This window comes from Niabella aurantiaca DSM 17617 (assembly GCF_000374125.1).
Lineage (GTDB): Bacteria > Bacteroidota > Bacteroidia > Chitinophagales > Chitinophagaceae > Niabella > Niabella aurantiaca.
The window spans coordinates 57,672-138,963 of the sequence record NZ_KB893629.1 but is presented as its reverse complement, the minus strand read 5'-3'; the positions used below and the strand labels follow the sequence as shown (position 1 = coordinate 138,963).

Annotated in this window: 63 protein-coding genes and 1 pseudogene (1 of these 64 running past the window's edge); 28 read left to right on the top strand and 36 right to left on the bottom strand. The window is 49.7% G+C overall.

The features are described 5' to 3' along the window. The 10 genes and pseudogenes from B160_RS31350 to B160_RS0110680 all read right to left on the bottom strand — a co-directional run. Positions 1–265, bottom strand: a pseudogene (locus B160_RS31350) (type VI secretion system Vgr family protein); the annotation flags it as partial. Positions 266–1,022: 757 nt separating this feature from the next. Beyond that, complete coding sequence (locus B160_RS0110720) at positions 1,023–1,589, bottom strand: DUF4256 domain-containing protein (protein WP_018627910.1); 567 nt, start codon at positions 1,587–1,589, stop codon at positions 1,023–1,025. 11 nt (positions 1,590–1,600) lie between these two features. After that, on the bottom strand, positions 1,601–1,843 hold the full coding sequence (locus B160_RS0110715; RefSeq protein ID WP_018627909.1) for an SRPBCC family protein: 243 nt from the start codon (positions 1,841–1,843) through the stop codon (positions 1,601–1,603). Between the two features lie 14 nt (positions 1,844–1,857). Next, positions 1,858–2,211 (bottom strand): bleomycin resistance protein, encoded by a 354-nt coding sequence (locus B160_RS0110710; protein ID WP_018627908.1) that lies wholly within the window; start codon positions 2,209–2,211, stop codon positions 1,858–1,860. Between the two features lie 61 nt (positions 2,212–2,272). Beyond that, positions 2,273–2,734, bottom strand: a complete 462-nt coding sequence (locus B160_RS0110705; RefSeq protein ID WP_245562191.1) for a Crp/Fnr family transcriptional regulator — start codon at positions 2,732–2,734, stop codon at positions 2,273–2,275. Positions 2,735–2,876: 142 nt separating this feature from the next. Next, entirely contained in the window at positions 2,877–3,452 is a 576-nt protein-coding gene (locus tag B160_RS0110700; protein WP_018627906.1) for a YdeI/OmpD-associated family protein, read from the bottom strand. Positions 3,453–3,490: 38 nt separating this feature from the next. Continuing rightward, positions 3,491–3,697 carry a hypothetical protein gene (locus B160_RS0110695; RefSeq protein ID WP_018627905.1) on the bottom strand — a complete coding sequence of 69 codons (207 nt, stop codon included), beginning with the start codon at positions 3,695–3,697 and terminating at the stop codon, positions 3,491–3,493. Positions 3,698–3,809: 112 nt separating this feature from the next. Next, entirely contained in the window at positions 3,810–4,187 is a 378-nt protein-coding gene (locus B160_RS0110690; RefSeq protein WP_018627904.1) for a DoxX family protein, read from the bottom strand. 52 nt (positions 4,188–4,239) lie between these two features. After that, positions 4,240–4,707, bottom strand: coding sequence for an SRPBCC family protein (locus B160_RS0110685; RefSeq protein WP_018627903.1), 468 nt, complete (start codon positions 4,705–4,707; stop codon positions 4,240–4,242). 6 nt (positions 4,708–4,713) lie between these two features. Continuing rightward, positions 4,714–5,037 (bottom strand): ArsR/SmtB family transcription factor, encoded by a 324-nt coding sequence (locus B160_RS0110680; RefSeq protein WP_018627902.1) that lies wholly within the window; start codon positions 5,035–5,037, stop codon positions 4,714–4,716. A gap of 59 nt (positions 5,038–5,096) precedes the next feature. On the opposite strand from B160_RS0110680, the gene B160_RS0110675 reads away from it, so the two are divergent. The 4 genes from B160_RS0110675 (at position 5,097) to B160_RS0110655 (ending at position 8,307) form a co-directional block, all read left to right on the top strand. Next, a complete protein-coding gene (locus B160_RS0110675; RefSeq protein WP_018627901.1) occupies positions 5,097–5,792 on the top strand; it encodes a Crp/Fnr family transcriptional regulator in 696 nt (231 codons plus the stop codon). Further along, positions 5,785–6,357 carry a Crp/Fnr family transcriptional regulator gene (locus tag B160_RS0110670; RefSeq protein ID WP_018627900.1) on the top strand — a complete coding sequence of 191 codons (573 nt, stop codon included), beginning with the start codon at positions 5,785–5,787 and terminating at the stop codon, positions 6,355–6,357. Before B160_RS0110675 ends, B160_RS0110670 begins: the two co-directional genes overlap by 8 nt. A gap of 59 nt (positions 6,358–6,416) precedes the next feature. Continuing rightward, positions 6,417–7,172, top strand: a complete 756-nt coding sequence (locus B160_RS0110665) for an SDR family oxidoreductase (RefSeq protein WP_026309688.1) — start codon at positions 6,417–6,419, stop codon at positions 7,170–7,172. A 427-nt stretch (positions 7,173–7,599) separates the two neighbouring features. Further along, complete coding sequence (locus B160_RS0110655; protein ID WP_018627896.1) at positions 7,600–8,307, top strand: hypothetical protein; 708 nt, start codon at positions 7,600–7,602, stop codon at positions 8,305–8,307. Between the two features lie 145 nt (positions 8,308–8,452). On the opposite strand, the gene B160_RS0110650 is transcribed toward B160_RS0110655, so the two are convergent. Then, on the bottom strand, positions 8,453–9,874 hold the full coding sequence (locus B160_RS0110650; RefSeq protein ID WP_018627895.1) for a glycoside hydrolase family 125 protein: 1,422 nt from the start codon (positions 9,872–9,874) through the stop codon (positions 8,453–8,455). Positions 9,875–10,128: 254 nt separating this feature from the next. Between B160_RS0110650 and B160_RS0110640 the strand changes: the two genes are divergently transcribed. Further along, positions 10,129–10,338, top strand: coding sequence for a DUF2007 domain-containing protein (locus tag B160_RS0110640; RefSeq protein WP_018627894.1), 210 nt, complete (start codon positions 10,129–10,131; stop codon positions 10,336–10,338). Positions 10,339–10,417: 79 nt separating this feature from the next. Here B160_RS0110640 and B160_RS0110635 read toward each other — a convergent pair whose 3' ends face one another. The 7 genes from B160_RS0110635 to B160_RS0110605 all read right to left on the bottom strand — a co-directional run bounded on the left by B160_RS0110635 (position 10,418) and on the right by B160_RS0110605 (position 20,754). Continuing rightward, positions 10,418–13,423 (bottom strand): glycosyl hydrolase, encoded by a 3,006-nt coding sequence (locus B160_RS0110635; RefSeq protein WP_018627893.1) that lies wholly within the window; start codon positions 13,421–13,423, stop codon positions 10,418–10,420. Positions 13,424–13,523: 100 nt separating this feature from the next. Further along, a complete protein-coding gene (locus tag B160_RS0110630; RefSeq protein WP_018627892.1) occupies positions 13,524–14,729 on the bottom strand; it encodes a hypothetical protein in 1,206 nt (401 codons plus the stop codon). Between the two features lie 83 nt (positions 14,730–14,812). After that, the gene (locus B160_RS0110625) at positions 14,813–15,415 is read right to left on the bottom strand and encodes a histidine phosphatase family protein (RefSeq protein ID WP_018627891.1); all 603 of its coding nucleotides are present in this window, start codon (positions 15,413–15,415) and stop codon (positions 14,813–14,815) included. A gap of 174 nt (positions 15,416–15,589) precedes the next feature. Further along, entirely contained in the window at positions 15,590–17,029 is a 1,440-nt protein-coding gene (locus B160_RS0110620) for an FGGY-family carbohydrate kinase (RefSeq protein WP_018627890.1), read from the bottom strand. After that, entirely contained in the window at positions 17,030–18,472 is a 1,443-nt protein-coding gene (locus B160_RS0110615; protein WP_018627889.1) for an FGGY-family carbohydrate kinase, read from the bottom strand. 7 nt (positions 18,473–18,479) lie between these two features. Continuing rightward, a complete protein-coding gene (locus B160_RS0110610) occupies positions 18,480–19,460 on the bottom strand; it encodes an NAD(P)-dependent oxidoreductase (RefSeq protein ID WP_018627888.1) in 981 nt (326 codons plus the stop codon). A gap of 16 nt (positions 19,461–19,476) precedes the next feature. Next, on the bottom strand, positions 19,477–20,754 hold the full coding sequence (locus tag B160_RS0110605) for an MFS transporter (RefSeq protein WP_018627887.1): 1,278 nt from the start codon (positions 20,752–20,754) through the stop codon (positions 19,477–19,479). A 136-nt stretch (positions 20,755–20,890) separates the two neighbouring features. Between B160_RS0110605 and B160_RS0110600 the strand changes: the two genes are divergently transcribed. Continuing rightward, positions 20,891–21,655: a DeoR/GlpR family DNA-binding transcription regulator gene (locus B160_RS0110600; RefSeq protein WP_018627886.1), complete on the top strand. Its 765-nt coding sequence runs from the start codon at positions 20,891–20,893 to the stop codon at positions 21,653–21,655. 409 nt (positions 21,656–22,064) lie between these two features. On the opposite strand, the gene acs is transcribed toward B160_RS0110600, so the two are convergent. After that, a complete protein-coding gene (gene acs / locus B160_RS0110595) occupies positions 22,065–24,011 on the bottom strand; it encodes an acetate--CoA ligase (protein ID WP_026309686.1) in 1,947 nt (648 codons plus the stop codon). Positions 24,012–24,163: 152 nt separating this feature from the next. Here acs and B160_RS0110590 point away from each other — a divergent pair, with 152 nt between their 5' ends. From B160_RS0110590 to B160_RS32540, 6 genes are all read left to right on the top strand, one after another. Next, a complete protein-coding gene (locus B160_RS0110590) occupies positions 24,164–25,690 on the top strand; it encodes an MFS transporter (RefSeq protein WP_026309685.1) in 1,527 nt (508 codons plus the stop codon). Between the two features lie 30 nt (positions 25,691–25,720). Next, the gene (locus B160_RS0110585; protein WP_018627883.1) at positions 25,721–25,957 is read left to right on the top strand and encodes a DUF6814 family protein; all 237 of its coding nucleotides are present in this window, start codon (positions 25,721–25,723) and stop codon (positions 25,955–25,957) included. Between the two features lie 153 nt (positions 25,958–26,110). Then, positions 26,111–26,500: a hypothetical protein gene (locus B160_RS0110580; protein ID WP_018627882.1), complete on the top strand. Its 390-nt coding sequence runs from the start codon at positions 26,111–26,113 to the stop codon at positions 26,498–26,500. 141 nt (positions 26,501–26,641) lie between these two features. Then, positions 26,642–28,330, top strand: a complete 1,689-nt coding sequence (locus B160_RS0110575; protein WP_157558003.1) for a SulP family inorganic anion transporter — start codon at positions 26,642–26,644, stop codon at positions 28,328–28,330. A 37-nt stretch (positions 28,331–28,367) separates the two neighbouring features. Continuing rightward, the gene (locus tag B160_RS0110570; protein WP_018627880.1) at positions 28,368–29,009 is read left to right on the top strand and encodes a carbonic anhydrase; all 642 of its coding nucleotides are present in this window, start codon (positions 28,368–28,370) and stop codon (positions 29,007–29,009) included. Positions 29,010–29,236: 227 nt separating this feature from the next. Next, positions 29,237–29,524, top strand: coding sequence for a transposase (locus B160_RS32540; protein ID WP_083927690.1), 288 nt, complete (start codon positions 29,237–29,239; stop codon positions 29,522–29,524). Between the two features lie 196 nt (positions 29,525–29,720). Here B160_RS32540 and B160_RS0110565 read toward each other — a convergent pair whose 3' ends face one another. Together B160_RS0110565 and B160_RS0110555 are read right to left on the bottom strand one after the other, a co-directional pair. Beyond that, complete coding sequence (locus tag B160_RS0110565; protein WP_018627879.1) at positions 29,721–31,994, bottom strand: aconitate hydratase; 2,274 nt, start codon at positions 31,992–31,994, stop codon at positions 29,721–29,723. A gap of 204 nt (positions 31,995–32,198) precedes the next feature. Continuing rightward, complete coding sequence (locus tag B160_RS0110555) at positions 32,199–33,716, bottom strand: TlpA family protein disulfide reductase (protein WP_018627877.1); 1,518 nt, start codon at positions 33,714–33,716, stop codon at positions 32,199–32,201. Positions 33,717–33,847: 131 nt separating this feature from the next. On the opposite strand from B160_RS0110555, the gene B160_RS0110550 reads away from it, so the two are divergent. Then, on the top strand, positions 33,848–34,069 hold the full coding sequence (locus B160_RS0110550; RefSeq protein WP_018627876.1) for a PspC domain-containing protein: 222 nt from the start codon (positions 33,848–33,850) through the stop codon (positions 34,067–34,069). 15 nt (positions 34,070–34,084) lie between these two features. Here the strand turns inward: B160_RS0110550 and B160_RS0110545 are convergent, their stop codons facing one another. Beyond that, entirely contained in the window at positions 34,085–35,401 is a 1,317-nt protein-coding gene (locus B160_RS0110545) for a sensor histidine kinase (RefSeq protein ID WP_157558002.1), read from the bottom strand. Between the two features lie 192 nt (positions 35,402–35,593). Here B160_RS0110545 and B160_RS0110540 point away from each other — a divergent pair, with 192 nt between their 5' ends. The 3 genes from B160_RS0110540 to B160_RS30580 are packed head-to-tail and all read left to right on the top strand — an operon-like array spanning position 35,594 to position 37,740. Continuing rightward, positions 35,594–36,148 (top strand): RNA polymerase sigma factor, encoded by a 555-nt coding sequence (locus tag B160_RS0110540; RefSeq protein ID WP_018627874.1) that lies wholly within the window; start codon positions 35,594–35,596, stop codon positions 36,146–36,148. Next, positions 36,141–36,863, top strand: a complete 723-nt coding sequence (locus B160_RS30585; protein ID WP_018627873.1) for a hypothetical protein — start codon at positions 36,141–36,143, stop codon at positions 36,861–36,863. Before B160_RS0110540 ends, B160_RS30585 begins: the two co-directional genes overlap by 8 nt. Continuing rightward, positions 36,838–37,740, top strand: a complete 903-nt coding sequence (locus B160_RS30580; protein WP_018627872.1) for a DUF4097 family beta strand repeat-containing protein — start codon at positions 36,838–36,840, stop codon at positions 37,738–37,740. The genes B160_RS30585 and B160_RS30580 overlap by 26 nt, the downstream gene beginning before the upstream one ends. Before the next feature lie 364 nt (positions 37,741–38,104). Here B160_RS30580 and B160_RS0110520 read toward each other — a convergent pair whose 3' ends face one another. From B160_RS0110520 to B160_RS0110495, 5 genes are all read right to left on the bottom strand, one after another. After that, positions 38,105–38,725, bottom strand: coding sequence for a response regulator (locus tag B160_RS0110520; protein WP_018627870.1), 621 nt, complete (start codon positions 38,723–38,725; stop codon positions 38,105–38,107). A 22-nt stretch (positions 38,726–38,747) separates the two neighbouring features. Continuing rightward, complete coding sequence (locus tag B160_RS0110515) at positions 38,748–41,693, bottom strand: sensor histidine kinase (RefSeq protein ID WP_018627869.1); 2,946 nt, start codon at positions 41,691–41,693, stop codon at positions 38,748–38,750. A 259-nt stretch (positions 41,694–41,952) separates the two neighbouring features. Further along, positions 41,953–45,303 carry a vitamin B12-dependent ribonucleotide reductase gene (locus B160_RS0110505; RefSeq protein WP_018627867.1) on the bottom strand — a complete coding sequence of 1,117 codons (3,351 nt, stop codon included), beginning with the start codon at positions 45,301–45,303 and terminating at the stop codon, positions 41,953–41,955. A 250-nt stretch (positions 45,304–45,553) separates the two neighbouring features. Continuing rightward, positions 45,554–47,599 (bottom strand): thioredoxin domain-containing protein, encoded by a 2,046-nt coding sequence (locus B160_RS0110500; RefSeq protein ID WP_018627866.1) that lies wholly within the window; start codon positions 47,597–47,599, stop codon positions 45,554–45,556. 180 nt (positions 47,600–47,779) lie between these two features. Then, positions 47,780–48,589, bottom strand: coding sequence for an alpha/beta hydrolase (locus B160_RS0110495; RefSeq protein ID WP_018627865.1), 810 nt, complete (start codon positions 48,587–48,589; stop codon positions 47,780–47,782). A 337-nt stretch (positions 48,590–48,926) separates the two neighbouring features. Between B160_RS0110495 and B160_RS0110485 the strand changes: the two genes are divergently transcribed. Then, positions 48,927–49,874 carry an ATP-grasp domain-containing protein gene (locus B160_RS0110485; protein WP_018627863.1) on the top strand — a complete coding sequence of 316 codons (948 nt, stop codon included), beginning with the start codon at positions 48,927–48,929 and terminating at the stop codon, positions 49,872–49,874. Positions 49,875–49,937: 63 nt separating this feature from the next. Next, positions 49,938–51,047, top strand: a complete 1,110-nt coding sequence (locus B160_RS0110480) for a carboxylate-amine ligase (protein WP_018627862.1) — start codon at positions 49,938–49,940, stop codon at positions 51,045–51,047. A gap of 791 nt (positions 51,048–51,838) precedes the next feature. Here B160_RS0110480 and B160_RS0110470 read toward each other — a convergent pair. The 5 genes from B160_RS0110470 to B160_RS0110450 are packed head-to-tail and all read right to left on the bottom strand — an operon-like array spanning position 51,839 to position 60,723. Further along, positions 51,839–53,254, bottom strand: a complete 1,416-nt coding sequence (locus B160_RS0110470) for a glycoside hydrolase family 10-like protein (protein WP_018627860.1) — start codon at positions 53,252–53,254, stop codon at positions 51,839–51,841. Positions 53,255–53,265: 11 nt separating this feature from the next. Further along, complete coding sequence (locus B160_RS0110465; protein ID WP_169540033.1) at positions 53,266–54,693, bottom strand: DUF4623 domain-containing protein; 1,428 nt, start codon at positions 54,691–54,693, stop codon at positions 53,266–53,268. A 31-nt stretch (positions 54,694–54,724) separates the two neighbouring features. Further along, positions 54,725–56,527 carry a RagB/SusD family nutrient uptake outer membrane protein gene (locus B160_RS0110460; protein WP_018627858.1) on the bottom strand — a complete coding sequence of 601 codons (1,803 nt, stop codon included), beginning with the start codon at positions 56,525–56,527 and terminating at the stop codon, positions 54,725–54,727. Between the two features lie 18 nt (positions 56,528–56,545). Then, positions 56,546–59,953 (bottom strand): SusC/RagA family TonB-linked outer membrane protein, encoded by a 3,408-nt coding sequence (locus B160_RS0110455; RefSeq protein WP_018627857.1) that lies wholly within the window; start codon positions 59,951–59,953, stop codon positions 56,546–56,548. Between the two features lie 20 nt (positions 59,954–59,973). Continuing rightward, a complete protein-coding gene (locus tag B160_RS0110450; protein WP_018627856.1) occupies positions 59,974–60,723 on the bottom strand; it encodes a DeoR/GlpR family DNA-binding transcription regulator in 750 nt (249 codons plus the stop codon). 242 nt (positions 60,724–60,965) lie between these two features. On the opposite strand from B160_RS0110450, the gene B160_RS0110440 reads away from it, so the two are divergent. Further along, on the top strand, positions 60,966–63,809 hold the full coding sequence (locus B160_RS0110440; protein ID WP_245562190.1) for a DEAD/DEAH box helicase: 2,844 nt from the start codon (positions 60,966–60,968) through the stop codon (positions 63,807–63,809). A gap of 755 nt (positions 63,810–64,564) precedes the next feature. Further along, positions 64,565–66,742: a hypothetical protein gene (locus B160_RS0110430; protein WP_157558000.1), complete on the top strand. Its 2,178-nt coding sequence runs from the start codon at positions 64,565–64,567 to the stop codon at positions 66,740–66,742. Between the two features lie 246 nt (positions 66,743–66,988). Here the strand turns inward: B160_RS0110430 and B160_RS0110425 are convergent, their stop codons facing one another. From B160_RS0110425 to B160_RS0110415, 3 genes are read right to left on the bottom strand one after another with little or no spacing between them, the layout of a single operon-like run. Next, positions 66,989–68,977: a SusD/RagB family nutrient-binding outer membrane lipoprotein gene (locus B160_RS0110425; protein ID WP_018627852.1), complete on the bottom strand. Its 1,989-nt coding sequence runs from the start codon at positions 68,975–68,977 to the stop codon at positions 66,989–66,991. 20 nt (positions 68,978–68,997) lie between these two features. After that, a complete protein-coding gene (locus tag B160_RS0110420; RefSeq protein ID WP_018627851.1) occupies positions 68,998–72,162 on the bottom strand; it encodes a SusC/RagA family TonB-linked outer membrane protein in 3,165 nt (1,054 codons plus the stop codon). Between the two features lie 24 nt (positions 72,163–72,186). Continuing rightward, a complete protein-coding gene (locus B160_RS0110415; protein ID WP_026309683.1) occupies positions 72,187–72,936 on the bottom strand; it encodes a DeoR/GlpR family DNA-binding transcription regulator in 750 nt (249 codons plus the stop codon). A 329-nt stretch (positions 72,937–73,265) separates the two neighbouring features. On the opposite strand from B160_RS0110415, the gene B160_RS0110410 reads away from it, so the two are divergent. The 5 genes from B160_RS0110410 (at position 73,266) to B160_RS0110390 (ending at position 77,930) form a co-directional block, all read left to right on the top strand. Continuing rightward, complete coding sequence (locus B160_RS0110410; RefSeq protein WP_018627849.1) at positions 73,266–74,441, top strand: acetyl-CoA C-acyltransferase; 1,176 nt, start codon at positions 73,266–73,268, stop codon at positions 74,439–74,441. A gap of 305 nt (positions 74,442–74,746) precedes the next feature. After that, a complete protein-coding gene (locus B160_RS0110405; protein ID WP_018627848.1) occupies positions 74,747–76,549 on the top strand; it encodes an ABC transporter ATP-binding protein in 1,803 nt (600 codons plus the stop codon). Positions 76,550–76,645: 96 nt separating this feature from the next. Next, complete coding sequence (locus B160_RS0110400) at positions 76,646–76,963, top strand: hypothetical protein (RefSeq protein ID WP_018627847.1); 318 nt, start codon at positions 76,646–76,648, stop codon at positions 76,961–76,963. 108 nt (positions 76,964–77,071) lie between these two features. Continuing rightward, entirely contained in the window at positions 77,072–77,299 is a 228-nt protein-coding gene (locus B160_RS0110395) for a hypothetical protein (RefSeq protein WP_018627846.1), read from the top strand. Between the two features lie 55 nt (positions 77,300–77,354). Then, positions 77,355–77,930: a hypothetical protein gene (locus B160_RS0110390; RefSeq protein ID WP_018627845.1), complete on the top strand. Its 576-nt coding sequence runs from the start codon at positions 77,355–77,357 to the stop codon at positions 77,928–77,930. Positions 77,931–77,964: 34 nt separating this feature from the next. Here B160_RS0110390 and B160_RS0110385 read toward each other — a convergent pair whose 3' ends face one another. Beyond that, positions 77,965–78,483, bottom strand: a complete 519-nt coding sequence (locus tag B160_RS0110385; protein ID WP_018627844.1) for a DUF1801 domain-containing protein — start codon at positions 78,481–78,483, stop codon at positions 77,965–77,967. Positions 78,484–78,558: 75 nt separating this feature from the next. Here B160_RS0110385 and B160_RS30575 point away from each other — a divergent pair, with 75 nt between their 5' ends. From B160_RS30575 to B160_RS0110360, 3 genes are all read left to right on the top strand, one after another. Beyond that, the gene (locus B160_RS30575) at positions 78,559–79,371 is read left to right on the top strand and encodes a DUF6515 family protein (protein WP_051107153.1); all 813 of its coding nucleotides are present in this window, start codon (positions 78,559–78,561) and stop codon (positions 79,369–79,371) included. Between the two features lie 88 nt (positions 79,372–79,459). After that, positions 79,460–80,341, top strand: a complete 882-nt coding sequence (locus B160_RS0110375; RefSeq protein ID WP_157557999.1) for a TraB/GumN family protein — start codon at positions 79,460–79,462, stop codon at positions 80,339–80,341. 510 nt (positions 80,342–80,851) lie between these two features. After that, on the top strand, positions 80,852–81,292 hold the 5' portion of the coding sequence (locus B160_RS0110360) for a DinB family protein (RefSeq protein ID WP_026309679.1). Its footprint extends 39 nt past the window's final position; only the first 441 of its 480 coding nucleotides appear in the window; its start codon is at positions 80,852–80,854; its stop codon lies off the right edge, out of view.

Genomic DNA, 81,292 nt, shown 5'->3' with positions numbered 1-81,292 from the left:
TAAAACGGGCCGTTTCAATACCCGTGATGATCCCGTTGAACAATACCGTGCCCCCAAGGCCCACGCCACTGATCCGCGCCCCAAAGCTGCCCCCGATCATCTCTTTGGAGGCCGTGAACATGCCCGACTTACCGTCAATCGACTGGGCAGGACAAACAAGCGTGAACGCATGATGGGTGAAAATGCTCTGGCTTAGGGAAAAGGAGGTAAACTGCAATAACGGGCTACCGTTAATGCTAAACATAGGTTCGGTTAGTTGCGCCATAATTTGGGTTTTTCTATGATGAAATAAGGTTATGCTTGCGCCCCACTCTGCATCTGCGGCTGCTTAAAGATATAAACAAAAAATAATATAAAAAATTATTTTTATTTATTGAATGGATTCCAATAATGGACCGTATTCATTATATATATATATCAATAAAATGGTTTGCGTCTTCACCATACGCGCCAGGTCAATCTTAAGAATTTGAGGGTCAAAGGCAAAAGCTGCAGCGTTGCTTTTAATAGCAACGAACAAAAGATGAATGGAGGTGCAGCGCATCGATAATGCAATCCCTTCTCCAAAAAGATTCCCGCTGCGCTGCGGCTAAGAGCAGGTTCCCGGAAGTTCCTGTTACAATGATTTGCGGCGCAGCGCCTTGTTCCCTATCAAAGAGATCCGGTCTTTTTAGCCCAAAGGCTTATTCATTCTACATATGGTGATTGTACAATTTTTACCCTGACGGCCATGGTGTCTTCACAAACCATGACCGACGCCGGCCAAAAAGCCGCAAACTAAAGGCTGGCCGGGGGATCCGGAAAGACAGAAGAGCTGAGCTGTCATCTATAAGGCTTACCATCGCACCGCCTTACCGGTTGAAACATACTTTTTAGTCAGCCCGCAATAATCTATAAAGATCATTCTGATACCGGTTCGTTATCACAGCGTCTTTATACAAAATGCAGCTATTCCTGTATGCCGCTGCAACCGACTGTTGCCTGTTTTGGTTTTTTGCGGCACAGCACCATCGGTCTTTTCCTTACACATGGAGTACGCCCCGGAACCCCCGGGCCGCATAATAAGATTCTGCGCCGTTGTGATAGGTGAATACATGATCGTAGCGCCGGTCACAAAAAAGAGCACCGCCCCGTTTTCTTATGGCGGCAGGCGTCTGTACCCAGCTGGATGTTTTCAGATCAAAGGCTCCCAACTCCTGCAGCCTGCGGTATTGCTCTTCGGTAAGCAATTCAATGCCCATCGCCTTTGCCATCTCCGTAGCACTGTCTGCCGGTTTATGTTCTTTTCTGGATGCCAGCGCATCCCCATCAAAACAAAGACTCCTGCGGCCCTTGGGACTTTCGGGGGAGCAGTCGAAGAAAATATATGTGTCTGTTTTTTTATCATACCCTACCACATCCGGTTCTCCGCCGGTGCTTTCCATCTCGTCCAGCGACCACAGTTTTTCCGGCCTGGTCTCCAGCTTTGCGGCCACCCCGGCCCATTGGATCCCTTGATGACGGTCTTTGTTTTTTTCAAACCGTTTTTTCAGCACTTCAAGCAATGTTTCTTTTTGCGAGGCTGGCAATTGTTTTCCGTTTGTTTTCATTTTATTTTCGTTTACGACCGTTGCCGGTTATTATTTTCAGCCAGGTCCTTAACCGCTTTCAGCGCGAACTCCCAGCCGGTGCCGGCATCCTCAAAAGCGGTTTGCTCCATTGGCCGGGTCATGACTTCGATCCCTGTTAATATTGTACCGTCATCCTGCTCCCGGAATTCATACGTGATTACCGATACAACGGTTTCCTTGTCCGGTCCGAGTAAATTGTGGCGGATGCGCCGCAGGGGCCCCAGCTCCAGCAAGGTTCAGCAACCGGTCAGACCTGCTGCCCGAACGTCAGCAGATTGCTGTCGGGATCCAGTAATGCAAACTCTTTTTGTCCCCAGGGTTTTATTTGTAAATGGCCCGCAGGATGGATGCCTACCCCACGATCCACCAGCCACTGATACAGTTGCTCAATGGCATTGGTACGAATATATACCTGTCCGTAATTTTCTTTGGGGTCCAGGTCTTTAAATTCAAAAAAATGGATCTGGATATTGTCCTTCTGAACCATCAGGTACCCTTCAAAGTCGTTCCCAAACTGCTGAAAACCCAGCTGATCTATATAGAACGCTTTGGTAAGCGTTTTATTACGCATGGGCAATTTTGGATGAATGTCTGTAAGCATCTTCTTTTTTTACAAAATTCTGCAATTCCCCGGGAAACGGCCCTGATTGAGATCAGGAAATTCAATACAGCGCCCTTACCCTGCTCAAAGTTTCCGGTGCTATTTTGAGATAGGATGCGATCATTTTAACAGGAAAAACCTGCGCGATCTGCGGCTTCACCTGCTGAATATACCCATATTTCTGAGCCGGGCTCAAAACATGATCAAACAAATAGGTCCGGGGGCCATCCTGGTTAAAAATCCCGGCCATTTGCAAAAAGGCCTTTGAACCTGCAATAAGTCCGTGCAGGTCGCTTAAACTCAGCTCCGCCACTTCCGATTTTACAAAGGCGCTGATCGAAGTTGCCGACCGCGATTGATGCACAAGACTCTCATGGTTAAACATCCACTCTCCTTCCAAATGAAGATCAATGATCTGCTCCTGCATTTCTCCAGCCTGATATTGATAAAAAGCACCTGATAAAATATAAAAAACAGACTGACATACCACGCCCTCTTTTAACAAAATTTCATTCTTTGCCACCGTCCTTTTTGTAACTGTGTTTTCAAAAAGGATCCGATCCTGTTCAGTGAAACATCCGATATCCTGTAAAACATTCCGGATCATTGACTAAATATTCATTTATTAAAAGCGTTCTTGTGCAAGCAAACACTGCTTCAAGGCCCTAATCCTCCAGCCCTTTGCCGTCGAGGATCTTTGGAATATATTTCCCGATCCGTGCTTCCCGGGTCTTTGACTGTTTGGCCTGTGAAAAATAAAACAGGTAGGCTCTTTGCCGCCCCGGTGTCAGTGTTTCAAATGCCTTTTTTAAAGCAGCGCGTTTGTCAAGCTGCTTTTGAAATTCCCCCGGAACCGCGTAATCCTTTGTCTTCTTCAGGGGCACCTTCAGCCCTGCCCGCTCTACTTCAACGGCTTCATAGATATAGGATTTAACTGCCGATTGCCATTTTTTGACCTCCTGTACATTGGTGAAGCGTGCCTGGCGCGCGGACTGTACATTTTCCGTTTGCCGGATCAGTATTCCCTCCGCATCCTGCAACAGGGCTCCTTTGAAAAACAAGAGTGCACAATACTCTTTAAATACATGGATCAACACAATGTTCCGGCCCTCAAATACGTAGCAGGGACAGCCCCATTTTAACTCTTCAGTGAGGCCGCAGCTCAAAACGACCTTTCGTAACAGCTTGGTCTCTTCCTGCCATTTTCCTTTATTAAAATAAAAGTCAACTTTCGGGTTCATGTGTTTTGTTCTTTGATATATTCAGATATTCTGTCATCTTATTTTCTCAATTTGGCTTTTACCGGTTCCTTTGCTTTGTCTAATTCCGCTTTATCCTGCTCTATCAACTGTTTCAATTCTTCTTCCTTAGGCAAATACATCAGATATTCTGAAGCAAACAATTTTTTATTTTCAGCGAGCGCCGAATACTTCACTACCATAGCAGGGTTAAATTCCGTTACACAAAATACACCATTGATGATCACAGATCAAATTTAATCCTTAATACTGATCGGATATCCGTAACAGACCCGTTCTATTGACCTAAACGGCTATCACATCCGCACTATACCGGAAGGTATCGGCCCAAATCATAATTCACTTTTGTATAACTTTCCGGTCTGCCGGGCGGAAATACCAGGAAACCACCGTAAGCACCAGCAACAAAGAGGGGCCAAAAAGTCCGTTGCTGCCGTCTCCACTGACCAGATGGGAAAAGATCGCACCCGTCATGGCAAAGAAAAAGCCGGCATAGGCCCATTCTTTCAGCAGGGGGTAGCGGGGAATGAGCACGGCGATCACCCCCAGGATCTTCCAGCTACCCAATAAGGTAAGCAGGTAGGCGGGATAACCCAGATGGGTCATCATTTCCGTTTCTTCTTTTTGATGGATCAGCTGTACAATACCGGTTGACAACATGCCCAGTGCCAGCCAGGCAGTGGTAATCCAGTAAATGATCTTATTTTTTTTGTTCATAATAGTAGGTTAAAGTGATTGGGATTAAAAAGCAGGTGATCGGCAACCGGTCTTATTTCAATTTGCCTGCCACCTCCTCCAGCCGGTCGTGCGCCATATTGATGCCATAGGAAAAGGGTAGCTTTAATTGTTCTTCCCGGTGCTTTGCCGACCGGTAAACGATCTGCATAATGAGTTTGCTGGTATCTTCCGACAAAGGTTCAAATTCCAGGAATTCCAGCTGGATGCCAAGAGGGGCGTTCTCCATTTCAAACGTGCGGGTGATCTTTTTTTCCGGAACAAATTCATGAATGGCCCCGTTGGCGCGGAATGCCACATTCCCCTTGCCATCGCTGGTTTCAAACTGGTAGCCGCCATGCGGTCTATTTTCCAGCTTCAGTACTTTGGTGCCCATCCACTGTTCTATAATTCCGGGTTCGGTGTACGCCCGGAACAGGAGGTCCAGCGGTAAATCAAACTCCCGGGTAATCACCAGGTCCTGTCTGCCGTCTTCGGCCTGAATCTTTGTTTTGCGTTCCATATTGTATTATTTTTTTGATTTGTATTTTTTCATTACGTCTTCCAGTTTGTTAAACCGGTCATCCCACATTTTGCGGAACGGTTCAATGAAGTCGGCTACTTCTTTCATTTTTTTTGCATTAAAATGGTAATAAATTTCCCGGCCGTTCTGCTCCTGTTGCAGCAGCTCGCATTCCGTAAGGATCTGCAGGTGTTTGGACACCGTTGGCCGGGCTGTGTCAAAATTTGCAGCGATAACGCCCGCTGTCATGGATTGCGTCGCCACCAACAGCAGGATGGCCCGCCTTGTGGGATCTGCTATTGCCTGGAAAACATCACGTCTTAGGTTCATTGTGTAGCTATTTGGCTACAAATATATATGTAGTTATTTAGCTACACAAATTTTTTTTCATGCTTTTCCCGGGGAAGACACAGCAGGCAGGTTTTTTTATGCTGCATCTCACCGGTTCACAACGTCTATTCCTGCCCGTTTTTTTATATCTTGCCCCCTTCAGTACCAACATGCATCCGCTCATACAGCATATTGAAAAGATCACGGACCTCCGGGAGATCGATGCAGCCCGGATCCTGCCGTTTTTTAGTGTCCGCTCGTTCCCCAAAAGGGCGCTTTTGCAGGAAGAAGGGAAGCGCTGTCTTTCCTATTTTTTTGTAACAAAAGGATGCCTCCGTCTTTTTTTTACCGACCAGAACGGGATGGAGCAAACCCTGCAATTCGCCCTGGAGCACTGGTGGATGACGGACCTGGATGCGTTCCGGTCGGGCAGAAATGCTGCTTATGCCATCCAGGCACTGGAAGAAACAGAGGTGCTGTCCATCGATGCAAAAAGCTATGCCCTGCTGCTCGAGGAGCTGCCCCTGATGGAAAAATACTTCCGCCGGATATATGAGCGCGCCTACGCGGCCGCACTGCTGCGGGTACAGATGATCTCGCGGATGCCCAAAAATGAATTTTATGAGCTGTTTGCCTCCAAGTACCCTGATTTTACCCAGCGGATACCCCAGAAAATACTGGCTTCTTTCCTGGGTTTTACACCGGAATACCTGAGTGAGCTGCGCAAAAAGAGAATAAAAAAAAGCAATGACTGAACAGCTGATGGCCCATATCCGGCGGCTGCTCCCGGGTTTTGTGATCCCCCTGGAAGCACTGCGCCCCTGCTTCCGGACCCATTCGGTTAAAAAAGGGGCATTCCTTTTAAAAGAAGCCGAGCCCTGCAACAGCATCCACTTTGTGAACAAGGGATGTCTGTATTTATTCTATGACCGCAACAACCGGGAAGAAGTCATTCATTTTGCCCTGGAAAACTGGTGGCTGACGGATTACAAAACCTTTTGTGACGGCCGGCCGGCTGAATATGCCATTGCCGCGGTGGAGGATTCGGAAATAACCAGCATTACCCGGGAAGATTATGAGCGCCTGCTGCTGCGCTTCCCGATGATGGCCCTTTATTTTAATAAAATTCATGAGCGGGCATACGGGGCCGCACTGTTTAAACAAAAGACCTATGCCACGTTGACCAAAGAAGCATTCTACCGTTATTTCCGCACTACCTACCCGGAAGTAGTACAACGCATACCGGATGCTATTTTTGCATCTTATATGGGCGTTTCCACAGAAGAACTGTGTCTCCTCCGTGAGGCCTTCATTTCTTAAACCAGCTTAAGTTTTCCGGCCGGAACCTGTTTCATCTTTGTGGTATAAAAAATCACAAGATGAAAATAATTGTTATCGGCGGTACCGGCCTTATTGGTAGCCAGGTAGTTCATCAATTGCAGCAAGCGGGGCACGAGGCCATTGCAGCTTCGCCCAATACCGGTGTGAACACGCTTACCGGTGAAGGATTGAGCGAAGTGCTGCAGGGTGCTCAGATAGTGGTAGACGTTTCCAACTCGCCCTCCTTTGCAGATGAGCCCGTGATGCATTTTTTCAAAACCTCTAATGAAAACCTGCTGCCGACAGAGAAGACAGCGGGCGTACAACACCACATCGCGTTATCCGTGGTGGGCACGCAGAAACTGCAGGCCAGCGGTTATTTCCGCGCTAAACAGGTGCAGGAAGACCTGATCCGGGCCTCGGGCGTGCCCTATACCATTGTGCATGCCACACAGTTCTTTGAATTTGCCGGTGGCATTGTACAAATGAGCCTCAGCGGGAATCAGGTGGTATTGCCCGATGCCAATATCCAACCCATTGCCAGTAAGGATGTGGCGGCGTTCATGGCAACAACAGCACTGGCCGCACCTGCCGGTAAGATCCTGGAAATAGGCGGACCTGAAAAATTCAGAATGACTGCATGGATCCGGCAATACGTGCAGGCAACGCACAAAAACGTTGAAGTAGTCGCCGATGCTGCGGCGTTATATTCGGGAGCGCCGCTGGATGCCGATACCCTGACACCCGAAGCCGCGGTGCACCTGGGCCCCACAAAATATGCCGACTGGATCGCCCAGCCCGAAAATCAGCGATAGTGCTTTTTTAGCGATAAAGGATCCTGCGCCTGACAAAACTCGCACCTTGCTGTACCTGTGCCTGTCTGCGGAAACCGTGTGTATTGATCCCTCGGATTTCCCGGACAGGCACAAATAGTCAGGGCCATTGTGCATACCAACCCTATTCCCGTTCTCAATAAGGGTGCTATACAAACGGCCGGGGAGGGTTATGTACCGGACCTTACCGTCCTGCCAGCCTCAAAAAATACTTTTGAAACACGCTCTTTTTACGATAGAACCGGGCTGATTGCGCTTTGTATCTATTTTAATGCGTTTGCCCTGCCGGGCATCCCAAAACAACGGTGATCCCGGTTATTTTTCTTACTTTAGGAGCGATGCAGCCTGGTCGTCTGCGCTGCGGCGGGCGGCCTCCGTCTTCTGAACGCTTCTTAAAAAACAACCTACTATGACAAACCGTAAACTGGAAAAAAGATTGCGCTTTTTAACCATCTATGTGATCGTGATCACCGCCGTATGTGGATTCCTGGTGGTAACCTCCTTTCGCCAGACAACCAAAAACCAGCGCATGGATGAGCTTACTGTAAAACGCATAAACCTGACCGATGAGAACGGAAAGCTACAGATGGTGATCAGCAACGCGCACCGCCAACACCCGGGCAGGATGAACGGGCAGCAGCTCCCGGCCCGCGAACGGCCTGCAGGAATGATCTTTTTTAATGAGGCCGGTGATGAATGTGGCGGATTGATATATAATGGCAATGATAAGGATGCCGGTCTTTACCTATCGGTAGACAAATTCCGGGATGACCAGGTCATGCAGCTTCAATATTCGGAAAACCCGCAGAAGCAGCGCCGGAAATATGGATTGCAACTCTGGGATTATCCCAGAGAAAATACTTTTGATGAGCGCATGCGGCGCTTCAGGGCCCTGAAGCAGCTTCCCACCAGAAAAGAACAGGACAATGCCTATGAACAAATGCTGAAGGACAGCCTGCTGATGCGGGACCGGCTGTTCATTGGCAAAACTTATGATAAGGAAGTGGGACTGTTTATCAAGGACCGCGACGGGCGGCCACGCATCAAGATCTATGTAGACGCGGACAACCAGCCGCAAATGCAGCTCCTTGACCCCGATGGCAAAGTAATGCATTAAAACAGGCAAACCCGGCGCCTTGTAGTACCCGGTCTTTCCCGCTCCTCAGGCAGGGCGCGGCGCTGCCGGGAAAACCGCGGTCAGCGCCCGGTCGTTCCGGCGACCACCTGCTGCTTCAACCGCAGCGCTGCCGGCTAAAGATCCCTTAGCTGAGCAATGCCGGGCGTTCCTTAAAGGTTTTCCAGAGCAGCTCGCCAAACAGCGTGTTGGACCAGGCGAACCATTTGCGGGTGAACTTTTCCGGGTTGTCTTTATGAAACGATTCATGCATAAAGCCCGTACCCCCGTGCGTTTTTTGTAATGTATGGATACACCACCGGATCTCCTCCGGGTTGCCGGAAGTAAGCGCCCGCATGGTAATGCTCATCGGCCAGATCATGTCTTTGCCGACATGCGGTCCCCCGATGCCCTCCGCCGCCGTTCCTTTGAAGAAGAACGGATTTTCCGCTGACCATACATACCTGCGCGTGGCCTGGTAAAGCGGGTCTGCGCCGCTTATCGCACCCAGGTAAGGCAGTCCCAGCAGGCTGGGCACATTGGCATCATCCATCAGAACATGACTGCCATATCCGTTTATTTCATAGGCGTACATTTTCCCGTACTCCGGGTGTGTGATCTGCGCATATTTTTTTACGGCGGCCGCCACTTCAGCAGCCAGCTGCTCCAGTTCATGCGCCAGTGCCGCATCCTTTGCAATTGCCGCGATCATTTCCGCGGCCTGCTTCAGGCTGACCACGGCAAACAGGTTGGAGGGCACCAGGTAAGCAAAAATGGTAGCGTCGTCGCTCGGCCGGAACATAGAACAGATAAGACCTACGGGCTTTACCGGATAGCCATAGCCACCCATCGGGACGCCGTCCGTAGCCCAGGAGGTCTTCCGCTCAAATTTGTAAGGCCCCGGCCCGTCTTTGCGCTGTTGTTGTTTAAAGGTTTTCAAGGTAAGCGCTATTCCTTCTTTCCAGGTGGCATCAAAGGGTGACAGGTCGCCGGTCTCCTTCCAGAAACGGTATGCCAGCCGTATGGGATAGCAGAGCGAATCGATCTCCCATTTGCGCTCATGAATGCCGGGCTTCATATCCGTAATATCCGTTTCCTTCCATTCGCTCACTTTAAGGTCATCATTATAAAACGCATTGGCATACGGGTCCTTCAGAATAAAATGGGTCTGCTTACGGATCACGCCTGCGATCAGCCGGTGCAATGCCGGATCCTGTTTGGTGAATTGCAGGTAGGGATAGACCTGTGCCGAACTATCGCGCAGCCACATGGCATCAATATCGCCGGTTATTACGTAAGTATCCGGCTTGCCGTCCTTTTCAGTATAGTAAACCGTTGTGTCCAGTGTATTGGGAAAACAGTTATGGAACAGCCAGCCCAGCTCTTTATTTTTCACATTGGATTGAAATGTTTTTATCGCATTTTCGATCGCCGTGCTTTTAAAATGACGCTGGTTTTCCGCAACGCGGACCACAGGAAAATCGTTTTTGCTCTGTGCAAAAGAAAGAGGATGCATGGCCAGTCCGGTACCCAGTGCGCCGGTATGCTGCAGGAATGTTTTACGGTTCATAATTTATATACGCTTAATGATCTGTTACCTTGTAAAACTAACTTATTTTCAGCGAACGCTGTTATCGGACGGCAAGGCGGTAAGGCGACAAGGCTTGAACGAATGTTGAGCGATTCCTTCCTCTCTTTCCGGATCCGCGGCGGAGCCGGGTATTTTGCAGTGCTATGGCCGTATTGCTCAACGAGCTTCTTTCTCAACACAGCCGGTATACGGATGTCAGCGATTTGTCGTATTTTTAGAGTAAATTCATTCTTATGGCTGATCATAACAAAGATGCAATTGTTGTTGTAAGAACCTATAGTGATATTGCGGCAGCCGTTTCTGCAAAAGAAAAGCTGGAAGAAGCAGGCATCACCGCTACGATCGACGATATGGATGTGGCGGGTATGACCCCTTTGGCAGGCATTGAACTCAAGATCTTCTCCGGAGACCTGGATCAAGCAAAGCAGGTTTTGGAAAGCTAAGCTATCGTAAACGACCGCCCTTATTAAGGTACGGGCCTGATACGATGGCTCGCCGGCCAGAAATCAAACAGACCGGATCTCAGCCAAACGTGATCAGTGTTACCGGCCCCAGTAATCCCGAAGACAATAGCGGATCGTCCTTTTTAAAAACGATATTGGTGTTCGTCTTTCTTTTTTCAGGAGGCAGCGCGGCATCACCGATCAGCCGGTTGGGCCAGAGATTGATCACTTCGATCCTCAATTCATTTTTTCCCCGTTTTATTTTACCGGTCACTTCCACCCGCCAGGGCGCGGTCCATACGATCCCGAGGTCCGCGCCATTCAGCCATACCCTGCAAATATTCTTTACGGTCCCCAGGTCCATGAACAGGGATCTGAAGGCGGGGGATGCCCCGGTAAAAGTGAATTGCTTGTGATAAACCACCTTGCCGGAATAATACCGGATGCCGGGGTCCGGGTGCCGGCTCCAATCCTGCAGCGCTTCAAAACGGGTGCTTGTAGGCCCACCCCATTGGGGGTCGAACCGGAGCTCCCAGGAACCGGTGAGCTCCTGCAGTTTGCGAAACCCATTGACTTGCTGCCAGACATTGGGTAATGCCTCCGGGAGGTCTTTTGTCTGTACTTTGGGAAACACAGCGAACACAGATTGAAATACATCCAGGTCCAGCGTCAGCCGGATGCGGTCCTTTGCCTGTTCAGATGCAGGGATCCACCGTCTTCCCGAAACAGGATCCCAGATCTCCGGCCGGCGGCCGGTTACGCGGAACAAACAGTCTGTACGGACGGCCTCTTTTTTCCGGTTGGTGATGAAATAGATCTCCGCCGCTGCCGTGGTACGGTGTATAAAATCGATCCACGCATTTTTTCCGGTGGTTTCGAAATCGGGTACACAACCGGTGCCTTCCAACACCGCACGTACCGATCCCGGGTAGAACAGGCGCCCCTTCCCCACTGCCATTCCCCGGTCTGTAGCAGGGGCCTTCCACAATGTTTTTGCCAGCTGCTGCACCTCTGCATCGCATTGCGGATAATTGGTCAGGCCGGAATCGGTTTGCGGCGGTGTGCCCATTACCACGGCACCTGCTTCGAGGAGCGCTTTTATTTTTTCCAATACGGCCACCGGCATGCGATCGGTTTCCGGCAATACCAGCATCCGGTACTGCATACCATCCGGCAGCAGCAGTTTTCCATTGCGCACGCTTACCCGCTCCAAAAGCACTTCCGCGTTGCACACATCATAATCATACCCTTTACCCAATGCATCCGGTACGTGCTTTTGCGCCACCAGATTGGGCGCAACGTCACCGTTGTAAAACAATACATCCGCTACAAAATGCCCGGCCCGCAGCAAATGCTGGCTGCGGGCGATATAAGAAAAGAAGGGTGCCGAAAACTCCCACCAGGTCACATTGGGATTAAAGTGGGTGCCCGCGCCATACTCATAACCCGGCAGGCCGTCTCCTGGTCTTGTTGCAGTAGAGGTATGGATCACAATGCGGTTGATCCCTTCGCAGAAAGCACGGTCCAGCGCCTGTTTCAGAGACCCGGGGTAATCCGTCCAGTGCCGGAAGCTGGTGAATGCTTCTGCAGACGCCAGCTTGCGACCGTAGGTATGCGCGGCGGATGCGGTCATCTTCGTAACCTTGTTCTGTCCGAAGTCCAGCCGGGACACTCCATAGGATTTATCATCCATTAAATTTTCCTGATCTTCATGCTTCGGTGCCAGCCAGAATTCGCCCATGGGCAGGTCACTGCGGCCCAGGTTCTTTAACCCGTCGATACAAATGGTTCCGGAGCGGCTGGGCCCTGCGGCCTCATTCTGCACCAGCAGTCCGTGTTGATGGCAAAGTGCTGCAAAATGCCCGTAATGTTCATCGGCCATGCAGTCTGCCACGGTTCTGCGGTAGTCATTCAAAAAACGGTCGGATATGGCGGCGCTGCCGATCAGATAACCCGATAACACCGGAAGATACGGCGTGGCATCATAGCCCCGGTAATGCCGGAACTTTTCAAGAAGCTGCCCCGTCCAGTTCGGAAAACCATCTTCAAAACTATCGTCGCAAAAATAAGCGGGCTTTGCACCCACTTTCGCCGCTTCTTCAATGAATACTTTTCCCAGGTGCTCAAACTGGAGATCAACGCCTTTTTTATCAAACCAGTCGATGGACAGCCCGTCTGCTTCCGGTTGGGCGATCATCAGCTTTGATCCCGTCATGCGGTGCCCGGTCCGTACGACCGTCCAGGTACCGGGCGGCACCTCCCAGCGCAGCCGTCCGTTTGCATCCATCTTATCGGTAAGATCGATGACATCCGTCAAGGCAATGGCCCGGTCGCCGGTCTCGTTCCTCCAGGGTGCCTGTACCGGCTCCGTGATCTCATACGATTTTGCAAAATTGCTGGCATCTTTGCGGTTGCTTTTTGCTTCCAGTAATGCAGCACGGCTGCCGGTTATCTTATGCTCGTTTCCGGACGTGCGGATCGCCACTACCGATGTATCCCGGTAATCGAGCTGCGCCAAAGGAAGATCGATGTACGCTTTATAGCCCGGGGGATTGAATACCTTGTCATACCCCGCACGGTTGCCTGGCAATGGCAGCACGCCGTCGAACAATTGCGGACCTTTTAGCCCGAGGGTGGATTGCAGGTACCATCTGCCCGCGTTCTCCGGCCGGATCCAGGGGCCGCCCATACACCATCCGGAACTGAGATTGATACCAACCTCGATGCCCAGGCGCTTAGCCTCTTTCATGGCAAAGCGATAGAGCGCCTTCCATTCCCCCGAAAGGAATTTTACGCCCTGCGGTATGCGGGCGCCGCCGAGCCCGTCTGCCGAATTGACCATCAGCACACCGCCCATTCCCTTTGCTTTAAAGGCTTCAAGATCCCGCCGGATGCCTTCCTTATCCACCAGCCCGTTAAACCACCACCAATAGCAGGAAGAGCGGGAACTTTCGGGAGGAGCAGTGAAGCTTTTGAACAAGGGGTCGGCCGTCGTCACAGCAGGCAGTGGCAGTTTCCGTACAAACACTGCGTGAAAGCCTGCCAGCCCGCTGATCTTTATGAAGCTTCTTCTTTTTAAAGGCATTTTTTTTTCGATTGAAGTGCATGAATGGATGCCGGGGACCGGTTATGCGACACCGGATATACGATGCAGACTGATCCGCTATAATTGCATAAAACAACCATCATTTTACCTCTTCAAACGGAGCAGTATCCTGCCCTGTCCAGCGATACAACCGGAGGTCGCAATACTGTTTTTTATTTTTGGTTACCCCGTTCTGAGAAATGTAGAAGTATCCATTCCCCAACGCATGGATACCGGTAGCACCCCATTCATAATTCCACCCGTGTACCCCTGTGTTTTGATCGTATTTGCCGGCTGTGGCCAGCTGCAGCACGCTTCCCCTTTCTCCATTGTCAAATCCTTTTAGCGCCTGCACAACCGGGGGTTTTGAGCCGTCTATTGCAAACAGGCTATAATTGGGGAACTGTGTTTTTTTCCCGGTATAAACAGCAGCAAACCAATACCCGGTATTGGCATCGTATTCAAGATTTTGAATTCCGTAGGTGGTGTTCCCCGTGTAAAGAAAATATTTGTTCAGGGGTTTGACCGGCCCTGTTATATTGAACCGGCTTTGCGATAAAGGGCGTTCGTACTTCCGGAGATCGCTGGCGTCGTATTGCAGGATCACCTGGTAATCATTGTCTGTACGGGAAGTATCCCCATATACGCCGTAAGCCACGTTTAAAAAATTTCCACCCCGTCTTTGTTCAAACCGGGGACCAAAAGCAATCCCGTCGATACCGCTGCAGCCATACCGGTGTTCCACCCGTTTGCCCCTGTTCATAACTGCCGCATTATAATCGTCGGCCACTTCTTTCAGATAAACCGTATTGATGATGTCGTTTTTTTCCGCGTTCATTCCCGGCCGGGTTATTTTTTCCCCATCAAAAATGGCTACGTAGAAGGAGCTCTCTTCGCTTGCCTTTGCATCCGGTCCATTTCCCAGCCCCTTTAAGATCCCCTTGCCGATCTTATCATTTTTATACTCAAGGGAGGCATAGATGCGCCCGTCTTCCGGATTTATATCCAGACATCCCAGGTGCCCGATGAATCCCTCCACGCTCCCGATGATTTCTCCTTTCAGGTTGGTCTTTACCAGGCTTGTTGTGAATGAAAAGTAGGCATAACCGTGTTGGGTGTCCACCGCAACGCCCTGTACATGAAAATTGCCTTCCTGCCGGTAAATATTACGGGGAAGATCATTGAGCGAAAGTTGTTCTTTTCCATTATGGGGACCCTGGCTCTGCCGGGCCGTCTTACAACCCCATAAAGCAAACAGGATCACGAATACGGCCCAATGATTGCGGATACTTCTTTTAGAAAGCATTTCTATTGTTTTAAGTAAATCCTGATGTTTTATGTACACCGGTGAGAACACGCCGGGGCCTTTGTAAATCCGACGGCCCCGCGTTATATTGCGTTTGCATTCAGTTTTTTGAGCGTCAGCACATTTTCATCATCCAGCTCAAAATAGGACAGGGCAGAATTTTCCATATCGAAGCGCCGGTAATTGGACAGCGGCATTCCCAGTTTTGCGGCCAGGTACAGCCGGTTGATGCCATTGTGCGCTACCACCATTACCAGCTGCCCGTTATGCCGGCGATGCAGCTCCTCAAAAAAACCGTTCACCCGCTTTACGATCTCCCCGCCGGTTTCGCCCGTACCGCCGGCCCTTGCAACTTCGGGATCTTTCATCCATTGCGTCCAAAGCTCAGGATTTTCTGCATTGAACTCGGCCTTTGTTTTTCCTTCCCACAAACCAAAATCCGCTTCAATCAGACGTTCATCTGTTATTACAGCCTGATTGCCGGAAGCGATTGCTGCCGTTTCACGGGCACGTTGCAGGGGCGATGCATAGACCGCGTTCACAGCTACTTCTTTCAATGCTTCAAATACTTTCCCAGCCTGCGCTATTCCTTTTTCGGTAAGCCCGATATCCGTTCTGCCGCAATACCGGTTACCGTCGGCATTGTATGCCGTTTCGCCATGCCGCAATAAGATTACTTTTAACATCGTTTTTATTATTGAATTCGTTTTAATCTTCTAAAATAAACCACAGAGATACCTATTTTTTCACGAACGGAAAGGAGCCATTTGCATGATGGTTTTCAACATGAAGCTGAAGACGGCATCCTGTTGCAATATCTATAAACGCAGGTGGCCAAATACAAATTCAAACCGGTTCATTTATTCTATAAATTTCCGCTCCTTCATTTCTTCTAAAAACCGGCCATACTGATCATCATACTGTCGTTTCAACGCGGCCCGCGGCTGTACCTGTTTTTCTGCCTGCGTCAGCGCAGCGGTGGCTTCGGTAATGTCCCGGAAACAGGTATTGGATGCTGCAACAATCGCAGCGCCTACGGCCCCGGACACCTGCTTCATTTTATAGATCGGCTTTTGAAGCACATCGCTGCGGATCTGCAGCCAGCTGTTGCTGTTGCTGCCCCCCCCCGCGGTATAGATGGCTTCCACCTGCTCTCCCGAAAGGGATTCGATCAGTTCATACGCATAGCGCTCTGCAAAAGCCACACCTTCCATGTTGGCGGTATAGAGCACTTCTTTTGATACGCCTGCAGGCGCAAAGCCTTCCGCCCCGGGTGCCACAAACGGGAACCGCTCCCCTTTCTGGATCAGGGGATAGGCGATCCTGCCCGTGGGTGTTAACGCCGCTGCCGCCGCGTTAAAATGCGCCAACCCTTCTTTGAAGCCGGCCGAAACCCAGTCTGCGCCTATATTTCCGGCCCCTCCCGGCATCCAGTAACCGGAAGGATGCCGGTGGTTGTACAAACGCTCCGCCGGATCAGCGATCTCCTTTACAGCTACACCTTTAATGACCAGGGTAGTGCCAATGGTCGTATTCCACTGACCCGGTTTCATGCCTCCCGATGCTACCTGTGAAGCACAACCGTCCGTAATGCCGGTAGTAACGGCTACATCCGCAGGCAGTCCCAGTCCACGCGCCAGCTCCGGCTTCAGTTTTCCGATAATGGTTCCGGAGGGCTGCACTTCCTGCAGCCACTCTTTTTTTATACCCAACGCCTCACTGATATAATCCGGCCAGTTCAGCAAAGACAGGTCGTATCCGGACTTCAGTACGTTGGTATAGTCTGTAATTTGCCATACCCCGCATAACATACCGGTAATAAGATCTGCCGCATGGACCCATTGAAAGATCTGCGCGGCCTTTTCCGGGAAGGTTTCGGCAAACCATACCATTTTGGCCAGCCCGGTTGACGTACCAAAGCCGGTAAACCCGTGTGCCTGGTTTTGCCGTGCTAACGCAGTACACTTTTTTGCCTGAGCACCGGAACGCTGATCGCTGTACATAATGGCCGGATGCAGCGGGCGGTATGCCTTATCGAGCGGGATCACTGTACCCGAGGTGGAATCGACCGCCATGGCACGCACGCGGGACCGTTGCTCCTGCGATAGCTGGCCTGCGGCCTTATCCAGACAGTACCGGCAGATCGTCCACCAGGTCTCAGGGTCCTGTTCCATGCGCATTGCCGGCGTCAACAAAAAGTCCTGTTCCGCATGGGCAACAACTGCCCCCTTGATATCCAGTATCACCACACGCAACCCCTGCGTTCCCAGATCGATCCCTATAAAATATGCCTCACTCATTTAAAAAATCTTCTTTAATAATGCGCGGTGCTCTTTCCAGCGGTCATAAAAATGATCCCGCTGCTGCGCTGATGCTGCCGGCCGTACCTGCTCATACAGATCCGTTTGCGCCTCCTCCACACCGAGGGATCCATTACAGATCATCATACCACCTACTACGGAAGCATGACGATAGTTATCCCGGATCCGGATCTCCTTTCCCGTAAGATCGGCAATGAACTGCCGGAGCACCTTGCTTTCCATGCCGCCGCCGCAGGTCCAGATATATGGCCGCTCATTGGGGGTAACGGAAACAAGGGTCTTGTAGTTCTCAAAAATGCTGCAGGCAATGTCCCAGAGCGTTGCCCACACCATGCCGGCCCTCGTCAGCTCCTGGTTGACCGGTGTATTAAAAATAAAGCCTCCTTTGATCAGCGGCTCTTTTTCATCCGCCACAAGCGAGCCCAGGGAAGCGATGCATTGAAAATCTGTAACCGACCGGAGCTCCGCTTCAATGACCTCATAGCCTTCGTTGGGATAGAATATCTTTTTCAACCGTTGATAGTTCAGGCCGGTCACGCCCGCGTTGGCCTCCACCATATAGCTGTCTTTATCAATATGCCGTCCCGTCCAGGTGCGCTGCTGCGCATCGAGGTCGTAGGAGGCCGACAGCTTTATAATAGGAGTTGTGGTACCGGAAACAATCACCACATCCCCCGCATTGGCGCGGGTGCTGAGCGCTGCCAGCTGCGTATCGGCGCCACCCACGATCAGGCTTGCTCCCCGGTTTACCGATAGGGCTTCGGCAATTGATGGTTTTATCGTTTCCAGCACGGTACCGGAAGACGTCAGCGGCGGCAATAAAGAAAAGGGCAATGAAAAAAGGTCGCACAATGCTTCCGACCAGTTCTTCCGTTCCACATCGTACAACAGCGTTTCGGATGCCTGCGAATGCTCATAGTGAACCACTCCGCAGAACATATATTCTATCCAGTCGCTGATGCTCAGAAAGGTCCCTTCCGGTTGCCACCATTCTTCTCGCACCGCTCTCAATCCAACCAGTTTCAATGCCGAAAACAGGGAAGTCGGATAGCGGCCCGTTAAGCGGTACACCAGCGATTTATCGGCAATGCGGTCCTCCCATTGCCTGCCACGATGATCAATATTGGGCATCCCCACAACCGGCGCGCCCGCAGCATCCAGTACGACGATCCCCTCCCGCTGGCTGGTGGCGGTAATAGCCTGTATATGAACCGGGCCGGCCTGCGCCAATGCCTCGCGGGTCCGGTCAAGGATCCTGCTCCACAATGCCTGCGGATCAAAATAAATCGCGTCCGGATATTGATCATCGCGTATATAGGGAATGTCTTCGCGGGCCGCTCCCAGAACGGTACCGGCGGTGGAAACAACGGCCGCACGCAGGTTCCCGGTTCCGAAGTCGATGATGATGTATGCGTTTGTCATAGCCCGATTACTGATTGGATAAATGTAATGAATTGGCGGGCTGCTTCTTTGCCCAGTCCAATAATTTTTCATTAAGAATGGCCACATGATGATCTTCCACTTCATCCGTAGCCCCCGCCGTATGCGGGGTGGCCAGTACGTGCGGATGATCGATCAGCCGGTAGTCAATGGCATCCGGCGGCTCCTGGTCAAACACGTCGAGGATGGCGCCGCGGATCCGGTTTCCTTCAATGGCTTCCAGCAGATCATTGCGGTTGACCACGCTGGCTCTTGCTGTGTTCACAAAGACGGCATCCGGCTTCATTTTGTCAATGAGCTTTTTATCGATCATGCCAATGGTGGAAGGGTTTACCGGCAAATGGACCGAAACGATGTCGCTGGTCTCAAAAACGGTTTCCAGGTCCGTTTTTTCACAGGAAGGATCCGGGGCTTCCTGGTAAGGGTCATAAAATTTTACGGAACAGGGAAAAGCCCGTACCAATGCCGCGATCCGCTGCCCTACAGCACCAAATCCTACCATACCGATGGTCTTACCCGCCAGCTCATTCCCTTTAAACTGCAAATAAGAGGCATGCGCGTCCTTTTGCCAGTTCCGTTGTTTCAGCCATTCAATTGCAGGAAGCGTCTTCCTAAAAAACGTAATGATGTTGGCAATGAACAGCTCTGCCACCGCCTGTGCATTTCTTGCAGGCGTATGCAGCACTTCAATACCCAGTTCCTTTGCAACCGCTACCGCCACGTTTGACGGGGTACCCCGGCACACGCCGATAAACTGAAGCGAGGGATGCTTCCGGATCACCTCTTCGGAAACGGCATCATGTTCTGTGATCAATGCGTCTGCTTTCGTTTCATCCAGCAGCCGGTCCAATTCTGCAGCATTATAAGCGCGCCCGTTCTCTTTCCATACTTTGTAAATAACGTTTCCAAAGCAGGACTCCAGCTGCTGCCGGCCGGCTTCATTGTAAGGCGCTGTAATTAAAATATTCATATAAAATAGATACACTTTAAATCACCGAGGTTTCCAATGCTCCATTGGTATCCTGCGGGTTGCCCCCGGTTTTGGGCAATGTAATAAAACGGGTGAGCAATGCACTGATAAAATACAGGACCGCCAGGATCCAGATCACGCCTGCATCCCCGGCCGGACCAATAAACAACCGGACGATCAGTGGTCCTGCAAAAACAGAAAGGCCGGCACCCAGATTTAAAAATGCCATTGCGGCGCCCTTGCCTTTTGACACCAGGGACGGCACCAATGCAGACAGCGGTACATAACCGGCCAGGAGCGCGCCCCACAGCACACCGCTCAGCAACACCATTGAAAAACTACCATCAAAAAGCTGCGGGGAATAATAGAACAATAAGGTGGTCAAACCACAGCCTACCCCGCCGAAGAGGGAGATGGTCCTGCGCCATCCGAGCCGGTCGCCCACAAAACCGAAGATCAGGTTAAAGATAATATTGGCCGTAAAAATGGTACCCCATATCTTCAGCCAGTCGGCCGTGGAAAAACCATACTTCTCAAAATAAAGCGGCATGAACACCGGAAACGCAAACTGGGCCGTGGTATTGATGGTACGCACAATGCCTCCTAAAAAAACCCTGGGCTCATTGACGGCTATTTTAATACTTTCTGCCAGTTCCCGGAGCTTATCCTGTCTTCCTGTTTTTGCGATCCGGTCCTTATTGATCAGCAAGGCGCATACTGCACCCAGCGCCACCCAGAAAACGGATGTCCACAACGTATGGATATGCCCCAGCCGTTCAATAGCCCAGCTGGAATAATAGGCTCCAAATACATTCAATCCCCCCGTAAATACAAACCAGAACCACCCCACTGCCGTGCCCAACCTGTTTTGCGGTGTGCGGTACGTAATCCATACCAGGAAGGTATAAGCAAACAACGGATAGCCGAATCCCCGAAGGGCATACGTCAGGAGCATGGTACCGAAATCCAGCTGCTGCAGCCCCAGCCCTACAAAGCCAAAGGTGCCCGCCACAAAAAGTAAAAACCCGGCCCACATTGCTTTTCGGACCCCCATTGCCTCGGCAAGGATGCCGGAAAGAAAAGAAGAGATGGCCACTGTAAGCCCATACACGCTAAAAAGCGTTGCGGACTGTTCGATGGTCAGTCCCCGGTCGTTGATCAGATAGGGGCTCAGCCAGCCCTGTTCCACCCCGTCTCCCATCATAAAAATCAGGACCCCCAGGTAGCCCCATTCAAGCCCCTTCGGAATACCCAATTTGTCTGTGAACGTTTTTTTTTCGTAAATCTGGTTCATATGACAATTGTTTTAAACAAAAATAAATACAATCAAACTAAATTAAATAAAATTAAACTAATAATTAAATAAATATGAACGAAAACATTTTACATACATTTCTTTTTCATTTCTTTGCATTACTGAATATTTGGGTATGAAGAATATTACGGAAAGGCATGAATTTATACTGAACAAGCTGAAAAAAGAGGGAAAAGTGGCGATCCTGGACCTCGCGGAAGAGATCAACATCTCCAGCGTAACCATCCGCAAGGACCTGAAAATGCTGGAGGAGAAAAACCTCTTGTTCCGCACAAAAGGAGGCGGGTCCCTGACCAATCCCTATGCGATCGATAAGCCGGTGAACGAAAAGGAGCTGATCAATTCTGATGAAAAACGGAAAATTGCAAGAGCTGCTATCTCGCTGATCGGTCAAACGGATTCGATCATGATCGGCTCGGGGAGTACTGTTTTTGAACTGGCCCGTATGCTTTACCCGGACCATAAAATGACTGCGATTACACCGGCACTCAAAGTGGGACTGGAACTGAATAACCGGCCGAATATCGAGGTATTGCAGCTGGGCGGGCTGATCCGCCCCAACTCTTCCTCCGTAGCCGGTACCCAGGCCCTGCAGGTGCTGGATGAGATCTCCTGCGACCTGCTGTTCTTAGGTGTGGACGGTATCGACCTGGAGCATGGCGTATCCATCTCCAATATTGCTGAAGCATCGCTGAACCGGAAAATGATCGAAGTATCGCAAAAGCTGATCCTGCTTGCCGACAGTTCCAAATTTAATAAACGCGGACTGGGCAAGATCTGTAACCTGGACCAGGTGGAGTATATTGTCACCGACCGGAAGATCTCGGAGAAGATCGTATTTGCCCTTCAGGAAAAGGGCATAAAGGTGGTACTGGCCTGAGCCTTTATCCGGACCATCATTGCCTTATCCCGTTTTTACAACGAGGATTCCCTGCTAAATATTTTGATTCTTTTAGCCCCCGAACAGGTCATGACGGGGAGCGAGCGCACCGGCATCGTGCACGATTTATAAGGCTGATGTACGATATGACCGCTGCGGCTGGGATGTCCGTGCGTTACTCCGGGTCACCGAGATTACCGGCGCGCTGCCTGTCCGAACGGGTCATCCGAAGGCAGGCGGAGACGAGCGCTGACAGGATCGCAGATAAACGCGAATGGCTCTGCGTTACATCTTACTTTGTGCAGATGCGGGAGAAATGAAGCCGTTCCTGAACAAATAAATACAGGAATAAACGACAATTGAAAGGCTTTTGGCACAGCCTCGTAAAAAAAACCAATCAGATCTTATACTAAAGTCTTCCGTCCCGGATCTCATCCACAATTGCCGGATCCAGCAATGTACTGGTATCTCCCAGGTTCGCCAGCTCTCCCTCCGCTACTTTGCGCAGAATGCGCCGCATGATCTTTCCGCTTCTGGTTTTCGGAAGGCCGCTTACAAACTGGATCTTATCAGGTTTTGCGATCGGTCCGATGATGCGGCTTACGGTAGCAAGAATGTCCTTTCTTGTAAGATCATCTTCGTCCTTATGTCGTTTTTCATCAAGCACCACGTAGGCATAAACGCCCTGCCCTTTTACTTCATGCGGATAGCCGACCACTGCGCTTTCAATGACGCTGGCATGCATATTGATCGCGTTCTCAACCTCCGCGGTTCCCAGGCGGTGACCGCTTACATTCAGCACATCATCTACCCGCCCGGTGATCTTGTAATTGCCCTGCTCATCCTTCCAGGCACCATCACCGGTAAAATAGAGCTCTTTATATGCGCTGAAATAGGTCTGGCGGCAGCGTTCATGATCACCATAAGTTGTTCTCAGAATGCCCGGCCAGGGGGCCCGCATACAAAGGTTACCGCTCATGACATCGTCCGTAAATTCGACGATCTCCCCGCCCTTTTCGTCTACCAGCAACGGCTGTACCCCCGGAAGCGGGAGCGTGGCCCAGCTCGGGCGCGAAGGGGTGATCCCAGCCAGGTTCGAGATCAGAATTCCTGCGGTTTCCGTCTGCCACCAGGTATCTACGATGGGACATTTCTTTTTACCGATATGCTCATCGTACCAATGCCAGGCTTCCTCATTGATGGGCTCACCAACCGTACCCAATACTTTCAGGGAGGACAGGTCTTTGTCCTTCAGCGGATCCAGTCCATAGCTCATCAGGGAACGGATGGCCGTAGGTGCAGTGTATAAGATATTTACTTTGTGCTTATCTACAATATTCCAAAATCTTCCGGCATCCGGCCAGGTGGGTATTCCTTCAAACATCAGGCAGGTGGCGCCGGCAGCCAGCGGGCCATATACAATATAGCTATGACCGGTGATCCATCCGATATCCGCGGTACAAAAGAAAACATCTTTAGGCTGGTACTGGAACACGTTCACAAACGTATAGGTGGTCCAAAGCATGTAGCCTGCGCAGGTATGCACCACTCCTTTGGGTTTGCCGGTGCTGCCGGAAGTATAAAGGATAAAGAGCGGATCTTCCGCGTCCATTTCTGCTGCAGGAATATCCAGCACTTCATCATGCATGGTTTCGATCACATCTTCCACTTCATCGCGCCACCAAACATCCCGCCCCTTGATCATGCTCACCGGGGTACGGGTACGGGTATGTACAATGACCCGCTTTACCACTTTATTCCCGATCAGGGCATCATCGATAATTGATTTCAGCGGTATATCCTTTGCACCCCTGTACGCACCATCGCAGGTAATAATGTATTCAGCCCCCGCATCATCCAGGCGGTCTGCAATGCTCTGCGCCGAAAAGCCTCCGAAGATAACCGAGTGAATGGCACCGATGCGGGCGCAGGCCAGCACAGCGATCACCAGTTCGGGTACCATTCCCATATAGATACAAACGCGGTCACCTTTCTTTACGCCGTTGTTGCGCAGCACCTGTGCAAACTCGCATACTTTCCGGTGCAGGATCTTGTAAGTAAGCGTCCGCACTTTTTCATTGGGATCGTTCGGTTCCCAGATGATCGCGGGCACATCGCCTGAAGTCTTCAGATGACGATCAAGACAATTCTCCGTAATGTTCAGCTTGGCGCCTTCAAACCACTTTACCCGGGGCTCAACAAAATTCCAGTCCAGTACCCGGCTGCTGAAGGGCTGCTTTTTTTTCCATTCAAAAGTATCGGCCACTTCCGACCAAAAACCTTCGGGATCTTCTACACTTTTCTTATAAGCTTCATGATACTGCTCAATCGTCTTTATCTGAAATGAATATGACATAACTAAAACGTTTTTTTTTGCGGCCTTAAAAATAGGCAATAAAAATTATTCAAATTTATTAATATTTTATTGAAAGAAATATTATCTTGATGCCCGTTAACGTTCACGTTACCGAACGATTGTATTTATTTTATTGCACAAAACAAAATTACATGAAACAAGTAAGTGAAGCAGGCGTGCTTCGTAAAGTCATTGGCGCTTCGTCATTGGGCACCATGATCGAGTGGTACGACTTCTACATTTTCGGGATGCTGGCTAAGACCATTTCTACTGAATTCTTTCCGGAAGGCAACAGCACCGCTGCTTTGCTGAGTACGCTGGCTATTTTCGCCGCGGGTTTTATTGTGCGGCCTTTTGGCGCTTTATTTTTCGGACGACTGGGTGACCTGCTTGGAAGAAAATCAACTTTTTTGCTTACCCTTATTTTAATGGGCGGTTCCACGTTCCTGATCGGACTTGTGCCCGGGTACCAGACAATCGGTATTGCCGCACCGCTGATCGTCCTGCTCCTGCGTTTATTACAGGGCCTGGCTTTGGGAGGCGAATATGGCGGAGCCGCTACTTATGTGGCGGAACATGCCCCCCCCGGTAAAAGAGGCTTCTATACCAGCTGGATCCAAACCACCGCTACCCTGGGACTGTTTCTTGCACTGGGTGTGATCATGCTGGTAAAGATGAATATGAGCGACCAGCGGTTCAATACTGAATGGGGCGGATGGCGCTATCCTTTCTGGTTCTCCATCGTGCTGGTCGTAGTGTCCGTCTACATCCGGTTAAAGATGCAGGAATCCCCGTTGTTTGCCCAGTTAAAAAGTGAAGGCAAGGTAGCCAAGAACCCGCTGAAGGAGAGCTTCCGGAACAGGGGCAATTTCAAAATGGTGCTGCTGGCACTGTTTGGCGCCGCTATGGGACAGGGCGTGATCTGGTACACCGGCCAGTTCTACGCGCAAAGTTTTTTAGAGACCAAAGTGGCGCTTCATTTTGATGAGAGCCGCTCGATCCTGCTATGGGCCATTGTGCTGGCCACCCCTTTCTTTATTGTTTTTGGCTGGCTGAGCGACCGCATCGGCCGCAAATGGATCATGATGGCCGGTATGCTGCTGGGTATCCTCACTTACCGCCCGATCTTCAATACCCTGCTTGTAGATGCCGGTACCGATCAATGGAACACGGAGATCAGCAACAGCCAGGTCAAAAAAGAGACAAAGCCGCTGGCCAACAGCAACGACTCGCTGCTGCTGACCGCTACCCATATTGAACTGTCCAACGGGGCCGCATATACAAAAGTGCAAACAGATACCCTGAACGCGGCTACCGGCGCCGTTTTGGAAGGAAAGCCGGTCATCAGGGACAAGGTGTTGCCACAATCCGTTTACTGGAAATTTGTCGGGCTTATTTTTCTCCTGATCCTTTATGTAACCATGGTCTATGGGCCTATTGCGGCCTTCCTTGTTGAACTGTTCCCGGTTCATATCCGCTACACGTCCATGTCGCTGCCTTATCATATCGGCAACGGTGTCTTTGGCGGGCTTGTTCCTTTTATCGGAGTGCTCCTGCAAACGACGTTTACGGCAGACCCCCTGGTGGGACTCTGGTACCCGATCGGCATTGCCGCATTGAGCTTTGTCATCGGTGTGGTTTATCTGTCCAATAAGATCGATAAAGACGTAAGTGATTAATCCTATCCTGGCTTTTAAAAATAAAAGAAAATGAATACAATAAAAAAAGCATTAGGCATCCTTTGGTTATTGCTGGGTCCGGTGATCACCTATTTCTTATTTGCAGGTGCCGTGCACAATATCGATCCGGATGGAAAAAAGGACATCAACAACCCGGTGATCTGGATCATCATCATTACCATCTTTTTGCCCATTGCCATAGGTCTGATGATCTTTGGCTGGTATGCGCTGAAGGGCGAGTACTCCAAAAAGATAGCTGACCAGTAGTGCCGGCCATTACCGCCGGTCTTCCTGTAATAGCGTTTCCGGTTACCGTCGTAGCCGGGAGCGCTTTTTTCGATTGTCTTCTATGTTCCTGCCCTTCAGCCTGCTACGGCGTATGCTTCGTTAAAGAATTGTAATATTCTTCAGTTTTTTTGTTTGAAAAAAAACAATCTGCTATTTTCGTGCTGCGTGGTATCTGGTTTATTATACAACAGGACAATATCCAAAAGCCTGGCAGTGATGCTGGGTATTGCATTATTGTGGCTTACAGTAAGCCTTCCATTTGTATATGAAGCCAAACTCCACCAGACCGAACAATCCGAGACGAAGGAAAAAAATCAAAACAATCCATTGGCCGGAGCTACCGAAGAAAAAGTACCTGCCAACCCTACCCTTACCATTACGGAAGAATACCTGCACCACGGTGCCTACGATTTTTCCTTAGCGCCATTCCGGGAAGGTATTGCCTACCTGCACGCACACGAAGGCACGTATATTGCCTTTCATGCGGAACTACACGCACCCCCTCCCAACGTACAGCTTTAAGTTTTCAGACGCCGGCATTTTTGCTGCGCGTGATCTTTGCTGCGGTCATGTACTGACTACGGCAGGTTCCCTACATCTTTTTTCATCGCTGTTGCCCGGACAGGCAGCAGTACCGGTGATCATTTCATCAATGATAACTTTATGCATACGAATTCAAAAACAAAAAATATATTTTCCAGCCTTGCCGGTGATATTCCTTCATCCATAGTGGTATTCCTGGTAGCGCTGCCATTGTGCCTGGGCGTGGCCCTGGCCTCCAATGCGCCGCTGTTCAGCGGGATCATTGCCGGCGTTTGCGGCGGCATCATTGTAGGCATGCTGAGCGGTTCACAGCTCAGCGTAAGCGGGCCCGCGGCAGGGCTTACGGCCATTGTAGCTTCGGCCATCATCAGTCTTCAGTCTTTTGAAGCCTTTCTTGTAGTGGTGGTTTTGGCCGGCATCATACAGGTGATCCTTGGTTTTGCAAAGGCCGGCATTATCGGCGATTATATCCCCAACAGCGTTATCAAGGGCATGCTCGCGGCCATCGGCCTGATCCTGATCATCAACCAGGTGCCTCAGCTGCTGGGCGACCGGTCTGCATTGCCCGCTAATGATGAGGAATCCATTGCCACTTCCGGAAATATTTTCGTCAACTTTTTTAAAGCCTTTGCCCATATAACCCCCGCAGCATTGCTGATCGGAGGCATCTGCCTCGCCTTTCACTTTGTTTGGGAAAAGATCGTTGCAGGCAGGAAAGGGTTCATCAGGCTGATCCCTGCGCCACTGCTCGTCGTTTTCATCGGCGTAGGATGCAACGCTCTGTTTGCAGGCACCGGCTTATTCCCCGCCTTGTCAGAAAGCTATCTTGTAAACATTCCCAGCGCCGGATCGGCAAAAGAGTTTGTGTCCTTTTTTACAACGCCCGACTGGAGCGTGCTGGGGAATACGCAGATATGGATACTGGCGGTGACCGTTGCGTTGGTTGCCAGCCTGGAAAGCCTGTTAAGCCTTGAAGCCATTGATGATATGGACCCTTATCAACGCGCCAGTCCTACCAACCGCGAGCTGAAAGCACAGGGTGTAGGCAATATTGTTTCCGGGTTGATCGGGGGCATTCCGGTAACCAGCGTCATTGTGCGCTCCTCTGCCAACGTGAACGCGGGCGCCAGAAGCAAAACATCAACGATCTTACATGGCACGCTGCTGCTGGGCTCCGTAGCGTTCATCCCTTTCGTGTTAAACATGATCCCCAAGACGGCCCTGGCGGCTATTTTGATATTTACCGGGTATAAGCTGGCAAAACCGGCGCTTTTTAAACTCTACTATAAAAAAGGCTGGGATCAGTTCCTGCCCTTTGTAATTACCATTGGGGCCATCCTTGCTACGGACCTGCTCAAAGGGGTGATCGTAGGGATCGGCGTAGGACTGTTCTTTGCATTCCGGTCAAATTTCCGCAAGGCGGTGTTTGTGGTGAAGGATGATACCAAATATCTTTTCCGTCTCCGCAAAGACGTTTCCTTTCTGAACAAAGCCATTATCAAACAGAACCTGGAAAAAGTACCGGATGGCGCCCAGGTGATCATTGATGCGATGCGCGCAGACTATATTGACCGCGACATTGTGGAAGTAATTGAGGACTTCATCATTCATGCGCCCCTGAAGAATATTGACGTACAGCTGGAAACCAGCGGGTTTATCGACCATGGTTTTTCTTATAAAATACTGGCAAACGATAACAAGGATGGGCACCTTAGAAGAACTTACACAAAAGTGATCACAAGCAGCAAACGGAAACCCGTGCAGGAACCTTTGCCGGAATTGGTTAACTTAGCACCGCATTCCCGATAATTTTATTTAAATCATCTATTCAACAGATCATATAATTATGCAATCATACGAAAAGTTATTACAGAACAATAAAGAGTGGGCCGCCGAAAAACTGAATAAAGATCCTCATTTTTTTGACAGCCTGGCCGAAACCCAAAACCCGGAATTTTTATGGATCGGATGCAGCGACAGCCGGGTGCCGGCCAACGAAGTAACCGGTACCACTTCCGGTGAAATATTTGTACACCGCAATATTGCCAACCTGGTCGTGCATACGGATATCAATCTGATCAGTGTGCTGGAATATGCGGTGGCGCATCTGAAAGTAAAGCACGTAATTGTATGCGGGCACTATGGATGCGGCGGTGTAAAAGCCGCAATGAGCAGCGGCGACTTTCACCAGGTGCTGAATATGTGGTTGCGGGTGATCAAGGACGTGTACTATAAGCACAAAGAGGAACTGAACACCATTGCGGATGAAACAGCCCGTGCAAACCGGCTCGTGGAGCTGAACGTAAAAGAACAGGTGGAAAAGCTGGCAAAGACCTCCATCATTCAAAAAGCCTGGCAGGAACGGCAGGCGCCCATACTGCATGGTTGGGTTTACGGACTGGCAGACGGACAGCTGCACTCCCTGCACACCATTACCCCGGATAACAGCCCGGTAGATCCGATTTACGTGTACGAAAATTTACAATAAGGAACAAGCCCATCCTGTTCCAGGCCCCTGCTATGGCGGGGGCTTTTTTGTATGCGTGGGAACCGGCCGTTTAAAAACGGGACCTCCATAGTTAGCATAGCCACCATGCTGTATACAGCATAAGAGTTTGGAGGCAAGATCCGAGGTAGTGACTTAGCCAAAACATTACTATTCAGGAATAAAAAAGGCCCGGGAATTAAGGATTTTTGTTTTGGAAATAAAAACGAATCATTCTGGGGCTCGCAGACGAAAGTACGGCAGAACACAGGATTTTACCACATTTAAGCAAAGGGAAACGAGGCTTTAAGACGAGATTGGATTTAGTAAAAGTGTTTCAAGTAATTTTAAAGCGGATGAAGACCGGCTGCCGATGGCGGGAGCTAAGCATAAAGAAATATTTTGGCGTTGATGTACCTTGTTGGCAAACGGTGTATTATCATTTTAATAAACGGAACAGAGATGGGATTGCATTGGCTTGCTTTTGTCACCAGATTCTCGCAAAAATTAAAAGTTAAACAACTTCGATATACTCCATCCTAAAGATTCCTTTGAGGGCTAATTAATTTCCTTGCCGCCATTGTCTTTTTGCAAGCTAAAAAGACGATCAGAAAAACAGTCCAAACAGGAAATACCCGGTTTTTCTTACTTTATTGCAATGAAAAAAGCGGCCCCGTGGGCCGCTTTTTTATCGCCATTAAAAAGATTCGAATATTATGCTTGTTTCGCAGCAAATTCTCTCCTGATGATATTCAGCGCTGCACCGGCCTTAAACCATTCGATCTGCTGCGCATTATAGGAATGGTTCACGGTAATGGAGTCCGTACTGCCGTCCTTATGATGCAATACCAGCGTTAACGGGGTATTGGGCGCAAATCCTGTAAGCCCGATGATGTCTATTGTATCATCTTCCTGGATCTTTTCGTAGTCATCCTTATCGGCAAAGGTCAACGCCAGCATTCCCTGTTTTTTCAGGTTGGTTTCGTGGATCCTTGCAAAGGATTTCACGAGCACGGCACGGGCGCCCAGATGGCGCGGCTCCATAGCTGCATGCTCCCGGCTGCTGCCCTCGCCGTAGTTCTCATCACCCACGATCAGGGTACCGATCCCCGCCGCCTTGTAAGCCCGTTGTGTAACCGGTACCGGACCATATTCACCGGTTAACTGGTTCTTTACATTATCGGTTTTATCGTTAAAAAAGTTTACCGCACCTATTAACAGGTTGTTGGAAATATTATCCAGGTGACCACGGAATTTCAACCAGGGGCCAGCCATGGAGATGTGATCCGTGGTACATTTACCTTTTGCCTTGATCAGCAGCTTCAGCCCTTTCAGATCAATGCCTTCCCATGCAGGAAACGGTTCCAGCAGCTGGAGGCGTTTGCTGTCGGGACTTACCTGTACCTGCACACCGGAGCCGTCTGCGGCCGGTGCCTGGTAACCCGGGTCATCTACAGAAAAACCTTTGGCAGGCAGCTCCTCGCCACTTGGGGGGTCCAGTTTTACCGTTTCTCCTTTTTCATTGACCAGGGTATCTGTAAGGGGATTAAAAGTAAGATCGCCGGCAATGGCCAATGCGGTCACCAGCTCGGGCGATGCTACAAATGCATAGGTATTGGGGTTTCCGTCTGCGCGTTTGGCAAAGTTCCTGTTAAAGGAATGCACAATGGTATTCTTTTCCTGTTTGTCTGCGCCAACACGGTTCCACATCCCGATACAGGGCCCGCAGGCGTTGGCAAATACCGTAGCACCAATGCTGGCAAAAGTATCCAGGAACCCATCCCGCTCGATGGTGTATCGCACCTGTTCTGAACCGGGGGTAATGGTAAATTCTGCTTTTGTCTTTAATCCTTTTTCGCGCACCTGTTTTGCCAGTGAAACGGCCCGGCTGATATCTTCATAAGAAGAGTTGGTACAGCTTCCGATCAGCCCCACTTCTACTTTTGTGGGCCATTCGTTTGCCGCAGCCGCCTCTTTCATTTTTGAAACGGGGGTGGCCAGGTCCGGGGTAAACGGTCCGTTCAGGTGTGGTTCCAGCTCATCGAGGTTGATCTCGATCACCTGGTCAAAATATTGTTCCGGGTTGGCATACACTTCCGGATCTGCGGTCAGCTGCGCACTGATGGCATCCGCCGCCGCGGCCACATCCTCCCGCCCGGTTGCTTTCAGATAACGGCTCATACTGTCGTCATAAGCGAAGGTAGAGGTCGTTGCCCCGATCTCCGCACCCATGTTACAGATGGTACCCTTACCGGTACAGCTTAACGATTGTGCTCCTTCTCCAAAATACTCTACAATACAACCGGTACCGCCTTTTACGGTCAGGATCCCCGCAACTTTCAGGATCACATCCTTCGGCGCGGCCCATCCGTTCAGCTTTCCGGTAAGCTTTATACCGATCAGTTTGGGCATTTTCAATTCCCAGGGCAGGCCCGACATAACATCGCAGGCATCTGCACCGCCCACACCGATCGCGATCATTCCCAATCCTCCGGCATTTACCGTATGGCTGTCCGTTCCGATCATCATACCGCCGGGAAATGCATAATTTTCCAGCACTACCTGGTGGATGATACCGGCGCCGGGTTTCCAGAACCCGATCCCGTACTTATTGGAAACCGATGCCAGGAAATCAAATACTTCGCTGCTGTCTTTCCGGGCGATGGCCAGATCCTGGGCAGCACCGGTCTGCGCCATGATCAGGTGGTCGCAATGCACCGTAGAAGGCACGGCTACCTTATCGCGCCCTGCCTGCATGAACTGCAGCAATGCCATTTGTGCAGTGGCATCCTGCATGGCAACCCTGTCCGGGGCAAAATCTACATAATCAACACCCCGCTGGTAAGCTTTTTGAGCAGGATTGGTCAGGTGTGCATAAAGTACTTTTTCGGTAAAGGTCAAAGGCTTGTTCACCAGCTTACGCGCCTCAGCTACCTTTCCCTCAAATTCGGCGTAAACCTTCTTTATCAGGTCAATATCAAATGCCATAGAAAATTATTTTGTTGGATGTGAATGAATTGCCGCGAATTTACAAAATTTTTGACGGTTTTGCCGGACATATTTCCGCCGGGGGTATAACATCCTCTGATTCGCGGGGCCCCGGATCAGGGCGCCCGGCAGCAAAAAGTATCTTCACGGCCTGTTTGGGCAGCCTTCCGTTTCTGCGGATCATGAACCGGTACAGGCCCATTTTCAACGGCCGGTTCCGTTCATTGCATCTTCCAGCTGCCTGATCAGGGCCTGTCTTTCCATGGGGTAACCGGCCCTGGAAAGCTCGTAGCTTCCGTCTTTTTTTATGATCACATAGGTGGGGTACCCCGTGCCCCCTACCTTTTCCATAATGTCGGCGGTAAGGGCCTGGCCGGCCAGTATGTGCGTACCGGTTAAGTGATAATACGGAATGAGCTTTTTCCATTTTTCCACGTTTGCCAGATCAAAATTTGCAATGTACAGGTATTCCACTCCCCTGCCCCGGAAATGGTCCTTTATGGCCGCTGCATTGTTTTGAATTTCCCTGCGGCAGGGACCGCACCAGGTACCCCACATATCGAGCAATACGGTTTTTCCTTTTACGATCCTGAGCACATCCGCCCATGTTTTCAGGGAGTCCGGGTCTGCGATCAGCACCATTTCCGGGGTGAGGGGCTGCCGCTCCTGCGCCATCACTTTTTCTACAAAAGGCCGGATATAGGGCAGGTAAGGGCTGCGGGGATATTTCTTTTCGAACCGTTCAAAGATCTCCGGCACATGCTCCTGTTTTTCGTCCATAGTCGATTTAAAGAGCGTAGCGTACAAAAACTCTTCCGTTTTGCCGGAAAAATAACGGTTGATGATGCGCTCGCGCAGATCATTTTCCATATCGCCCATAAAGATCTTACGCCCTGCCACCACATTGGTGCCATACCACTCTTTAAAAAACGGCACCGGATCTGCAGACGACGCTTCCCATAAAGCTTCCTTTATTCTTGTTACATACACAGGAAGGAAGTACGCCATCTGGGGAATACGCAGTGTTTCCTCACTGATGGGATTCTTGCTCAAAAGGGAGTCTTCAACTTCCTGCCACCGCTTCCTATTCCGCGCAAAGGCATTCCGTATGTTATATTTTTGATTGCCTTTAAATTGAATATAGACCCATACCGGAAAATAGCGGGTCTGTAATTTAAAAGCGTTTACAAAGGCTTTTGAAGGCCGGTATTTTTTTATATATGCATCCAGCACTTCCCGGTTTTTATCATTCTGCTCCAGGATGCGGTGGAAGCTGTTATCCGGCAGTGAATCTTTTTTAAAAGCGGTAAGATCAATGAGGGTGTTAAATTCCCTGATCGCCGGCTGGTTGTTCTCGCTTCCCCTGCCCGTTACCTTTATGGCATTTCCAGGGCTGTCTGCATCTGCAGCAAACAGGAGCTGATCCCCGGGTGATAAATAAAAGTTGTACCGGAACGCTTTCTTTGTCGTGTTGTCTTCATAGTACAGGGTCACAAAAATCGGCCGGGCCAGGTCAAAACTTTGTGTTGCCCTACCGTTATTCAGCGGCCGGGCAACATACCGTTCCTTAAACAACACGGAGGCACGGGTATAATCGTTGTTTAAAAAACCGATCTCTTTCGCCCCGGCATTTTTAATATTTACGGCGATGGTGGCTTTTTGCGAAAAGGCCCCTAAACCCACCCCGGTGAACATCATCAGCAGCAGCAACAATTTTGTCATGGTTTCTCTATTTAAGTCAGAATCAGGTATTCCAGGATCAAAAATAATTGAATTTCAATACTTAAAACATTATACTTGTCGGTTCCGCGAATAATAAATAATTTTACGGGCGTAATTTGTGATACTCATCTATGAACCGTCTTAAAAGCTTTGTAGAGTGGAATGCCTTTGGTGTTTGTTCTTCCATCGGAAACAGGCTCAACATTTCGCCCAGCAGGATCCGCCAGTACTTCATTTACACCTCCGTATTAACCATGGGCTCGCCCATTCTTGTTTACATGATCCTGGCTTTTTTTAAGAATGTGAAAAACTATATTCACTCTTCAAAACGGAATCCCTGGTATTATCTTTAAGCAGCCAGGTTTCCTTTATACTGTATTTACCGGCAGTGTTCCTTTGGGCAGCCACACCGTAAAACGGGTGCCTTTGCCCGGGGCACTTTCCACATCGATCAGACCTTTATTCTGGTGAACGAACTCATTGCAAAGCAATAACCCCACTCCCGATCCCCGCTCTCCCACGGTGCCATAAGCCGGATCCTGCGGCCCACTGAACATTTTCTTCAGCCGTTCCCCATCCATACCCATGCCCTGATCGGTCATCACAATGATCACCTGGTCTTCCTGCTCTTCGGCGGTGATCGCTATCTGCCCGCCTGAAAAGCTGAATTTAACCGCATTGCTAAACAGGTTGCGCAGCACCACAGAAACCTGGTCCCGGTCGGCATATAAAGCAATTTCCGGGGAAACCCCGGTGTTTACCCGGATCTTCTTTTGCTGTACCACCGGTTCAAAGAAACGCTCTACTTCCGCCAGCAGCGGCAATAAACGGAAATTGGCGGGTGCCATCTGAATGCCCTGCATCCCGCGGGCGCTCCAGCGCAGCAGGTTATCCAGCGTGCTCCTCAGCTGCGAAACCCGGTCGTGCAGCACTGCGGTAGCTGCTTCCATTTCATCGCGGCTGAGCAATCCATCCCGGAACTGCTCCAGCAGCGCATCCAGGGTGGCGATGGGACTGCTGATATCATGCGCCACTACCGAAAACAGCCGTTCCTTATCCCGGTTCATGACCGTTAAGGCCTGTCGCTGCCCTTCAATTTCACGTTGATAGTCGGCCTGGATGGATTTAAAAAAGAGCAGGGCGAGGATCACAAAAAGCAAGGCCGTGGCCACGTTGCCCCAAACGCGCTCATCCGGAACGGGAGGCCCGAAAACAGCTGGCTGGGGGAAAAAGACGATCAACAAATAAGCGGCAATGATCACCAGGCTCAGTACAGTCACCACCCGGCGATCTGTATATACCAATATGGCTATAATAAGGATATTGAGCAAGAAATATTGCGCCCCGTTATGGAAATACAGGCCCGTAAAGGTATAGATCAGCAGGTTCACCCCAATGAGGATCAGCCGGGCGCCCAGGTACATACGCCACCGGTGCATAACCAGCACCATCAGCGCAGACGCGGTACTGATCAGATTCAGCCCGGACAGCACATAGCGCCCCTGTACAAAATTGACCACGGTGTAAAAGAGCATGAACGGGATACAGGGTAGCGCCAACAGATTCAGCAACTTGGTCCGCCTGGACTCTACAAAAGGCATTGCGGGCAGGATTCCAACATTCACAATACTATTCCAGACCTGGTTTACATACTTCAGCAATAATTGGTTCGTTCTTTTGGTCATACGGAACAAAGATAGATCAGGTTTTAATACCCTTCCTACTTTTAGGAGTGCACCGGTCCGGCAAAATGGAAACAGCTTATTAAAAATACCGGGGTTGCGGATGTCCCGGGCCGCTATTTTAAAAAAACAGTCCGCCAACGTGTAACATTTTAAAACTTTTCGCTATTATTAAATAAAGGGTAAATTACTTCGTTGGACCAAACCGTAGAAATAGCGAGAGATGAGCAGGTTGAACTTTGCAAGAAGGGAGACAATAATGCCTATTTCAGCATCTATGAACGGTATGCCAAACCCATGCTGAACAGCAGTATGCGCATTCTGAACAATATTGCTGATGCGGAAGACATGGTGCAGGAAGCATTTATTGATGCATTCAACAACCTGGAATCCTTTACCTATAAGAGCTCATTTGAGGCCTGGTTGCGCAGAATTGTGATCAATAAATCCATCAGCCTGCTCCGGAAACGGAAGATCGCCTGGTCGGATATGGATCTTTCGGGTGTTGCGATGGACGAACCGGGCGAAATCAATGAAGATCAGTTTGCATTTGACGTGCAGCGGGTAAAAGCGGCCATCGGGGCCCTGCCCGAAAACTACCGGGTCATCTTTAATTTGTTTGTTATCGACGAGCTGAAGCAGGATGAAATTGCTTCGCTCCTGAATATTTCGCATACCAATGTCAGGACCATTTATCACCGGGCCAGGAAAAAAGTGCTGGACATATTAAATTCGAGCGATCATGAGTAACCGATTAGAGGATTTCATAAAAAAGAACAAGGCCGCCTTTGACGACCAGGAGCCCTCTGCGGCCCTCTGGAAGCGTCTGGAAAAAAAAATGCAGGAATCTGTTCCCCAGCCAGACCGGACCGCTTCTAAAGTGGTTAAGATCAACTGGTGGAAATGGGCCGCCGCCGCTATGATCCTGATCACAGCCGGGGTTTTGAGCAGGCCCTACTGGAAATCTGCAACTCCTGTGCCTTCGGGTCCGGACGTTGCTGTTCAGACACCGGACTCCGGAAGGTCGCCTGTCGATGGCCATACCGACAGCAATGACCATGCAGCCAGCGGCCCGGATCTGGCCTATGATGACACGCACCGCCTCCCGGCCGGCAGCAACAGTCCGAAAAAAGAAGACCTGCTTGCCGGAGACCTGCAAACGGGAAGCGCCGTAAAAGAAGAATTGTATCATTATACCCGCCTGATCGAGATCAAACAAAAGGAAATTGCAACGCTAAAAAACAATTATCCCGAATTGTTTGAGCAATTTTCGGATGATCTCACCACCCTCGACCATTCGTACGCTGCCTTAAAACATAAATACGACGAGGGATGGAACAGCGAGCAGCTTTTAACCGCAATGATCGAGAACCTGAAGCTGCAAACCGAGCTCCTGAACAAGCAACTGGAGATCACCAAGAAACTTAAACAACAAAAAAATGAATCGACATATAAAAATATTTAGCCTGTTCCTGCTGCTGCTGGCCGTTAGCAGTGCCCGGGCAAGCAATGATGACTGGAGTGCGGAGAAAAGAAAAACCTTTTCCAGGTCCTACCCGTTAACAGACCATTCCCGGGTATCCATCAAAAATTCTTTTGGAAACGTACATATCTCCAACTGGAACAAAAACGAAGTGAAGGTGGACGTGACCATCACTGTTAAGGCCAACAGCGACGAAGCTGCTTCTGCCCTTCTTGACGCCATTACCATCGAAGAGAACGAAGGGACAACCATCTCTTTTGAAACAAAGATCCGGTCCAGGAACAATGGGGGCCGCCGCAGCAAGAGTTCCTCCATGCAGATCGACTACGTGGTGCATCTGCCGGCCGCAACCGCTTTGAAGGTAACCAATTCCTTCGGAAGCACTTTTATTCCGGATCGTTCGGGCAATACGGAGCTTTCACAGTCGTACGGCAACCTGACCACAGGCAGCCTGACCAATACCGAACATCTGGCGGTCGACTTTGGGAAACTGATCGCCACACAGCTGGAAAATTCAAAGGTGCTGATAAAATTTTCGCAGGTTAACATCGATAAGCTCTCCGGAAATTTCGACGGTAATTTCCAGTTCTGCACCAAGCCGTTCATCGGGCTTACCACGGCAATCCGGAATGTAAAAATTGATACAAAGTACTCAGATCTGACCATTTCCATCCCATCATCCTTTGATGCCAGTGTTGACATTGTTACCAATTTTGGCAGGGTAACGAATAACAGCGATCTGAAGCTGACGGACAAGGATGGCGGGAAGCTCACCGAAACCCGATATACCGCGCCGGGTAATAAAACGGGGCGGCGGATCTCGATCAGGAGCGAGTTTGGGAAGATCCAGCTGAAATAATAACCGGTGTTTGAAGAGGCGCCTTCCGGGGCGCGTGCTTCCCGGAACGGGCGTTCTCAAAGAATAAAAGCAGGAAACGCATTTTCAGCAAGGCTTCAGGGTCGCAAATGCGCTTTTTCCTCTAAAACCGTCCCTTTTGCCGCCAATAGACGATCTGCTTTACAAAAGGCGGAAGGATGTTTAAACATGCAGCAGAAAGTATATTTTTAATGGCCGGGAAATTAAGCATCTGCATGGGTCCCTGCATTTGAAATATGCAATGCCAGTGCCCGGAATCTTCAGGAAGCCCCAAAACAAAAAGACCATTCGAAATGGTCCTTATGTTTTAGCTGAGAAAAAGGTATTTTTCATTAACCGGTTACTCTCATTTAAGATGTTTGTAATAAAAGGATATCGCTTCTCCCAGTGAAGCAACATGAAGTTTTTCGTAAATCCTTTTGGTGTAGGTCCCGACTGTGTTAAATGTGATCTGCAGCTTTTCCGCAATCATTTTGTAACTCAGTCCATCAGCGAGCAACTGCAACACTTCCGCCTCCCGCTCGCTCAGGGAGGATGCGACTGCCGGTGGCTTAAAATAGTCCAGCACCTTCAGGGCAATTCCGGGGTTCATAACAGCTCCGCCATCATGAACGTCGTGGATCGCCTGCAGCAATTTCTGAGAGGAGTCATTTTTCAGCACATATCCGCTGGCACCACTGCGGATACTGGTAAAAATTTTCTCACTGTCGTCAAAGACTGTCTGCATCAGCACTTTGATCCCCGGGCGCGTAGTTTTGATTGTTTTTAAGCCTTCAAGCCCATTCACCTCTGGCATATTGATGTCCATCAATACAACATCGGGCAGCGTGTTCTCCATGTCCGCAACGGCATCTTTACAATTTTCTGCCTCACCAACATATTCCAGGTCATCGGTCAGTTGGATCAGGTTCTTTAGACTATCTCTCCTGGCGATATTGTCATCATATATAAAAACCCTGATTGGCATGCTCCAGCAAAGATAGAGTAGTTCAGAATACGCTTTTGTCACTAATATTCGTGACAGGAATGATGGCGCTGATCTTGGTTCCTTTTTGCGGAAAACTGGCGATCTGGAAAACACCTCCCAGTTCCTCCGTCCGCTTTTTCATATTCCGCAGCCCGTTCCCGGTCGGTTTTGCATCTTCCGGAAAGCCTTTCCCGTTATCGACGATCTCGATGCGCAGGGCATCGCCCTTCCTGTAGATATCGATGGAGACGTAACCGGCCCGGCTGTACTTTACAATATTGTTCACCGCCTCTTTCACGATGAGCACCACGTTCTTTCTTGCCGTAATGTGCTGAACGATCCCGTTAATTTCAGGTGCTATATGGATCTGGTAATCGATCTCCCTGCTTCCCAGCACTTCGCTGACAAAATTCTTTATCCGGCTGTCCACCGAAAGCATGTTCTGCTTATCGGCCCGCATACTCCAGATGATATCCCCGATGTCTTCCAGGATCTTCGACGAGTTGACGGAGATCTGTTCCATCAGGTATTTTGTTTTTGAAACATCCTTTTCGAGCAGGCTGGCGGCCACATCGCTGTACACTTTCAGGCTGCTGAGTGTGGAACCGATATCGTCGTGCAGGTCTTCTGTGATCCGGTTCCGTTCTTCGTCAATCCTCGCCTTCTGGGCTTGTTTTCTCTTTTGCCGCAACATCTTTAACCGGTTCAGGCCCAGAAAGGAGATGCCGGTAACCAATGAAGCCACGATCACAATAAACCAGGCGCTCTGGTAAAAAGGGGTCCGGATATTAAAATAGAGTGTCAATACGTGCTGGCTGACCAGTCCGTTCACGTTCACCGCCCTCACCTTCAGCACATGATACCCCGGTTCCAGCTGCAGGTTCAGTGTGTTTCCGACGATCTCCGAGCTGGAGGAATCTTCATTCAATGAATAAATAAAATGATCCAGATAGCCGGAAATATTCACCCCCGAAAATGTAAGGGTAAGCGTTCGCTCACTGCTGGACAGGTCGTAAGAAGATGCTACCGGGAACCGCTGCTGATTTACCTTTATATCCGTAAGATAGGTCCTTATATCAAAGCGGGGAACGGTCATGTTGGCCGGAACAATGGCAATGCCGCTTTCCGCCGCCAGGTAAATGGAATCGTTGCGGTAAAAGATATCGCTGATCACATTATTGGAGACGCCTTCCTCATGGTTTAAATTGGTGATCGTATAGCTGAATTTACCATCGTTGATGCTGTAGTGTATATATGCGGCACCCCTCCGGGTAGTGGCCCATAAGAACCCCGGCCGGTTGGTATGCTGCAGCTTGACCACCGAAAAATTTAAAAAGCGGGGATCCGAAACATGGTACATGACCCGGTTGTCCTTTAAAACAAAAAGGCCGTTATTGATGGTGGAGATCCAGAGCAGACTGTCCGGCGACACCACCGCCGCCACGATCCGCGATCCTTTCAGGGGTGTGTTGACGCCCGTTTCTGAAAAAGTGCTCAGGTTATAATCATACCGGAACAACCCTTCGGTGGTACCCAGGTATATAAATCTTCCCTGCGATGCAAGTGTGGTGATCCGTACCCAGGGAACTTTTAAACGGGTGGCCGTTTCCGTGATCGTATTGATCTTATACAATCCTCCCCTGGAATCCACACCCGAAGCGATCAGGATGCTGTCGTTGTAAACGATCCCTTTTTTCAGCTGCCGGATGATCTCTGATGTTCCCAGCCGCACCAGCCGTTTAAAGTCTACAAGAACACCCGACTCCGACAATACAAAGATCTTGTTTTGAGAGGAGAGCATTCCCAGCACCCGCCCGCCACCGCCTTTTGGAGTGATGCGGTGAAACCGGATCCGGTTATCGGGGGTCCTTTCCACTACTTCCCCATAATTATTTCCGCCGTAAAGCGTTCCGCCAGGATCTACAAAGACCGATCTGAAATTGTTCCGGGTGGGCGGGTCGCCGAAGGGCCGGAGTATATTGAGCCTACTTTTGTGAAACAGCAGCAATCCCTTATCCATGGTGGCCACCCATACGTTCCCTTCCCGGTCTTTGAACGACGAATTGGCAAAAAAGCTTCCGGAGATCTTTACCTTAAAGGTATCCGTCAGAAAGTCAAAAACATAGATCGACCCCTTGCCGGTGGAGACATTCACCTCATTGCCATTTTTCCGGATCAGAACGGGATTCTCGTCAATTTGCTTTTCCACCACCCTGAACGGGTTGCCGTTATTCGATTTTTGTACAATATAGATCTTACCGGTTCCCCGGAGGATGTAGAGCTTGTTCTTTACAAAGAAGGAGATCTCGTACAAGGGTGTTTTTGTTTCTTTTTCAAACAACAGCAAGCTGTCCGTACGATTCCTGCTTTTCAGATACGCATAATATTTTACGCCTCCTTTATCCGGCTTTCCTGTGTACATCCAATAAGGCTCCCTGCCTTCATAAAACTGGTTTGCAACGCCGCCGGCTGAAGAAACCAGCTTTTTATTTTTAAACACCACCTCGCCGGCAGCATTGGAGAATACGATGCCGCCCTCATCGAGCCGTTTGCCCCATAATACAACCTTCAGAAAATCCTTGCGCATATGCACATTGGCCAGGGGATCAACAAAGCGGTCTTTGGCTTCGTCATAGTAGCAGGGCCCCTGTTTAAAGGTGTTGATCCAGATGGTACCGTCGTTTTCTTTGATCACCTCCAGCACGTCATTGTCCGGCACGCCTTCCGGTAATGCGTACCGCTTAAAATATTTTCCGTCAAAACGGCAAACCCCGTTATCGGTACCCACCCATAAAAAGCCTTTATCATCTTCCATGCAGGAGTAGACCAGATTGCTTGCCAGTCCCTCACTTACGGTAAAGGCCTTCACCATCCGGATGTTTTGAGCCATGGCCGATGACGCAACCAGACAGAACAGGAAAAGGAACGTGATCCCCGAATGACGGCTATGGATTTTTCCCCGCTTCATAAAGACCACCCTGATTTGTGCTGATTGTGCATGACCAAACAAAAATATATAATTTTAGTACATCAATCCGGCAGAGGAGCGCATACAGATGTGTTCCATTTTTTAAGCATGCCCCCGTATAATGCTGACGGACACACCGCCTTGCCGCCCCCCGGCAGCAGGTGCGACCTTTCTTCCGTCCGTTTCTTTTTCGCCTGTGATCCATAAAAAAAGGATGTCCCGTTGCGGCAACATCCTTTATCTACTGTTTACTGATCGCTTAACTGCATCCCAGGCTGTTGCCGCAGTTCAGGCATTTATAACAGGTGCCGCTGCGAATGGTGATGTGGCCGCATACGTTGCAGGCGGGCGCATCGCCCTGCATGTTTTTTGCTGCAGCATTCACGGCATCCAGCCCGGTCCCGTCATATTTATAGCCGCGCTCCATCGCCGGCCTGGGGGCACCCGTACCTACAACCCTTACCTCGCTCAGCTCCGGCTTCCGTTCGCCAATGGCGGGGGTGTCTGCATCCCACTCCTCCTGCATTCCGGCCGGGGTGGCTGCTTCCGACCGGTCCAGCACATGCACCAGATCTGCGCGTCCGAGGTACTCATATGCCAATGCCCGGAACATAAAATCGATGATGGAGGTGGTGGACTTTATATTGGGGTGCTGTACCATTCCGGCAGGTTCGAACCGGGTAAATACAAATTTTTCCACAAACTCTTCCAGGGGCACACCGTACTGCAGGCCTATGGAAACAGCAATGGCAAAACAGTTGAGCATGCTTCGCATGGTGGCGCCTTCTTTTGCCATATCGATAAAGATCTCGCCCAGGGTCCCATCGCCATACTCCCCGGTGCGCAGGAAGAGAGCCTGGCCATTGATCTTCGCTTTTTGTGTATAGCCCCGCCGTTTAGCGGGCAGGGTACGGCGTTCCACGATCATGGCCAGCTGGCGTTTCAGGGAAGTGTCAGCGCTGTTTTGCACGCGGTGGTTCACTTCCTCCAGCAGTTCATCGATCGTTAGTTTGCCCAGGTCGATCATCGCCGACTCCTGAACGTTTTCTTCAGTAGTTTCGTTTTCCGTTTCCGTCTTTGATTTTGTATCTGCTTTATTGCTCAGCGGCTGACTGAGCTTGGACCCGTCGCGATACAATGCACAGGCTTTCAGCCCCAGCTCCCAGCTTAGCTGATACGCATCGGCAATTTCTTCAACCGTGGCTTCATTCGGAAGGTTGATGGTTTTGCTGATGGCCCCGCTCAGGAACGGCTGCGCTGCAGCCATCATACGGATATGCCCGTGTGCGTGGATGTAGCGCTGACCGATCTGTCCGCATTTATTGGCACAATCGAAAATAGGCAAATGTTCCTCTTTTAAATAAGGTGCCCCTTCCACCGTCATGGTACCGCAAACGTATGTGTTGGCTGCTTCTATTTCTTTTGCAGCAAAGCCCAGTGCCTCCAGCATATTCCAGCTGAAATCATTGTACACTTCCGGTTTAAAGCCCAGCCGCTGCAAACAGGCCTCCCCGAGGGTAAACACGTTAAATGCGAACCGGATCTCAAAGGCCGTAGCCATTGCCGCATTCAGCTGTTGTATCTCTACCGCTGTAAGCCCCTTTTCTGCCAGGGTGACTTCATTGATGTAGGGGGCTCCTTTTAGCGAGGCATGTCCTTTGGCATAGTTAATGATCTCCCCGATCTCCGCTTCTGTATATTTTAATGTCCGCAATGCCTGGGGCACGCTCTGGTTGATGATCTTGAAATAACCGCCGCCGCTTAATTTTTTAAACTTCACCAATGCAAAGTCCGGCTCTACCCCGGTGGTATCACAATCCATTACCAGGCCGATGGTGCCGGTTGGCGCGATCACGGTTGTTTGTGCATTGCGGTAGCCGTTCTTTTCTCCCAGCTGCACCGCATTGTCCCAGGCCCTGGTAGCTGCCTTCAACAGGTAATCCGGACAATGGGCCGCATTGATGCCCTGCGGTTTGATCTGCAGATCTTCATAGGCATCGGCTGCATCATAAGCGGCGGCGCGGTGATTCCGCATGACCCGCAGCATCTGTTCTTTATTTTCCTGAAACCGGGGAAATGCACCCAGGTTGCCGGCCATTTCTGCAGAAGTGGTGTAGGCCACGCCGGTCATGATGGCCGTGATGGCACCGCCAATGCCACGGGCCGCCTCGCTGTCGTACGGAATGCCGCTTACCATCAGCATGGAACCGATGTTGGCATAGCCCAATCCGAGTGTCCGGTAATCATAGCTTAATTGAGCCACTTCTTTTGAAGGGAACTGTGCCATCAGTACCGAGATCTCCAGCACCACCGTCCATAAACGGCAGGTATATTCAAAACCCGGAACATCAAACAGGTTTTCCTCTTCATTGAAAAACTTGCGCAGATTCACGCTGGCCAGGTTACAGGCCGTATTGTCGAGGAACATATATTCACTACAGGGGTTGCTGGCACGGATGGAACCTCCCGCCGGACAGGTATGCCATTCATTGATGGTTGTATCATACTGCGTACCGGGGTCTGCGCAGCGCCAGGCTGCATAGTTGATCTGGTTCCAGAGGTCTTTGGCCTTTACGGTGCGCATGGTCTTACCCGTACTCCTTGCCTTCAGCTCCCAGTCGCCATCGGCCGCCAGGGCTTTAAAAAAGGCGTTGGGAATGCGCACCGAGTTATTGCTGTTCTGCCCACTTACGGTCCGGTAAGCTTCGCCCTCATAATCGCTGGAGTAGCCCGCGGCGATCAATGCCGCCACTTTATTTTCTTCTTCTACCTTCCAGTTCACAAATTCGACGATCTCGGGGTGATCCAGATCCAGGCATACCATTTTGGCAGCCCTCCTTGTAGTACCCCCGCTTTTAATGGCCCCCGCAGCACGGTCGCCTATCTTTAAAAAACTCATCAGCCCGCTGGATGTACCCCCCCCGCTCAGTTTTTCTCCTTCACCGCGGATACTGCTGAAGTTGGTGCCTACCCCACTGCCGTATTTAAAAATACGGGCCTCGCGTACCCACAGGTCCATCAGCCCGCCTTCATTGACCAGGTCATCCTCCACACTAAGAATAAAACAGGCGTGAGGCTGTGGCCGCTCATACGCAGAGGTTGATTTTTTCAGCTGGCCGTCCTGCTGGTCCACAAAATAATGCCCTTGCGGTTTACCCGTGATCCCGTATACCTCGTGCAGGCCGGTATTGAACCATTGGGGACTGTTAGGCGCACAGGATTGGTTGAGGATGGAGTACACCAGCTCATCATAAAAGATCTGCGCATCGTCTGCCGTGGCAAAATAACCATAACGCTCTCCCCATACGCGCCAGCAATGCGCCAGGCGGTGCGCTACCTGTTTTACACTGGTTTCCCTGCCTGTGGTGCCGTCGGCGAGGGGTACGCCCGCCTTACGAAAATATTTCTGGGCCAATATATCAGTTGCGATCTGACTCCACTGTTTGGGCACTTCCACATCATCCAGCTGAAAGACAACCTCACCACTGGGATTTTTGATCACAGAGCTGCGGTAGTCATACTGGAACATATCGAAGGGGTTCACTCCGTCCCGGGTGAATTTCCTGGTAAAGCCCAGGCCATTCTGGTTTTGTTTTTTCGTTGGCGCCATTTTATAAAAGTTTGGTTAAGGTTAAAAACACTGAAGTGTGAATAACGAATTTACTTTTACAAAACCAGGATTCCCAGGGTTAAATATGCACAGTTGTGGATAAACGGATTTGGAAAAAGCTAAAGGCAGAAGTGGCCGGGGTTTCCGCTCCCCATGATAAGAAATGAACCGCTGCGAATGCAGGGAACACGCCTGTAAAGACCTTGCGGTAAAAAATGAATCGCGAGCAAAGCAGAGGTACGTGTGATCCTTATTTATGCAGCAGCTGCAGTAATTCCTCCGGCGTCTGAACGGGCTGCCGGCAGGCATAGTTTTCGCAGAGATAGATCAACAGGGGATTTCCGGCCTGTTTGCCGGCCAGCAAAGGGAACCGGTCGTCCGCCCCGGGCGCCGCCATCAACACACAATGCGGAAGAAAGTACCGCAACAGGGAGCGCTGCGCCGCCGCATAGCCGCTGCCCAGCAGAACGACCTCCTGAAAACCGGTCCTGGCCATATAGAATCCCAGCATCCATGCTCCGAAAGAAGTGGGATATTTAACAATAACATGACTGAGCTGCATCATCATCTGTTCCGCCTGCTGCCGCCACGCCGGTTCATCAAAAAGGAGTGCCAGCATCAGCAGGTTCTGCGCCATAAGGGCATTGCCGGAGGGTGTGGCCCCATCATACACTTCTTTTTTACGGAGAATGATATCCTCCTGGCCGCTGGGGGTATAATAAAAGCAGCCGGTCTCCTCTTCTATAAAGTCAGCCTGTACGTTTTTACAAATATCCTTTGCCTTTACCAGCCAGGCCGTGTCTGAGGTAATGCGGTATAACTGCAGCAATGCTTCGGCCAGGCAGGCGTAATCATCAAGGAAAGCGGGGTATTTGGCAATCCCGTCTTTCCATACATGCAGCAGACGCCCCTCTTTATCGTTAAATGCTTCGAGCAGAAATCGCATGTTGGAGATAGCTTTCTCCTTATATGCTTCGTTGCCGGTGGCCTCAAAGGCCTTGCTGTAAGCGGTGTTCATCAGCGCATTCCAGCCGAGGATCACCTTATCATCCAATCCGGGGCGTATGCGCACCGACCGTTCTTTTAACAACCGGGACCTGCCCCGCGCCAGCAACGCTTCCAGTTCCTGTGTGGTGCACCCGCTGTCCTGCGCCATTTCGCGCACCGGTCTTAAAATACGCAGGATATTGGTTCCCTCCCAGTTCCCGGCTTCCGTAATATCGTAATAAGCGCAAAATAAAGCGGCATCATCGCCCAACAGGCGGCTCACTTCAGCCTTGCTCCAGACATAAAATTTTCCTTCCACCCCCTCGCTGTCCGCATCGAGGGCCGCGTAAAAACCACCCTGCGGGTGTGCCAGCTCCCGTGCGATAAAATCCAGGGTCTGCTCGAGGCATTGCCGATACCGTTCATCCCCCGTCACCTGGAAGGCCTCAGAAAGGGCGACCACCAGCAGGGCATTGTCGTAAAGCATCTTTTCAAAATGCGGAACCAGCCACTCCGTGTCCGTTGCATAGCGGGCGAAACCACCGCCGATCTGGTCATAGATGCCTCCCTCCATCATTTTGTCCAGGCTCAGCAAAGCCTGCGTCCGCGCTTTCCCGGCAAGGCTTTCCGGGCGCCCTTCTTCCAATACCGCGTAGCGCAGCAGGTACCGGATCGTTTGCGTTTGTGGAAATTTCGGGGCCCTGCCAAAGCCACCCCAGGTGCTATCTGCCTGTTTGAGGATATTGGAGCAGGCAGCATCGATATCGTCGGTGGTAAACGTTCCCTCACCGCTGCCGAACCCGAATGAATTGGCATCTGCCAGCTGTTGTGTCAGTCCCTCTGCCTGCTTTTCGATCTCCTGCCGTTTTTGCTGAAACGCATCCGCTACCGCCGTCAGCACCTGCTTCCAGGAAGGGCGGTTGGCGTGCGGCTGCGGCGGGTAATACGTACCACCATAAAAGGGTTTTTTACCGGGTGTTAAAAATACATTCAGCGGCCAGCCCCCGCTCCCGGTCGTGGTCTGTACCGCGTCCATATAAATATGGTCCAGATCCGGCCGTTCCTCCCGGTCTATCTTTATATTGACAAAATGCGCATTCATCAATGCCGCAGTTTCGGGATCTTCAAAGCTTTCCCGTTCCATTACATGGCACCAATGACAGGCAGCATAACCGATGCTTACCAATATCGGCTTGTCTTCGTCACGGGCTTTTTGCAATGCGGCTGCTCCCCAGGGATACCATTCCACGGGATTATGGGCATGCTGTAATAAATAAGGACTGGTTTCGTTTATGAGATGATTGGACATAGGAACGTTTAATGTTTAAAGTTTCAGGTTTCAACGTTGGACCCGGTTTCAGACTCGATGAACGATTGCCCGTGGAAAGATCAGGAGGCCGCAACGGGAACCGCACTTTCATATTTAATACCTTTCAGGCCGGTTTTACATTGGATATTTTAGATTGCCGCGGACCCCCATTTCCAAATTCTATGTCCCCCAGCCCCATTTCAGAAAAGCAGGCATGGCCTTTCCCCAGGTAGCGATGTCGTGCCGTCCGTCATCCAGCTCCAGGTAAGATACGGCCTCAGGCTTATATCCCTTTTGCATGAGCTCTTTAACCAGGTCGCGGGTATCGTCGACGGCATCGATCACCCCGTTGTTGTTGCGGTCGTGCGCTTCATCCATAAGGCCACATTGTAAGAAGAAACGCAGGCCGGGTTTAAAAACGCCGTTCCGGATCTGCTGCTGCATGATGCGATCGCGGTCATCGTTATAGCCGGCATCCTCCTGGTCTTTCCGGCGCCACCAGAGCGATCCTGAGAATACACCCGCTTTTGAAAATATTCCGGGATGATTCCATACAATGTCCAGCGCGCTCAGTCCTCCCAGGGAGAAACCCGCAAACGCCATATCCCGGAACCCGGCCACTTTATATTTTTCCCGTATATAAGGGAGCAGCTCTTCAATAATAAACCGGGTATAGGCCCCGGCAAGATCGCCCCGGCCAAGGTAATCGGGCTCCGCTGCAACGCCGTATTCCCGTTTCCGGTCGGCCCCTGCCACAATACCCACACACAGCACCGGGGTAATGGCCCCCGCAACATATAGATCCAGCAGCAGGGTCCGGAAATTCATTACCGGCAGATCCTGTCCGTCATTGATCAACAGGAGGCTCAGGCCCGATAAGTCATCCACACAGGTGGGCAGGTAAAAATCGGCCGTTATCAGCCTCCGTAAATGAGTGGATAAAAACGTTGCCCGTTCCGTTAAATAGCCGGGTTCCTGTACAGTATTCATTCGTTCAAAAGTAGTGAAATACCGCAATCGGGTAGCCTAAATATTATCGCCTGTAATAATTTTTTGCAGGGAAAGGAGAATGACTTAAATTCAATCCTAAATTAAACAAAACAAATATGAAGCCTTTAGAAGGCGGCATAAAAGCCAGGTTTTCCGGGACTGCTTTCCCTTTGCCGGGCTATGAAATCACTTAAAAAAAGAGAAATATGCGATAATAACGAGCAAATCAGTTCTTCAGAAAATCCCCTGATCATCATTTACAGATACCGGCCGGCATTTGCCGCAAGGCCATCATCATAAAACCAGTTCTGCCCCGCAGAATAATAAAAATAAAGAAATGAAAAAAATCGGAATTTTATTTGGGAAAGAACGCTCTTTTCCGGAGGCGTTTGTGCAACGGATCAACAGTAAACAAATAGATGGGGTATCTGCGGAGCCTGTCCGGATCGATAAGGCCCTGCAGGGCCAGCCTTCGGGATATTCGGTGATCATTGACCGCATCAGCCAGGACGTGCCTTTTTACCGGACCTGGCTAAAGAATGCGGCGCTGACCGGTACCGCGGTGATCAATAACCCGTTTTGGTGGAGCGCGGACGATAAATACTTTAACAACTGCCTGATGACCCAAATCGGGGTTCCGATACCCAAAACGGCCATCCTTCCTTCGCACGACCGGCCGGATGACACCTCCGACGATTCCTTCAGCAACCTCGCCTACCCCCTGGATTGGGATGGCATTTTTGGGGAAGTGGGCTTTCCGGCTTACATGAAACCCTTTGCCGGCGGTGGCTGGAAGCATGTGTACAAGCTGCATAACAAAGAGGAATTCTTTGAAAAGCATCGCGAGACAGGGCAACTGGTCATGCTGCTGCAGGAGGAGATCGTTTTTGAAGAGTATTACCGCTGTTATTGCATCGGTGGCAAATATGTGCGCATCATGCCGTATGAACCGCGTAACCCGCATCACCTGCGCTATGTGGCCGATTTTGCACCTACGGCGGAAAAATTACAGGAAATGACGGACATTGTGCTGAAAATAAACCGGTACCTGGGATACGATTTCAATACCGTAGAACTGGCACTCAGAAACGGCGTTCCTTATGCTATCGATTTTTGCAACCCCGCTCCTGATGCCGATATTAAAAGCGTGGGGCCCGAAAATTTTGAATGGGTAGTGGAAACAGCTGCAAATTATGCCATCGAAAAAGCATTGGCCAATAACGGCGGCGATCAGCTTACCTGGGGAGAATACGTAAAGAGGAGCGCAGGGCGAATGCCTTTTTAGGATGGTGGATGCGGGATGCCAGATCGAGTATCCAGTATCAAAAACCATGAATCAAATTATAAAATGAGCATCAACTATAAAACATTCACCCTTGGCGTGGAGGAAGAGTACATGGTGCTGGACAACCAGACCTTTGAGTTAAAAAGTCATGAGCAAAAGATCGTGCAGGAGGGACAGAAGATCATCAAGGATAAGGTAAAAGCGGAGATGCACCAGGCGGTGGTAGAGGTAGGTACCGACATCTGTCAGGATATTGACGAGGCCTATAAAGATGTATCCCTGCTGCGGAAGACCATTTCGGAAATAGCCGCTACACTGAACCTGACGCTTGGTGCATCGGGCACCCACCCCTTCAGCCATTGGGAGCAACAGCTCATCACCGATCATATCCGGTACAACGAGATCGTCAATGAATTACAGGAGGCAGCGCGGAGTAACCTGATCTTTGGCCTGCACGTGCACGTAGGTATGGAAAGCCGGGAGCTGGCCAACCATATTGCCAATTCCACCCGCTATTTCCTGCCGCATATTTTTGCACTGAGCACCAATTCCCCGTTTTGGGAAGGCCGGACCACCGGTTATAAGTCTTACCGTACAAAGGTATTTGACAAATTTCCCCGGACGGGCATTCCGGATGCGTTTGAAAGCATTGAAGCTTATGATAACTATGTAAAAATGCTGATCAAGACCAACTGCATCGATAACGCTAAAAAGATATGGTGGGATCTGCGGGTGCATCCGTTTTTCAACACGGTAGAGTTCCGCATCTGCGATATTCCCATGACCGTGGATGAAACCATTGCCATCGCCGCATTGTTCCAGGCTGTTTGTGCCCGGATCTATATGCTGCGCAGCAAGAACCTCAATTTTATTCAATATTCCCGGCCGCTGATCAACGAGAACAAATGGCGGGCCAGCCGGTACGGGATCGATGGCTACCTGATCGATTTTGGCAAGGAAGAAGAAGTGAACACCCGTGCGCTGATCTATGAACTGCTGGACTTCCTGGACCCCGTTATTGACCACCTGGGAAGCCGCCACCGCATTGAACATGTGCACAGGATCCTGGAACAGGGCACGGGCGCCGACCGCCAGCTGGCACTGTTCGAACAAACCAAAAACCTTACGGATGTAGGCCGGTATATCAGTGAGAGTTTCCTGGAAGGAACATAAAATACCGGCAAGCGCGCAGGTATATTTAGAGCAATGATCACCTGAAAAATGGGCTGATACCGGGGGTATTTACTTTATTAAAATATGTATCATCTTAAATATCGTTGTCTTACAAGCTGTTTAAAAATAAAATTTTGATCCTCCTTATAAGCGCCATCCGGCGCGGATCATTATGCCCCGAGCCCCATGGCTCTCTGTTGTTCTTTTGGACGTGTGAACGGGTTGAAACCCGTTCTTGCCGGATCTTTCGAGGCCATGCCTCTTTTGCTAAAATGATCGTTGAACCCCGCTTTTTATAGATGACGGCTACAGCGATTCCCTAAGTAGAGGCGATAAAAAGCCGGTACCTTTTGTGACGGATAAGGATGCTCCCGGATCGTTTTTAAACAGCTTCTTACAAGTCTTTATTTTACCTTGCCGCCCCGATTGCAATCGCATATGCGTCAAGTTAATTTTTAGAATTTAATGGTCAAAGGCAAAAACTGCAATGTCGCGTTGCTTTTATTAGCAACCAACACAAGATGAATGAAGGTGCCCGCCCGTGATCTGCTCCGTACCGCCAACGTAAGCCTTTCCCACAAAGATCCCCGCCGCGCTGCGGCTAAGAGCAAGTCCCCGGTAGTGCTTGTTACAATGATTTGCGGCGCGCTGTTCCGCAACGATCCGAATGGTTCCGGCTTCTACCCTGGCATCAACAGATGATGCGAACCCTGAAACAAGTTCAGAGTGGCCCCTAGCCTGCCAATCATCGCCTCATTGATCTTGCCTTTGCGGACGGCAAACCGGCCTTATTATTTCCGGATCACTTTTGACGCCTTGCTTTCTTTATTATCCTTATTGATCGTTGTTACACAGTAATATCCCCCGGAAGCAGCGGCCGCCTCTTTTCCTCCTGTAATAGCGAGTACTCTTGCTTCCTGTTTCAGATCAGCCGTAAAATAAACTACAGACCGTACATCGCCTGTGGTCGCCCATTTGAGGGTATTGCCTTCCATGCGCACATTCTGCGGTTCGGCAGGGGCTGCGGCTACGTTGCGGCCCATAAAGGGGATCACCGAAGGGTCTTTAAAGATCTCCGCCAGCCGGGTGGTAAGCCCGGGGCTTTCGTTCAGGTATTTTGCACTATACAACAGGTTACCGGCAACGGCCTTTTTATTCTTTGTAAGGTTAAACTGACTGGTCAGCTCGGAACTGCTGGTCATTAGATAATATCCATGACCGATCATAAGATAAGGCTTGTTATTAAAGATATCCCACTCCGTCAGCTTACTTGCAAAACTACTGTTATGATAAATCTGCGGAATGACAATGTCCATCCATCCTTCTGTGGCCCACTTCTTTACATCTGCATAAAGCGTATTCTTATTATAGGTAAAATCAGAAGTAGGCGAAATGGAAAAGACCACTGATGGTTTGGTGGCCACTATTATATCATAAACACTTTTGATGGCCTTATCTACATTCCCTCTCCGGAAATCCTCTATCGTGCTGTAGCCGGCGCCATAAGTCTGGTAGTCCGCCGCATCCGATACCATTTGCCCGGCAGAGGAAGGATCGGGATAAAAATAATCATCCATATGTATCCCGTCCACATCATACTTCGTAATGATATCTTTTACGATGTCAGCCAGCCGCTGTCTTGCTTCCGGTATAGCCGGGTTGTACATCTGCCATTTCTCATGACTGACCACCCAGTTTGCCGGAATGGACGCGTGAAGCGGAGGATAGGCCGTGGTATTACCTGCCCGGGTAGCGATCCTGAACGGATTGATCCAGGCATGAAATTCAATATTGCGGGCATGTGCCTCGTCGATCATAAATTTCAATACGTCATAGCCCGGGTCTTTTCCTCTTGTTCCGGTTATGTTGGCGCTCCAGGGCTCATACGGCGAACTGTAAAAGGCATCGCCCATCCCTTTGATCTGGACAAAAGCGGCGTTCATATTCAGCTGTTTGAACTTTTCCAGATAGTCGATATACATTTGCTTTTGCGCCGCCATGTTGTACTGCCCCATCGGCCAGTCCAGCCCCCATACCGTAGCCACCCATGCGGCCCGCATACCTTTTTTGGGCAGGATCATATCCCCCGCCTGCGGAGGTTCCGGTTCGGGTTTGGGCTGGGGATCCACCTTGCCGCCCTTGCTGCAGGCGCTCAACATTACCACCAGCGCAGCAGCCGCTGCAAAAAAACAGTTCCGTATTTTCATTTTCTATGAGCTTAATCGGTTTGTTGTTTTTTAGGAAAGTCGATCAGTACAAATCCTGCATCTGCAGAAGCGGTGTACAATGTTAATTTTTCATCTTTTCCATCTTCACCTTTGGTTATAAACCACCCCGTTTGCGTTCCGGGAGAAGAATTGGCAGGTCCCAGCAGAGCGTATTGATAAACCGGCGACTTGTCGGCCCTTTCATTAAAAAGAGTAAGAGCCTCCACCGTACTGCTACCCCTCGTAATATCATATACATACAGTACAACAGCATCCGAACCACTCCTTGCAGCAGTTGTCATGATCAGGTACCGCTCGCCGTTAAAACTGATCACACGGGCATCACTCCCTCTTATGGGAACTGCTGTATTGCTTAAGGCGTAAGTAATGCCTGCAGACTCACTTGCAACCCTTATGGGGGCATCATAACCTGTATAGATATAATCAGCAGTTTTGCCCACCCTGTTAAAAGACATCACATAACTGGACCCGCTGGCATTGGTCAGTACTGTTGGATCTGAAATACTGGTATAATTGGTAACTTTTAATCTCAAAATCTTAGAAACTGCATTGTCCCCAAAGTACATAAACCCATTACCATTTTCATCCAGGTTTACCGACATGTTGTCTCCATGACGTACACCGGCTCCCGGTATTGTGGCGATATTCAAATTTGCAATTACATCGGGCGCGGCCGCAGGATCGGTCCAGTGGTATATTTTGAATGGCGATGCCTGCCCGCCAGACAGATTTGCAATATATGAATGCCCGTTGACCTGAGCACCAACGTTTACTGTATAGGTTCCTCCGGAAACGCCCGTCAGATTCAAGGGTATGGGCTCTATTTTATTCTGCTTAAGATCGCTCACTTTTAAAAGGTGAGACCCTCCTGCCGCTCTTGTTACGATTAAAACGTGCTGGCCGTCAAAACCGGTTCCTCTCGTATTCAACGAAACAAACGACGGATAAACCGGGTTCCCCAGCTCATTATTCGTATAATCGTAAATCACCGGTTTCCCAAAATCGGCGCCAAACACCGGGATATCCAGCCTTAACGTAACCAGGTACTCACGGAACCTTGCATGGTTCACCACTTTCACGGCATTGGTTTTGGAGGCCTCACCCGCTCCAAAATCAAAGCTATACGAAGCCTGGTCCAGCGTTGCACCACCAGACATCACCGCCTCGAACTTAATATTGCTGAAGTCCGTAAGCGTATCCAGACGGGGGAAGGAGACGGTCTTTTTATTTTCGTCGATAACACCTTCAACCACGGTATTCCCGTTCTCGCCCGCATTTACGATCTTTATGGATTGCAGCACCACTTCATCATCCGACTCCACATTCTTTGGAAAATCCTTCTGGCAGGCATTAAAGCAGATAAGCATTACAGCAGCCAGTGCCCACCAGTATTTTGAGATATTGTTCACCATTTTCATTTTTTTGAGTTTTGGGGTTAAACATTGCTGTTTAGTTCTGCGGCCAGCCTTCCGTTTGTGCAAGCGTATAACCTTTGCTGGTATATTCATCGATCTGCACCCGTCCTATCGGCGACAGGTAGGGGTTTACCCCGGGCAGGTTCAGGAACGGCAACCGGCCATTGGTATTGGTGAGCCGGTAAAACCCTTTCATCGCAGAAGCATTTGAACCGTTATAAACGATAATATTGCCGGCCATGTCTACCACGGACACTCCCGTCTTTAGCTCGTCAGGCACTTCTGCTGAAAAGTTCACCCATCCGCCGGACAACAGATCTTTTTTCTGATCAGTATCCATATAAGCCAGCTTGCTCCAGCGCCTGAGATCGCCGATGCGCGAATATTCAAAGGCAAATTCCATCCGGCGCTCCCGCCTGATCTCCCACAGCAAGGCCGGCACAGAAGGATCCCGTTTGGGGTCATCCGGCAGGTTCGCGATCTCTAACGGCGCTGTTTGCTGCACCCCTTTGGCTACGGCTTCTTCTGCCAGCGGCCGCTTGCGTATTTTATTCACCGATCTCTCAAGATCGTCCTGGGTCACGGCCCCTCCGCCAATGGTCGCCAGCTCTTCCTTTGCTTCGATCCAGTTCAGCAATACTTCTGCATACCGGAGTACCGGGTAATCTGTTTCGTTCTTACTGCTGGTAAACTCGTTGGGCGGTGCGTTACCGGCGGCTACCGATGTAATGACACTTCTGGGGATGAATTTAACTGTGTACCAGAAGGAAGCCCTGTTTTTGGGTGTCGGTTTTTCATAAAAGGAAGCTTCGAGCCTCGAATCGCGGGTGGCGATCATTTTTGATAAGGAAAAATCACCGGCGCCCGTCTCAGCTGAATTTTGCCAGGGTTGGCCGTCAACACAGATAAAGGATTTGATCAGGTCCGTGCTGGGACCAAAGGCCAGGGATTCAGACAGGTTATTATAGGATGCTACCGAATGAGTAATACCGGTAGCCGCATCATAATGCCGGTAAAGTACCACATCTTTATTTCCTGCCAGCGAATTGGAGGCAAACAGGGTCCGGAAGTCGGTAACAATATCATATTTACCGCTGCTGATCACGATATCGGCGGCTTCTTCTGCCAGCTCTAAAAATTTACGTGCACGTTCATTGTTGTTGTAATAGTATTTCTGCCAGGTACCTTCATACAGCGCGATCCTGGAGGCAAAACCTGCCGCAACATACCGGTTCACAAACTGATCTCCGTCTGAGGTCCTTATGTTGGCCAGGGCAAATTTCAGATCATCGTACACCGCATCCATCACCTCGTTGCGCGGTGTGCGGGGCTTATAAAGATCGTCCAGGTCAATATCACTTGGAACATGATCGTAATAAGGTACGTCCCCAAAGGTGGTTACCAGGTCGCTGTACTCCATTGCCCTGAAGAAACGGCCGATACCGGTCCAGTGGTTTTTCGCTTCTTCTGTCAACATACCGCTTACCCGGTTCTCAATGCGGTCCAGCAGGATATTGATGGAGCGCATCGTGGAATAGCTCCAGATACTGCTGCTGGGTACCGCCCGTGTAAAATTGCCCTGGTTGCCCATTGCAAAAATGTCATCGCTGAACTGGAAACCCATCATCGCCGCGCCCCCTGTTCCAAATCCTTCTCCATATCCCGGGAAAAAGCTTGTGTACAGGCTGTTTGCATAGAGCCTTACATTATCTTCAGAGGTCCAGGCTGTTTCATCCGTTACCTCAGAAAGCGGTGCTCTGTCCATAAATTTTTTACACCCGGTAGAGACGAGCCCTAATAAAAAGAATAAAAACAGGTATTTATTGAAATGTTTCATATCAGTAATTGTTTAGGGTTATAAGGATATATTCAGACCAACCGATGCAATTTTAAAGGTGGGCGTTCCGGTGCCGGTACGGCCAAGGTTGTAGTTATCTGCCAGCATCGAGCTTCCGGAAATGGCTTCGGGGTCTATGGGCAATCCTCTCAGTTTATCAAAGGTGATGAAATTCTCCAATGACGCATATACACGGGCCTGCTTCAGCCGGATGCGCTCCAGCAGCGACACCGGAACATTGTAACCCAATGTGATGTTCTTGATCCGGAAATAGGCCATATTGAGCAGGTAACGCGTTTGCGGCACCATTACGAAACCGGAATTGGCACCGCCCAGGTTCCAGGCCCGGGGATAAAAAGCATCCGTACGGTCGGCCTTCCAGAAATCCTCCGCAATGGCCTGTGGCATGGCTCCGTCCTTCACATGGAAGCCGGGAATGGCCAGCTGACCGGCGCCCCAGATATGCCTTCTGCCAACACCCTGTCCCATAACGGAAAAGTCGAAGGATTTATAATCCAGGCCGATGCGGAACCCGTACTCATACCGGGGAAATATATTCCCGATCACCACCCGGTCGCCCGGATCACCGAATGTGCTCTTACCCGGGGTGATGTACCCGTCACCATTTACATCTACAAACTTCACATCTCCCGGGCTGATCAGCAATACCTGGTTGCCGTCTTCAAAATAGGTCTGGTAAACCGGGTTGTTTCCGGCAAGCTTATTGGTGCGCTTTGCCGTTCCCTGCCAAACAATGGTTTCCTGTACAAAGTTTCCATTTTCATCATATACAAAATCTTCCTTCTGGTACAGCCGGTCGGTTACATAACCGTAAATATCGCCATAGCGTTTACCGGTTGTAAACGAACCGCCTACCGACCTGTTTGCATAATCAATGTTCCAGTCCGGTCCCTTTGTAACATCCGTAATGGCATCGGAAATATTTGCCCGCACATTAATGCCCAGGCCGCCCTCAAAACGATGGTTAAAATCCACGGCAAGTTCCCAGCCCTTTGTTTTCAGGTTCCCAAAGTTTCCTCTCGGTGCTACATCACCAAAGGTTGCAGGAAGATCCAGGCCGGGGATGATCATATTTTTTGTCTGGCGCTCGAACCAGTCAAAAGTAACGCCCAGCTTGTTATGGATGAATCTCAGGTCCGCCCCGAGGTTCAGGGTTACGATATCCTGCCAGGTAAGCCCTCCGGAAACAGGACGTGGTTTGTCGAGATAAAAAGCCTGCTCGCCCTGGCTGTTCAGCCAGCTGGTTTTTCCAATGCCCATAACCGGCATGTATAAACTGTTGGCTACGGACTGGTCGCCGATCGACCCCCAGGAACCGCGGAATTTGGCAAAGCTGATCACCGGCTTCAGGCGCTCCATAAATGTTTCGTCGCTGAGCACCCAACCGGCAGAAAAAGACGGGTACCATTTCCAGCGCATAAAAGCCGGGAATGTAGAAGTAGCATCATAGCGCAGGTTACCTTCCAGCAGGTACCTATTGGCAAAGGCATAGTTGATCCGCCCGAAATATCCCAGCTGTGAGCCCCAGTTTGCATATCCTCCGGCTTCCTCTTTTCCAACTGCAAATTTAAATTCCGGCCGGTCGTTGTCGATCAGCTGCGATCTCCGTGAATACTGGTCGTTCCATTTATTGGCCACAATATTGGTACCCAGCATAAATTTAAACCGGTTGTTTTCGTTCAGGTTGAGGTTATAGGTAGAATACGCATTGATCGTATGCCTCCGTTCCGCCTCGGTGTATTGATATACATAGGTCTGTTCTTTGGTAATGTATTCCGTTACCGGGAACCGGTAAGCGGCTACCCCGCCATCGTCTGTAACATTTCCATCCTCATCTACATACACGCGGTCCCCGTTGTCATCCACCCAGGCCACCGGGGCATACCAATGCCAGGCTCCTGTAAAGGTGGGCATGGAAGATTTTTGGCGTTCTTCACGCACATCATACGTGTAATCGGCTATAATGTTCCAGTTCTTGGTAATGTCGATCGTTGTACCAAAGCTCAGGTTGGTATATTGTTTGCCCAGCGTAGCGGTATGCGCATCCTTGGTATCCCAGTAGGGATCCCTTACGCGTTCTCCATGTTCCGTAACGCCGGTAGGGAACAAGCGGCTCCAGCGGTACAGGTACAACCAGGGATCTGCGCCAAATCCGGTTGCAGAATTCGGATACCGTTTGATCCGGTCGGAAAACAGCATCCCGCCCCTTACAGAAATATGATCCGTTACCTGGGTCGACAGTTTCAGGTTGGCCGTGTATCTTTTATAATCATCATGCTTTGCCGGCTTCATCATCCCCTCCTGAGCCATATAGCCTAATCCCACATTGTACTGTGTTTTTCCGGATTTGCCATTCAGGGAAAGATTGTGATTTTCTGTAAATGCATTTTTCTTGATCATGGCGCCAACGGGATCGTAAACACGGATACCGAATTTATCGGTACCGTCGAAATACCAGTCCCTTCCGTAAACCACCGGGTCAAAAGGCCCTACCGTGCTGCCGTATTTTTGCTGCCACTCTCTCGATTTTTGTAAGCTTTCTTCACTGATGCGCCAGAAGCCACCTGCAGGGCCGCTTGCCTTCATATTCTTATGCGCCTCCAGGGTATATTCCAAACCATCGATACCGGCAATATCATGGTCTTTGGTTGGTTGCTGCCAGGAAAGGTTATTGGAATAGGTAAGGCTGATCCCTTCGGTTTTGGTACCTTTTTTTGTGGTGATCAGTATGACCCCAAAAGCCGCTTTGGCCCCATAAATAGACGTTGCGGCGGCATCTTTTAAGATCGAAACAGTTTCGATATCATTCGGGTTCAGCAGCTGGATACTGGGTATTTCCACATTATCCACCAGGATCAACGGCTGGCTGTTGCCCTCTAACGATCCTACAAAGCCCCGTATCCGCATAATCGGATCCGAACCCAGTTCGCCATCCGGCAACCGTACAGAAAGACCGGGAACCACACCCTGAAGACCGCGGCCCGCATCCGCAATGGGCCGGCTTCCCAGCTCCTTTTCAACGTTTACGTTGGTAACGGCGCCGGTAATATTCCCTTTCCGCTGGGTACCGTACCCTACCACCACAATCTCATCCAGGGAATTGGCTCCCGGCTGCAGGACCACCCGGATGGGGTCGGTACCGGTGATCCGCACGTCCTGGATCTTGTAGCCTACATAGCTAAATTCCAGGGTCTGCCCCGCTGCAGCGCGGATCGAAAACATACCGGCATCATCTGTAGACGTAGATACGGTTGTTCCTTTTACGTTCACCGTTACACCGGGCATGGTACTGTCCGTTTCCGAAACCACCGTTCCGGAAACCTGGCGATCCTGACCAAACAGGCCACAAGGTGCAGAAAGAGCAAGCACTACAATGAGCAGCACATAGGTTCGTAATCTTCTCATAACTTTTTTTTATTTAGTTTCTACAAAACAGTAATTCCTGCTTCTACATAGGGTTGCAATACCTTGTCGTTGGGATCCAACTCTGTTATTAAATAGTCGATTTGTTTTAATGCACATACCTGTAAGGCCTCAAAGGAGTTCAGCTTTTCAGAAATAGCCAGGCAGACCGTTTTGGCAGAAGCGGCCACCATGGCCCTCTTCAGTTCTACCACTTCCCAATCGTTATCCGTAATCCCCCGTTGCAGATCAATGGCATTCGTTCCCAAAAAACAAAGATCGGCGTTCACCTCCCGGATCTTCGACAGGGCACTGGCCCCTACCGTGATCCTTGACGCCTTATTTACCTTGTCGCCCACTACAATTACGTTGATGTTGGGATGGGCAATGTACAGGTTCAGCGCCGGAATACTTCCGGTTATAAACGTGGCACGGAGCTGGGGAGGCAGCTGTTTGGCCATTTCAAGAATGGTAGTACCGCCGCTCGTCAGTACGTACATATTATTGTGGATGAGCCCGATCGCTTTTTCTGCGATCTTTACTTTTTTTGATTGTGAATAAACATTGGTGGACTCAAACCGCACTTCGTTGAACGCCAGTGATAGCGCCCCGCCATGTACCTTGATCAGTTTTCCGGCTTGTGACAATTCATAAAGGTCTCTCCGCACCGTATCTTCGGATACACCCATGTCGGCACATAAACCCGTATTCACCACCTTATTGTGCAGATCCAGCTTATGCAGTATATACGCCTGTCTTTCTTTCTTTAGCAAGTCAATCAGTTTTTAATCTTCTGTTAAAGATAGGCAATTGTTTGCAAAAACCCGCATATTTTTTATAAAAACCGCAAATAACCACAAAATATTTGAAATTAAAGTTGCAAAAAGTTGCAAATGAAGGCTTAGGACCGGATCCTTGATGAGCAACCATACCCTTATCCGATCCCGGATTGGATTCTGATTTCTCAACGCTTCGACAAAAAAGCTATATTGCGCCGCTCTACATTATCAGAAAAATGACAGCGCAACGTACGATGGCAATATTGCTCGCTGCCCATAAGGCGGGAGAAAAACAGGGATTATTACAGATCTTATCCGTAGACAAAAGCAGCAAACCCCCGGTCTATGACACCATCGGGTTCACCAATAAATCCATCAACAGTTCCTTCCGGCAGCTGTTACCACCCGACCCCGTAAAAGTGCTGCTGGCCTTTGGCGAAAGCGGTATGGCCAGGACCCTGCCCGCAATAAGGCATTACTTCGAGGTTCAGGGGGGGTCTGTTCCTTACCGCGCATTCCTGGAGCGGGAGCTGGTAAAATATTACTACGATCTTTTTCGGCAGCTAAAGCCCTATTTTGGACAGCTGAAATGGTACCACAGCAGCAAAGGGCCCAACGATCGCTGGGTTACAGCCCCCTGTGCCATCAGCAGCCACCGCCCTTTTTTAAAGTTCACGGTTACCGAAGCCGGTGGGCAATACCGGATCGAGGCCCTGCTCGAAATCAATGGTGCCGACCATGCCCTGAAAGACCTCGAACGCCATTATTTCTTCCTGCGGAAGGAACAGGAATATTTCTTACTGACGCTTGCTGATCATCAGACCCTCGACTGGCTGGCAGGGGAGAATGCTACAGTGCCCGGCACGCGGGAACAAATCGAAACCCTGCTGTCCCGGCTGGAGGGAAAATATCCCGTAAAACGGAACGTGCCGGAAGACACCCTGGCCATCAGTGCCGCCCCGGTATGCCGGGTGCTGCTGAGCGAGCTCAGCAATACCTTCCTGATGTTCACCCCCCAATGGACCTATGACGGCTATGCTGTGGAGGGCGCCTGGGAAACACAAACCACCGTACACCTGAACGGAACGCCGGTTGTCATTGAACGCAACCAGGAAAAAGAGGCGGAATTAAGGACCCTGCTCGAATCCTTTCATCCCCGTTTCCCTGAACAGCGTAACGGCTACTACTACCTCCCTTTTGCCGAAGCGCAGAAACGGCAATGGTTTCAAAAAGTTTATCACAAACTGCTGGTGTCCGATATCGAGATCATCGGTATGGATATGCTGCAGCACTTCCGGTTCTCCACGTTTTTACCGGAAACAACGATGGAACTGACCGGAGAGGATGCGCAATTTTATACCTACTGGCTCACGGTGCAATTCGGGAACGAAAAAGTATCCGTCAATGAGCTGCAAAAAACACTCTGGGCAGGGCAAACCGCCGTTCTGTTAAAAGACGGAACACTGGGCTTGCTGAGCGCCGACTGGATGCAGCAATATGCTATGGTGCTCAAACACGGAAAGGTATATCAGCAGCAATTAAAAGTATCCAAATGGCTGCAGCTTTCAACGCAGGCAGACACCGAGGCCGCAGAGATCGAAAACGGACCTGAGAGCTGGTGGCAGCGCTGGCGCGACTGGCAGCTGCACAAACCTGTTTATGCTTTACCTAAAACCGTTAACGCCGTGTTAAGGTCGTACCAGCAACAGGGTTATGAATGGATGTGCTTAATGGCGGATGCGGGCGCCGGCGGCTGCCTGGCCGATGATATGGGATTGGGAAAGACCCTGCAGGCCATCTCCTTTTTAACCAGGATCCAGGAACAATTTCCCGGTACACAAAGCCTGGTGGTATGTCCCGCTTCGCTGATCTATAACTGGGAGCAGGAATTGAAAAAATTCGCACCGCAGTTATCGGTAATGGTCTATCATGGCGCTCAACGGGATCCTTCGTCTGTCAGCGACACTTCCATACAGGTTTTTGTTACCAGCTATGGAACGCTGCGCTCAGATGAAGCGCTACTGACAGCCGTTGCCTACAAAGTAATCTTTATCGACGAAAGCCATAACATCAAAAACCCGGCGGCCCGTATTACCCGGGCGGTAGGAAATATTAACGCCGGCTACCGCTTTGCCCTGAGCGGTACCCCGGTTGTGAACAATACTTTTGACCTGTATGCCCAGCTCAACACGGTATTGCCGGGCGTTTTTGGGAGCCGGGAATTCTTTAAGCGGGAATATGCAGATCCGATCGATCGCTTTGGTGATGAAGCCAAACAACAGGCACTGCAAAAACTGATCGCGCCCTTCGTTTTAAGGAGAACGAAAGAGCAGGTAGCTGCAGACCTGCCGGAAAAAACTGAAATGGTATTGTGGTGCGAAATGGACGATGACCAGCGGCTGGCCTACGAAAATTTAAAGGACCAGATCCGGAGCAATGTTTTGGCGGGCATTCAGAAAAACGGCATTGCCCGTACCCGCTTACACGTACTGGAAGGTATTTTAAAGTTAAGGCAGGTCTGCAATACGCCCCTGCTGGTGGAAGAAGCCGAACCCCGTTCTGCTGCATCCGTAAAACTGGATATGTTGTTTGCTGAGCTGGAGCAACTGCTGCCGGGTCATAAAGTGCTGGTGTTTTCCCAGTTCACAGGAATGCTGGATATCATTGCGGCTGCCTGCAGGCAAAAACAAATAGCACATTATCATTTTGACGGGCAAACCCCTCCCGCAAAACGGGCAAAGATGGTGGAAGACTTTCAAAAGCAGGACAGCGATGTGCATCTTTTTTTGATCAGCTTAAAAGCCGGGAATGCGGGGTTAACGCTTACTGCGGCGGACTATGTATTCCTGTTTGATCCCTGGTGGAACGAGGCGGTGCAGCAGCAGGCCATCGACCGTACCCACCGGATCGGGCAAACCAAAAATGTGTTCGCCTATAAAATGATCTGTAAGGATTCCATCGAGGAAAAGATCCTGCAGCTGCAGGAACGCAAAAAGAAACTGTCTGCCGACCTCATCTCCGCCGACGAAGGGTTCATTCAAAACCTGGAGCAGCAAGACGTGGAATGGCTGTTTGGGTAAGGCCGCTTGTATTTCCCGGCACCTGGCGAACATGAAAAAGGAACGGTCCCTTAAAAATGAAGTTGTCATCTCAAAAGTCTTTATTTTGTTTTTTCGCCCCCGTCACAATCAGGATTTCGGCATCTGAAGATGGCTATGCGTCAATAGATTCTGAAACACCCGTCCGGGCGAAAATTCAGAACGACAATGCGCTATAAAGCGGCTTTTGTATAACGGAGCACAATTCTGATTATTGATCCTCTGGCTTATACCTCCGTGTTTGCAATACCAGGGAGCTTGGGGAGGAGGGTTTTAAAAGAAAAGTATTCCCCCTGGCGCCCTTAATAATGACTGCTGCCAGATGCCTGAAACGGGTCGTAATACGGATCATCTGATTAATTTTTTAATCTCAGTCAACGCTTTTTCTTCCCAGTGCGACAGCTCTATTACTTTGCTGCTTCAGGGAACTGCTTTTTTATTATTTTAGTGGGACGGGAATCTTTATATTGATATCTTTTCCAAAAATAAAAATACGCCGTATTGCGCTGTTGGGTGTTTTATTTGTAACACCTTTATTTTCTCTTTGTCAGCAATTAGAGGACAGGCTGGCCGCCTGGCAACAGCGCAACCCAATAGAAAAATTATACCTGCATACCGATAGGGATCACTATTATGCCGGACAAACAATCTGGTGTAAAGGATACTTTATGTCCGGGTTCCTCCCCTCCGGAAGAAACACCGTTTTATATGTTGAGCTCTTAAACAGCCGCTCAGAAATGATCAAAAGAAATGCATTCCCGGTTTACGGAGGTATGGCTCCGGGCCAGTTAACTTTGCCAGACAGCTTAAGTACGGGTTTCTATCAGATCAGGGCTTATTCCCCTCTTATGCTGAACCAGCCCGGTTTTATCTTCAGGCAACGCATCATGATTTATGGAAAAGAGAACAAGGAGGTACAAAATAAAGATAAAAAGGTGGACACCCTGCTGTTTTTTCCTGAAGGCGGCAGCCTTATTACAGGCCTTTTAAATATTGTTGCATTTAAATCAATAGATAAAGACGGCCGGCCCCTTCCTGTTCAGGGCGCGATCAGAAATAGCAAAAATGAGATCGTAGGTAGTTTTGAAAGTGTGCATGACGGGATGGGTTCTTTTAGCATCACTCCTGTCCGGGGCGAACACTACTATGCCGTAGTAAAAACATCCGGTCAAAAATACGTTCTTCCGGAACAAACCGGGGAAGGTATTGTACTGAACGTAACAGATATGCCCGGGATCAAACGGTTCACCGTACATACGGGAGGAAACAACCATCTTTTTAAGCCGGCCTATATGATCGGTCAAATGCAGAACATGGTTATTTTCAAACAACCTTTACCGCAGGACAGAACAGTAATTACCGGCTCTATCAAAACGCACAGCTATTATTCAGGTATCCTTCAGCTTACTGTATTCAATAAAGATGATATGCCCCTCGCCGAACGCATTACGTTTGTTGATAATAAAGAATATGCGCTGCCTGCCAGCATAAATGTCGATACGCTGGACACAGGTGCCCGGAAACACAATCACTTTACCATTATGGTGCCCGACACCGTAATTGGCAACTTTTCATTGTCAGTCACGGATGCCGACTATGAAAATGATGTAAAAAGACGTTCTAATATATACGCCTCCTTTCTATTAAAAAGCGATATCAAAGGATACATCCATAACCCCGCCTATTATTTTAATACCAGTGGTGATGCTGCAAAGAAAGCACTGGAACTGGTAATGATGACAAACGGCTGGACCCGCTTTAAATGGACGGACTTGGCAAACAACCAGCTTCCATCGTCCCTGTATAAAGACCCCGGGTACCTCAAGCTCAGCGGCAGGATCTTCAAAAAAGGAACGAAAAAGCCGCTTGCCGATAAAGATGTTATCCTGATCCTGTCCCCTGCTGATTCCGGCCGGTCCGCCGGACATTCATCCCGCATGATACACACGGATGTACGCGGCGGCTTTGAAGCTGACTCCCTGCTTATGTATGGAAAAACAAAGATGGTGTTTTCCGAAATAAACGGCAGGAAAAACAACTTTATACGGGTACAATTAGATAGCAATTCATTGATGCTTAAAAAGCCGCCCGTGTCAGAACCCCTGGTGGCGGTATACAGTAAAAATGCTTTTATCATCAATCAAAAAATGAACACTGCTTATATTGATTACGCAAATGCAAAAGGCCTAACATTAAAAAACGTCATAGTTCGCGCCTCACAAAAAACCGCTATTGATCAACTTGATGAAGCCTATTCAAGCGGTTATTTTTCAGGGGCTGTTCACAGCTACCGGATCGATATGAGAAATGAAAGTTACGCCGGCGATTTTTTTGAATATTTACGGGAGCGCATTCCCGGTCTTAAAGTTTCCGGAGAACCCGGTGACTATGTGCTGCATTACAGGGGCGGCAATATGACCTATTATATAAATAACGGCGAGGAGGACCGAAAAAGCGATCCGCATGCAAACACCGGAAACGTAACGCTGTTCTTAGATGAGATGCCGGCAAACCCCATCATCCTGGAAACCATTCCGCTAAACGACATTGCCCTGATAAAGTTATTTCCCAGTTCTACCGCCACGGCAGGAGGTGGCACCGTGCTGGCTGTCTATACAAAAAAAAGTACGGACCGGCTCACGGAGACAACATCGTCCACTGACATCATTACCTATTATGGTTATACCATTACAAAGGAATTTTACAACCCTGATTACAGCCATAATCCTGACCATCATACGGCGGATAAAAGAATTACATTGAAATGGATCCCCGACATTACCGTAAATGGTCCCGGTTCAAAAATACCCGTTACATTCTATAACAATGACCATACTAAACGCTTTAAACTGGTTGCAGAAGGCATTACAAGTGAGGGGCGCCTGCTGATGCTGGAAAAAATAATCGAACCCTGAGCGTGCATGAGGACCACCGACCGCAAGACGACCCTCACCGTTTGCCAGGGTAACTGGCTCAAAAGAAAATCTGAATTGACAGACCATCGCCGGTCTCCGCCCATCGACCTTACAGTCCAAAAATGCTATACTGCCGCCCCCCTCAGCCTCCAACTGGCCTGAGATTATTTGCTGTCAAACTTTTGAGAAGACAGCCTCTTTATATACCGGCAAACGGGCTATGACCAAAAACAGAAGTTTCTTCTCCTATTTCAGGTATCCGTAATATTCATCATCGGTTGCACAATCCCACCAAATAGGCATGCTCCAGATATTCAGATCAGCAGCATGCGGGTTTAAGGCAAGGGTATTTACGGAGTTATAATTTATTTCGTAGGTTGGAGGCAGCATCCAGCGGCGCATCCAATACCGTGGATCTGTTGGGGAACCACCCGTAAGCTGGGCCTGCCCGGTGAACAGGGGACCACGCTTATAACCCGGGTAAACATTACCGAAACCTTCTACATCGCCCGCGCTGAAATTAAAGCGGCGCATATCATTCCAGTTTTCAATGCTGCATCCCATGGCCACATATTTCTGCAGCATAATGTCAGCCATCGTCAAGGTACCGGCATCCTTGCAAACCGCGTCGCTCTGAAGATAGGCATTAACGGCGCTCTGTTCCATCGGCCACATATCCGGATTATTATATTGGGCAGCTTTCCATTCGGTCAGCTTCGCCTGCATCATATCCAGGTGTGCTTTAATACCATCCCTGTAGGCCGTCAGCGCGTTGCCCCGTTCGTTCTTCCGCATATAAACCTCGGCTTTAATAAAGCACATCTCGTGGTAGGTCAAGATCTCCTGGTCCGAAACGGGACGAACCTGGAAAGAACCGGTAGAACCGATCACACCGGCAGTATATGCCTCTGGTGACGGGTACCAATTCACGTCAGTTTCCGGCTGAGGTACCGAGCCCTTTGTAGCCTGGGAAGCGCTGCGCAGGTTCACGTATACCGTATCGCCGGCTAAAACATAATTCGTACTGCCTATATAAATAGAGCCGGGCAGATACGTTACTGTTACCTTATTGCCATCAATTGTAAAATCACGTCCCGCAGCGGTTTGGGCAGCAATAAAGGCAGCACGGTCGGCAGCATCGGCAATTGTATATTCCTTATCCGTACTGTCCGCAGCATATGTTGCCGTTGCAACGGAAGTTGCGCCCCCTTTTACCAACCGGCTTGCCGGGCCGTAAGAGTCAACGCCCACAGCACGGTTCCAGGAATAAGACGCCACTTTCCCATTGTCCCCCAGTTTTACATTTGCCATTGAAGCCGGTACTATTTTAGTCATCCGGGGATCTGTAATGCCTTTACCGCGCATATTCACCAACAGGTTATAATGGAATTGAGAAATACGTGTGCTGCTGCCATAAGCTGCATAATTCCAGTTTCCATTTGTTACCACGGGATCTTGTATCAGGAAGTCCGTTACAGTACTGTTATTAAGGCCGGGCCCAACAATATTATCAGCGATCGACTGCGGTCCCTGTGACAAACAGTAAAGAATGGAATCTGCATTATACAGGTCTGATTTTTTTGAAAGCTTCAGCATATAGCGGGCCTTCAATCCCCAGCACATTTTTAACCACTTGCCTACATCTCCATTGTTCCACAGATCGCCTTCACTTAGTGCAGGCGCTCCCGCTTCCTGCGCTTTGCTGAACAGGCTGATCGCTTCATTCAATCTTGCCATGCACCCGTTAAAGATCGTTTTACCGTCATCCGGCTTCGGGCTTGGGTTTCCGGTTCCTGCTTCCGTATAGGGCATTTCCCCATATATGTCCAGCATCTGCATATAACCCAGTGCATGGATCACATCCGCAGCAGCCATATAATGATAAGCACCCTTTTCCTGGGCCGAGTTATAGATATCCACTACGTTAGAAGATACGGCTACAAACCAGGTCTGGTAGGGGGTTGTTGAATTGCTGGAAGAGCATTGCCATGTGGTGGTAAACGAATTAGGAGTAGCAGAATTGCTATAATAAACGCCCGCCTGGCATGCTGTACGGAAATTGGCAACCCCTGACGAGTACTGGTAAAAGTGCTCCATCCAGGGCAGCCTGTTCTGGATCAATACGGTTTGATTGTTCGGATTATCCGGATCCGTATTTACATCCAGCCATTTTTTACAGGAAGCCGATCCCAATACAAGTACACCGCCTAACAGAATATATTTTAAATTTTTCATGACTTAACCTTTTTCTTTAATTAAAACGTAACATTGATTCCGAATGTGAAACTTGCTACTGCAGGCACCCCCAGGTAATCGATGCCCGTAGAGCCCGAACCACCGGTTCCGCCTGCCGCGCTCACTTCAGGATCCATTCCCTTGTAATTGGTCCATGTAAGCAAATTGGTGCCAACTGCTGTTGCGGAAAGCCCCTTGATCACTTTTTTGTTTTTCAGCATATCAGTAAAGTCATATGTCAATGACAGGGAACGCAGTTTCAGCCAGTTTACCGAAGTAATAAAATTAAAGGAATTAGCTGCATAGTTTGCCCAGTATTGCTGAATCATATACGCACCTGAATAAGTAGTACTGCCAATCGTATAAGATTCATCTGCATTATAGGTCTGGCTAAAATCAGCACCCGTCTGGCTGTTCACCCCGGTTACGGTAACTGACTGGCGATCGTTCAGCAAGGTTTTTTTGCTTAAGCCGTTTGTGACCATTGCATACTCTGTACCGTTATACACATCTCCTCCTTTCCGGATATCGAGCAGGAACGACAACATCAATCTTTTATACCGGAATGTATTATTAAAGCCGGCGATATAATCAGGCTCACGGTTACCAACGACCTGGTCATTAGCAGTGGATGACAACAGGTACTGACCGGTTGTCGGGTCTACCTTATACCGTCCGTTTTCGATCTCTTTGCCATCGGCATCGGTTTCACGCATTACACGCCGGCCGATCATGGCAAGGAAGGCTCCGCCATTGGGAATGGACGCCGCCCGCACGGTTCCGAACTGGGCATCCGTAGGATAAAAATAAGCTATGCCCGGAATAAAGGCGCCCAGACTGCCTTTGTTGTAAGAGAAATTAAGTGTGGACTCCCATCCAAAATCTTTTTGTACAACCGGTTTGCCGGTAAGGGCTATTTCCATCCCCTTGTTGATAACCGTTCCGGAATTGAGGGTACTGAAAATAAACCCGCCGGACTGGGCTAGCCTCGGCTGTCCGATTTGGTTCTTCGTCTGGCTATGGTAATAGGTATAATCCAACCCGATACGCCCGTTCAGGAATCTGAACTCTCCTCCTATTTCCCATGAATCCTGGATCTCCGGCTTTAATATTGGATTACCGGCTGCCCACTGATTTCCCACCGCAATGAACGAGCCAATGGTGTACGGGGGCCACACATACGTATTGGTAGCATAGGCGTTGGCATCCTTACCTACCTGCGCCCAGCTTGCCCTCACCTTACCAAAAGAAAGGATATGATTCTTTGGCAACAATTCTGTAAATACAAAGGATCCGCTAAGCGATGGATAAAAATAAGACCGGTTTGCTACCGGCAATGTAGACGACCAGTCGTTACGCCCGGTTGCTGTAATGAATGCAATGTTCTTATAGGACAAGCCGATTTCGCCATAAGCCCCTACTAACCGTTTTCTTGTTGTTCCATCCGTAAAACGTTTGTTCTCCTCCCCGATATTAGCCAAACTGATCGTACCGGCCGTTATAAAGTTGTATCCCCAATGGTTCTGGCTGAGCCATTCCGTACTTTCGGAAGTAGTACCCAACATCAGTCGTGTATCAAAATCGCCGAATGTTTTATGAAAGTTACTCATTACAGTTGTTGAAATATAGGTATAGTCGGACATGGTCTTGCTCAAACGCCCGTTCTGATACAGTGGTATTACGGCAGAGCCCGGGGCAATGTAGGTATAATCCCTGGTGGTGTACTGATCGTAACCCAAACGTCCTACAACATCCCACCAGTCCGTAATTTTATAACTACCGTTTAGGCCCCCGGTAAAGCGTTTCGTTTGGGATGTCAGTTCGTCCTGGTTGATGATCCAGTACGGATTATCGATATCATCTTCCAGGCTCTGCGTTTCGGCAAACCTGCGGTATTGTGTTCCGTCTTCATTTATGTAACGCCGTATGTCAAATACCTGGGGCCAGCCGTATAAGGCCCCCATTGTTCCGTTGCCGCCACCGCTGTACAGGCCGGCCGTCGTTAAGGTTCTGTCCGTATTGGCTATGGAATAGGCCACATTAGCATTCAGTGTCAGGTTCCCGTATTTTTGTTCACCGTTAAACCGAAAAGTGGTCTTATTATACTTTGTACCGGGAACAATGCCCTTTTGATCAAAGTTGGACCCCGATAAATAAAAAGAGCTGTTTTTGGTGCCTCCGGACACATTTACGTTATTATCGTACACCAGGCCGTTTTGAAAGAAATTACCAATATTATCGTATACCGCGCTGTCGGCAGGTATTTTCAACCCCCAGCTGCTATAGTTCAGATCGCTGAAAACACCATTGCTGGAATAAGAGCCGTTGCCAAATACGGTTTGGGCCTCGGGCAGCTTATTTGCCCAGGACGTGCTTAGCTTGCTGTTTACGCTAACCGTTACCCGGCCTTCCGCACCTTTCTTTGTGGTAATGATCACCGCACCATCAGCCGCCCTTGATCCGTACAAAGCTGCTGCTGCTGCGCCTTTCAGCACAGACAGGCTTTCAATATCCTCAGGGTTAATATCCATGATACGGTTGGAGTAACTTGTATTGCTGCGCGACATACCATCGGTACCTGTATTACCCGTCACCGTAGTGGAGTTGTCATATATAACCCCATCGATCACAAACAAAGGCTGATTCTGCCGGCCCTCCGATGTAGAATTACCGCCACGGATGGTGATGGAGGCACCGGCGCCTGCAGAACCGCTGAATTGCGTAATGTTCACACCGGGCACTTTACCTGCTAAAGAATTAACGATATTGGTGTTTTTATTCTTCATCAGTTCCGTCGAGCTCAGGTCGGTAACCGAATACCCCAATGCCTTGCGCTCTCTTTTAATGCCGAGGGCGGTTACCACTACTTCTTCCAGGCTGCGATCCCGTTTCACCAGGTGTACGGTGATCTGTGACTGATTGCCAACCTGCACTTCCTGGGCAATAAACCCAACGGAAGAAAAGCTCAGCATATTGGTACCGGCCGCCCGGATCGAAAAATTACCGGCATCATCTGACATCACCGAATTATTGGATCCGGCTACTGTAATGGTTACACCTGGCAGTGGCGTGTCGCCCTCGTCGTAAACGGTTCCGGTAATGGTCCGCGATTGCGCATGACCACCGCATACGAAGAACGCCGTTAAAGCGAACACCAGCAATAACCTTTGCGTTAATTTTCTCATATCATCGTGCTTTTAATTATTAAACTATAAAACCGTCACACCCGCCCTTACGTAGGGTTGCAGTAATTTGTCGGTGGGGTCTAATTCTGTTATCAGATAATCGATCTGTTTCAGTTCGCAGACCTGCAATGCTTCAAATGAGTTCAGCTTTTCCGCAATCGTCAGGCAGGCGGTCCGGGCAGAAGCTGCCACCATCGCCTTCTTCAGCTCCACCACTTCCCAGTCGCTGTCCGTGATCCCCCGGCGCAGGTCAATGGCATTCGTACCCAGGATGCACAGATCCGCATTCACTTCCCGGATCTTCGCTATCGCACTGGCGCCCACAGTGATCTTGGATTCTTTGTTAACCTTATCCCCCACTACCACCACGTTGATGTTCGGATGCGCAATATAGGCGCTCAGCACCGGGATGCTCCCCGTAATAAACGTTGCCCGCAGCTGGGGCGGAAGCCGTTTGGCCATCTCAATGATCGTGGTGCCACCGCTCGTCAGCACATACATATTCTCTTTGAGCAGTCCGATCACTTTCTGGGCAATGACCGCTTTCTGTGTTTGGGAATATACCGGGCTCGCATTAAAATGTACTTCATTGAAGGCCAGTGACAATGCACCTCCGTGTACCTTGATCAGCCGGCCTGCTTCCGAAAGTTCCTGCAGGTCTCTGCGAACCGTGTCCTCAGAAACCTTCATATCTACGCAGAGCTTGGCACTCAATACCTTATTGTGCAGATCCAGCCGATGGAGAATATATGCCTGCCGTTCTTTCTTTAACACAATCGTTAATTTATTCCTAAAGATAAATAGTAAAACAGCAAAAAGACGCAAAATATCAAAAAAAAATGCATAAAAAATCAAATTTCTGCGGGCACAAGCCTGCAACCCCAGGGGGGGTCACATAAATTTAAAGCCGCCGGGGTCTTCTGAAGGCTTTCCGGCGCTAAATAGTGCACAGGAGCTATCGGCTGCAGTTTGAACTGAGGATCTTATTGCGCACATTGATGCATCCGTCGCTCCGGCGACCCTTGCGGTATTTTGAAAATTGATTATATTTGATCACAAAAGTTGCATAAACAACTATTTTTTACAGCATAAAAAATACAGCCATGCAGGAAGCATACATAGTAGCCGGTTACCGGACCGCAGTAGGTAAAGCCAAAAAAGGCGGGTTCCGCTTTTACCGTCCGGACGATCTTGCCATTACGGTGATCAAAGGATTAATGGCATCGATCCCCCAACTGGAGCCCAGGCGGGTAGACGACGTGCTGGTGGGCAACGCTGTTCCGGAAGCAGAACAGGGATTGCAGGTGGGCCGCATCATCTCCGCCCGCGCCCTGGGTATCGAAGTTCCGGGCGCGACTGTTAACCGGTATTGCGCTTCAGGCCTGGAGACCATCGCCATGGCCACCGCCAAGATCCGTACCGGCCAGGCCGATTGCATCATTGCAGGAGGAACGGAAAGCATGAGCATGGTACCCGCGTCCGGCTGGAAAACGGTCCCCTCCTATGCTATCGCCAGCGATGATCCGGACTATTACCTGAATATGGGGCTGACGGCGGAAGCAGTGTCCAAAGAATTCAATATCACCCGCGAAGCAGCAGATATGTTCAGCTATCAGTCGCACCAGAAAGCCATCAATGCCATACAGAACGGGTATTTTAAGGAAGGGATCCTCCCGGTGGAAGTGGAAGAAGTATATGCCGGCGAAGATGGAAAACGCCAGGTAAAAAAATTCACAGTAGATACCGATGAAGGCCCCCGGCCGGATACGTCGCCGGAGGCATTGCAAAAACTGAAACCCGTATTTGCCGCCAATGGAGTGGTAACCGCAGGTAACTCATCGCAAACCAGCGACGGTGCGGCCTTTGTGGTGGTAATGGGCGAAAACATGGTGAAGGAACTGCAGCTGAAACCCATTGGCAGACTGGTTGCGAGCGCTGTTGCCGGAGTGCCTCCGCGCATCATGGGCATCGGGCCGGTAGCCGCCATTCCCAAAGCCATAAGCAGGGCCGGACTGGCATTGGATGATATGGATCTCATTGAGCTGAACGAGGCATTTGCAGCACAGAGCCTGGCCGTGATCCGCGAAGCAAAGCTGGATCCGGAGAAGGTGAACATCAACGGCGGCGCCATTGCACTGGGGCACCCGCTGGGCTGCACCGGCTGTAAACTCACCATACAGATCCTGGGCGACCTGAAGCGGCTTGACAAAAAATACGGGTTGGTTACAGCCTGTGTGGGCGGCGGACAGGGAATAGCCGGGATTATCGAACGGTTATAATTTTTTTGTCGTCTAAATATCCGGATCCCTGTGCGTAACGGGCTATGAGATCTTTACCGGGCTGGCTGTGGTGTACAGAACAACGGAGTTGCAAGGTCCGTCCGGATGTGTTCTTCCGGCCCCGGTCCGTTATCAGCAGTATAAGAAGCGCCAGAATACGATACCGGCACACCCGTTCACCGGAGCCAGCAGTTCTTTACAGGATCAAAAATACATCTCACTTCAAACATTTCACATTACACTTTTCACTTCAAACTTTTCACTTCAAACTTTTCACTCTCCAATATATCTCACTCCATTCCACTATGTCCAAACCCTTTACAAAAACGCTGAACCTGGCCAACATCGTACGGCAGCTATGGCCATTTGTAAAACCTTACCGGACCCTCGTTTTCGGGACCTTATTGCTCACCCTTGTCGGGTCCCTTACGGCGCAGGTCAATCCGCTGATCCTGAAGTACACGGTAGACCATGTGGATGCATTGTTGCAAAAGTCCGACCCGATGCAGGAGGGCTTATCCCTGCTGTTGTATATTTCCATCATTCTTTTTGCGAAGGAACTGGTAAACATTTTTATCCAGTTTGGTCAGAAATTTTATGGCGAAAAGATCCGGATCCAGGTGAGCAACCGCCTGTCGCAGGCGGCCATCGAAAAAATACTCACTTACGGAATGGCGTTTTATGCTGCCCCCGAAAACCAGTCGGGCCGGCTGCAAACGAGGATCGACAGGGGCGTGGAAAGTTTGACCCGGCTGGTACAGAATTTTTTTATCGATATTTTACCCTTATTCTCCAATGCGCTGCTGGCACTGATCATCATGTATGCGGCCAACCTGTATGTAGGCCTGGTGGCCACCGTGATCCTGCCCGCTTATTTTTATGTAAGCGCCCGGCAGGCAAAAAGATTACAGGGAGTGCGCCGGCAATTGCGCCGGGGAAGGGAAAACAAGAACAACGGCCTGCCGAACCTGATCGAATCCATCACGGTCATCAAAAGCTTTGTGCGGGAATCCTACGAAGAAAAAAAGCAACTGGAGATACAGGACCAGCTTACACAGGATCAGCTCTATACACGTAAGACCAATTTCCGGTATGATGGCATCAAATCATTTATTGAACAGATCGGAGTGGTCCTCATCATCATCTTGACCACCTATCTCGTTCTTGGTCATCAGATCAGCATTGGCGCCATCATGTTGCACATCATGCTATTCAATAATGTATCGGCCCCGATCCGCCAGCTGCACCGGATCTACGACGAAGTAAATGATGCCTTTGTTTATGCGGAAGCTTATTTTCAGATACTGGATGCCACGGAAGAAACGGAACAGCGGGGAACGTATAAAGAAGAAGTGGTCAAAGGCGGCTTTGAAATGCGTCATGTAAACTTTACCTATCCCAACGGAACAAAAGCGCTGCACGACGTAAGCTTAAAAATAGAAAACGGGAAAACAACAGCGCTGGTGGGCCTGAGCGGCGCCGGTAAAAGCACCATCCTGAACCTGCTGAACAAATTTTACGCACCCGATAACGGGAGCATCTTACTGGATGGCGTGCTCCTTCGCGAATATGACAATCATATGCTGCGGGACGAGATCGGCCTGGTGCTTCAAAAGAACCATATCTTCAAAGGCTCTATTGAAGACAACATCCGCTATGGCAAAATGAATGCAACAAAAGAAGAAATCATCCGCGCGGCAAAGAAGGCTTACCTGCATGACCAGATCATGGAGCTGCCGCAGCAATATGAAAATGAAGCACAATCTCTAAGCGGCGGGCAACAGCAACGCATTGCCATTGCCCGGCTGTTCTTAAAAGACCCGCCGGTTATTTTCCTTGATGAGCCAACGGCCAGCCTCGATGCCATTGCAACGGAGCAAATTAAAAACAGTTTGGATGCCATCAAGCAGAATCGTACCGTGGTCATCATTTCGCATTCCATCTCGCAGATCGTAGATGCAGACATGATTTATGTTCTGAAGCAGGGACAGGTAGTGGAAAACGGCACACATGAACAGCTGATTACACACAATGGTCCTTACCGGGAGATCTTCAATGCCGCCGCACGCAGCCTGAACCTCGCCCGGATCGCAAAGTCGTTTCAATGATCTCAAATATTTAATTTTCATTAACAGGCGTTAGCGTAAGTTTATCGTCTTATTTAATGAAAACATTTTTAATCAACATCCCTAAATGAGATCTTTATGAAGATGAAACTGGTCATGCTGACATTCGTGCTTTTGATTTTTGGAGCTTCCCGGGCAGATGCGCAACATTACAGGCACAGTAAAAAATATTATAAAACATACACAAGAAGCCCGTATTACCGCCCTACCGCTGTAGTATATTACTCTTCAGGCTACAAAAGCAGTTATCACCGGCATTATGTACCCAGGCACCGCTACACCAGCTATTATGGGCACCGCTATTACCGGCACATGCCTCCGGGCCATGCTAAGAAATACTATAAGCACAGCCATCGGAAGCATGATCATCATAAACGTTCTTATCACAGAAAGTAACAACCGGATGATTTACAGGATTTAAAAACGGTTCATGGCCGCCACCCCACGGGGTGGCCCGGCCATTGGTACAAAGTTTGATTCTTATACCTCATCAAAATTCCGGATATGAAAACGACAACAACAATAGTGAAAAGATCAGGGTTCGCCTTTTTGTTAACGGCAATCCTCTTTGTTGCAGGGCTTAGTTCCTGCACCGGTTATTATTATCCCTCACACGGGTATCATGAACAACGGTATTACCACATGCCGCCCGGCCAGGCCAAAAAATATTATGGAACAAAGTCGGCCAGGAGTTTTGCCCCCGGACAGCAAAAAAAACACTACCGGTATTAACGACGGGTAAAGATCCGGTGCGCGATCATTCCGTTCACTTTAAAATCCTCAAAAAATGAAATCACAGATATATACAAAAAAAAGGCTCATCATAGCAGGGGTACTCCTTGCAATGGTAGTAGGGTTCAGTTCCTGTGCAGACACCTATTACCCTTCAAGAGGATATTATGATGACGGGTATTATGGTTACTACCCCTACTATTATTCGCCGGGCTATTATGGAAATAATGGCTATTACTACAACCATCGGTATTACCGGAGCAACAGGGATCGCAGACGCTATGACGACCGCCGCAGGTACGATGACCGCAGAAAAGTGTACAGCAGCAGAGACCGCAACCGAGTAAATACCAGCCGCAAGAATGCCGAGTATTACCGCCAGCAGAACAACAGCAGAACCCGGACACCTGTTACCAGCCGCAGCAATTCTAACAGCCGGACCAAAGATGTCCGGTCGCGGAACACAACTCCCCAGCGCTCCTACACCGCGCCCTCATCAAGAAATGTTCGGCAAGCGCCGGCATCTTCAAGGGGAAGCTACAACCAGAGCAGGTCAGGCAGTAACAATAGCCGCTCTTCCGGCAATAATAGGCGGTCTTCCAGCAACAACAACCGGTCCTCCCGGAGATAAGCAACAGGATAAATAAATATAACACAGCCGCAGGTCATTTCGCTGAAGTCCTGCGGCTTTTGCTTTGAATGAATGTCTTTTCATAAAGTGCTATCCAGTCCGCTACCGGAAGCTGTTGCGCAAGTGTTCCGATCAGCTCAAAAGGTATGAGCTCCGGTTTTTGAAACCGGATGCAGCTCTTTCCTATATCCGGTTTCTTATCAGAGACCTTTTTGTATTCGTTTAAGAACCATTTCATTAGATCGGCGCTGGCGTACAATCCCATATGATAGAGCACAATACCGTTTTTCTGGGAAGCAATGCTCATAAACGGCAGCGGCAGCTCAGGGGTACAGTGATATCCTTTCGGATAGATCCGGTGCGGAACTACATAACCGATCATTCCGTAGCTCATGGCTTCCATAAACCCCTCGGGCAGGTGTTTCCGGATCGTAGATCTTAGCCGTTTCATGGCCGGTAACCGCTCCATGGGGATCTCTTTCAGATAATCTGCTACTGTTTGGGCCTTGGATTGCATATCGTTTTGCTTTAACGAAGGTTTTATTTTTAGCATTTTTTTTACAGAACCAGGCGCCCGGGTGCCACCCTTAAGCCGGTTTCTGTCGTCTCATAAATATAACAAAAAACAATGAGCAAAAATTTCATAAAACTGGGAATGTTCCTGCTGGGCGCCAGCCTGTTCCTCGCGGTGGACGGCTTCGCTCAGTACCGCCGTTATCCGTCCCGGGTAAGAAGCTATCATTACCACAGGGCGCCGCGGGTTTCAGTCGGGATCGGTGGGGTCTTCGGTTTCCCCGCACCCTATTATCGGTACGGCTATGGCCCCAATGTGGGTGTATCGGTAGGAATTGTCATTCCTCCGGTTGGCGCTACCATTTACGCGCTTCCACCCGGTGCCCGCCGGGTCTACTACGGGGGCGTGCCTTATTATTACCGGAACAATCTATATTTTTTAGAAAGAGAGAAAGGAGGTTATGAAGTAGTGGCGCCTCCCCTGGGAGCAACTGCAGAGCGCCTGCCCAATGGTGCCCGGATGCGGAAGATCGACGGGAATACCTATTACGAATATCGTGGTACGTACTACAAAGCAGACCTGAATGAAGATGGCGAACGGGTCTATACGGTTGTAGGCAGGGAAGGAACTTTAAACACCAAAGACCAGCCCTACGATGAAGAAAATTCATATCCGTTGAATGACGACGATGACGACGGGATAAGGGAGCCGGAAACAACCGGAATGGACACCGGGGGGCGCAGCACAAACGATGATGCAACCTACTATAACCATCCCCGGGTCGGAGACCAGTTTGAGGAGTTGCCCAAAAATTCAAAGCGGGTTACCGTCGAAGGTAAAAGACAATTTCTTTCTCCTGCAGGCACCTACTACAAAGAGATCACGGTTGATGGAAAAGTAATGTATGAGGTGGTGCGTTCTAAATAAAGCAGGATGCAATGGCAAATAAGAAGAGTGGCCCTTAGCCGGGCCGCTTTTTTCATGGCCTCCCGGTCTGGATCAAAATTATTTTCATATGTGCAGATACAGGTATTTAAAGGGGCTCAAAACAACCCTCACTATTTTTTGCATGTGGGCGCTATCCGCTACAGCCGTCCGCGCCCAGGAAGCGCACACCATGCTCTGGAAGATCAGCGCCCCACATCTTCTAAAGCCCTCATATCTTTTGGGCACCATGCACCTGATCTGCGGTGAAGACTTTGAAATATCCTCCAAATTAAGAAAGACGCTGAAAGAGGTCCGGACAGTAACATTTGAAGCAGACATTGCTAATGTGGAAGGCTCCGAAAAGCTGATGGAATTGATGCAACCGGTACCTGGCATTTTAAAACAAGCTCAACCGGGACAGCGCGCCGCCCTCGACAGCCTGCTTAAAGAGTACCAGCTCACATCCGGCGTCCTGGATCAGCTGTCCCCGTTCGCGCTCACCTCCGTTTTAACCGCAAAAGCATTCAATTGTGCAGACCCATCTAAAGTAAAGATGATGGAAAAAGAGCTCTATGCCCTGGCACAGGAAGATACATTGCGGATAGATCACCTGGAATCGGTCGCATTCCAGATAAATATGATCCGGTCAATGAATACGATCGACGAACTGATCAATACCCTTAGAGAAATAAAAGAAGCGCCCTATTATATAAAGGACCTGGTGCAGGTTTATAAAACGGAGGACCTTCCGCAGCTGAATAAACTGATGCATGATCCTAAATTTATGAACACAGTGCAGCAGACCCGTTTGCTTAAAGAGCGCAATAAAAACTGGGTGCAACTACTCCCCGCGAAAATGAAGAAAAACCCCACTCTTTTTGCCGTGGGTGCCGGCCACCTGGGAGGAGCGGATGGACTGATCCGTCTTTTGCAAAACAACGGTTATACAGTAACGCCGGTCTTCGAATAACAAGGGACTCGATTATTCCTGAAGCGGCGCGTGGAGATTCTATCACGACTGGCCGCCCGGATCCCTGGTCACACCAAAGCGGTCAGCTCAAGCGAAAAAAAGTTTATAGCAGATTTATATGCAGGATCCATATGCGAAAAATGCATGATGCTCATGGCATCCGACACACAATCCGTATGCTTTTAGGGGCCGGACAAAGCCTTCCTTTGGTACAGCCGCTACCCGGTGTATTTATCATCACTCCTCGGTTTTGCATGCTGACAGAAAACCTGGAATACATCTTTTCTTTTATGTATTCCCTGCAATAGTTTGGAATCCGTCGGGTATCCGGTCTATTGCTAAATGGAAAAGCTTTTATTAAAAATAATATACCCAGAAAAGACCTCCACATTCAGAAATCTACCCGCACAGTATCATCTTGTACAAAACAACGGCATAAGAAAGCAGCTGAAATCAACAAAGGCCATCTATTAAAGCCTTACATTCGTTGTCACAGAAAAATCACAGATCATGACCCGATCCACTCAACTTGCAAAACGATTCAGAGAAGTGCATCTAAACGGCGACTGGGTGGCAGCCACTAATTTAAAGGCGCAGCTATCCGGCCTTACCTGGCAACAGGCAAATACCCGGATCGGGTCGCTCAACACCATTGCGGCCCTTGCGTTCCATCTTAACTATTATATTGCCGGTATTTTAAAAGTGTTTGAAGGGCGCGTGCTCGATATTCATGACCGATACAGCTTTGATGCACCTCCGGCCCTGTCGCAGGACGATTGGGAACAACGCTTAAATAAATTATGGGCGGATGCGGAGGCCTTTGCAGGGCATGTAGAGCAAATGACCGACGCACAGCTTGAGGCCGTATTTACAGATCCAAAATACGGAACCTATCACCGCAACATCGATGCCATGATAGAGCATATATACTATCACCTGGGACAGATCGTT

What these genes read in the sequence shown, in the direction of transcription:
- B160_RS0110675 (WP_018627901.1), top strand. Translation starts at nt 5,097, where the DNA reads ATGCTTTTCCCGGGGAAGACACAGCAGGCAGGTTTTTTTATGCTGCAT.
- B160_RS0110610 (WP_018627888.1), bottom strand. Translation starts at nt 19,460, where the DNA reads ATGAATATTTTAATTACAGCGCCTTACAATGAAGCCGGCCGGCAGCAG.
- B160_RS0110635 (WP_018627893.1), bottom strand. Translation starts at nt 13,423, where the DNA reads ATGCCTTTAAAAAGAAGAAGCTTCATAAAGATCAGCGGGCTGGCAGGC.
- B160_RS0110625 (WP_018627891.1), bottom strand. Translation starts at nt 15,415, where the DNA reads ATGTTAAAAGTAATCTTATTGCGGCATGGCGAAACGGCATACAATGCC.
- B160_RS0110620 (WP_018627890.1), bottom strand. Translation starts at nt 17,029, where the DNA reads ATGAGTGAGGCATATTTTATAGGGATCGATCTGGGAACGCAGGGGTTG.
- B160_RS0110545 (WP_157558002.1), bottom strand. Translation starts at nt 35,401, where the DNA reads ATGACCAAAAGAACGAACCAATTATTGCTGAAGTATGTAAACCAGGTC.
- B160_RS0110565 (WP_018627879.1), bottom strand. Translation starts at nt 31,994, where the DNA reads ATGGCATTTGATATTGACCTGATAAAGAAGGTTTACGCCGAATTTGAG.
- B160_RS0110655 (WP_018627896.1), top strand. Translation starts at nt 7,600, where the DNA reads ATGACAAACCGTAAACTGGAAAAAAGATTGCGCTTTTTAACCATCTAT.
- B160_RS0110520 (WP_018627870.1), bottom strand. Translation starts at nt 38,725, where the DNA reads ATGCCAATCAGGGTTTTTATATATGATGACAATATCGCCAGGAGAGAT.
- B160_RS0110550 (WP_018627876.1), top strand. Translation starts at nt 33,848, where the DNA reads ATGAACCGTCTTAAAAGCTTTGTAGAGTGGAATGCCTTTGGTGTTTGT.
- B160_RS0110690 (WP_018627904.1), bottom strand. Translation starts at nt 4,187, where the DNA reads ATGAACAAAAAAAATAAGATCATTTACTGGATTACCACTGCCTGGCTG.
- B160_RS0110470 (WP_018627860.1), bottom strand. Translation starts at nt 53,254, where the DNA reads ATGAAAATACGGAACTGTTTTTTTGCAGCGGCTGCTGCGCTGGTGGTA.
- B160_RS30575 (WP_051107153.1), top strand. Translation starts at nt 78,559, where the DNA reads ATGAGCAAAAATTTCATAAAACTGGGAATGTTCCTGCTGGGCGCCAGC.
- B160_RS0110615 (WP_018627889.1), bottom strand. Translation starts at nt 18,472, where the DNA reads ATGACAAACGCATACATCATCATCGACTTCGGAACCGGGAACCTGCGT.
- B160_RS0110570 (WP_018627880.1), top strand. Translation starts at nt 28,368, where the DNA reads ATGCAATCATACGAAAAGTTATTACAGAACAATAAAGAGTGGGCCGCC.
- B160_RS0110390 (WP_018627845.1), top strand. Translation starts at nt 77,355, where the DNA reads ATGAAATCACAGATATATACAAAAAAAAGGCTCATCATAGCAGGGGTA.
- acs (WP_026309686.1), bottom strand. Translation starts at nt 24,011, where the DNA reads ATGTCATATTCATTTCAGATAAAGACGATTGAGCAGTATCATGAAGCT.
- B160_RS0110605 (WP_018627887.1), bottom strand. Translation starts at nt 20,754, where the DNA reads ATGAACCAGATTTACGAAAAAAAAACGTTCACAGACAAATTGGGTATT.
- B160_RS0110395 (WP_018627846.1), top strand. Translation starts at nt 77,072, where the DNA reads ATGAAAACGACAACAACAATAGTGAAAAGATCAGGGTTCGCCTTTTTG.
- B160_RS0110420 (WP_018627851.1), bottom strand. Translation starts at nt 72,162, where the DNA reads ATGAGAAAATTAACGCAAAGGTTATTGCTGGTGTTCGCTTTAACGGCG.
- B160_RS0110585 (WP_018627883.1), top strand. Translation starts at nt 25,721, where the DNA reads ATGAATACAATAAAAAAAGCATTAGGCATCCTTTGGTTATTGCTGGGT.
- B160_RS0110400 (WP_018627847.1), top strand. Translation starts at nt 76,646, where the DNA reads ATGAAGATGAAACTGGTCATGCTGACATTCGTGCTTTTGATTTTTGGA.
- B160_RS0110500 (WP_018627866.1), bottom strand. Translation starts at nt 47,599, where the DNA reads ATGTCCAATCATCTCATAAACGAAACCAGTCCTTATTTATTACAGCAT.
- B160_RS0110385 (WP_018627844.1), bottom strand. Translation starts at nt 78,483, where the DNA reads ATGCTAAAAATAAAACCTTCGTTAAAGCAAAACGATATGCAATCCAAG.
- B160_RS0110700 (WP_018627906.1), bottom strand. Translation starts at nt 3,452, where the DNA reads ATGAACCCGAAAGTTGACTTTTATTTTAATAAAGGAAAATGGCAGGAA.
- B160_RS0110600 (WP_018627886.1), top strand. Translation starts at nt 20,891, where the DNA reads ATGAAGAATATTACGGAAAGGCATGAATTTATACTGAACAAGCTGAAA.
- B160_RS0110575 (WP_157558003.1), top strand. Translation starts at nt 26,642, where the DNA reads ATGCATACGAATTCAAAAACAAAAAATATATTTTCCAGCCTTGCCGGT.
- B160_RS0110630 (WP_018627892.1), bottom strand. Translation starts at nt 14,729, where the DNA reads ATGCTTTCTAAAAGAAGTATCCGCAATCATTGGGCCGTATTCGTGATC.
- B160_RS30585 (WP_018627873.1), top strand. Translation starts at nt 36,141, where the DNA reads ATGAGTAACCGATTAGAGGATTTCATAAAAAAGAACAAGGCCGCCTTT.
- B160_RS0110405 (WP_018627848.1), top strand. Translation starts at nt 74,747, where the DNA reads ATGTCCAAACCCTTTACAAAAACGCTGAACCTGGCCAACATCGTACGG.
- B160_RS0110515 (WP_018627869.1), bottom strand. Translation starts at nt 41,693, where the DNA reads ATGAAGCGGGGAAAAATCCATAGCCGTCATTCGGGGATCACGTTCCTT.
- B160_RS0110670 (WP_018627900.1), top strand. Translation starts at nt 5,785, where the DNA reads ATGACTGAACAGCTGATGGCCCATATCCGGCGGCTGCTCCCGGGTTTT.
- B160_RS0110410 (WP_018627849.1), top strand. Translation starts at nt 73,266, where the DNA reads ATGCAGGAAGCATACATAGTAGCCGGTTACCGGACCGCAGTAGGTAAA.
- B160_RS0110710 (WP_018627908.1), bottom strand. Translation starts at nt 2,211, where the DNA reads ATGCTTACAGACATTCATCCAAAATTGCCCATGCGTAATAAAACGCTT.
- B160_RS0110685 (WP_018627903.1), bottom strand. Translation starts at nt 4,707, where the DNA reads ATGGAACGCAAAACAAAGATTCAGGCCGAAGACGGCAGACAGGACCTG.
- B160_RS0110505 (WP_018627867.1), bottom strand. Translation starts at nt 45,303, where the DNA reads ATGGCGCCAACGAAAAAACAAAACCAGAATGGCCTGGGCTTTACCAGG.
- B160_RS0110430 (WP_157558000.1), top strand. Translation starts at nt 64,565, where the DNA reads ATGATCAAAAGAAATGCATTCCCGGTTTACGGAGGTATGGCTCCGGGC.
- B160_RS0110460 (WP_018627858.1), bottom strand. Translation starts at nt 56,527, where the DNA reads ATGAAACATTTCAATAAATACCTGTTTTTATTCTTTTTATTAGGGCTC.
- B160_RS0110555 (WP_018627877.1), bottom strand. Translation starts at nt 33,716, where the DNA reads ATGACAAAATTGTTGCTGCTGCTGATGATGTTCACCGGGGTGGGTTTA.
- B160_RS0110640 (WP_018627894.1), top strand. Translation starts at nt 10,129, where the DNA reads ATGGCTGATCATAACAAAGATGCAATTGTTGTTGTAAGAACCTATAGT.
- B160_RS0110650 (WP_018627895.1), bottom strand. Translation starts at nt 9,874, where the DNA reads ATGAACCGTAAAACATTCCTGCAGCATACCGGCGCACTGGGTACCGGA.
- B160_RS0110665 (WP_026309688.1), top strand. Translation starts at nt 6,417, where the DNA reads ATGAAAATAATTGTTATCGGCGGTACCGGCCTTATTGGTAGCCAGGTA.
- B160_RS0110465 (WP_169540033.1), bottom strand. Translation starts at nt 54,693, where the DNA reads ATGAAAATGGTGAACAATATCTCAAAATACTGGTGGGCACTGGCTGCT.
- B160_RS0110375 (WP_157557999.1), top strand. Translation starts at nt 79,460, where the DNA reads ATGTGCAGATACAGGTATTTAAAGGGGCTCAAAACAACCCTCACTATT.
- B160_RS0110455 (WP_018627857.1), bottom strand. Translation starts at nt 59,953, where the DNA reads ATGAGAAGATTACGAACCTATGTGCTGCTCATTGTAGTGCTTGCTCTT.
- B160_RS0110495 (WP_018627865.1), bottom strand. Translation starts at nt 48,589, where the DNA reads ATGAATACTGTACAGGAACCCGGCTATTTAACGGAACGGGCAACGTTT.
- B160_RS0110480 (WP_018627862.1), top strand. Translation starts at nt 49,938, where the DNA reads ATGAGCATCAACTATAAAACATTCACCCTTGGCGTGGAGGAAGAGTAC.
- B160_RS0110440 (WP_245562190.1), top strand. Translation starts at nt 60,966, where the DNA reads ATGACAGCGCAACGTACGATGGCAATATTGCTCGCTGCCCATAAGGCG.
- B160_RS0110720 (WP_018627910.1), bottom strand. Translation starts at nt 1,589, where the DNA reads ATGAAAACAAACGGAAAACAATTGCCAGCCTCGCAAAAAGAAACATTG.
- B160_RS0110680 (WP_018627902.1), bottom strand. Translation starts at nt 5,037, where the DNA reads ATGAACCTAAGACGTGATGTTTTCCAGGCAATAGCAGATCCCACAAGG.
- B160_RS0110425 (WP_018627852.1), bottom strand. Translation starts at nt 68,977, where the DNA reads ATGAAAAATTTAAAATATATTCTGTTAGGCGGTGTACTTGTATTGGGA.
- B160_RS0110590 (WP_026309685.1), top strand. Translation starts at nt 24,164, where the DNA reads ATGAAACAAGTAAGTGAAGCAGGCGTGCTTCGTAAAGTCATTGGCGCT.
- B160_RS30580 (WP_018627872.1), top strand. Translation starts at nt 36,838, where the DNA reads ATGAATCGACATATAAAAATATTTAGCCTGTTCCTGCTGCTGCTGGCC.
- B160_RS0110485 (WP_018627863.1), top strand. Translation starts at nt 48,927, where the DNA reads ATGAAAAAAATCGGAATTTTATTTGGGAAAGAACGCTCTTTTCCGGAG.